Here is a 110,351-nt window from a genome sequence, read left to right on the forward strand (position 1 = left end):
AACGCCTTCGCGCCGATGATAGTGGACGGACGTCTGTGAAAGTAGGTCATCGTCAGGCTTTTATTCCGCAAAACCCCACAGGTGATCCTGTGGGGTTTTGTCTTTGGGCGAACGGAACGCGATGCGCGCAACCCGGATAAAGAACCCCCCTCGCGGCTGACGCCGCGAGGGGGTTTTTATTTGGCTGAGGTGAAAACAAGGCGGAGCGAGAGCAAAGCCGTCACAGCAAGGTCGTCACAGAACAGCCGTCATCACAGCAAAGCCATTACCGCGATGTCGTCAGGGCAGTTGACGGCGCAGGGCGGCGAAGAACAGTTCGGATTGCAGGCGTTCGCTTTGAATCTGCGCGGCGACCTTGCTGGCGATAGCGGTATCAACGGGCTTCAGTGGCCGTCCCGTGGATTGCGCCAGGACCTGCGCGGTACAGGCGCGCTCGAGGAAAAAGAGGTCGTCGTAGGCGTAATCGAGGCGTTCTCCGCAGACGACGACACCGTGGTTGCCCAGGAAAACAATATCGGCGCCTTGCATGGCACGGGCAATGCGTTCCCCTTCGCTGATGTCCAGCGCCAGGCCGTTATAGTTTTCGTCGACGGCCAAGCGTCCGTGGAAGCGCATGGCGTTCTGCGACAACGTGGTGTCCAGCCCGCGATCGGATGTCAGCGTCAATGCCGTGGCATAGGGCATGTGCGTGTGCAGGACACAGGCCTTGCCCGCAATACGGTGAATGGCGGCATGGATGAACATGGCGGTGGGCTCCACTTCATGGCGACCGGCCAGTTTATTGCCATGAGCATCGATCAGCACGATGTCGTCCGCCTGCACTTCATTCCACATCAAGCCGCGCGGGTTGAGCAAGAAGTGGTCCGGATCGCCGGGCAGTGCCACGCTGAAATGGTTGCACACGCCTTCGCCCAAGCCATGCGCGGCGGCTGCCCGCAAAGCAAGTGCCAGATCCGCGCGAAGCGCGGTAACGGGTTCGGCATGAAATAAAGCATCGGCGAAGCGGGGGTCTTGATTCATGACTGCCTTCAAGGATTAGGAGAGGAATGCGGGCGCCTGCCTCGATCAGAGCCAGCCGGCGTCGCGGAACAAACCGGGCACACGGTCCAAAGTGGGTACGGTAGCGTCCGGGCGATAGTCCGGCAAGCGTTTGCGGCCCGTGCCGCGGTCGATCCATACGCAACGAAAGCCGATGTCCCGGGCCGCGGCATGGTCCAAATGGGGGCTGGCGCAGATATGCACAACCTGGTCGGGTGTGACAGCCAGGCTATTGTGGGCGTGAGCGAAGATCTTGCGCGAAGGCTTGTAGGCGCCTGCCTGCTCGGCAGTGATGACACGGTCGATATGGCCCCCCAACTGGGCGACATTGCCGGCGATGATCTGATCGTCCGTATTGGAGATGATGCATAGGCGAAAGCCGGCCTGCTTCAAGGTGGCCAGCGTTTCCACGACTTCGGGGAACGGAGGCATGGCGGAGATGCCGTCGATCAGCATTTCGGCGTCTTCTGGACGATATGCGAGGCCCAGGTCCTGCATCGTCAGACGCAGCGATTCCCGCGTGATGTCGGCAAAGGCACGGTGCGGCGGCGTGCGTTCCAGCCGGTGTTCGTGTTCATCGTAGGCATGCAGGAACTGTGCTGGCGTGGGTGCGTCTTGCGCATCGGTGCTGGCCGACAGGATCCGCGAGACGGCGGCTTGCAAACCTTCGTCCCATTGGATCAGGGTGCCGTAGCAGTCGAAGGTCAGCCATTGGGGACGAGGGAGGTGATCCAGCGGCATGTCGGTTTCCTCATTTGTGAAGTGCCAGGGATGGGATCAGCTTACGGTCCGTCTTTGAAAGTTGTAAAATTAATAATTAAACTCACTTCAGTTGATAAATAGATATCAACCCATCTGGCGATTGTCGATAGGCGGAAATCAAACCCTTTATGTTGGATCTTGAACTCCTGAGAACACTCGTGTGTGTCGTGGATGAAGGCAGCTTCACGCGCGCGGCTAGCCGCGTGCATCGCACGCAGTCCACCGTGAGCCAGCAGGTGCGCAAGCTGGAGCAGACCGTCGGCAAGACGCTTTTGCTGCGTGATCGCGCGGGCGGCGATGTCTTGGCGACGGAGGACGGTGAGTTGATGCTGGCCTACGCGCGTCGTCTTCTGGCCATGGCTGACGAAGCCGAGCATGTCGTGGCGGCACCGCGCGCGGCGCGGGTGTTGCGGTTGGGCATCCCGGAAGACTTCGACGTGTCTCGACTGACGGTGTTGCTGGCAGGCTTTGTCGCTCGGCATCCCGACGCCCGGCTGGAGACGATCAGCGGCATGAGCACGGATCTGCGCGACCGACTTGCCTCAGGCGATCTGGACCTGGCGCTGGTCAAGCGAGAGCCAGGTGACGGCGCCTGTCTTGCGGCGTGGCCGGAGCAACTGGTATGGGTGGGCGACAAGCGTCATCTGGCGGGAACCGCTGCCGTTCCGCTGGTGCTGTTTCCACAGGGCTGCATCTATCGCAAGCGGATGATCTATGCGCTGGAAAGCGCGGGCCGGGCCTGGCATGTTGCGTATCACAGCCATAGCCTGGCAGGCGTTCAAGCTGCCGTGGCGGCGGGGCTGGGCGTGAGCTTGCTGCCCGGGTTCGCCAAGTTGCAGACGCATGCGCTGTTGGGTGCGCAAGACGGGCTGGCGGCGGTGCCGCCGACCGAGCTGGCGATCGTGGGTAACCCGCGCGCGGCAAGCGGCGTGGACCACCAGTTGGTGGCGGCGTTAACGCAGGCCGTCGAGACGGATTTCCAGCGTTTGGACGGCGTATAGCGCAGAGTGTGGCTGACGTATAAGGAGTCGCAGGGTCAGCTTCGCGCCGTCTCGATCAGGAGCCATGGACCCGCTGCATCAGCCGTCAATGCAGGTCCCCGTCCACGTAGTACCAGCGGCCGTCTTCCCTGACGAAGCGGCTGACTTCATGCAGGCGGTGCGCGCGGCCGGCTTGGCGGCTGCGGGCAACGAATTCCACGGTGGCGTGGTCGGCGTCCTGATCACGGGCTTGCTTGATGGCCAGCCCGAGCCACTTGAGATCAGGCGGATTTGGCTCCAGGGACACGGGGCGGGTGCTGGGATGCCAGCTGGCGAGCAGGTAGGGCAGCTTGTCCAGCACGAAAGCGCTGTAGCGCGAGCGCATCAGCGCTTCGGCCGTGGGAGCCTGCATGGCCAGGGGGCCTTCATGCCAGCGCCCGCAGCAGTGTGCGTAGGCCGCGCCGCCACAAGGACAGGATGCGGTCAGGGACGGTGATTTCTTCGTCACGATGTGCAGCGGGCGCCTAGGCGCGCAAGTCGTCGTAGTCGGGGTGTCGGCGCATGTAGACCTCGGCGTAGGAGCACAAGGGGCGAACTTTCCAGCCGTTGACGCGTGCCGTTTCCAGCGCGAACTTGGTGAGTTCCGCCGCGATGCCGCGGCCGCCCACCTGGCTGGGCACGCCGGTATGCACGATGGCCATGACATCGCCTTGCAGTTGATAGTCCAGTACGCAAAGGACGCCGTCTACGGTGGCGGTGAAGCGGGACTGCCCGGGGTCTTGGGTGACAACGGTCATTCGGATATTCCTTGGTCGAGTCGAGGTAGGAAGCCAGGCGTTTAGGTTACCAGCACCACGCAGCCGGCGCAGGGCACGGCGGCTTCCCATGGCGCATCGCCCTCTTCAGGGAGAAGGGGGCTGACCGCCCAAGGTCTTGAGCAGCGCCGTGAGTTGGGCGTCGCGTTTTTCCACGAGCTCGGCGATGCCGCGTTGACCGGCTTCGGCGTTGACACCTTCAATGAGGCGCCGTTGCAGTTCGGGAGTGACCTGGGGTGCGCCAAGGTCGTCCCACCAGGTCTGCACGGGGCCCAGCAGGTGGTCCATGAAGTTGGCCAGGCCACCGGCGCCGCCGCCCAGGTTGAACGTCATATGCGGGCCGAACAGCGCCCAGCGCAGGCCTGGGCCTTGGGATACGGCGGCATCGATATCGGCCACGCTGGCGACATTCTCAGCGGCCAGGTGGATGGCTTCGCGCCACAACGCGGCTTGCAGGCGGTTGGCGATGTGACCGGGCACTTCCTTGTTCAGGCGGATGGGGTATTTACCCATCGCCCGGTAGAAGGCGATGCTGCGGTCGATGGTGTCGGCGGACGTCTGGTCTCCACCCACCACTTCGACCAACGGGATCAGGTGCGGCGGGTTGAACGGATGGCCGATGACGAAACGCGAGGCATGGCGGCAACGCGATTGCAGGCGGCTCATGATCAGGCCCGACGAACTGGAAGCGACGATCACGTGCGGCGGCAGGATGGCGTCGATGCGCGCGAAGAGATCGGTCTTGAAGTCTTCTCGTTCGGGCGCGTTTTCCTGCACGAAATCCACGCCGGCCAGGGCAGTGGACAGATCGGGGTCGAAGCGCAATGCATCGGATGAGGCGCCTTGGACCACCCGGCCCAATTCAGCCAGCACGGGCCATGCCGCGTCCACGCGCGCGCGGGTCTGCGATTCGGCATCGGGGGACGGGTCGCAGACGACGACGTCCAACCCCTGCGCCAGAAACAGGGCGGCCCAACTGGCGCCGATGGTGCCGGCGCCGACAATGGCGACGCTGCGGATGGTCGGATTGGACGTGGCGGTGCTGGGCATGCGGCTCTCCGGTTTTGGGGGATCACCGCATTGTGAAGCAAACACCGGACCGTTGCCACGGCACGGATCTGACGGCAAGATGGCGGACGTTGAGGTACATGCGGAGCGCGATGTGGATAGCCTGTCTTCCGGCCAATCGGCCGTGCCGTATTTTTGCCAATGGGAGTCGGCCCACCTGGCCGGATCGTTCATCCGGAAAGAACTGGCCCTGGCCGACGATCCGGCGTGGCGGACCTCTGGGGCGCGGGACGTCGAGGAATACGTCCGATGGACCAATCATGTCTGTGGCATGGCCTGCCTGAAAATGGTGCTGGCGGCGCGCAGCGGGCAGATCCATCCCACGTTGGAGCTGGCCCGGCGCAGCGTGCCGTTCGGCGCCTATACGGACCGCGACGGCGAGATCAAGGGGCTGATCTATGCGCCGTTCGTGCGCTTCGTCGCCGACGAGTTCGGCCTGGATGCCCGGGTGCACGTCGGGCTGGGTACCTGCGAACTCCCGGCGGTGCTGGAAGACGCCGACTACTTCATGGCATCGGTGCATCCGGACATCCGCCAGACCGATCTATTCCCGCCGACCAAAGGCGGCCATCTGGTGCTGGTGACACGGGCGAGCGCCACGTCAGTGACATTTCATAATCCGTCGGGCGAAGTCGGAAGCCAGACGGATGTGGAGCTGCCGCTTGCCGTATTCGACGCGTTTTTCGCCGGCCGCGGCATCGCCATCCTGCCGGGCGGAAAAACGTGAGGCGTCAGGCATTGCGGCCATGCCGCAGATGCCGCCAGACCAGCACGACCGCAGCCGTGTAACTTGCAGCGATGACGACGTAGGCCGCGGGCAGGCTGGCGCGCCAGTCGGGCAGCAGGTGCAGGATCGTACCCATCAATGCCACCCCCACCAGCGCGCCGGATTGGCGGTTGGCGTTCAGCGCGGCGGCCGCGCTGTTGGCATGCTGCTTGCCGGAGACTTGCATGACGACGCTGGTCATGGCGGGCACGGCGATGCCGACGCCCAGGTTGCCAAGCGCGACCATGGCGGCGAATGGCCAGTAGGCCATGTCCGGCGAAAACGCGTAGATGCCGGCCGCGCTCATGAGGGCGGCAAGCGACACGCCGCCCAGCAGAGAGGCCGAGACGTTCCAGCGTGCCGAGACGCGTCCCGAAATCATGTTGCCGATGGAGAACACGGCCAGCATGGGCACCAATTGGATGCCCGTCTGCAAGGCATCGGTGCCGCGCGCATGCTGCAGGAACAGGCTGAGCAGGAACAATTGCCCATAGGACGCCAGGTTGATCAGGAAACCCACGCCGTTGGACGCGGCGAATTGCGTCGTCTTGAACAGGGCGCGCGGCAGGATCGGTTCGGCGTGGCGGCGTTCGCGGCGCACCAGCAGGACGACGGCAATGGCGCATAGCGCGGCGACGCCCGCGATCCGGCTTGATGTCCAGCCATAGGCGTTGCCCTGGATCAGCACGAAGCACAGGGACGACAACGCGATCACACCCAGCAGGTGGCTCAGCGGATTGAGCGCGCGGGGGCGCCGCGGAGCCGCCTGGATGCGTCGGCGGGCCAACCACAGGCCTGCCACGCCCAGCGGCAGATTGATCAGGAAGATGCTGCGCCAGCCGAATTGGTGAATCAGCACGCCGCCCAGCAACGGGCCCGATGCGCCCGCCACCGCGACAATGGCCGACCAGGCGGCCAACATGCGGTTTCGAACGTGCTCGTCCTCATAGGCGTGCGTCAGCAAGCTCAGGGAACTGGGCATGAACAGGGCGGCGCCTACGCCTTGCAGCATGCGGGCGGCGATCAGCGAATTGCCGTCCGGCGCCAGGCCGCAAAGCAGCGACGCCAGCGTGAAGACGCCCAGGCCACACAGGTAGATGGTCTTTGCGCCGTAGCGGTCGGCCAGGGCGCCAGCCACCAGAAGCAGGGCGGCGAAGGTGAGCGTGTAGCCGTCCACGATCCAGACCAGATCGGTGAGCGGGACGGTGAACTGCAGGGCGATGCTGGGCAGCGCCACGTTGACCACGGTGACGTCCAGCATGGCCATGACGAAGCCGATGGCCAGCGTGACGAGGGGCAGCCAGCCGTTGGCGGGCTGGAGGTCCACGGCGGGGACGGGAGCAGGGGGGTGAGGGCAGGCGGTAGTCATGAGGGCGATGGGCGTTGCGGCATTTCGAGGGGGCAAGCTTAGAAGTTTTTCTTGATGCAAAAAATCCTTATAACTGCTTTATAGTCATGCAAAATTGCATCAGATAGCGCCGCGCGACGCGGTAAATAAAGGGTGTCATGGACTGGGACAACGCCAGGATTTTCCTGGCCATCTATCGCATTGGCACGTTGCGAGGCGCGGCGGCGTTGCTGCAGATCGACCAGGCGACCGCGGGCAGGCGGCTGGCGGCGTTGGAGTCTTCGCTGGACGCACGGCTGTTCCTGCGCACGCCGGGCGGCTATGTGCCTACCGCGGCGGGCGAGCTGGCGTTTGCCGCCGCCGAACGCATGGAGCAGGCCGCCGATCAGCTACAGCGGCAAATGCAGGGGCTGGATCACCGCTTGTCCGGGGTGGTGCGGGTGGCCGCTTCGGAAACGGTGGCGAGCTACTTCATCATGGAGGCGATCCGCCGGGTGCACGCGCAGCATCCGGACATCCGGGTAGTGCTTTCCGCGTCGATCCAGATCAGTAACCTGACGCGCCGCGAGGCGGACCTGGCGATCCGCAACGTAAAGCCGGACAGCCCGGACTTGATCCAACGCCATCTGGCGCGCAAGGAAGTCGGGCTGTACGCGTCGCGCAGCTATCTGGCCCAGCATGGCGAACCACGGCCGGGCACGGCATTCGCCGGCCATGCGCTGGTGACCTATCAGCAGTCGGTGCTGCCGGGCTGGTCGGACACCTTCTGTGGCGAACCCACGGGCAATGGCCATGTGGCGATCGAACTGAATTCCGGGCTGATGATCATCGAGGCAGTGGCGGCCGGCCTGGGGATAGGCGAGGTGCCCACGCACATGGCTGCGGACTATCCGGACCTTGTCCGTATCTGGCCAGCCCGCAGCGAACCCTACGACTTGTGGTTGGTGATGCACGGCGACCTGAACCGCACGGCCCGTGTGCGGGCGGTGGCGGACGCGATCGTGGATGTCTTCGAAACCGGCGGCTAGCGAACGCGTGCGGGACCAAGGGCGAGACCAAGAGCGGGGCCGGGAGACGCTTGGGCGGGCCGCGCAACTGCGGTAAACCGTGGCTTGTGGGCGGGCGCTGCAGGCGCTAAGGTGGGTACCAAAATTATCCCTCAGGAGTGACGCGTGTCCGAAATCTGGCGTTTATCCGCAGTTGAACTTGCCACCCGTATTCGCAATCGCGACCTGTCCGCCGTGGACGCGGCGCGTAGCGCGCTGGATCGGCTGAATGCCGTGAACCCTGCGGTCAATGCGGTGGTCGACCACCGTCCCGAAGACGTGCTGGACCAGGCGGCGGCGGTGGACGCCGCCTTGGCGCGCGGGGAAGACCCCGGCATGTTGGCCGGCGTGCCCGTTACCGTGAAGGTCAATGTGGATCAGGCGGGCTATGCCACTACCAACGGCGTCAAGCTGCAGAAGGACCTGATTGCGTCGGTTAATAGCCCTGTCGTCGACAACTTGCGGCGGGCCGGCGCAGTCATCCTGGGCCGCACCAACACGCCCGCGTTTTCGTTGCGTTGGTTCACGAACAACCTGGTGCATGGCGATACGCGCAATCCGCGCAATACGGCGCTGACGCCGGGCGGCTCGTCGGGCGGGGCTGCCTCGGCGGTCGCGGCCGGCATCGGGCATCTGGCGCACGGCACGGACATCGCCGGGTCCATCCGCTATCCCGCCTATGCGTGCGGTGTGCATGGGCTGCGCCCGTCGCTGGGCCGCGTGGCTGCCTACAACGCCGCCTTGCCGGAGCGTTCGATTGGCGGACAATTAACGGCCGTGTCGGGGCCGTTGGGGCGCACGATTGCCGATGTGCGTTTGGGGTTGGCAGCGCTGGCCGCGGCCGACCCGCGTGACCCCTGGTGGGTGCCCGCGCCGCTGGTGGGGCCGGAAGTGCCGCGGCGCGCCGCGCTGTGCGTGAACCCCGAGGGCATGGAAACCGAACCGGCGGTCGTGAAAGCCTTGCAGGAAGCCGCCCGCAGGCTGACCGAGGCCGGCTGGACGGTAGACACGCTGGATTCGCTTCCGCCGCTGCAAGAGGCCGCTGATCTTCAGATTCGCATGTGGATGGCGGACGGCTATGACGGCATGTTGGCCGCCGCCGAAAAGGAAGGCGACCCCGGGGCGCTGGTCGCGTTGCGTGGCCAACGCGATAAGGCCGCGGGCGCGGACTTGAACAACTTTTCTGCCGTGCTGACGCGTCGCGCGACGCTCACGCGCTTGTGGGAATTGTTCTTCGCGGACTATCCCATCCTGCTTTTGCCGGTGTCGGCCGAACTGCCGTTTCCGGACAATCTCGACTTGCAGGGCGATGCGGCCTATGCCCGCGTGTGGCGGGCGCAGATGACCCAGATCGGCGTGCCCTTCATGGGTTTGCCCGCGCTGTCGGTTGCGATGGGGCGCGCCATGAGCAGCGTGGGGCAGAGTCCTGTCGGCGTGCAAATCGTGGCGGGGCGTTACCGGGAAGACCTGTGCCTGGCGGCAGGCGAAGTGATTGAAGCCGCCGGCGAACCCGTCAGCATCGCGGAGCCCGAGCCGCGTTAGTTCAACGGGGCGTAGTAGCAGGCAGGGGCGTGGCCCCTTGCCATTCGCTGCGCAGCAACCCCATCATGCCGGTGTCCCAACGCTCGTCCCCCGCCCGGGTGGACGAGCGCCTGATGCCTTCCATGGTGAAACCCAGCGCCTGGTAAGTACGGATGGCGGGGGTATTGAACATGTAGACGTTCAGCTCCAGGCGCTCGATGCCGGGTGTCTGGAAGGCCTCTTCGATCATCAGCGTGACCATCGGCCGCGCAAGGCCCTGCCCGCGTTCGGCAGGGGCGATGGCGACGCGGCCCAAGCGGGCATTGCCGTCGCGCCAGTCGTACGCCAACTGCGCATGGCCCACGGGCGTGCCATCACGGCAGACCATCCAGCAGCGGCGGTTGGGCGGGCGTGTTTGCCCTTGCGCCAGCATGTCGTCCATCTCCGCTTGCTCCAGCGGGAACGACAGGTGCGAGCCGCCCCACTGCACGACCTCCGGCAGGCTTGCGAACCAACTGGCCAGCAAGGGAAAGTCCGAATTCGCGAAGGGGCGCAGGGTCAGCATAGGGCGGGCTCTGGTGCGGCTGTGTAGTGCGGGGTGTGCGGCGGCTTACTTGCTGAACTTCAGGCGCAGCACGCCAAGATCGCCATACGTGATTTCGATGTCTTGATTGACGGGCACGTCCAGGAAGCCGGCATAAGACCCCGTAATGACATGCTGGCCCGCATGCAGGCCCAGGCCCTGCTCGCGCAGGAAGTTGGCCAGCCAATACAGCCCCGCTTTGGGGTGGCCGTTCGGGTGGAAACCGGCGTGCTGTTCGATTTCCTGGCCGTCGACTGCCAGGGTCAGACTCATGCTGGCGGGAGCCGCTTCAGGCGAGGCGATGCGTGGACCCAGCACGATGCCCTGGTTGAACATATGGTCCGCCAGCAGTTCCGGCAGGCTGACATGTTCGGGGGAAGCATAACGGCAGCCCAGGACTTCCAGCGCGAGCCGCGCGCCGCCGATCGCCGCGTCGACGTCGGCTTCGGAGTAAGGGGTGTCGCGCGCCGGCAGGTCATGGGCCAGTTCGAACGCGATTTCGGGTTCGATGCGGACGATGGCCGTGCGGCTGGCGATAGGGCCGGCTTCGGCGTAGGCCGTGTTTGACGCGTAGATCGGCGCCACCACGGTTTTTTCCGGTGACGGCAGTGCGCTTTTCCAGGCCGCGATGCCGTCTTGCCGGATTTCTTGCAGCAACTGCGCGGTGCGCTGCTGCACGGCGAACGCCTGGCCGAGCGACTGCGGACGGCAGGCGGCGGGCAGCCGAGGGCCGGCGACGCCGGCATCGCGCGCGGCGATCAAGGTGCGGGCCGCTTCCAGGCTGCCGGGATAGTCTTCGATTCTGATCTGCATGGGGTCAGGTTCCCAGATAGAGCATGATCCACAGCACGATCATGGCGATAAGACCCAACCAGCAAGAACCCCAGAACCCCACGATGGGCCACTTCAAGGCCAGGGGCGTCTTTTTGGGATCGACATGGCCAAGCAGGTCGTTGGCGTTGCCGATCAGCCAGACGCGGGTGCCGGGGAACATCAGACGGAAAAAGTAATCCAGCATGATGGCTGCCTGGATGGACAGCGGGTACTGCTTGAACGGGCGGTGCTGCAGGTATGGGTGTTTCAGCGTGGCGTTGATCTGCTTGCTTTTGAAGAAGAACAATACGATGCCGCTGATTGAGCAGGTGATGAAGCAGAGCACGAATAGGCTGAAGGCCATGGCCATGACGGGTGAATGCATGGGGGGTCTCGAGAGTGCGCGGCGTGCCGCGTCGGGATGATAAGAAGCCTGGAAAATCCTGGCCATATTGTAGAAGGCTTGGCGCAGCCCCGTGTTCAGGGCTGCGTCAGCGATGCGCAGGTGCCGAGGTTCCCCCGGCGTGCGCGGCGGCCGGAGATCAGCCGCGCGTCTGGCCTTCGCCGCTTAGTACCCATTTCAGCGTGGTCAAACCTTCAAGGCCGACCGGGCCACGGGCATGCAGGCGGTTCGTGGAAATTCCGATCTCTGCGCCCAGGCCGTACTCGAAGCCATCGGCGAAGCAGGTCGGCAGATTGACATAGACCGAGCTGGAATCGACCTCGCGCTGGAAGCGTTGCGCGGCCGACAGGTCTTCCGTGACGATGGCGTCGGTGTGGCCGGAGCCCCAGCGCGCGATGTGCTCGATGGCGTCGTCCAGCGTGTCGACGATGCGCACGGCCAGGATCGGGCCCAGGTATTCCGTGCCCCAATCTTCGTCCGTGGCCGGGGTGATGTGCGGCAGCAGGGCCAGCGTTCGCGGGCAACCGCGCAGTTCCACGCCGTGCTCGATGAAGGCGGCGGCCAGCGCGGGCAGGATGGAAACGGACGCCACGGCGTCGACCAGCAGCGTTTCCATGGCGCCGCAGATGCCGTAACGGTAGGTCTTGGCGTTGAACGCGATGCTGTGCGCCTTGTCGGGATCGGCTGCCGCGTCGATATAGATATGGCAATTGCCATCCAGATGCTTGATGAGCGGCACGCGCGCTTCTTGCGACAGGCGGGCGATGAGGCCCTTGCCACCGCGCGGCACGATGACGTCGATATGTTCGGTCATGGTGATGAGCTTGCCCACGGCGGCGCGGTCGGCCGTGGCCACGACCTGCACGGCGTCCGGCGGCAGGCCCGCGGCGGCCAGCCCCGTTTGCACGACCCGGCCCAACGCGATATTCGAGTGGAGCGCTTCGCTGCCGCCGCGCAGGATGGCGGCGTTGCCGGACTTCAGGCACAGCGCGGCGGCGTCGATCGTGACGTTGGGGCGCGATTCATAGATGATGCCGATCACGCCCAGCGGAACACGCATCTGGGCCACGCGCATGCCGTTGGGGCGCACGGTGGTGGCGGTGATGCTGCCGATGGGATCGGGCAGGGCGGCGATCTGGCGCAGGCCCTCTGCCATGTGGGCAAGGGTCTTGTCGGATAGCGTCAGGCGGTCCAGCAAGGCGGGGTCCAGGCCGTTGGCGCGGGCGGCGGCAACATCTTTTTCATTGGCGGCCTTCAGCTCGTCGTGGCTGGCGGCCAGCGCGTCGGCCATCGCCAGCAGCGCCTTGTTCTTGGCGGCGCTATTGGCCCGCATCATGGCGCGCGAAGCGCGGCGGGCATTCTCGCCCAGGGTCAGCATGGCGTGTTCGATGGAGGACGAAGACATGGCGGCGTCGATCATGGAGTGGGGGCGGCGCAGGCGCCGTCTAAAGATTCAGTGTATATCCGGCTGGAAGGCCGGGCGTAGGGGGCGGTAGCGAGGCGAAGGCGGCGGCAATGCCGCCTTCACGGTCGTCCGCCGGCGGCGGCCACGCGCAGCGCCAGCCGGGTCATTTCTTCCCAGGGGTCGGACAGGCGACCGGGCACGGAAAGGCCCTTGATCAGACGGTCGACGTCGTGGGCATGCTGTACCGCAGCCGGCCAGACGCCGGGCTGCACCCGGCCAAGGGCTTGCAGCGCCAGCCGTTCGTGCGCGCCAAAGATGCGCAGCCGGCGCATCAGGCCGCCGGCGTCCTGCCCCAGCGCGCGCGCTTCCGCGACGCGGGCCAGCAGACGGATCTCTTCGCCGACTGCCCACAGCACCAGCGGCAGCGCTTCGCCTTCGGCGCGCAAGCCGTCGATCATGCGGATGGTGCGGGAGATGTCGCCGGCCAGCATGGCGTCGCGCAGACCGAAGACGTCGTAGCGGGCGACGTTCAGCACGGCGCGTTCAACGTCTTCCGAGGCCAGTTGGCCTTCGGGATAGAGCAGTCCGAGTTTCTGGATTTCCTGGTGCGCGGCCAGCAGGTTGCCTTCGACCTTGTCCGCCATCCATTGCAGCGTCGCGCTGTCGGCGCGCTGGTTCTGGCGGGCCAACCGCATTCCGACCCAGGCCGGCAGCCGGCCGCGTTCGATATTGGCAATGTCGACCATCACGCCGCCGCGGGCAAGCGCCTGGACCCAGCGGCTTTCGCGGGTGGCCTTGTCCAGGCGGGGCAGGGCGATCAGGACCAGGGTGTCCGCATCGGGCTGTTTTTCGGCCTGCTCGGCCAGCTTGGCCAAGGTGTCGGCACCGGACTTTCCGGGCTTGCCAGTGGGGATCTTGATTTCAAGGATGCGGCGGTCGCCGAACAGCGAGACGCTTTGAGTGGCGGCGGTGACCGCGCTCCAATCGCTGCGCGCGTCCATCACCATGGACAGGCGTTCGGTGTAGCCGGCGTTGCGCGCCGAGGCGCGCAACGCGTCAACCGCTTCGGTCACCAGCAGGGGCTCATCGCCCGATACCGTGTACATCGCGGCGAGCCGGTTGCCCGGCCGCTGCAGATGTTCGGCCAGCCGGTCCGCGTCCATAGACTGTGCCATGGGCTAGCGGAGGTTGGCCGGGTCAGTGGTGGACGGCGTCTGCCACGGCGTGGGCGTGCGCGGCGGTTGCGGCGCGGTCGGGTCGTACAGCGGGATTTCGCCGTTTTCGCCGCGCTCCTCGGCGTTCTCGAAGGCGCGACGCACGTCAGGCGCGGTCATGCGGCGCAGCACGCGGGTGACGAGATCGCGCTGCATGGCCTTGTACAACGAGTCAATCTGGCCTTGCTTGGCTTGCACGACCTGATCGTCATAGGGCATTTCGCGGTAGAGCGACAGCGTGGTGTCCGGGATCAGCGCGCGCCCCTTGTTGTCGATCAGGCGGAACGTGTAGTTGATGGCAAGCTCGTATTCCTCGACACGGCCTTGGGCGTTCAGCGAAACCTCGCGCAGCGTGCGCGAGTCCGAGACCTGCTGGAGGATCGCCTCTGCGTCCTTGGGGCTGTCCACGAGTTTCGTGTCGGGCGAGGCCGCGCGCAGCGACCGGCGCACGTCGGCGCCGAACTGGGTGCTGTCGGGGATACCGACATACAAGGTCTTGAACGGCATCGGGGTGACTCCCCGCAATGCGAAACCGCAAGCGGAGAGCAGCATGAACAGCGCCAGGCAGGCGCCGCGCAGCAGCCTGGATTGGCGGGAGGAGTGCGTTTGTTGCCCGGCGAAGTACATGCTTGACCTCATCAGCCTACGACGTTGACCAGTTTGCCCGGAACCACGATAACGCGCTTGGGCGGGCGGCCTTCAAGGAAGCGGGTGACTTCTTCCTGGCTGGCGGCAAGCTTCTCGATGTCTTCGCGGGCAGCGGCGGCGGCTACGCGGATCGAGCCGCGCAACTTGCCGTTGACCTGGAGCATCAGCTCGATTTCGTCCGCGATCAACGCTGCTTCGTCCACATGCGGCCACGGCGCGTCCAGCAGGTCGCCCAGTTCCTTGGCGTACCCGAGGTCTTGCCACAGGTGCCACGTGATGTGCGGGACGATCGGGTACAGCACGCGCAGCAGCACGCCGAGGGTTTCGGCGTAGGCGGCGTCGGACGCGGCGTCTTCGGACAGCTTGGCGTCGTCGATGGCGTTCAGCATTTTCATGCAGGCGGACACGACGGTGTTGTACTGGATGCGCTGGTAGTCGTAGTCGGCCTGCTTGAGCAGCGTATAGACCTCGCGGCGCAGATCCTTGACGGCGGCCTGGGCTTGCGACCAGTCGGCGCCATTGGCCAGGCCGCGCGCCACGGCGTCGCGGCGGGCGTAGCTGATCGACCAGAGGCGGCGCAGGAAGCGGTTCGAGCCTTCGACACCGGAGTCGGACCATTCAAGGGTCTGCTCGGGCGGGCTGGCGAACATGACGAACAGGCGGGCGGTGTCGGCGCCCAGCGTGTCGATCAGCGATTGCGGATCGACGCCGTTGTTCTTCGACTTGGACATTGTGCCCACGCCGCCGTAGGTGATGGTCGAGCCGTCCGACTTCAGTTTGGCGCCGGTGATGGCGCCGCGGTCGTCATAGACGTTTTCGACATCTTCGGGCCAGAAATACTCGATGCCCCCCTGGGGCGTCTTGCGCGAATAGATGTGGTTCAGCACCATGCCCTGGCACAGCAGCTTGGTGAAGGGCTCGTCGAAGTTGAGCAAGCCCATGTCGCGCATGACCTTGGTCCAGAAACGGGCGTACAGCAAGTGCAGCACGGCGTGCTCGATGCCGCCGATGTACTGGTCCATCGGCATCCAGTAGTCATTGCGCGCGTCGACCATGGAGGTGTCGTTGCCAGGCGAGGTATAGCGCATGAAGTACCAGGACGAGTCCACGAACGTGTCCATCGTGTCCGTTTCGCGGCGTGCGGGCTTGCCGCAGCTTGGGCAGGCGCAGGACAGGAAGGCTTCGTTCTTGGCCAGCGGATTGCCGCTGCCGTCGGGGATCAGGTCGTCGGGCAGGACAACGGGCAGGTCTTTTTCGGGGACCGGGACGGGGCCGCAATCCGCGCAGTGGATGATGGGGATCGGGGTGCCCCAGTAGCGCTGGCGCGAGATGCCCCAGTCGCGCAAGCGCCACGTGGTCTGCTTTTCACCCAAGCCCAGCGCGCCCAGGTCGGCGGCGATGGCGTCCACGGCTTCCTTGTGCGACAGGCCGTCGTACTTGCCGGAATGGATGGTGCGGCCGGATTGCTTGTCGCCGTACCATTCCTGCCAGGCGTCGGTGGAATAGTCCTTGCCGGCGACGTCCACGACCTGGACGATGGGCAGATCGTATTTCTTGGCGAAGGCGAAATCGCGCTCGTCGTGTGCGGGCACGCCCATGACGGCGCCGTCGCCGTAGGTCATCAACACGTAGTTGCCCACCCAGACTTCGACGTCGGCGCCCGTGACCGGGTGCGTGACAAACAGGCCCGTGGGCATGCCTTCTTTTTCACGCGTGGCCATTTCGGCCTCGGTCGTGCCGCCCAGCTTGCACTGTTCGATGAACGACGACAGCTGCGGATTGGTGCGCGCGGCATGCGTGGCCAGGGGGTGCTCCGGCGCCACGGCGCAGAACGTCACGCCCATGATGGTGTCGGCACGGGTGGTGAAGACGTACAGCTTGCCGTCCTGGATCAGTTGGCCGTCCTGGCCGGCGATCTGGTGCGGGAAGGCGAAACGCAGGCCCTCGGACTTGCCGATCCAGTTCTCCTGCATCAGGCGAACACGCTCGGGCCAGCCCGGCAGGTCGTTCTGGACGGCGCCCAGCAGCTCGTCGGCGTAGTCGGTGATGCGCAGGTAGTAGCCGGGGATCTCACGCTTTTCAACCAGCGCGCCAGAGCGCCAGCCGCGGCCATCGATGACTTGTTCGTTGGCCAGCACGGTCTGGTCTACCGGATCCCAGTTCACGACCTGGGTCTTGCGGTAGGCCACGCCCTTTTCCAGCATTTTCAGGAACAGCCACTGGTTCCATTTGTAGTACTGCGGATCGCAGGCGCACATTTCGCGCGTCCAGTCGATCGCCAGACCCATCGCCTTCATCTGCTTCTTCATATAAGCGATGTTGTCGTAGGTCCATTTGGCCGGGGGAACCTTGGACTTGATGGCGGCGTTTTCCGCCGGCATGCCGAAGGCGTCCCAACCCATGGGCATCAGGACGTTATAGCCACGCATGCGCAACTGGCGCGCCATCATGTCGTTGATGGTGTAGTTGCGCACGTGGCCCATATGCAGCTTGCCGCTGGGGTAGGGCAGCATCGAGCAGGCGTAGAACTTCGGCTTTTCGGAGCCGTCGGCGTTCTTCGCGTGTTCGTGGACCAGATAGGCGTCGCGGGCCTGCCAGTCTTGATGGGCGGCCGCTTCGACGGTAGTGGGGAGGTAACGTTCCTGCATGGGCTCGGGCACGGTGGCAAAAAAGGGTGAGCCGCCCTGCCGCGCGGACGCGGTGGCGGTCAAAACCCCTGATTATAGGAGGTGCTAGGCGCGGGCAGGGGACGGAGCCGTTTCCGGGATGCGCGCACTGGGCGACAAGGCGCCATATGCCAACGTAACAACGCCCAGGACGGCGCCCGCGGTGACCACGCCGGGCCAGCCAAAATGGGCGTAAAGCCAGGACGATACCAGTGAACCGGTCGCCCCGCCGATGAAGTAGCAGGTCATGTAGCCCGCGGTCAGCCGGCTGCGGGCCTCCGGGCGCAGGCGGTAGAGGGCGCTGCTATTGGTGACATGGACGCCCTGGATTGCCAGATCCTGGACCAGGATGCCCGCAAGCAGCGCGATCACCGAGGCCTGGCCGAAGGCCATCAGCCCCCAGGAACCCAGCAGCAACAGCAGGCCGACGCGGGTGGCCAGGTTGCCCAGGCCGCGGTCGGCCAGGCGGCCGAACCGGTTGGCGGCGTAGGCGCCCGCGGCGCCCGCCAGGCCGAACAATCCGATCGTGGTGTTGCTGTATCCATAGGGCGGACTCGCCAGCAGGAAGGTCAGCGGCGTCCAGAGCATGCTGAAGGCGGCGAACAGCAGGAAGCCCAGCAGCGACCTGGCGCGGAACAGCGGTTCTTCGACGAACATGCGCAGGATCGAACCCAGCAACCGCGGGTAGCTCATTGACGTCGGACTCTGATAGCGCGGAAGCAGGCGCCACAGGGCGACGGACATTCCGGCCATCAGGATCGCGGCGACCCAGTACACCGTGCGCCAGCTGCCCACGTCGGCCAGCGCGCCTGCCACGGTGCGGGCCAGCAGAATGCCCAGCAACAGGCCGCTCATCACGGTGCCTACCGCCTTGCCCCGTTCGTGCGGCGCCGCGAGCGTGGCTGCGAACGGCACCAGGATCTGGGCGACGACGGACAGCATGCCGGTCAAGGCGGTGCCGACCAGCAGGACGGCGATGCTGGTCGCGAAGGACGAAATCAGCAAGCCGCCCGCCGACAGCAGCGTCATCAGCACGATCAGGCTGCGGCGCTCGAACATGTCGCCCAGCGGCACCAGCAGCATCAGCCCCAGCGCATAGCTGAGCTGCGCGGTGGTGACGATGGCGCCGGCCGTCGCGTTGGACAGGGAAAACTGCTGGCCGATCGTATGCAGCAGCGGTTGGGCGTAGTAGTTGCTGGCGACGGCAAGGCCGGTGGCGACCGACATCAGCAGGATGATCGGCGCGGTCAGCGCTGGCGTCGCGGGGGGAGTCGTCTTGGCGGGTGAAGCGGGAGTCATGGAGGGCAGGCGGGAGATGGTGCGGGGGCGTGTGGCCGACGGCCGGAGGCAAAAGCAGGAGGCAAAAGCAGGAGGCAAAAGCAGGAGGCAAAAGCAGGAAAAATGCGGGCCAGGCGTCAGGCGTCAGGCGTCGATGCCGCCGGGCGTCTCCTGGTCGTGTTTGATCAACAGCTTTTTCAACAATCCGGCCATTTGCTTGCGTTCGGACGGTGATAGCGGGTCCAGCAATTCGTTCAGCTCCTTCAGATAGTCCTTCAAGACCAGTTTGATCACGCGCAGCCCTTCCGCGGTCAGCGACACGATGACGCCGCGGCGGTCGTCGGGGTTGGGATTGCGCACCAGCAGGCCGGCCTGTTCAAGGCGGTCGAGGCGGTTGGTCATGGCGCCGGACGTCAGCAGCAGGGCATCGACCAGTTTCTGCGGATTCATGGCATGCGGGGCGCCGGTGCGGTATAGCGTGGCCAGCACGTCGAATTCGCCCTGATGCAGGTTGTAGCGGCGGAAGCTGCGGTTCACATCGCGGACAGCAAACGCGTTCAAGCGGAATACGCGGGCGATGACCGCCATGGCGCCGAAGTCCTGGGTGGGACATTCCGCGCTCCATTGCGAGATCACCTGATCGACAAGGTCATTCATGGGTAAGCCAGATTACTTTTATATGAAGTTTCTTAACGTTAAGATAAATTCTAACAGCAGGCCCGAATCCCGCGCAAATTGCGCCGCAAAAAAGAAGGGCCCGCCTCTTTCGAGGCGGGCCCTTCCGGCTTGACCGGATACTCGCGCGAATTACTGCGCGGCGTCCTTCAGCTTCTTGAGCGGGCGAACCTTCACCTTGACCGAAGCCGGCTTGGCGGGGAACCAGCGCTCGACGCCAGTGAACGGATCCTTGCCGAAGCGCTTGGCCTTGGCCGGAACCTTTTGCACGGCAACCTTGAACAGGCCGGGCAGCGTGAATTCGCCAACGCCCTTCTTGTCCACGGAACCCAGCACCGAGGTTTCCAGGCTGGCCAGGACGGCCTTGACGGCCTTGGCTTCAACGCCGGATTGCTCAACGATGTAGGCAACCAGTTGGGTCTTGTTCAGGGCAGCCTTGATGGCCTTGGGTGCAGCAGCGACCTTCTTGGCGGCGACGGCCTTCTTTGCTGCGGGCTTCACAGCGGGTTTGGCGGCGGTTGCCTTCTTTGCGGGCGCCTTGACGGCGGGCTTGGTGACTTTCTTGGCAGGAGCTTTTGCTTTCGTGGCCATGGTCAAAATCCGTAGTTGAGGACATGGAGCAGCGCGCGCCGGGTATCGGCTTTTAACGCTACGCGCCCGATGATAGCGGAAGACTTGCAGTTCTTGCGGCTTTCTCGCGGGTTTTAAGCCTCTGTTTGTTGTTTTCGACGCAGAAAGTGCTTGCTGCAAGGTCTTCTGCAATAGGTCGTGACATTCCAAGCCTATTTTTGCGGGACATCGCGTCACTGAACCAATGGCGCCGAGCGTGTTCCAATTGCGTGCGGCGCGCGGGGATATTGTTGAATGCTGGGCCTGTTGCTCAGGCCGATTGGCGTTCGTTTCCGCGCGGGAACAACCCAAGCATGGATTGAAGCTCTTATATGTTGTTGATGAAAAAGTTTGCGGCAGGCCTGCTCGTTGCGACGGCGTGTGTGTCGGGCGCGATGGCTCAGCCGATGCCCCAGCCGGTGCTGTCGGCCAAAGCCTGGCTGCTGCTGGATGAGACCAGCGGCCAGGTGATCGCGTCGCACGCGGCCACCACGCGGATCGAACCCGCGTCGCTGACCAAGATCATGACGGCCTACGTCGTGTTTGAGGCGTTGAACAAGAAGGAAGTCACGCCCGGCCAGTTGGTCGTGATTTCGACGCGCGCATGGAAAGTGCCGGCAGGCAGCTCAAAGATGTTCCTGGAGCCGGGCTCCAAGGTGTCGGTGGACGAACTGCTGCGCGGCCTGATGATTCAGTCCGGCAATGATGCGGCCATTGCATTGGCCGAAGCGGTGTCCGGCAGCGTCGAGGCTTTTGTCGCGCGGATGAACGACACGGCCGCGCGGCTGGGCCTGCATGCGACGCATTTCGCCAGCCCCCATGGCCTGCCGGACCCGGGCACGTATTCCACGGCCAGCGACTTGTCCATCCTGGCCACGCGCTTCATCCGCGATTACCCTCAGTTGTACAAGACCTACGATTCCGCCAAGCAGTTCACGTTCAACAACATCACCCAGCCCAACCGGAACCGGCTGCTGTGGCTGGACCCCAGCGTGGACGGGCTGAAGACGGGCCATACCGACTCCGCGGGCTATTGCATCGTGGCGACGGCGCGTCGGCCCAATGGCGCGGACCAGCGCCGGCTGATCACCGTGGTGGTGGGCACGGCCTCCGATAAATTGCGGACCCAGGAAAGCCGGGAGTTGCTGGAATGGGGGTTTCAGGGCTTCAATACCATCAAGCTTTACGCGCGCGGCCAAGCCGTGGCCACGCCTGAAGTCTGGAAGGGCGAAAGCGACAGCCTGAAGGCCGGTTTTTCACGGGACGCCTATGTGACCGTGCCCGCGGGCGCCAAAGTGGAGCCCGTGTGGACGCCGCACGAGCCCTTGATGGCGCCGATCGCGGCCCAGGACACGGTGGGTGCGTTGCGGGTGCTGGTGGACGGCAAGCCGTCGATGCAGTTTCCGGTGGTGGCGCTGGAGCCGGTGGCCGAAGCGGGTTTCGCCGGCCGTGCCTGGGATTCCGTGCGGTTGTGGTGGCGCGGCCAATCAAGTTGACCTTGGCAGGCCCTCGGGCATGCGTCGCGGGTTGCGGCAAGGAGGTGTGTGATGGCGGTGAGCTTTCCTGGAGGTCCGGCGCCAGCGCCGGGGGCGGATGATCCGCTGGCGTTGCTGTCGGCCTGCCATGGCCGCATCGCGCGGCAATGCGCCACCTTGATGCGGCTGGCGGCGCATCTGCCCGTGCATGGCAGCGATGCCGCGGCGCAGACTGCGGCCGCCGCCGTGATCCGCTATTTCGACACGGCCGCCGCGCACCACCACGAAGATGAGGAAGAAGATCTTTTTCCGGCCTTGCTCGAATCCATGGCGGGGTCCGATGCGGGCTGCCTGCACGCGTTGGTGAAGGGGCTGCTGGCCGATCATCGGCGCCTGGCGGCATTGTGGTCGCCGCTGCGGCAGGGGTTGTCCGAAGTCGCCGCAGGGCGGCCCTGGGCTCTGCCGCCGGCGCAGGCGGAAGCGTTCACCGAGGCCTATGCGGCGCATATCCGGCGCGAAGAGGACGAACTGCTGCCGATGGCGGCGCGGCTGATTTCGGATGACGCCCTGACTGACATCGGGCTGGCGATGAAGGCGCGGCGCGGGGGCGATGCGAGTTGAATGGCCGCCGGCATGCCGGCCGCAAGTAGCGGGCGGGAGGCGCGTTGCGCCGGTCCGGGCGAGCGATTACGCTAGGCGACCTTGTTCCGCGCGCAGAACCGCCCGGGCCAGGAAATCTAAAAAAGGGGAAAGGGACAGGATGACGCAGGGGGCAAGAAATCTGGCGGGCCGCATGTTTGGCTCATGGGTGGACGATGTCAACAAGTTGACGTTGCGCGCCGACTTGTCGGCCGGCCTGCTTGGGGCGCTGCTGGTGTTGCCGCAAGGCGTGGCGTTCGCCATGCTGGCCGGACTGCCCGCGGAATACGGCCTGTACTCCGCCATCGTGCCCTGTATCGTGGCGGCCCTGTTCGGGTCCAGCCGACATGTCATGTCGGGCCCGACCAACGCCAATTCGCTGGCGCTGTTCGCCGTGCTGACCCCGTTGGCCGCCGCGGGCAGCCCTGCTTATATACAGTTGGCGCTGGCGGTGACGGTGTTGGTCGGCGTCATGCAATGGCTGGTGGGCGTGCTGCGCCTGGGTTCGCTGGCGCATTTCATCTCACCGTCGGCCCTGTTCGGTTTCACCAGCGGCGCGGCGCTGCTGATTGCGGTGCATGCCTTGAAGGATGCGCTGGGCTTGCCGTCGCCGGCCTCGCATGGGGCCGGCGCGCTGCTGGTCAGCGTCGGTACGCATATCGGCGACGTGCATCAGGGCGCCGTGCTGGTGACACTGGTCACGCTGGGCGTGGCATTGCTGGTGCGCCGGCTGGACAAGCGCAAGCCCTACATGCTGCTGGGATTGGTGGCGGGGGCGCTGGCGGCGGCCGCTTTCAACAAGTGGGCCGTGGCGCCCGGCGGAACGCCGGTGTCGGTTGTTGGCGCCATCGCCCAGCCTTGGCCGCCGTTCCATGTGCCCAGCGTGGACTGGCGCACGCTGCCCGATCTGCTCAGCCTGGCGTTCGCGTTGACGATCGTGGCGTTGGCGCAATCGATCTCCATCGCCAAGGCGGTCGCGACGCGCTCGGGCCAGCGCATCGACGCCAACCGGGAATTCACGGGGCAGGGGTTGTCGAACATCGTGGGCGGCTTTTTCTCTTGCTATCTGTCTTGCGGATCGCTGAACCGGTCCGTGCCCAATTTCGAGGCGGGCGCGAAGACGCCGCTGGCCGCCGTCTTCTCCGCGGTGCTGCTGGTGGTGCTGGTGGCCTTGTCGGCGCCGTTGCTGGCGATGATTCCCAACGCGGCGATCTCGGGCTTGTTGTTGCTAGTGGCGTGGACGTTGCTGGATATTCCGCGTTGGCGCCAGTTGATCCGCATGCAGCCGGGCGAATGCGCCATTGCCGGCGCCACGCTGGCCGCCACGGTCACCATCCGCATGGAAGTGGCGATTCTGCTGGGGACGGTGTTGTCGCTGATGGCGTATCTGCATCGCACGTCGCGGCCGGCAATGCGCACGATGGGCTTCGATTCCCGAGGGCTGGACCGGCGCTTCGTCGTGCTGGAACATCAAGAGGACGCGCTGCCGGAGTGTCCGCAATTGAAGCTGCTGCGGATGGAAGGCTCGATTTACTTCGGCGCGGCGGCCCATGTGGCCCAGCGGCTGCACGAGTTGCGGGCGGCCCCCGATGCGCCGCGCCATCTGCTGGTGATGGCCAAGAGCATGAACTTCATTGATCTGGCCGGCGCGCAGGTATGGGAAGACGAACTGGCCGCGCGGCGCGCGATGGGCGGCGACTTGTATTTCCACCGGCCGCGGCCGGAAGTGCTGGACATGTGGCGCCGCACGGGCTTTCTGAATCGTCTGGGCGAGGACCACATTTTTCCGGACAAGGCCACGGCGCTGCACACCATCTATGCCAAGCTGGACCCTGGCATCTGTGCGGGTTGCAAGGCCCGGATTTTCTGGGAATGCCAGCCGCAGAGCCCGCAAAGCGAGCACTGACCGCGTTGCGCGGATCCGCTCGATTCAGCGGACTCCGCGTGGCGTCATCAACCCCTCAGGGGGCTTCCGTGCCCAGGTAGGCCGCGCGGACCCGCGGGTCCGCCGCGATGGCGGCGGGTTCGCCTTCCGCCAGCAGGGCGCCGCGCACCAGGACGGCGATGCGGTCGGCATGTTTGAACACCACGTCCAGGCTGTGCTCGGTGAACAGCACCGCGATGCGTTGCGTGTCGGCAAGTTGGCGCGTCAACCGCATCAGCGCGTGTCGCTCGTTGGTGGCCATGCCGGCCGTGGGTTCGTCCATCAGCAGCAGGCGCGGCTGGTGCGCCAGCGCCATCGCCAATTCGACCCGTTTGACGTCGCCGTATGCCAACGTGCCGCAGGCGGCATCCGCCTTGTCCGCCATTTGCACTTGCGACAGCAGGGCCATGGCTTCGTCGGCGGCGTGGCGGTTGGCGCGACGCCACGGATTGAACAGGAGTCGGTCGCGCGACAGCAGGGCGGTCTGCACATTTTCGAGTACGGTCATCGAGCGGAAGGTCGCGGCGGTCTGGAAAGTGCGGCCTACGCCCAACCGGCAGATCTTGCCGGCGGACAGGCCCACCAGTTCGCGGCCATCCAGCCGTACCGAGCCGGCGTCCGGGCGCAGTTGCCCCCCCAACACGTTGAAGCAGGTGGACTTGCCTGCGCCATTCGGGCCAATCAGTGCCAGCATCCTGCCGGCTTCCAGCGTGAACGACACGCCGGCCAGCGCATTGATGCCGCCGAACGATTTACGCAGCGCCTCGACTTGCAGCAAGGGAAGAGGCGGGGTCATGCGCGCCTCCTTTGCAGCCGCGCGGCGGCGCCGGCCAGACCTTCCGGAAACGCCAGGACCAGCGCCAGGATGGCCACGCCCAGCACGGCGTGCCAATACTCGGTGCTGCGCGCCGCCGCGTCTTGCAGCCAGGTGTAGGCAGCGGCGCCTGCGAGGGGGCCGGCCAGCGTCTGCAGGCCGCCCAGCAGCACCATGACCAGCCCGTCCACCGAACGGCTGACGGCCAGCACGTCGGGCGCGATGCTGCCTTTGGAAAACGCGTACAGCGAACCTGCCAGCCCCGCGGCGAAGGACGCGGCGACAAAGCCCGCCCACTGCACGCGCCGGGTCTCCATGCCCAGCGCTTCGGCGCGCATGGCGGAGTCGCGCACCCCGCGCAGGGCATAACCCAGCGGCGAAAACGCCAGGCGCCGCAGCCAGGCGATACCCGCCGCGCACAGGACCAGCGTTGCGTAATAGAACCACGGGCCTTGCGCCAGCCAGGACGAAGGCCACAAGCCGATCAGGCCGTTGCTGCCGCCGGTCACGTCGTCCCATTGGTAGGCGAGTGCCCACAGGATCTGCGCCACGGCCAGCGTCAGCATCGCCAGGTACACGCCGGACAGGCGCACGCAGAACCAGCCGAACAACAGTGCGCCGAAGGCGGCGGCGAAGGGGCCCAGCAGCAAGGCGGCCTCCATCGGCACGGCGGCCAGTTTCAACAGCAGCGCGGCGCCGTAGGCACCCAGGCCGAACCAGGCGGCATGGCCAAAAGAGGTCATGCCGGCAAGACCGGTCAGAAAATGCAGGCTGGCGGCGAACAGCGCGGCGATCAGGATCTCGGTCATCAGGATGCCCAGATACGGCCAGTGCAGCGCGGCGACGGGCACCAGCGCCAATAGAACCAGCAGCAGGCCGTAGGCCAGGCGCAACTTTTTTCCGGCAGGCGCGATGGGGCGTTCCGGCGCACCCGCGTGCGAGGCGGGCGCGGGGGCTTTGCCCAGCAGGCCCCACGGCCGCACCACCAGCACCACGGCCATCACGGCAAATTCGGCCAGCAGCGTCAGCTTCGACAGATTGAACATCCACGGGCCGATCTGGACCTGCCCCAGGAAGACGAACACGGCTTTGACAGAGCAGATAAGCAGGGCGGCCAGGAAGGCGCCGGGTATCGAGCCCAGGCCGCCTACCACCACCACCACGAAGGCGCTGGCAATGATTTCCAGGTCCAGGCCCAGGGTGGCCGGCACCCGGGGGGCGGCCAAGGCGCCGCCCAGGCCCGCCAGGAATGCTCCCAGCGTGAACGCGGACGTGAACAGCCAGGCCTGGTTCACGCCCAGCGCGGCCAGCATGCTGCGATTTTCAGACGCCGCGCGCAGCAGACGTCCCCAGCGCGTGCGCATCAGCAGCAGCCACAGCAGACCCAGCACCACGGGACCGGCCGCGATCAGCAACAGGTCGTATTGCGGATAGCGGCGCCCCAGGATCTGCACCGCGCCGGACAGGCCAGGCGCGCGCGCGGCGAACAAGTCTTCCGGGCCCCAGATGGCCAGCGCGGCGTCGCCGATGATGAGCACCAGCGCGAACGTGGCCAGCAATTGGAACAGCTCGGGCGCCTGGTACAGGCGCTTTAGCACCAACCATTCGGCGGCGGCGCCGATCAGGCCGGTGGCCAGCGCGGCCAGCAGCAAACCGGCCCAGTAACCGACGCCGTCGCCGAAATACGTGGTGAAGGTCCATGCCAGGTAGATACCCAGCATGTAGAACGACCCATGCGCGAAGTTGACCACGCGGGTCACGCCGAAGATCAGCGACAGGCCCGCAGCGACCAGAAACAAGGCGCTGGCGTCGGCCAGGCCGTTGAGCAGCTGCGACAGCAGCCCCGACAGGCTCATCAGTGCGCCGGACGCATCTTGCGGACCTGTTCGTCGGGGGGCTGCAAACGCGCGCCGTCGATGTAGGCGAAGTCCTTCATGACGCCCTTGCCGTCTTCCACGGCGGTGACGCCCACGTAGACGCCCATCGTCGACTGGTGGTCGATCTTGCGGTATTGGATCTGCCCGTAGGGCGTGTCCACCTTCAGGCCCGCGAACGCGTCGACGAGCTTTTCGGTGTCGACCGCGCCGGCGGCCTTCAATCCTTGGGCGATCGACATCAGCGACGCGTATCCCACCACCGAGCCCACTTTGGGCGTTTCGTTGTAGCGCTTCTTGTAGGCGTCGACAAAGGCGTTGTTGGCCGGCGTGTCGATGGCGTACCAGGGGTAGCCGGTGACGATCCAGCCCGTCGGCGTGTCGGCGCCCAGCGGTTCCAGGTATTCCGGTTCGCCCGACAGCACGGACACGACCGCGCGGTTCTCGAACAGGCCGCGCGTATTGCCTTCGCGGACGAAACGGGTCAGGTCGGCGGCGAACAGCACGTTGAAGATGGCGTCCGGCTTGGCGTCGGCCAAGGCCTGCACGACGGCGCCGGCGTCCACCTTGCCAAGCGGCACGGCCTGTTCGGCCACGAATTCCACGTCGGACTGGAAGGACTTCATCATGGCCTTGAAGGTGGCCACGGCGGATTGTCCGTACTCATAGTTGGGGTAGACGATGGCCCAGCGTTTCTTGCGCAAGGCCAGTGCCTTGGGCGCCAGCGCCGCGACGTGCATCCAGGTGGAGGGACGCAGTCGGTAGGTGTAGCGGTTGCCTTCCTGCCAGGTGATCTTGTCGGTCAGGGGCTCGGCCGCCAGGAAGAACACTTGTTGCTGCTTGGCGAAGTCGGTCAGGGCCAGTCCGGTATTGGAAAGGAAGCCGCCGAACAGCAGTTCCACTTTCTCGCGCGCCAGCAGTTCCTGGGCGGCACGCACCGAATCGCCAGGGTTGCCGTTGTCGTCGCGCGAGATGACCTCCAGCTTCCTTCCCAGCACACCGCCTTCGGCGTTGACCTGCTCCAGCGCCAGCTGCCAGCCTTTCTTGTACGGGCCCAGGAAGGCGGGGATGGCCTTGTAGCTGTTGATTTCGCCAATGCGTATCGGCGGCTCTTTGTCTTTGGCGACGGCAACGGTGACCGGAGTCAGCGCCAGGGCCAGGAGTGCGGGCGCGAATGCGCGGCGCAGCAGGGTAAGGCTGGGACGAAGCATGGCAGGGGTATCGCAGGCAAGAGGGATCGGGCGTCGCCGCGCGGCACGGGGCACTGCGGGTTGCGGCCAATTGAAACACGCGCCTTTGCTGCGCGGCAATAGACGGTTCCCCTCCCGGGGCGGGCCTGCGATGACGGCCCCATGCAAAAAGCCCTGCAAGGCAGGGCTTTTTGGGACTCACCAGAATACCGGCTGAATTACTTCAGCTTGGTTTCCTTGTAGTCAACGTGCTTGCGAGCGACCGGATCAAATTTCTTGATCAGCATCTTTTCGGGCATGTTGCGCTTGTTCTTGGTGGTCGTGTAGAAATGACCCGTGCCGGCAGTCGACTCGAGCTTGATCTTTTCGCGGATACCTTTGGCCATGTCGTGCTCCTAGTATGGTGATTGTAGGGGGCGCCGATTAGGCGGCTTCGCCACGGGCACGCATGTCGGCCAGGACGGCGTCGATGCCGTTCTTGTCGATCGTGCGGATGGCCTTGGCCGAAACACGCAGACGGACCCAGCGGTTTTCGCTTTCAACCCAGAACCGGCGCGATTGCAGGTTCGGCAGGAAGCGACGCTTGGTCTTGTTGTTTGCGTGCGAAACATTGTTGCCCACCATCGGGCCTTTGCCGGTCACTTGGCATACGCGTGCCATGGATGCACCTCTTTATGTCGTTCTTTTCGCGCATCGCTTGGGGGGTAGACAGGGTTTTAGCCGCCGGGCTGTGTGGGAAAGCGCAATGTGTTGCCTTTGCGCTGCCTTTGCCGGCCACCCAGTCTTAGTGGATGAGGGGGATCGGATCCGCCCGTGCTTATACCCGCTGCCTGCCACCCGCTGAAATCCCTGCTTGGAATTCTTGCCGAATTCCTGGGCTGGATTCCTCAACGCTACGCGGTTGGGGTCAGAGTGCTGCACTACAAAGCATAGTAAGTCCAGCACGGGAAACTTCATGTGAAGACGTAGATTCTAATACGAAAAAGCCAAATAAATCAAGCGGCCACGCTTATGCCGTGTGCGAGCGCGCCACACGGCCCGATATCCAGGATAGGCAGGCGCAAGTGGCCAGCGTCGTCGTCAGGGGCAGGGCGCTGTCCGTCTGCCAGGCGCTGACGGCAAATCCGGCCAACGCGCCGCAGGACAATTGCAGCGTCCCCAATAAGGCCGAGGCCGCCCCCAGGCGCTTGCCCTGATCCGATAGCGCCAACGCCGCCGAGTTCGGGTTCACGAAGCCCTGGCTGCCCATGTAGCCGATCAGGCACAGCATCAGCAGCGGCAGCGTCATCCACCCAGCCAGCGTTAGCGCCACGGCCGCGAGGCTTGCGATAGCCAGCGAGGTAAGGGCCTTGCGTTGCAGTTGGCGCGGCTGGTAGGTGCGCAGCAGGCGGGCGCTGATCTGCGAACAGATGATGAGCGACAGCGCATTGGTGCCGAAGAGCAGGCCATAGTATTGGGGCGGCACGCCGTAGAGTTCGATGAAGACGCGCGGCGATCCGATGATGTAGGCGAACATGCCGGCCTGGCCGAAGCCGCCCGCGAGGCTGTGCGCCATGAAGCCGCGATGCGCGAAAAGGTCGCGGTAGTTGCGCAGGATGGTGCTCCAGCGCAGCGGCACGGCGCGCTCGGGCGCCAGCGATTCCTTCATGATCTTCGCCACCGCCAGCATCAACATGGCGCCGCCGGCCAGCATGATCCAGAACAGGCTGCGCCAGGAAGCAATGGCCAGCAACTGACCACCGGCAAGCGGCGCCAGAATCGGGGCCAGGCCCATGATCAGCATCAGCAGCGACATCGCGCGTGCCGCCTCATGGGTTTCGTAGTGGTCGCGGATGACTGCGCGAGGGATCACGATGCCGGCTGCGCCGCCCATCGCCTGCACGACGCGCCAGCCGGTCAGGGCTTCGACGGAGCCCGACAGGGCGCAGCCCAGCGATGCCACCATGAAGAGCGCCAGGCCCACCATCAACGGCGGCTTGCGGCCGAAGCGGTCGGCCATGGGACCGTAGAACACCTGCGCCAGCGCCAGTCCGATCAGGTAGGCCGCCAGCGTGCGTTCGACGTCGCCGCGCGGCACGCCCAGGTTCGCCGCTATCGTCGGGAACGCGGGCAAATACATGTCGATGGCGAAGGGGCCGATCGCCGTCAGCGCGCCCATGAGAATGAGCCAACCAGGCAGGCTGCTGCGGGAAAGGGGTGTTGGGGGCATGGTGGTCGCGGTAAAACGCAGAGACAGGGCGCGCGTGCTTTTTTTGCAGGTTTTGCGCCAAGCCAGCGACTGTATCACGGGTAAGCTGACATGCCGATTTCAGCTATTTTCCGATACAGTCGTGAGCGTCCGTAGCGTATCCAGAGGAGAAGCCGTGAATCCTTTGTTGTCTGTCGTGGAACGCAAGCTTGAGGCTTTGCCCGTCCCTGTCCAACTTGTGCTGCCGGACGGCGCCGTGCTGGGGCCGCCTGATCCGCGCGTGCGCTTCGTGACGCACGATAAGGCGGCGCTGGCCCACTTGGCCGAAGGCGCCGTGGGCGTGCTGGGGCAGGATTATGTGGAAGGCCGCATCGATATCGAAGGCAATATGCGCGATGTGATGGCCGCCGCCTCGGCGTTGCTTCCGGGCTCGCCGGTCGATGCGGCGCGGGGCGGCTGGCTGACGGAGCTGGTTCGCAAAGTGGTGTCGGTGTGGCGCCATTCGGTGGAGCGCGATGCCAAGCAGATCGAATTCCATTACGACCTGTCCGACGACTTCTACGCCCTGTGGCTGGACCCGCGCCGCGTCTATTCCTGCGCCTACTACCGCACGCCCGACATGACCCTGGCCCAGGCCCAGGAAGCCAAGCTTGACCACATCTGCCGCAAGTTGCGATTGCAGCCCGGCGAGCGCTTTCTGGACGTGGGGGCCGGCTGGGGCGGACTGCTGCTATGGGCCGCCGAAAATTACGGCGTGGACGCCACCGGCATCACGCTGTCGCGCAACCAGCACGCGCACGTCACGAAGCTCATCCAGGAAAAAGGCCTGGGCGGCCGGGTCCGCATGGAATTGCTGGACTACCGCAAGCTGGACGAATCCGCGCAGTACGACAAGATTGCGTCGGTGGGCATGTTCGAACATGTGGGCCGCGCGCAACTGGAAGGCTATTTCGCCAAGCTGCGCCGCCTGCTCAAGCCGGGCGGCCTGATCATGAACCACGGCATCACCGCGGCCGGGGTCTATAACCCCGAGCTGGGCAACGGCATGGGCGAATTCATCGAGAAGTACATTTTCCCCGGCGGCGAACTGACCCATATCAGCGTCGTCATGGAAGCCATGACCAACGGCGGACTGGAAGAGGTGGACGTGGAGAACCTGCGGCCCCATTACGCGCGCACCTTGTGGGCGTGGAGCGACGCGCTGGAAGCACGATTGCCCGAAGCCGCGCAAGTGCTGGGCGGGGAGCACGGCGCGCGGTCGCTGCGGGCATACCGTTTGTACCTGGCCGGCTGCGCCATGGCGTTCGAGCACGGCTGGATTGCCCTGCACCAGATCCTGGGCCAGCCGCCTGCCACGGGCCGGTCCGACGAACTGGACAACCCTGCGGACCTTTCATACCCCTGGCGGCGCGACTATATGTATGACGGCGGCCGCAATAGCTGAATTCCAGCTGAATTCATGCCTTTTTCGGGCCGGAAAGCGGACTTTCCGGCCCGTCTGAAACCGCTAGACTGTACTAATAAGAATAAGATATTTACTAAATGTATCGGCGTTCGGAAGGCGATATTTCCCAGGGAAAATTAATAATTCGCCTCTGGTCGATCGGGGTTATCCCGTGGCTTTTTTGGCCGTTATGTATCTGTTTTATTCACGCCTGGGGTTGGGCGCCGCAGCAATTTCGTTTAAGATGCTGCCTTCTTCGTTCAGTTTGTTCACTTTCTGCGGGTTTTCAAAAACGCCGTTTTTGAAGCTCCTGTCTTGCAAGATTCCGCACCGCTTGCGGATACTCTTGTCGCTAGTGTCGGTTTGTATTGGCGGTTCTGCCCGTCTTCCGCACAACCCCCTTAGCTCCATGGCACTACCAGGCCAAGCCCGGCGTGTGTCCCTGAACCTATGGAGGCAAAAGCCCAATGCGTTTTACCCCTGTCAAGACCCTGGCCGCCGCGGCCGTCCTGTTTGCGTTTGCCGGTGCGGCCCAAGCCGCCGACGCGCCGCAATGCGAAATCAAGCGCCCGGTCAATTTCGGCGCCATGAACTGGGAATCCAACCTGGTTCTGGTGGATGTCGAACGTTTCATCATGGAAAAGGGCTACGGTTGCAAAACCGAAACCCTGCCGACGGAAACCCTGCCCGCCCTGGCCGCGCTTGAGCGCGGCGACCTGGATATCAATACCGAAATCTGGCTGAACAGCGTGGCCGACCCTTGGGACCGCGCCGAAAAGACCGGAAAGGTCAAGCGCATCGGCGATCTCTACATGGGCGCCGAGGGCTGGTACATCCCCCGCTACACGGCCGAACGCCTGCCCGAACTGAAGGCCGCAGCCGATCTTCCGAAGTTCAAGGACCAGTTCAAGGACCCCGAAGAGCCCGGCAAGGGCCGCTTCTACGGCTGCCCGGCGGGTTGGGGTTGCGAAGTCACCAGCAACAACCTGTTCCATGCCCTGAAGCTGGACGACACCTACACGCTGTACTCGCCCGGCACGGGCGCGGCGCAGAAAGCGGCGCTGATGTCGGCGTATAAGCGCAAGCAGAACGTTGTCTTCTACTACTGGTCGCCCACGCCGCTCGTCGGCGCGATGGACCTGGTCAAGCTGGACATGCCGCCCTATGACGCCGAAAAGCACAAGTGCCTGACGTCGTCCAAGTGCGCCAAGCCCGAGGCCAGCGCCTACCCCGACAATCCCGTCTTCACCGCGGTGAACACCAAGTTCTCCGAAGAAGCGCCCACGCTGACCGCCTTCCTGGCCAAGGTGTCGGTGCCGTTGCCGGTGATCAATGAAACGCTGGCCCACATGGAAGAGTCTGGCGACGATTCCAGCACCGTGGCCAAGTGGTTCCTGAAGAACAAGCCCGACGTCTGGACCAAGTGGGTCCCCGCCGACGTCGCCGGGCGCGTCCAAAGCGCGCTGTAATACATCGTGGTGCAGGCCTCGCGCCGCTTCGGCGCGTGCCGGCCCGGCCTGCCGGAAATGCTCCGGCTTGTCGGGCCGCCTCAAGGGAAAAAGCCCCGTGGCGGGCAAGTTGCCCTGGGCTTTTTCCCCTGGGATGGCTGTTTGCCGGACGCCCGCGTCCGGATGCAAGCCGTTGGCGCCGCCCGTCCCGCCGTCTGTTTCCGTCTTGGAAACCACTTGGCTGCGGAACATCCGGTCTATCCGAACCTCCGGCGGCGACTGCCACCGTAAGCGCCCCAGAATGGAGTCGAAACAATGTTTCCTGAAATTATTCCCGCCCGTCAGGTAAGGGCGGCGATCGACGGGTTCGTCGATCACCTGGTCACCAATTACGCGGACACGCTCGAGACCCTGTCTCAGCCCGTCCTGCACGCCCTGGTGTGGCTTGAACAAGTGTTGCGCAGCTCGCCCTGGTGGGCGGTGGTCGCCGTGACCGTGGCCATCGCGTGGGGCGTCAGCCGCCGCATCGGCCTGAGCCTGGCGATGGGCGCGCTGCTGTGCGTGATCGGCGTGCTGGGCCTGTGGGACGCCGGCATGCAGACGCTGGCGTTGATGATCATGGCGGCCGGCCTGTCGGTGCTGATCGGCATTCCGTTGGGCGTGCTGATGGCGCGGGTGAACTGGCTGCGTTCCATCATGCTGCCGGTGCTGGACGTGATGCAGACCATGCCCAGCTTCGTCTACCTGATTCCGGTCGTGATGCTGTTTGGCCTGGGCAAGATTCCCGCCATCATCGCCACGGTGATCTACGCCGTGCCGCCGCTGATCCGCCTGACCGATCTGGGCATCCGCCTGGTCGACCGCGAAGTGCTGGAAGCGTCGCGCGCATTCGGTGCGAATCCGCGCCAGCAATTGTTCGGCGTGCAACTGCCGCTGGCCTTGCCCAACATCATGGCGGGCATCAACCAGACCACGATGATGGCGCTGTCGATGGTGGTGATCGCGTCGATGATCGGCGCGCGCGGCCTGGGCTATGAAGTGTTGCTGGGGATTAACCGTCTGGAAGTGGGCCGCGGCCTGCTGGCAGGCTTGGGGATCGTGGTGCTGGCCGTGCTGTTCGACCGGATCACGCAATCGTATGGACAGCGCATGCGCATGGGAGGCCAGCGATGAGCAAGATCGAGGTCAAGAACATCTACAAGGTCTTCGGTTCGCATCCGAAGAAATGGCTGCAAGCCGCCCAGAACGGCATGAGCAAGGAACAGTTGCTGGCCGAAAGCGGCCACACGCTGGGCCTGCGCGACATCAGCCTGTCCATCGAAGAGGGCAGCATCTACGTCATCATGGGCTTGTCGGGGTCCGGTAAGTCGACGTTGATCCGCCACTTCAACCGTTTGATCGAGCCCAGCGCGGGCCACATCCTGGTGGACGGCGTGGACGTGGTCAGCCTGAACAAGCGCGACCTGGAAGTCTTCCGCCAAAAGAAGATGAGCATGGTGTTCCAGCGCTTCGGCCTGTTCCCGCACCGCACGGTGCTGGACAACGCCGCGTACGGCTTGACCGTGCAGGGCGTGGGCAAGGCGGAACGCGAGAAGCGTGCCCGCGACTGGCTGGAACAAGTGGGTTTGGCCGGCTTTGAAAACCAGTACCCGCACCAGCTGTCTGGCGGCATGCAGCAGCGCGTGGGCCTGGCGCGCGCGCTGGCCACCGACGCCGAAATTCTGCTGATGGATGAAGCGTTCTCGGCATTGGACCCGCTGATCCGCCGCGAGATGCAGGACCAGCTGTTGCAGCTGCAAGCCAAGCTGAACAAGACCATCGTGTTCATCACGCACGATCTGGACGAGGCCCTGCGCCTGGGCAACCGCATCGCCATCCTGAAAGACGGCGAACTGGTGCAGGAAGGCACGCCGGAAGACATTCTGCTGAATCCGGCCAATGACTATGTGCAGTCGTTCCTGCAGGACGTGAACCGCACCAAGGTGCTCAACGCCACGCACGCCGTGAATCCGGCACGCCTGACGCTGACGATGCGCTCGCGCCCGGCGCATGCGCTGGATCGCATGCGGGCGATGGACTACGAGTACGCGCCGGTGCTGGACGGCAAGCGCCTGGCCGGCGTGCTGACGGCCAAGGCGGCCGAGGAAGCCATCCAGCACGGCGCGCGCGACGTGTCGCGCTTCGTCGAAGACCTGGCCTCGGTGCCGGCCACGGCGGGCTTGGGTGAAGTGCTGGCACAACTGGTGCACAGCGACCAGCCGGTCGCCGTCACGGGCGAGGACGACGAGTTCCTGGGCATGCTGTCGCGCAAGAAGGTCGTGGAACTGGTGACGCCGGCGCTGGCCGAAACGGCGCCGTCGCCCGAAGGCGCCGCTGGCGAACTGGAAGCCCAGCCCGCCCCCGCGCACCGGGGCGAAGCGGCCTGACCGCTTTGCCGCTTTCTCAGGCGTTCGGCGCCTGCACTTTGCCCGCCTGCAATGGCTTGCGCGCGGGCAAAGTCGCTATATGATGGCTGGCCGGTCATTTCGGCCGGATTCCCGCTATTCGAAAAATCGGAAGCCGTCATGCCAATTTTGAATGTCCAGATCCTGCAAGGCCACTCGGCCGCCCAGAAGGCCGCGCTGTTGAAGGCCGTGTCCAACGCCGTGGTGGAGAGCATCGCCGCGCCGCTGCCCAGCGTGCGCATCGTGCTGCAGGAAGTGCCTGCCGAAAACGTGATCGTGGCCGGTGAAATCGGCAAGCGCATGGTGCGCGTGGATGCGGCGCTGATCGAAGGCCGCGACGAAGCCAAGAAAGCCGCGCTGATCGCCGCGGTGAATCAGGCCGTGTGCTCCAGCATCGATATCTCTGGCGAAGACGTGCGGGTGCTGATCCGCGACGTTCCCAAAGTCGACATGGGCGTGGCCAACGGCATCAGCGCCAAGGCCGCCGGCCGCTGAACGCGGCGGCCAGGGCTCTAGCTCGTTTTCGTCAGTCCAGCTTCACGTTGGCGTCCTTCACGACCTCGCCCCAACGCTTGATCTCGCTCTGGATGTAGGCCCCGTATTCCTGCGGTGTTGATCCCAGTGCCTGCGCGCCTTGCGCTTTGAGTTGTTTTTGCATCTCGGGCGATTGCAGCGCGCGCAGGATTTCGGTGTTCAACCGCTTGATCACCGGCGCCGGCGTGCCGGCCGGGGCCACCACGCCTTGCCATGCGCCCATCTCGAAGCCCGGAGCGACCGTTTCGGCCACCGTCGGAACATCGGGTAACTGGGCGCTGCGGGCGGCGCTGGTGACGGCCAGCGCGCGCAACTTGCCTTCGCGGATGAAACCGAGCGAGTCATTCAGCGTGTTGGTCATCATCTGCACCTGTCCGCCGACCAGGTCCGTCATGGCGGGCGCACTGCCGCGGTAGGGCACGTGCACCGCGTCGATGTCCAGCGAACGCAACAGCAGCAGCGCGCCCAGGTGCGTGACATTCCCCGCGCCCGCCGAACCATAGGAAAGCTTGCCGGGATGCCGGCGCGCGTAGTCGGCGAACGCCTGGGCGCTGTCCGCGGGCACGGACGGATGCACCAGCAGCACCAGCGGGATGACCGCCGTGCTGGACACCGGGGTGAAATCCTTGACCGGATCGAATGCCAGTGATCGGTAGAGGTTCGGGCTGAGCGCAATGGACGACGTGTTGTACAGCACGGTGTAGCCATCGGGCTTGGCGGCCGCTGCATATTGCATGCCGATGTTGCCGTTGGCGCCGCCCTTGTTCTCTACCAATACGGTCTGGCCCAGCTGCTCGGTCAATTGTTTGGCCAGTACCCTGGCCACCAGGTCGGTCGGACCACCGGGCGGGAAGGGCACCACCATCGTGATGGGGCGTTCGGGCCATGCCGCGCGTGCGCCAGTGGCGCCTCCCAGCGCCAGGATGGCCAGGCCGGCCGCAAGCAATGCTCTTTTCATGGTTTGTCTCCTTGTGTCTTATCGGTGGCGTATTGCCGCCGGGTGGCAGCGCCCTCGTTGCGGGGCGCTTTGTTGCCTGGTGCGGATTCAGTCCGGCCGGCCGGCCAGCATGCGCGTGGCCGTGTAGGCCATCACGGACGTGCCGTGCTGGTTGCGGACGTCGATGGCGGACGTGACCACCGCCCGGTTGTGCTGCGAGGTCGGGCGTATTCCCGTCACCTCGATTTCGGCCCAGACGGTGTCGCCCGCCACAACGGGCGCCAGCATCTTTTTGTGGACTTCCAATAGCGCCAGGCCAGTGCCCTGGACCATGCCTTGCATGATCAGCCCTTCGATCAGGCCATAGGTCAACCCGCCGGGGGCGGGGCGGCCCGGTATCGCGCCGTGCGCGTAGGTGGCGTCGATGAAGATCGTTTCCAACATGCCGGTGACGCTGATGAAATTCACGATGTCGGTCTCGGTCACCGTGCGGCGGAACGTATGGAAGCGCTGGCCCACGGCCAGGTCTTGCCAGTAATAGCCCTGGCCGAGTTGCGCGATGGGGGCGGCGTTGCGGTCTGTGGTCATGCGGGGTCCTTGCGGTTGTCGAGGTGCGGAGAAGGCGCCACCCGGGCCGCGCCGGTATCCAGCAGCGCGGCGATCCGGGCCTCATCCAGGCCGGCCTGGCGCAGCACGTCCAGGGTGTGTTCGCCCAGGCGCGGCGGTATGGCGGCGGGTACATGGGAATGCTGCAGGCGTACGGGGTTGCGTGGAAAGCGGTAGTGGCTGCCCGATGCGCTTTCCAGGGCCGTGAAGAACTCCACGCTGCGAAGGTGCGGGTCGGCCTCCAGATCCTGCAGGCGGTTGATCGGCGCGGCAGGAATCTCCAGCCGTTCGCACAGGGCCAGCCAGTAAGCGGTGCCTTGCCGGATGACGATGTCCGCCAGCGATTCGTAGAGCGTCCCGATATGCGCCGTCCGGGCGGAAATGTCGGAAAAACGCGGGTCGTCCGCCAGGTCGGGGCGGTCGGCGGCAAGGAAGAAGTTGCGCCAGTGGGTGTCGGTATAGGGCATCAGGCACACATGGCCGTCGGCCGTCTGGCAGGGCCTGCGCCAGGAAGTGAGCGCGCGCGGGTAGCCGGCTTCGCCCGGTTCGTCGGCCAGGTGCCTGCCGTAGTAATGCTCCACCAGCACATAGGACGCCATGCTTTCGAACATGGGGACTTCCAGTTGCTGGCCGCGCCCTGTGCGATCGCGCTGGAACAACGCGGCCAGGATTGCATGCGCGGCAATCAGGCCGCAGGTCTTGTCCGCGGCCACAGTGGGCAGGTAGCGCGGCGTGCCGGTCTGGCGGTCGACCAGATCGGCCACGCCGGACAGACCCTGGATGATGTCGTCATAGGCCGGGCGGCCATCGTAGGCGCCGCCCGCGCCGAAGCCGTACAGGCCGGCATACACCAGCCGCGGATTGCGCGCGCACAGCGTGTCGGGATCCAGCCCCAGCGCGGCCATCTTGGCGGGACGCATGCTGTGCATCAACACATCGGCCTGATCCACCATCGTCAGCAGCGCCTGCCGCGCCGCCGCCTGCTTCAGATCCAGCACGATGCTGCGCTTGTTGCGGTTCAGGCCCAGGAAAATGGCCGCCATGCCCGGCTCTTGCGAAGGCCCGGTGCGCCGCGTCGAATCGCCGTCGGGCGATTCGATCTTGATGACGTCCGCGCCGTAGTCGGCAAGTATCTGCGAGGCATAGGGGCCGAACACGACGGACGTCAGGTCCAGGATGCGCACGCCGTCCAGCGCGCTGGCGGAAGAGTGGGGGAAGGATGTCATGGGGAAATCCTATCGACGTGTCAGATATCCGTCTAATATGGCTTCGGTATCAAGCGATACGGAATCTGTTATGGCTATTGATCTACGGCACCTTCGGCAATTCGTGACCATTGCCGAACTGGGCAGCTACCGGCGCGCCGCCGACACGCTGCATATCGCGCAGCCGGCGCTGTCGGTGTCGATCCAGAAACTGGAGCATGCCGTGGGCGTGCCGCTGCTGGTTCGCGGCGCCAAAGGCGTCACCACGACGCCCGCCGGAGACGCCTTGATGGCCGACGCCCGCCGCGCGCTGTTTCATGCCGAGCAGGCCCGACAGGCCGCGCGTCGGGTCGCGCTGGGCGAATGGGGCACGTTGCGGCTGGGTTTCGTGGGTTCAGCCACGTACATGCTGCTGCCCCGCTGCCTGCCGGCCTTCCGCGCGCAGTACCCCGACGTGCAACTGGACCTGCGCGAGGACAGCACGGTGGGGCTGGTGGCAATGCTGCGCGCCAATGAAATCGATGCGGGCCTGGTGCGGGGGCCATTGGCGGAAGACGCGATGCTGGACTCCTGGGTGGTCGAGCGCGACGATCTGATGCTGGCCGTGCCCGCGCGGCATGCGCTGGCCGGTAGCGGCCCGGTCGCTCTGGAACGTGTGCGCTCCGAGAGCTTCGTGCTGTATTCGCCCGCCAAGGTGCCCGGCTTGAATGGCGTGACGCTGGCGCTGTGCCACAAGGCGGGATTCTCGCCGCGTATCAGCCAGGAAGCCATCCAGGTGCAGACCTTGGTCAGCCTGGTGGCCAGCGGCATGGGGCTGGCGCTGGTGCCGGGGGTGACGCGCGCCTATTCCACGCCGCACGTGGCCTTCGTGCCCTTGACTGATACCGATGCGCGCGGCGCGCTGTCCTTGTCGCTGGTGACGCATCGCGACACCTCGTGCGCGTCGGCGTTGAGGCTGCGCGACAGCATGCTGGCGCTTGCGGCCGACTGAACGGCGGCGGGCGGCGGGCGGCGGGCGGCGAGCCCGATTCCGCCCTTGCGCTACTGCATCTTCAGCCCTAGCTCGGCCACGAAGCGCTTCTCTTCGGCCACTTGCCGCACCGCGTAGTCGGTGTAGGCTTTGCTGTCCATCAGCATGTGGGGCTGATCCGCGTTTTCCAGCGCGCGGTTGTAGTCGGGATCGCGCGCCGCGCGGTGGAATGCCTGCTGCAGCACGGCCACCACTTTGGGATCCATGCCCTTGGGGCCGGCAATGCCTACCGGATTGGAGGCAACGATGGGGTATCCCAATTCCGTCAGTGTCGGGACATCCGGCACGCGCTTGGCGCGGGCATCGCCCATGACCGCCAGCAGGCGCGCCTTGCCGGTATCGATCATCGGCCCCCAGCCCGCGTCGGACACCATCTGGATGTGGCCGCCCAGCAGCGCGGTGGTCTCTTCGGCGGCGCCCTTGTAGGGGATGAAGTTGAACTTCACGTTCGTCAGCCGCGACAGGCGTTCGATGGCGATGCGGCCGGAGCCGCCCGTGCCGGTGCCGCCATAGCTGATCTTCTCGGGGTTCGCGCGCGCATCCGCGATCAGTTCATCCAGCGTTTTCCACGGCGCATCCTGGCGCACGACGATGCCATAGGAATAGGCCGTCATGCAGGCGACATAGGTGAAATCCGTCAGCGGGTCGTAGTTCACTGTTTGCAGGAACGGATAGCGGAACAGCGTGCCTACCACCACCGACACCGTGTATCCGTCGGGCGTGGCGGTCTGGGCCATTGCGGCCGGCCCCAGGGTACCGCCCGCGCCGGGACGGTTGGCGATGATGACGGTCTGCCCCAGCTCGCGCGAGGCCGCCACCGCCAGCGCACGCATCTGCGTATCCGTCGCGCCGCCGGCGGGAAAGGGCACGATCAGCGTGACCGGGCGCGTGGGAAAACCGGCGGCGCGCGCGGGGCGGGAAAATGCCAGCGCGGCGGGCAGCGCCAGCCCCAGTTTGAGCAGGCTGCGGCGGGAGGGCAAGGCGGTGTTGCGATGATGATCGGTCATTGTTGTCTCCGTCCTGGTTGTCTTGGGCGCCGCGCATTCAATGCCGCGCCTGATGCATCGGCCGTATGTGCCTACCGCGCGATGCCGCGTCCGGTCAGGCTGGCGATGCCGGCGTCGTCGTAACCGGCCTCGCGCAGGATCTGATCGGTATGTTCGCCAGGCAACGGCGCCTGGCGGTGAATGGCGAATTGGAACCCCGACATCTTCACGGGGCTGGCGATGTGCGCGCCCGGCCCGTAAGCCGGGTGCTCGGTGTGATGCACCATGCCGCGTGCGGCGAATTGCGGATGCGCCAGGCTTTCAGACAGTTTCAGCACGGGCGACACGCAGCAGTCGGCGCCCTCCAGCAACGCCAGCCAGTGCGCCATCGGCCGCGCGCCGAACAGGCGCTGTAATTCGTCCTTGACGTAAGCCTGCTGCGCGGCGCCGCCGTCGCGATGCAGGGACAGAAGGTCGGGGCGTTCCAGGCGGCGGCACAAGGTGTCCCAGAATTTCGGTTCCAGCGCGGCCACGGCCAGATAGCGTCCGTCTTGCGTGCGGTACTGGCCGTAGCAGGCCAGCGCGCCCGACAGGCTGTCGCCGCCCGCCGGCCGCGTGTCGCCCAGGGCATTGAGCGTGGCCAGCGGCACCACGGCGCCGGCCAGCAGGCCGTCGGCGATGGCGATGTCCACATAGCGTCCACGGCCGGTGCGCTGCGCGTCGACCAGCGCCGCCAGAATGCCCATCACGGCGGTCAGGGAACCGCCCAGAATGTCGGCCACGGGAAGGTTGGATAGCGCCGGCGCGTCGGGCGCGCACCCCATCTGATCGGCCACGCCGGCGTAGGCCGAGTAGTTCAGGTCGTGGCCGGCGGCGTCGCATTGCGGGCCATTCTGGCCGTAACCGGTGATGCTGCAATACACCAATCGGGGATTGTGCCGGGACAGCGTGGGATAGTCGGCTTTCAGCCGCGCGGCGACGCCGGGCCGGAAGCTCTCGATCACGATGTCTGCGTCGCGCGCCAGGGCGGCCAGCGCCGCCTGGCCGTCGGCATGCTTCAAATCCAGGCGCAGGCCGCGCTTGTTGCGGTTGCACACCGCGCGCAGCGCAGGCGGCGCATAGTCGCCGGCCTGGGTATCCTCGATCTTGACGACGTCGGCGCCCAGGTCGGCCAGATACTGCGCGCCCAACGGGCCGGGCAGCAAGCGCGACAGGTCCAGGACCCTGATGCCCGCAAGCGGGGCGGTGTTCGGCGTATCCAAAGAGGGACTCCGGTAAATACGAAGAGGCGCCCGGCCAGGCGGGAAAACCAGTCTAGGCGCGGCTTTGCGGCTAACCAATGGCGAAATCGCTGATTCCGCTTGGCGGGAATGCTCATGCCGGGCATTCCACCCGGCAGGGGCTTTGGCTACCATCGACGCTGCCGGTGTTTGCCAGCCGTTGGAATACGCCATGACCCATCACACCATCGCCGTCGAACATATCGCCCAGATCCTGCAAGGCGCACGCAGCCGGGGCGTGGACGTGGATCGCGTCCTGGTGCGCGCCGACGTGCCGCCCACGCTGCTGCAGGCGCCGATGGCTCGTGTGTCGCAGGCGCAATTCGCGCAGATACTGCGGATGCTGCGGCGCGCCACGCGTGATGATTTCCTGGCGTTGGGGCAGCATCCCGTGCCCATGGGCGCATTCGCCCATGCCTGCCGGCTGGCCTTGCAGGAGCCCACGGTGGGGCAGGCGTTGCGCGCGGCGTTCCGCTACTACCACGGTGTGCTGCGCGACTTCACGGCGCGGCTGTGCGTCAGCGGCGAATCCGCCCACATCGTGCTGGACTCGCGCGGCGAGCGCCGGGGCACGCAATGGTATGGCGAACGCACCTTTCTGTTCTTCACGTTGGGGGTGGCCAATTGGCTGGCCGCCCGGCGGATTCCCGTGTCGGGCGTGGACTACAACGAAGGCGCGCGCAGCGCCGACGCGCACAAGGTATTCCATGCGCCCGTGCGCTACGGGCAACCCGTGTCGGGCCTGTGGCTGGAATCGCGCTGGCTGGCGTTGCCGGTGGTTCAGGACGCACAGGCGTTGAAGGCGTTTCTGGCGAACGCCCCGTTCGACTTGCTGGTGAAGTACCAGGACCGCGCGACCCTGACGGACCGCATCCGCCGGCTGTTGCGCAGCGACTTGTCCGCCGAACTGCCGTCGCTGGCGCAGGTCAGCGCGCAGTTGTCGATGACGCCGCAAACCCTCAGGCGGCATCTGCGCGAAGAGGGCCAGGGATTCCAGGTGCTGAAAGACGACCTGCGCCGGGACGCGGCGGTGGAGTACCTGGGCCGGCACGACTTGTCCCTGATGGATATCGCGGAACGGCTGGGCTTTTCCGAATCCAGCACGTTCCATCGCGCATTCAAGAAATGGACCGGTGTATCGCCGGGCGAATACCGCCGCAACCGCCTGGTGTGCGGTCCCGCCTGCCTGCCGTCGGCTGTTGACACTTTCCGCCAATCCGTTTGACGCCTGCGGCCATTGCCGCCCGCAGCGCCTGACGAGAAGCTATGGGCTCGGCAACGGTCGGGCGCATGGCGTCCGGCTGGACACGACAGCGGGCCACAGAGACCGCGTGCCGCAGGAGACAAAGCCATGTATCTGACGCAAGGCCTGCATCGCGCAAGCCAGCTGTATCCCGCGAAGATCGCGTTGCGCGAAGGCGCGCAGTGCTGGACGTACCCCGAACTGCTGGCGTGGGCGGCGCGCAAGGCCGCGGTACTGCAAGACCAGGGCGTGCAGCCGGGCGACCGCGTCGCCTTGCTGGGCGCCAATAGCGCGGCCTATGTGTCGTGGATGCTGGCTTGCTGGTGGCTGGGGGCGGCGATCCAACCCTTGAATACCCGCTGGAGTGGCGCCGAACTGACGCAGGGGCTGGCCGACGGCGCTCCGCGCCTGTTGCTGGTCGATGAAGCGCTTGCGCCGCGCATGGCCGATGTGGCGGCGCCGTCCCTGCCGCACGTGCGGATGATGGCGGCGCTGGAAGCCCTGGCCGCCGCCGCCGCGCCTATCGAAGACCTGCGCGCGGGCGGCGCCACGCTGGCCGCCATTCTGTATACGGGCGGCACCACCGGCTTTCCCAAGGGCGCGATGCTGACGCACGCGAACCTGTGGAGCGCCGCCGTCGCACGGCTGGCCACCGTGCCGACGGACGCGGACAGCTGCGTGCTGCTGGTGGCGCCGCTGTTCCATGTGGCGGGGCTGGGGCGCTTGATGGGCCAGTTCCTGGCGGGCGCGTCCGTGGTGATGCAGCGCGGCTTCAATCCGAAGGCGGCGTTGCAGTCCTTGCAGGACGACGGCATCACCGAAGTGTTGCTGGTGCCCAGCATGATCCAGATGCTGTTGGATGAACCCGGATTCCCAGACTACCGGCTGGATGGCGTGCAGCGCGTCATCTGGGGCGCGTCGCCCATTTCGCCGGCGTTGCTGACGCGTGCGCTGGCCGCGTTTCCAAAAGCGGAATTCGTGCATGCCTACGGCATGACGGAAACATCGGCCATGGTGGCGATCAATGCGGACGTCCGGCAGGGCGGCCCGCGCGCAATGTCCGCCGGCCGTCCCGCCGTGGGGGTGGAAGTGCGCATCCTGACGCCCGACGGGCGGAACGCCGCGGTCGGCGAGGTCGGCGAGCTGGCGGTGCGCGGCCCCATGGTGATATCGGGCTATTGGAACCTGCCCGACGAGACCGCCCGCGCGTTCGCCGACGGCTGGCTGTTGACGGGCGATGCCGCGCGCCTGGACGAGGCGGGCTACCTGACCGTGGTCGACCGCTTGAAGGACATGATCGTCAGCGGGGGCGAAAACGTCTACGCCGCGGAGGTCGAGGCCGTGCTGGCGCAGCACGCGGCGGTGGCGCGCTGCGCGGTGATCGGCGTGGCCCATGAACGCTGGGGCGAAGCGGTGCATGCGGTGATCGTGGCGCGCGCCGGCCACGCGCCTGACGTCGACGCGCTGCACGCCCATTGCCGTCAATGGCTGGCCACCTACAAATGCCCCAAAAGCTATGAATTCCGCGACGACCTTCCCATGTCGGCGGCAGGCAAGGTGTTGAAGTCCGTGCTACGGCAGGGCCATGAATCCCCGCGTGCGGCCCAGGCCGCGACGCCTCTCAAGGAGAAGCAGGCATGAATCGAAAAGTATGGGTTGCCGGTGTCGGCATGATCCCGTTCAGCAAGCCCGGTGCAAGCGAACCGTATTCCGTGATGGGCATGCGCGCCGTGCGCGAAGCCTTGAAGGATGCCGGCGCGCCCTATGACGCCGTGCAGCAAGCCTATGCGGGCTACGTCTACGGCGATTCAACGTCCGGCCAGGCGGTGGTGTACGGCGTGGGCCTGACGGGCATTCCCGTCTTCAACGTGAACAACAATTGCGCCAGCGGATCCTCCGCGTTGTTCCTGGCGCGCCAGGCGGTGGAAAGCGGCGCGGTGGAGTGCGCGCTGGCGGTGGGCTTCGAGCAAATGGTGCCCGGCGCGCTGAAAGGCGTGTACGAGGACCGCCCGTCGCCTTTGTCGGCGTTCGTGTCGTCCATGACGGACCTGCAGGGGTACGACGCGGCCAAGCCGCGCGCGGCGCAGTTCTTCGGCGGCGCGGGCCGCGACTACATGAAGGAACACGGTATCCGGGCCGATACGTTCGCGCGGATTTCGGTCAAGGCACGCCAGCACGCGGCGCGCAATCCGTACGCGGTGTTCCGCCAGACGGTAACCTTGGACGAAGTGCTGGCCGCGCCCATGATCTTTGATCCCTTGACCCGCTTGCAGTGCTGCCCGCCCACCTGCGGCGCGGCGGCGGCCATCTTGTGTTCGGACGATTTCGCGCGCCGCCATGGTTTGTCGCCAGCGGTCAGCATCGCCGCCCAGGCCATGACGACCGACACGCCGTCGACGTTCGGCGACGGCGATATGCGCAAGCTCGTGGGCTACGACATGACGCGCGCCGCGGCCGACCTCGTGTATGAGGCGGCTGGCGTCGATCCGGCGGATGTGGATGTGGTGGAACTGCACGACTGCTTCACCGCGAACGAACTGATCACCTATGAAGGCTTGCGGCTGACACCCGAAGGCACTGCCGAACAGTTCATCGTCGACGGCGACAACACCTACGGCGGCCGCGTGGTGACCAATCCTTCGGGTGGCCTGTTGTCCAAGGGCCATCCGCTGGGCGCGACCGGCCTGGCGCAATGCGCGGAACTGGTCTGGCAATTGCGCGGGCAGGCGGATCTGCGCCAGGTGGATGGGGCGCGGCTGGCGCTCCAGCACAACCTGGGGCTGGGCGGCGCCTGCGTCGTGACGCTGTATCAGGCCGCCTGAGGAGACCGCCATGCTGGACACCCGACATATCGGCGCCGAGCTGCCCGCATTCACCACGAGGGTGGAAGCGGGGCGGTTGCGGTTCTTCGCCAAAGCGACGGGGCAAGATGACCCCATCTATGCCGACGAGGCCGCTGCGCGCGCCGCCGGCCATCCCGCCTTGCCCGTGCCTCCGACCTTCTTTTTCTGTCTGGAAATGGATAGCCCGCGTCCTGCCGCCATGCGCGAGCTATTGGGCATCGACATCGGCCGGGTGCTGCACGGCGAACAGGGCTTCACGTATCACGCCATGGCGCATGCAGGCGACGTGCTGCGCTTTGAGCCGCGCATCACCGACATCTATGCCAAGAAAGGCGGCGCGCTGGAATTCGTGGTGCGCGAAACGAGAGTGACGGGCGCAGCCGGAAAACTGGTGGCTGAACTGCGCGCCGTCACCGTCGTGCGCAATGGTTGAGGAGAGCGCGATGAGCGGCAACGGATATCAAGATGCCCGGGCGGGCGACGCGCTGCCCGGTTTCACGGCGGGCCCCATCAGCCGGCATGCGCTGGCGCTGTACTGCGGCGCATCGGGCGACCACAACCCTATTCACGTGGACCTGGACTTTGCCCGGTCGGCAGGCATGGACGACGTATTCGCGCACGGCATGCTGTCGGCGGCCTATCTGGCGCGGTTGCTGACGAACTGGGCGCCGCAGTCGGCGCTGCGCGAATTTGCCGTGCGCTTCGTGGCGATCACGCACGTGGGCGACGAAGTGCGCTGCACCGGCCAGGTGGTCGAGCGCTTCGAGGCGCAAGGCGAAACCCGGTTGCGGGTCGAACTCAATGCCCGCAGCCAGACGGGTGAACTCAGGTTGAGCGGCTTGGCGGTTCTGGCCGCGCCTTGAATACGGAACAGGAGACAGACGATGGGAACGCTTGAAGGAAAGGTTGCGCTGGTGTCGGGGTCGGGCCGTGGCATCGGCCAGGAAATCGCGCTGAAGCTGGCGCGTGAAGGCGCGAAGGTTGTCGTGAACGACCTGGACGCCGGCCCTGCCGAAGACACGGTGGCCATGATCCGCCAACTAGGCGGACAGGCGCAGGCCTGCGTGGGCAGCGTGACGGAATCCGGCTTTGCCGAGCGCTTCGTGGGTACGGCGGTGGACGCGTTCGGCGGGCTGGACATCATCGTGAACAACGCCGGCTATACCTGGGACAACGTAATCCAGAAAATGACCGACGAGCAGTGGGACGAGATTCTGGCGGTGCACCTGTCCGCCCCGTTTCGAATCCTGCGCGCGGCTTCGGGCTTCATCCGTGAAGCCGCCAAGGCCGAGGCGGCGCAGGGGCGCGAGGTCTTCCGCAAGGTGGTGAATATTTCGTCCACGTCGGGCGTGATGGGCAATGCGGGCCAGGCCAATTATGCGGCCGCCAAGGCGGGCATCAACGGGTTGACGCGTGCCTTGGCCAAGGAGTGGGGGCGCTACAAAGTCAATGTGAACAGCGTGGCGTTCGGCCTGATCAAGACCCGCCTGACGGAGGCGGCGGCCGATGGCGATGCCACGCTGGATATCCAGGGCCGCCAGATCAAGGTGGGCGTGAATCCGCAGGTGCTGAAGAACGCCGAAAGCCTGATCCCGATTGGCCGCGCCGGCACGCCGGCGGAAGCGGCGGGGGCCGTGTACCTGTTCTGCCTGCCGGAATCCAACTACGTCAGCGGCCAGGTGCTGGTCGTGGGCGGCGGCCGTCCTTGATGCCGGGGGAGACGCTGATGGACACGCCACGGCAAGGCTGGATGGACGCGGATTTGACGCTATTCCAGGATTCCACGCGCCGCTTGTTCGAAAAGGAGTTCGTGCCTGACGAGGAAAAGTGGCGCAAGCAGCAGCATGCCGACCGCGAGGTCTGGCACAAGGCGGGCCGCATGGGCCTGCTGTGCGTCAGCATGCCCGAGGATTATGGCGGCGGCGGCGGCACCTTCGCCCACGAGGCCATCGTGGCGGCGGAGCAGGCGCGCGCCATGGTCTATGGCTTCAGCAACAACGTGCACAGCGCGATTCTGGCGCATTACATCCTGAACTACGGCACCGAAGCGCAAAAACAGTGTTGGCTGCCCAAGATGGCGACGGGGGAACTGGTAGGCGCTATCGCAATGAGCGAACCCGGCGCGGGCTCTGACCTGAAAAGCGTGCGCACCACCGCGGTTCGCGACGGCGACGCCTACGTGGTCAACGGCTCGAAGACCTTTATCACCAACGGCCTGCATGCCGACCTGATCTGCGTGGTGGCCAAGACGGATCCGCACGCCGGTTCGCGCGGCGTATCGCTGATCATGGTCGAGACCCGGGACCTGCCAGGGTTCCGGCGTGGCCGTCTGTTGGAGAAACTGGGCCAGAAAAGCCTGGATACGGCAGAGCTCTTCTTCGACGGCGTGCGGGTGCCTGCCGCCAATCTGCTGGGCGAAGCGGAAGGACGCGGTTTCACGCAACTGATGCAGCAATTGCCGCGTGAGCGGCTGCTGATCGCCGTGGGTGCGGTGGCGACAATGCGGCGCGCCATCGACGAGACGGTGGCCTACACCCGGACGCGGCAGGTATTCGGGCAACCGTTGATCGACATGCAGAACACGCGCTTCAAGCTGGCTGAATGCGAGACCGTGGCGACCATCGCGGCGCGTTTCGTCGACGATTGCATTACGCGGCAGCTGGAGGGCGTGCTGGACCTGTCCACCGCCGCCATGGCGAAGTGGTGGACGACGCAGATGAACTGCCAGGTGATCGACGAATGCCTGCAACTGCATGGCGGCTACGGCTACATGCTGGAATACCCCATCGCCCGCATGTATGCCGACGCGCGCGTGGGCAAGATCTACGGCGGATCGAACGAGATCATGAAAGAGATCATTGCCCGCGGCATGACCGCCTGAGGGGGGAGACACGAATGCAGCAAGCGCATCATCAATATTGGCCCAAGGGGCTGCCGCACCACATCAGCCAACCCCAATCCAGCCTGGTCTTCAATCTGGAGGCCTCGGCCACGCGGTATCCCGGCAAGCCCGCCATCGTGTTCTACGACACGGTACTGGACTATGCGCGGCTCAAGCGCGAGGTCGACGCGATGGCCGGCTATCTGCAGCATGGCGCCGGCGTGCAGGCGGGCGACCGCGTATTGCTGCTTAGCCAGAACTGCCCGCAGTTCATCATTGCCTATTACGCGATCTTGCGTGCCGAGGCCGTGGTCGTGCCGGTGAACGCGATGAGCACGCCCGACGAACTGGCGCATTATCTGCAAGACAGCGGCGCCCGCGTGGCGTTCGCGGCGCAGGAACTGGCCGGGCGGTTGGCGGGTTTCGTGGACGACGGCCGGCTGGACCGCGTGATCGTCCATACCTATTCCGACTACCTGGGGCCCGGCGACGGCGGCCTGGCGCCTCCGGACTGGATCGCCGCGCCGCGGCGGACGCCCGACGTCGCGGGTGGCGTGCCCTGGTACGGTGCGCTGGCGCTCAACGCGCCGCCCGCGCCGCACAAGGCGACGGCCGCCGACCTGTGCCTGTTGCCCTACACGTCGGGCACGACCGGCCGCCCCAAGGGGTGCCGGCACACGCACGGCACGCTGGGCGCGGCGGTGACGGGATCGCAACTGTGGCGGGGCCTGACCGCCGAAGCCGTGATCATGGGGGTGGCGCCCATGTTTCACCTGCTGGGCATGCAGAACTGCATGAACCTGCCGATCCTGTTGGGGGCGACCGTCGTCCTGTTGCCGCGATGGGACCGCCAGGTGGCGGCGCACTTGATGGCGCGGCATCGGGTCAGCGTGTGGGCCGCGCCGCCCGCGATGGTCGTGGATTTCTTCGCGCAGCCCGGCATTGAATCGTTCGACCTGTCCAACCTGGCCTTGTTGTGCGGCGGCGGCGCGCCCATGCCCGAATCCGTGGCGGCCATGCTGGCCGAGCGCTACGGCATCATCTTCAACGAAGCCTACGGGCTGACCGAAACGGCATCGTTCCTGCATTGCAATCCCATGCAGCGCAATAAGCGCCAGTGCATCGGCGTGCCGACGTTCGGGGTGGATACGCGGGTGGTGGACCCGTCGACGCTGGCGGAATTGCCGCCTGGCGAGACCGGCGAACTGGTCACGCGGGGCGCGCAGATCATGCAGGGCTATTGGAATAACCCCGCCGCCGATGCCGACGCGTTCTTCGTGCTGGACGGGGAGAGGTACTTCCGCACCGGGGATCTGGGCCGCGTGGACGAAGACGGCTATTTCTTCGTGACCGACCGCCTGAAGCGCATGATCAACGCGTCGGGTTACAAGGTCTGGCCAGCCGAGGTCGAGAACGCCCTGTACGAGCACCCCGCCGTGCACGAAGCCTGCGTGATCGGCGTGCCCGACCCCTGTCGGGGTGAAACGGTAAAGGCGTTGCTGGTGTTGCGGCCCGAAGCGCGCGATAACGCTCGTGAAGACGAGGTGATCGCCTGGGCGCGCACGCGCATGGCGGCCTACAAGGCGCCGCGCATCGTGGAGTTCGTCGATGCGCTGCCCAAGTCAAGCACGGGCAAGATCCTATGGCGCCAGTTGCAAGAGGCGGGGCGCGTCCCTCGGGCTTGATGCCATGTGCCCAAGGGCGGGGCCCGGCAGCGGCATTACGCCGTGGTGTCGCCCGCCGCTTCAGGCTGATAGAGAATTTCTTCGATCGTGGCGGCGTGCTCGGTCTGGTTGGGGGCGGTCCAGGTGACGCGCTGGCCCTGGCGCGAACCGATCAGGCTCAGCCCCAGCGGCGACAGCACCGACACTTGGCCTTGCGCAAGGTTGGCGTCCGCCGGGTAGCACAGCGTGACGATCATTTCGTCGCCGTTGGCGTTCAGCAGGCGCAGGCGGGAGCGCATCGTGACGATGTCTGGCGTGACGTCTTCCAGCGTGATGATCGGCGCCGAATCCAGGATGTCCTGCGTGGCGTCGATGGCATCGCGCGACAGCGCGGCGGCGCTGCCGGGGCGGGTGATCATGCCGAGCAGGCGGGCGTGGTCCAGGGCGGTGATCAGTTTGTCTTGCGGCAAGGCGTTCATATTGATTCTTCTAAGACGAATGGCCCCCCTTGGCAGACGCTTTTCAGGTTTGCTCGGGCGAGGCGATGGAGGAGGCGACTGCGAAAGCCGGTCCCGAGGGGCGTGCCGCCATGCGGCGGGGGGCGGATAAGCGCCCTGTTCCCTGGGGAGAGCCTACGCGGGCTGGGTCAAGCGTCTTTGCGGCGCAGGTTTTCGCGCGTTTGGCGCGCAATCTGCTGTCGGCAACAGCCCAGTATATAGGCCATTGCCGACGCGAGGGGGGCGAAGGCCTGGAAAGCGGGCGGACGCCTCCACCCGCCAAGCGCCTTCCGGGTGGGAATCAGCCCTTGATGAAGGCCAGCAGGTCCGGATTGATGACGTCGCCGTGCGTGGTCAGCATGCCATGCGGGAACCCCGCATACACCTTCAGCGTGCCGTGCTTCAGCAGTTTGACCGCCAGCTTCGAAGAGTCGTCGATGGGCACGATCTGATCGTCGTCGCCGTGCATGACGAGCGTCGGCACGGTGATGGCCTTCAGGTCTTCGGTCTGGTCGGTTTCCGAAAAGGCCTTGATGCCCTCGTAGTGCGCCTTGGCCGAGCCGATCATGCCTTGCCGCCACCAGTTGTTGATGACGCCTTGCGATACCTTGGCGTCCGGGCGGTTGAAACCGTAAAAGGGGCCGGAAGCGACATCGGTGAAGAACTGGGCGCGGTTGGCGGCGAGGGCAGCGCGGAAGCCGTCGAACACCTCGATCGGCGTGCCGCCGGGGTTGGCGTCGGTCTTGACCATCAAGGGCGGCACGGCGCTGACCAGCACGGCGCGGGCGACGCGGCCCTGCGGCTGGCCAAACTTGGCGACATAGCGCGCGACTTCGCCGCCGCCGGTGGAATGGCCGATGTGGACGGTGTTGCGCAGATCCAGGTGTTCGACCACCGCCGACGCGTCGGCGGCATAGTGATCCATGTCGTGGCCGTCGCTGACCTGGCTGGAACGGCCATGGCCGCGGCGGTCATGCGCGATGACGCGAAAGCCCTTGGCGACGAAGTACAGCATCTGGGCGTCCCAGTCGTCGCTCGACAAGGGCCAGCCGTGGTGGAACATGATGGGCTGGGCCGTTTTAGGGCCCCAGTCCTTGAAATAGATCTGCACGCCGTCGGGGGTGGTGATGGTGCTCATGGTCAGTGACTCCGGGAGAGGCAGGAAAGGGAGGTACCGCAGGAGAGGCCGGGCTGGGAAGCCGGCCGATTCACAGCGTAACGCGCATACCGCCCCGTCGCTTGTACGTTATCAAGCGCCTTTGGATGAAATCATCCTGCCTTGCCGGCACGCGATCGCCCGCGCCCGTTCCTGGTGCCCCGTCCCCCAGACCTGCCCGCCGCCGGTTGAACCGGCGCCCGTCCGGGACTAAGCTCAAGGCTGGCTATCGTAAGCGGCGCTTGGGGATCCGCACGTCAGCAGCACCGGACCCGCTCGCCGCAAGGAGAGCAGCATGCGGCATGCAGTGGATCTGTCCGGGCGCGTGGCGATCGTCACCGGCGCCAATTCCGGGATCGGGCGCGGTATTGCCCTGGAAATGGCGGCGGCGGGCGCGCGCGTGGTCGTGAATCACCGTTCCAATGAAGACGCCGAACGGCGCGGCGCCGACGTGGTGCAAGCCATCTTGCGGGCGGGGGGGCAGGCCGTCACCGCGGCCGCCGACATCAGCCGCGAGGAAGACGTCGAAGGCCTGTTCCGCGTGGCGCTGGACCACTTCCAGAACGTCGACATCCTGGTCAACAACGCCGGCATCGAGCGGCCTGCCGCCATTCAGGATATGACGCTGGCGCAATGGCAGGCGGTGATCGACACCAATCTGACCGGCCAGTTCCTGTGCGCCCGCGCCGCGGTGCGGGCGTTTCTGAACCGGGCGCCCCCGGCCTCCGCCGATGGGGCCGCAGGCAAGATTATTTTCATCAGTTCGGTCCACGAGGTGATTCCCTGGGCGTTCCAGGCCAACTACGCCGCGTCCAAAGGGGGCGTGTCGCTGTTGATGCAGTCCCTGGCGCAAGAGTTGGCCCCCTTGAAAATCCGGGTCAACTCCGTGGCGCCCGGAGCGATACGGACGCCCATCAACGCGCCTGCCTGGAACACGCCGGAGAGCATGGCGTCGTTGCTGAAGCTGATCCCGTATGGCCGCATCGGCGAACCGGAGGACGTGGCGCGCGCCGTGGCGTGGCTGGCCAGCGACGACTCCGACTATGTAACGGGGTCGACCTTGTTCGTCGACGGCGGGATGACGCTGTATCCCGCCTTTCGCGGCGCGGGTTGAGCCGATGTCGAAGCCCCTCGAAGACTACGGCTTGATTGGCAACATGTTGTCGGCCGCGCTGGTGGCGCGCGACGGCTCCATCGACTGGCTGTGCCTGCCGCATTTCGATTCGCCGGCATGCTTCGCGGCATTGCTGGGCGATGACAGCCATGGCCGCTGGCTGCTGACGCCAGGCGCTCCCGACGCCATCACCACGCGGCGCTACCTGCCCGACACGGCCGTGTTGGAAACGCGCCATGAAACCCCTGGCGGCGTGGTGCGCGTTTATGACTTCATGCCCCTGAGCGACGACGAAGAGCGTGTCGACGTGGTGCGTATCGTGCAGGGCGAGTCGGGCCAGGTAGACATGCAGATGGACCTGACGCTGCGCTTCAATTACGGGCAGGCGGTGCCCTGGGTGCGCCGGCGCGATTATGGGCTGAGCGCCATCGCCGGGCCCGATGCCGTGGAACTGCATACGGCGGTGCCGTTGGCCGGCCGCGACATGAAAAGCGTGGCGGAATTCACCGTGCGCCAAGGCGAAACCGTGCCCTTCACCCTGTCGTATCACCGTTCGCACAAGACGCCGCATTTCGTGCCGGACCGCATGGAAAGCATGGACCGCACGATCGCGTGGTGGCATGAATGGGCCAAGCGCTGCCATTGGGAAAACGGACCGGGTGAACGGCGAGATGCCGTCGTGCGCTCGCTCATCACGCTGAAACTGCTGACTTTTCAACCCACCGGAGGCATTGTCGCGGCGCCGACGACATCGTTGCCCGAACAGTTGGGCGGCAGCCGCAACTGGGATTACCGGCATTGCTGGCTGCGCGATTCCGCGCTGACGCTGTATGCGCTGCTGAATGCCGGCTACCGCGAGGAAGCCGAGGCCTGGCGCCAATGGCTGTTGCGCGCGGCGGCGGGGCACCCGAACCAATTGCAGATCATGTACGGCATCGCGGGCCAGCGCTGGTTGCCCGAACACGACATTCCCTGGCTGCCGGGCTACGAGGGGAGTGCACCCGTGCGGCTGGGCAACGCCGCTGCCGGCCAGATGCAGCTGGATGTCTATGGCGAGCTGATCGAAACGCTGCACGCCGCGCGCGTGGCGGACCTTGCGCCGCTGGCCGAAGCGTGGCGCATGCAGAAAGTGCTGCTGAAGCCGCTTGAAGAACTGTGGCGCCTGCCGGACCACGGTATCTGGGAAATGCGGGGGCCGCGCCGCGCGTTCACGCATTCGCGGCTGATGTGCTGGGTGGCGCTGGACCGTACCGTGAAATCGTGTGAACGCTTCGGGCTTGAGGGGCCGGTGGATTGCTGGCGGGCGCTGGCCGACGAGATCCGCCAGGACATCTGCACGCATGGCTATGACGCCGGGCGCAATACCTTCGTGCAGTACTACGGCGGCACGGCGCTGGATGCCAGCCTGCTGCTGATCCCGCAGGTGGGTTTTCTGCCGGCGGACGACCCGCGCGTGGCCGGCACCGTGCAGGCCATCGAGCGCGAACTGCTGCGCGACGGCCTATTGCTGCGCTATTCGACCCAGCACAGCGACGATGGCTTGCCCGGCGACGAAGGCGCATTCCTGGCGTGCAGCTTCTGGCTGGCCGACGCCTACATCATGCAGGGGCGGCTGGACGATGCGTGCCGGTTGTTCGACCACATCCTGTCGCTGCGCAACGACCTGGGCCTGCTGGCCGAAGAGTACGACGTGGCGCGCAAGCGGCTGGTGGGCAATTTCCCGCAGGGCTTTTCGCATATCGGCCTGGTCAATACGGCCTACAACCTGAGCGCCGCCGGCGGCACGGCGCGTCAGCGCTCTTCACGCGACGCGCCTCAGGATTGAGCCTTGCCGGACGCTGTCGCCCCGTCCTTGCTTCGCTTGACCATGTGCAAGAGGGTCTGCAGCAGTTCTTCCCGCGCCTGCGTTTCGGTGATTTCACCGGCCACCGCCGCGTTCGACAGCGCATCGGCGGCGCCGAGCATCGCCCACAAGCTGGCCAGTGACACCGATCCCGGGCTGGCGAAAGGCGCAAAGATCTTTTGGCATTTTTCGATGAAGACCCGCTGATACTGCCTTTTCACGGCGGCGATTTCGGGCGACCCGTCCAGCGCCGCCAGCACGCCGGGAATTTCTCGCCCTTGCGTGATGACGCAGTCGATATACCGCGAGGCGATGACGCCGGCCTTGTCTTTCAATGTGGGTTTGCTGGCCTCGACGGCAGCGTCGATGATCGCCGTCTGCCGAACGTCGAAGTCTTGATAGAGCGCTGCCAGCAGCCCGTTGCGCGTGCCGAAGTGGTCGTACACGACAGGCTTGGAGATGCCGGCTTCTTCAGCCAGCCGACCCAGCGTCAACGCGTCGGTGCCTTCATCGCGGATCAGCTTCCAGGACACGTCCAGCAACTGGCGTAGCCGCGCTTCTTTCGGCAGGCGGCGGCGCGGTGAGGGGGCGGACGGAGCAGACATCGTTTTTTATCCTGAAGGGGCGTATCACTGCGGCAGGGGGAAAATCCGCTTGCCGATGGCGTGCGCCGCATCAAGATGAGACGCGGGGAAGCCGGCGTCCGAGGCGACCAGCAATTCCGAGGTCGCGACGCGAGCGCCACAATAGCCGAAGATCCCGTGGTCAATCTGCGTTTTCATCGCGCCGAAGTAGCCATGGCGCGTGTAGGTTCGCATATCGGCGCCGCCGCTGGCAATCAGATGCACCTGAAGGCGCTGCAGCTTTTTGACCAGCTTGCCGTCCGGGCCGGCGTCATAGGCCCAGCCATTCGTGAACACCCGATCGATCCATCCTTTCAGCAGGCCCGGGAACGACCACCAGTGAACGGGGTAGACCAGGACCAGTGCGTCCGCGCGATCGATTCGGGCGTGTTCAGCGGCGACATCCGGGGACGGCGCCGCGTTCCTCAGGTGCAGCGCCACGTCGGCCTGGGTGAATCTGGGGTCGAAAGCTTCCGCGGCCAGGTCGGCGATCTCGAATGAGTGCCGGGGTTCGGAGCCGGTGATTCCCTGCGCGACCTGAGTGGCGATGGCGTGGGTAAGGGAAGCCGGGTCGGGATGGGCAACGACGATAAGTGCATGCATGTCTTGTGACGTCCATACGAAGATTGCTATGTACTTATCGTAGCCTACTTTTAGTAGGTTGTGGAAGTGGCCTCCTGTGCTTGCCGCGTATCGCGGCCCGCCGCGCGCCGTCAGTTCTTCCATGTCCGCCACGGCCTGCGCTTCTTGAACCGCGCCGAAGCCTAGGGGGAATCTGGGAACCGGCAGGTCATCATGATCAGCGGTGATGAACAGGAATACGCCGCCGTCCGGCCCGCCTTTATGGAGTTGCCCGCAGGAATGCAGATAGCGGGGCCCGAAGCCGCGCGAAATGGGCCGCGAGCCGTTCGCTGGGCGTCGAGACATCCGCGTCCTGGTGTCCGTAGAACGTCAGGGCACCGGCTTGTGCGGCGGGTTGCGGCGGGTCTCAGCCACCCCATCCATTGGCCTTCCTCCGAGGCCGTCCACAACAGCGCGTCGCCGGCCCATAAGCGCCGGCCCCACTGCTGGCGCCGTGCCATGGACAGGCGTCGGGAAGCACTCAAATGGCGGATATGCATGGCAGCGGGTTCTCGAGTATCGGGTGGCCCGTCAGAGCAATTGGCGTGCCCGCTGTTTTCCGTGATATCGGGGGCGGATGGCATGGGAGTTGCTGCGCAGCACATTCCGCCGCACAGGAGAATTTGCCGTGAATGCATGGATCAACCAATCGGAGTGGCTGGCCGGGCACCCGCTTGCCCTATGGGGCATCGCGGTGGCCATCAGCATCGTCGTGTTCCTTATCATCGTCACGGCGCTGAAAGTCGTGCGCGCCCGGTTGGATGCCTTGGCGCGCCGAGGGCATGGTTTTGGGGCGTCCATTTCCCTTGTCCTCCAGCGGACGAATTGGATCGTCGTGGCTATGTTGTGCCTGATGGTAGGCGTGGAGGTCAGCGGCGCGCCGTTGCCATGGAGCGGCACCACCATTCAGCACTTGTGGTTCGTGCTGTTGGCGCTGCAGGGCGCGCTATGGCTGGACCGCGCGGTGGAAGTGGCCCTGCGCCATACGGCGGCCGCCAAGGGGCTGGCAAGCGTGGTGACCGTGACGTTGCTGGGGTTGCTGTTGCGGGGCCTGGTCTGGGTGATCGCGCTGCTGTCCATGCTGGACAATCTGGGCGTCAACATTACCGCGCTGGTCGCCAGCCTGGGGATCGGCGGGGTCGCGGTGGCGCTCGCCGTGCAGACGATCCTGAGCGACCTGTTCGCCTCGATCTCGATCGGGCTGGACAAGCCCTTCGAGGTCGGCGATTTCATCGTTTTCGGACAGGTGGCCGGCAGCATCGAGCACATCGGGCTGAAGACCACCCGGATCCGCAGCCTGGGCGGCGAGCAAATCGTGTGTTCCAACACCGAACTGCTCAAGCAGACCATCCAAAATTACAAACGCATGCAACAACGGCGGATCGTGTTCTCGGTGCGAATCACCTATCAGACGGGGGCCGACCAAGCCGAAAAGGTGCCGGCGATGCTGCAAGGGCAGATCAACGCCCAGGAGGGCACCAAATTCGATCGCGCCCATCTGGCCCGGTTCGGGGACAGCGCCTTGGAGTATGAGGCCGTATATTACGTCATGACGGCCGATTACAACCGGTACATGGACACGCAGCAGGCCATCAACCTGGGCATCATGCGCGAGCTGGAACGGGCGGGGATTGACCTGGCGCTGCCCGCGCGAACGGTCCACGTGATGGATGCCGGCGCGGGCGCCAGGGCCGGCGGGCCGCGGCCCGAAGGCGACGGCGATGAAAGAGGGCTCAGTCCTGTCTGAGCATGTCCAGAAGCAGTTCCATGGACCACGGTTTGGGCAAAAGCGGAAACGCGTGCGCGTCGCTACCCGCCGCCCGGCCGGCGGCCCCGGTCGTCAGCACCACCCTGATATGCGGCCATTTGGTGCGTACCCTTTTGGCCAGCTCCATGCCGTCCAGCCCCGCCATTTGCACGTCCGCGATCACCACGTCCATGGCGCCTTGTGCGTCTCCCAGACGCTGGAGGGCTGCCGAGGCATCCGTGCAAAACGAGACCTGATGTCCCAGGTCTTCCAGCAACGCGCGAAGTACCGTGCCGACTTGCGTGTCGTCGTCGACGAGCATGATTCTTTTCTGCTGCCGGGGCAGGGAATCGGATGCGGCCGCCACGGGGGGCGGACCGTCCGCGGCTGACACGTCTTCGGGAATGCTAAGGGTGAAGGTCGAACCGCGGCCGACTTCGCTTGCCACCCTGACGTCTCCGCCGGACTGCTTTGAAAATCCGAATACCTGGCTCAGCCCCAGGCCGGTGCCCTTACCCACGGGTTTCGTCGTGAAAAAGGGCTCGAAGATCTGGGCCAGCACGTCGGGCTCCATGCCACACCCGGAATCGCGAAGTTCAATGGCGATGCACGGCTGCGCCAGCGTGTTCGGCCGGTCCGACGCGGCCCCGTCTTCGCCCCCGGGCGCCTCCCGTCGCGCTGTGATGCATAGTCGGCCCCCGGCCGGCATGGCGTCGCGCGCATTGATGACCATGTTCAGCAATGCGGTTTCCAGCTGGGTCGAGTCGGCGCAGATGTGGAGGGGGGCGTCCTGGAAGACATATTCGATCTTGATGGCAGAACCGACCGTCGCGGCGAAGATGTCGCGCATGCCTTCAATACACGCCCGCACGTCGAACCGCGCGGGCGTGAGCGGCTGCTTGCGGGAGTACGCCAGCAGTTGTGCGGTAAGGTGCCCGGCGCGGTCCACCGTCGCGGTGACGACGCTGGCCAGCTGCAACCGCTTGTCATCGCTGAGCGAAGGCCTGCGCAGCATTTCCGCGGCAAAGCGGATCGTGGCCAGGAAGTTGTTGAAGTCATGCGCGACGCCGCTGGTCAGCCGCCCCAGTGCTTCGAGCTTTTGCGCATGATGCAGGGCGTCGCGCGTCGCCTGGATCTCTTCCAACGCCTTCTTCTTGTCCGTGATGTCGCGGGTGATCTTGGCAAAGCCCAGCACATTGCCTTGATCGTCGCGAACGGCGTCGATCACGACGCTGCACCAGAATCGCCGCCCGCTTTTGTGGACGCGCCATCCCTCGGCCTCGAATCGGCCTTCGCGGCGCGCCGTCTCCAGCGCCCGCTCGGGCACGCCCGCAAGCCGGTCTTCTTCGGTATAGAAAATAGAGAAATGCCGGCCGATTATTTCGTGGGAGGCGTATCCCTTGAAGCGTTCGGCGCCGGGATTCCAGCTGCTGACGTGCCCACCGGGGTCAAGAAGATAAATCGCGTAATCCATCACAGCCTCGACAAGAAGCCGGTAGCGGCTTTCCCCTGCCAGTTCCAGGCCCGTGTCTGCGGGTGTCGGTGTGCGCATGAATTTCCCTTGGCGGCATCGCTCGTGTGGAATCACTGGGCAATCAGGCGGAGTCGGGCGTTGCGCCGGGCCGCTGAAGCATTCTATTATGCTCCGCAAAATTGGGTCACGGTATTGCGGAAGAGGGCGCTGGCGGCCCTTGGCGAGCCCGTTGCAGAGGCCTGACCGCAAGGTGGGAATGGAATTTGCTGCCCCTTTGCTGCACCTTGTTCGCGGGCGATGCGGCAGCATCCGCGGGCAGTATCATTCAGGTCAACGAAGCCTCCTGCCGACTCAGGTACCCCCATGTCAGATTCCCCCTCAAGGCCCGACCAGTTACCGGGCCACGCACCAAGCGACCTGCACTTTCCGGTGGTCGGGCTAGGGGCTTCCGCGGGCGGGATAGACGCGTTGAAGGGGTTTTTCGCGAACGTGTCCCCGGACCCCGGCATGGCGTTCGTCGTCATCGTGCATTTATCGCCCAACCACGAGAGCATCCTGGACCGGATCCTCCAGGCCGCCACCCCGCTGCCGGTGACCCAGGTGACGGCGCCGGTGCGTATCGAACGCAACCATATCTACGTGATTCCGCCTGCCGCCGTCCTGTCGATGAGCGACGGGTATCTACGCCTGACCGCTGGCACCCGGCCTCGGGGCAAGCATGTCGCCATCGACGAGTTCTTCCGCACGCTGGCCGACGTGCACACGACGCGCGCGGTTGGCATCGTGTTGACCGGCGGCGGAGCGGACGGGTCGGTGGGGCTGGCGCGGATAAAAGAGCAGGGCGGCGTAACGTTCGCGCAACAACCGGACGACGCCGAGCACGATGCCATGCCGCGCAGCGCAATCGCCACGGGCATGGTCGACATCATCCTGCCCGTATCGGAGATGCCCGGCAGGCTTGAAAACCTTGCCGACAACATGTTCAGCATCCAATTGCCGGACCTGAAGGCGGCGGAAACCGATGGGGCGGGGGATACGCCGCAGGGTGCTAAAGACAGCCAGGCCGACCACAATGCGCTGCGAGACATCCTGGCGCTGCTGCGTGCCAGGACGGCTCACGATTTCCGCCACTATAAAAGGGCCACGGTCTTGCGCCGCATCGAACGCCGCATGCAGGTCACCGGGGTACCCACCCTGACGGAGTACTGGAAGCTGCTGCAAGAGCGGACGGACGAAACGCCCAATTTGCTGTCCGACATGCTGATTGGCGTTACGCAATTCTTCCGTGACAAGGAGTCTTTTGCCATCCTTGATAAAACCGTGCTTCCCACGCTGTTCGACAAGGTGGATGCCGCGTCTGGCAGCGGCTTGCGGGCATGGGTGGCCGGTTGTTCCACCGGTGAAGAGGCCTATTCGCTGGCGATGTTGATCAGCGAACACGCCGAGGCCGCGAAGCAGCCGACGAAGTTCCAGCTGTTTGCCACCGACATCGACGAAGCGGCTCTTTCGGTCGGTCGGACCGCCGTCTATCCGCTGGCGATCGAAGCCGACGTCGCGGATGAGCTGTTGCAGGCCTACTTCACGCGGCAGGGCAACGAATACCGGATCAAGAAGGATATCCGGGAACGTGTGCTGTTTGCGGTCCACAACATTCTGCGCGACCCGCCTTTCTCCCGGCTGGACCTGGTCAGCTGCCGCAACCTGTTGATCTATCTGGACCGCGACGTGCAACGCGACGTTCTCAGAATGTTCCACTTTGCGTTGAAGCCGGGCGGGTATCTTTTCCTGGGCAGTTCCGAATCAGCCGACGCATGTCCGCAGCTGTTCCAGGTGGTGGACAAGCGTAATCGCATCTACGTCGCCAAGGAGACGCCGGCGCACATCCGCAGTGTTCCGGAATTGTCCGCAGGCGGCTTCGAGCGCGTGCGACCTGTCGCGATGACGGCCCCGGCCCACCGTTCGAAAAAGACCTCTTATGCCGAGGTGCATCAACGCGCGCTGGAGCTATATGCTCCGCCTAGTGTCATCGTCGATGCGGAAAGCAACGTCGTGCACATGTCGGAACGGGCGGGCCGATTCCTTCGGCATGCGGGCGGCGAGCCTTCGCGCAGCCTGCCGATGCTGGTGTATCCGGAATTGCGGATGGAATTGCGCACCGCCATGTACCAGGCGCTGCATTCGAAGAAAAGCGTGGAGGCTCGCCGTGTCCAGATGAAGGCGGGCGACCGCCAGACCTACGTCAACATGGTCGTGCGGCCGTTCCGCCCTGAGGAAACCAGCAGCGACTACATGCTGGTGCTGTTCGACGAAGTCGAAGACATCATGAGCGTGGATGATGGCCAAGAGGAAAAGGGCTCCACGGCGGTATTGACGCAGCTGGAAGCCGAGCTGCAACGCACGAAGGATCAGCTGCAAGTGACTATCGAGCAGTCCGAGACGTCCACGGAAGAGCTGAAAGCGTCCAACGAGGAACTTCAGGCAATCAACGAAGAACTGCGTTCGGCCACCGAAGAGCTGGAAACGGGCAAGGAAGAACTGCAATCGGTCAATGAAGAGCTGATTACCGTGAATGCCGAGCTCAAGACGAAAGTCGATGAGACGGCCAAGATCAATGACGACCTGCAGAACCTGATCGCGTCGACGGATATCGCGACGCTGTTCGTCGACCGGAAAATGCGCATCCAGTGGTTCACGCCACGCGCCTCCGATATTTTCAATGTCATCGCCAGCGACGCGGGCCGGTCGCTGCTGGACATCACGCATCGTCTGGACTACCCCGACCTGGCCAAGGACGCGGCCGGCGTGTTTGAATCGCTGCGGCCCGTGGAGCGCGAGGTGCACAGCAGCACCGACCGCTGGTTCCTGGCGCGCTTGCTGCCGTATCGTAGCGCCGAGCACCGCATCGAGGGCGCCGTCCTGACGTTCATCGATATCACGGGCCGGCGCAAGGCGGAAGATCGCGTCCTGCTTGGCGAGGCGCACTTGAAGCTGATGACCGAAAGCGCACGGAACTTCGGGATTTTGACGCTGGACAGCGAAGGCATCATCACCAACTGGAATATCGGCGCGGAAACGCTGTTCGGGTACACCGCCGCCGAAGCCATCGGGAAGTCCTTTTCGTTGATCTTCACCGAGGCGGATATCGGCGCGGGGGAACCGGGCAAGGAACTGGAACGCGCCAAGAAAATCGGCTATGCCGCGGACGACCGCTGGCATCGGCGCAGGGACGGCAGCCTGGTGTATTGCACGGGCGGGGTCAACCGGATGGACGACCCGGCCTACCAGGGATACGCCAAGATCGTGCGCGACGTCACCGACTTGAAGTTGCGCGACGTCGAGCAGGAATCCCGGCTGGATCGCGCGCGCGCCGACAGCGTGCTGAAAGACGAGTTCTTCGCGATGATGTCGCACGAACTGAAGCATCCGCTCAACTTGATCCAGTTGAACGCGGAACTGCTTGCGCGCACGAGCTCGGTCCGCGATTCGCCGGCGGCTGCCCGCGCCGCCGACCTGATCCAGCGGGCCGTGAAAGGCCAGGCGCGCATCATTGACGATTTGCTCGACCTGTCGCGGGTACGCACCGGCAAACTGGCGTTGAACCGATCGATCGTCGACATCACCGCCATCGCCCGGAATATCCTGGATGTGCTGCACCCGGTGGCGACCGCGGCCGGCCTGGTGTTGCGCAGCGAATTCGATTCCGACCACGCCATCCATCTGAACGCCGACCCGTTGCGCGTGGAGCAAGTCATCTGGAACCTGCTCAACAACAGCATCAAGTTCACACCGCCAGGGGGCTCGGTCACGCTGGCGCTGGCGGTGGAAGATGAGTCCTTGCAGCTGGATGTCACCGATACGGGCCGCGGCATCGAGGCGGCGTTCCTGGACCGCGTGTTCGACATGTTCAGTCAGGCGGACATGCGCCAACGGGCTTTCGCCAATGCGGGGTTGGGCATCGGCCTGGCCGTCGCAAGCGAACTCGTCAAGGCGCATGGCGGCACGATCAAGGCATACTCGGACGGCCTGGGCAAGGGCGCGCGGTTTACGGTGCGGCTGGCGCTGGCCGGCGCGGAGCAATCGCCCGGTCAAGTTTCGTCGGAGCCGGACAGCCCCTTGAAGGGGCTGCGGGTGCTGATGGTCGACGATGCCGAAGACATCCTCATGATCATGGGCACGTTGCTTGAAATGGAAGATGCCCGCGTCACGACGGTCTCCAGCGGCCAGCAGGCGCTTGACGCCTTCGACAAGTCATCCTTCGATCTGTTGCTGTCCGATATCGGCATGCCGGGAATCGACGGATATCAGTTGATCCGGGCCATCCGCGAAAAATATCCCGACAGCGATATCCCCGCCATTGCGTTGACGGGGTTCGGGTCCAAGGAAGACGTGAACAAGGCGATAGAAGCGGGCTTTTCCGCGCACATCAGCAAGCCTGTCGCCCTTGAGAACCTGCTGGATATCGTTCGGCATTTGCGCAGGCCATCGTGACGCGCGTGGCGGGCGGCTGACACCACTCGTGCGCGCCGCCACAGCGGGGCGTCTCATGCCGCCATCTTGTCGCACAGGTCGGCGCATTCCTTACACGTGCGCGCACAATCTTCCATTCCGTCGAGGCCCTCGCAGCTGCGGGCGCAGTCGCGGCACAGGACGGCGCATGCGCCGCAGACTGCGTTATGGTTTTCTACCCCGGCCAGCATGACATGGGCGGCCGCCCGGCATAACTCGGCGCATGCCATCATCAGACGGAAGTGGGTGGGTTCCACATGCCTTCCGCCAGCTTCCAGGCAGTGCCCCATCGCAGTTTGCATGCACCGCCGGTAGCAGGCGATGCAACTGTCGACACAACGATCCAATTCTTTCGACGCAGGTTTCATGACGACTCCTTATGGGTGATGGGTGGGCATGCGCCACAGCACATTCCGTGCCCGTCGCGCGGGGCGGCGTGGCCGTTTCCGCATGCTTTTCCGGCATGCGGTTTGCGGGCTTTCTTTATTCGGGGGGGCTTCGGGGGCTTTCGATACAGGAGGATCCTGGCATGTATACGCATATTCAACTGGGCGCTCGAGATTGGCCGCGGCTTGTGGCCTTCTACGACGTGGTCCTGCGGCCGCTTGGCCTGACGCGTTGCAACGGCGTCGATGACGCCGGCCCCGCTGGTGTCATATGGCGTTGCGGGGATCGGCGCTGGCCGTCGTTCGTCGTGGCGCCGCCGTTCAATGGATTGCCCGCGACGTGGGGCAATGGCAGCCAGGTCAGTTTTCAAGCGGAAACCTGCGCGGCGGTGCGGGAATGCTGGAGCAGGGCGCTGGAGCTGGGCGGTGTCGATGAGGGGCCACCTGGCCTGCGCCCCCGCTATGCGCCGGACTTTTTCGCGGCCTATTGTCGGGATCCCGAGGGCAATAAGCTTGCCTTTGTGTGTTCGGTCGCTATCGAATAGCAGCGTGACGGGGGCCCGGGAACGCCATTTGCTCAGTGCGGTTGCGCCCCAGTAGATCAGGGCGCGGACCATAACGATACAGAGGCTTTTATGCTCCCGATACGCAAAGCGGTATTCCCCGTTGCTGGCCTGGGCACGCGGTTCCTGCCGGCCACGAAAGCCATGCCCAAAGAGATGTTGCCGATCGTCGACAAACCGCTCATCCAATACGCCGTCGAAGAGGCCGTAGCGGCTGGCGTCACCGAACTGATTTTTGTGACGGGCCGGAACAAGCGGGCGATAGAGGATCACTTTGACCGGGTTCCTGAACTGGAACTGGAGCTGGAGTCGAAGAACAAGGTGGCATTGCTGGATACCGTGCGCAGCGTCATCCCTTCTCATGTCAAGTGCGTCTACACGCGCCAACCGGCCGCCCTGGGGTTGGGGCATGCCGTGCTATGCGCGGCGCCTATCGTGGGCGATGAACCGTTTGCCGTGCTGTTGGCGGACGACCTTATCGATGCGGATTCCCCCGTCATCGGTGAAATGATGAAGGTGGCGAAAGAGTTCCAAGGTAGCGTCCTGGCGGTTCAGCGCGTGCCGAAGGCCGCGACGCGCCAATATGGCATTGTGTCAGGCACCAAGGCGTCGGCCCATGTCATGCGGGTGTCCGGCATCGTCGAAAAACCGGATCCGGCCGACGCGCCTTCCGACATGGCGGTGGTCGGCCGCTATGTGTTGGACCCGGAAATATTCACCGTGTTGTCCAACACGCAGCCTGGCGTGGGGGGCGAGATCCAGTTGACGGATGCCATTGCCAGCCTGATGCGATCCAAGGCCGTATTCGGGTATGAATACGACGGCAAGCGTTATGACTGCGGCAGCAAGGAAGGGTTCTACCAGGCCACGATGGAAATAGGCAGGAAATACCACGGTCTGGCGTGACCCGATCCTTCCCTACGGGCCGCACATGTCGCCGGACGACAGCCGCGTGGTGTCCAATTTCATCGTGCAGGCGTTGTCGGGCCAACCGTTGACCATCTATGGCAATGGCACGCAGACCCGCTCTTTCTGCTACGTGGATGACCTTATCGATGGGCTTGTGCGGTTGATGGAAAGCCCGGAGGCGGTTGCGTGTCCCGTGAACCTGGGCAATCCGGCCGAACTGACGATGCTGGAAATGGCCGACATGGTGCGGGGGCTGACCGGCGCCCACGTGCCGCTGGTTCATCGCGACCTGCCGGTGGGCGACCCGACCCATCGCTGCCCCGATATTTCACTGGCGCGCCGCAGCCTGGGGTGGTGGCCCCGAATCGGTCCCGAAGAGGGCATCGCCCGCACGGTGGCCTATTTCTGCGCCGACCGCCAACAAGCCGGGCGGCACACGGCTTGCTGGACCCCGGCGACCGCCGCGGCGCCGGTCGCGCCGCTGTAGACACGCGGAGGACGCCGCCATGAGCACCCAGCCCCATTCGCATCAAGACACCCCTGCGGAAGCCCCGCACAAACCCGTGCCCGAACGTGAGCGCACGCTGTCCGACCGCCCGGCGGACCCCAACCGAACCGGGGCCGGACGCCAGATTCCCCCCGGCATGGATCCCGAAGACGTGTGGGACCCGGGCCGAGCCACGCCAGGGGTGCCGCCCGTGGACAACCGGTCCTGAGCGGCGTGACGGTGCGCCGGCATGAATGCCACGCCGAGTTCTCCCGGGCACGATGAGGGGGATGTCGATCCCGATCAGCGCCCGAAAACGCTCGGCGCGTGTCGGCGCTGCGGCCTGTGGCGCAACGCCACGCAGGCGGTAGGGGGCGAGGGCAAGCGCCACGCCGCCATCATGCTGCTGGGCGAACAACCGGGCGACAAGGAAGACCTGGCGGGCCACCCATTCGTGGGGCCTGCCGGTGCGCTGTTGGACAAGGCGTTGGCGCAAGCGGGCGTCAGCCGCGACGCGGTTTACATCACCAATGCCGTGAAGCACTTCAAGTGGGAATTGCGCGGCAAACGCCGGATGCATAAATCCCCTGCGCAAGCCGAAATCCACGCGTGCGAGTATTGGCTGGACCAGGAGCTTGATGATGTCCAGCCGCACGTCATCATCGCCCTGGGCGCCACGGCGTTAAGCGCGCTGATGCGGGATCGCAAGCACACGCTGAAGGCTTCGCTGGGCAAGACCCTGGAACGGGGTGACAGCCGTGTTCTGGCGGCCTATCACCCGTCGTTTGCGTTAAGAAGCCCGAATCGCGAAAGCCGGGAAGCGGCCTTTCAGACCATCGTGGCTGCGTTGAAACGCGCGCGCGGATTGATCGACAAGGGCTAGCCGCCCATCGGAAAAAAGTGCCCGTGCGGTGGAGATCCTGCCGTGTGTCCGGCATGGGCGCGCCATGCCGCGGACGGCGCGCCGCGCGGTTCGCCGGCGGCGATGCCGGGCATGCGGTTTGCTGGATTGGCCTTGCCTATCGCGCTATCCAGAAAGGAGCCACGCCATGAAACCGAAAACAGCAAAGCCCAACCCCGCATCCTACGCGAACGGGTGAGCTGGCGCCCACCGCAAAATCCACGCCAGGCAGCTGGCCGTGCGGCACGCTGCCCTGGTTCGACGTGCCGGGCAGGCTGGCCGGCGGCACGCCCATCGTGTTTGGGCATTGGGCGACGTTGGGGCTGCTGGTGCGGTCGGATGTTGCCTGCTTGGACACCGGTTGCGTGACGGGCGGCGTGCTGACAGCCCTGAGATTGGGTGATCGCAAGTTGCTTCAAGTGGGTCGCGAGCCCCTGTCGTCGCCCGAGGAGACGCCGGTGGCCACGCCGATCCGCCGCAATTGGCCCGTGGGCGGGGCGCGCAGCGCCTGGCCGTTTCAGGCGGCCAGCAGCCGATAGGCCAGGGCCAGTGTCAGCAAGACCAGCGCCCCCATCGCCCACAGCATGGCCGCCAACGCGATGGCAAGCGGGACTTGCAGCAGTGGGATCGGCCCCGTTTCGCCTGCCCCGGACGCCAGCCCCTGCGGCGGCGGCAGGATGTCGTCATTGGCTGCGACGCGCGGTTCGGCCATCGGACCGACCGCGCTTTGCGGCGCCAAGTAGACAATCCTGACATTGCCGGCCGGGGCCGACGTCAAGACAGGTTGGGGGGAATGCATGGCCATCACCGTGTGAGGGGGCTGTTCGCGGTCAGGGGGCCTTCTTTACGCCCTGGTCCAGCGTCTTGGCCATTTGAAGGTGCTGTTCAAGCGTCGGCAGCGTTTCCGTGGCGAATTGCTTGACCTCGGGGTCCTTGGCTTCGTTCGCGGCCTGCTGGAACAGCTTTACCGCGTCCTCGTGGGCCGACACGCCGATGCTTTCGGCGTAGGCCTTGTCGAACCCATCGTCGCGCAGGCCAAGCGTCTTCAATTTTGCTTGCTGCACCAGAGAGGGTTCAGTCGGGGCGTCATAGCCCTTTTTCTTGGCCAGGGCAGCCAGTTGCTGGCCTGCCTTGCCGTGGTCATCGACCATTTTCTGCGCGAAGGCCTTGACCTCGGCATTGCGCGATTTCTCAAGCGCAAGTTTGCTTCCTTCCACTTCCATGTGCCCGGCCTGCGCGGCATTTTCCAGAAAGTCGCGATCGTTGCCGTCCAGCTTCGACTCAGCCGCCATTGGCGCGGCGGGGGTGGTGGTCTGGGCCATGGCGATTTGTCCGGCTCCAAGCGCCGCAGCGGCAAGGAGGGCGGCGGTGAGGTAGCGAGGTTTCATGAAGATCTCCTGGGAAAGGCGCCGAGCGCCGTTGAGGTAACGGGTTGGAGGTAGTGCGTCCGGGGTAATGCGTGTGGGCCATGCGTTCGGGCCATGCGTTCGGACATCCAGCAAACCGCGTTCCCGCGCCTCGCCTCACGCGGGAATGGGGTTTGCTGGTCTTTTCACCGACCTACCAAGGGGGACGATCATGAGGACTCAACGCCACTTTCTGCCGCGCAACCCGGGACGATTACTGGGGGCGGTGATCATCGCGATGGCGTCCGCCGTGGCCGGCGCGGCGCAGCCGCCGGCCCAGGGCGGAGCGGGCCAGGGCGCGGACGAGCGGACGGGCAAGGCGCCGCCGTCGCCTCCTTCCGGCGCGTCGCCGGGGCCATCCAAGAAAGACCCGACCGCGCCGCCGCCGACCGTGCCCCGATCCGCGCCCGAAAAGGCGCCTGCGCAGCCCACGCCCGGTCAAGGGACCGTGGAGGGATCCAGCGCCAATCCGGCGCCGGACGGCACCATCCCGGGCGGCAGGGCGGGCTCTGGGGGGCATAAGTCCGGGGAGTTCGGAAGATAGGCCTGCGCCTCTCGGTCATGCGACCCCGAGCGGGCCGCCCTCTACCTGCAAGCCGGCATCAGGAAGACGGGCACCGTTTCCCAAATGACTGCCAGTGCCGATAGCAGACACAACGCCGCCGTGAGCCAGGTGTGGAAGGCCGATGCACGGGTTGCCGACATGCGTTGCCGTTGGCGCTGACGCCAGGTGGCTGCCGCCATGCCGGCCAATGCCAGCGCGCTGCCGGCCACGATGACCCATGATGATGCGGGAAGCCCCAGCCATTGGCCTGCCCAGGCCGCCCGCGCGCAGGCCACCGCATTCACGGTGTAGATGAACAGGTAATGCACCAGCCAGATCGCGGGGCCGGCGATCAGGAACAGCAGTTCGATCCCGAAATGCGTTTTCATGCTCTAACCCGTCAAGCGCGGAAAGACGTGGACCAGCGCCAGCGCCACCAGGCCCTGCGCCGTGGTGTAGCGCCACATCATCATCGTGGTGTCGAAAGCCGCGCGCCGAGTGGCGGTGAGCCGGCCGGCCAGCGAGCGCGCCACGGTAAACACCCCCATCACGCCTGCCAGCGCTGCAAAGGCGGCCTGCAGGCCGGCCACCGCGTAGACCGCCGCCGCATAGGCTGACACCTGGGGCCGCAGCCCGGATTGCCAGTGCGAGAGGATCTCCACCGCCGCCGATGCGCCCACCAATACGATGGCCGCCGACAGGCTCGCCCGCAAGAAGGTTTGCCTGGCTTGCGCCAGGCGGCGTCCGGCACCCTCCACCAACGCGACCGCGCCCAGCAGCAAACCGGCGGACAACATCGGCCAGGCTGCCGAGGGCAGTCCGCCAGGTTGCGGCCATGCATCAGGATGGACGGTCCACAGGAACAGGTAGCCGAACATCATTGACCCGAAAATGCTGGTGCAGACGATGATCAGCAGGACCATGGCCCACGACGCATGGGACGCACTACCCGAGCACATCATGGGGACGCGCAGGCCGCTACCGATGTACACCGGCGGGTGGTCCGGCCCCGTGTCGGCGTCCCACAGCCAGCGCCACAACGCGGCCAGCGCCAGCACGCCGAACGCGGCGGCAAGCGCAAACAGTTTGAAGGTCAGTAGCAGGAAGAAACCGGCCGTGCCCAGCGCGGCAAGCAGCGGCGACCATGCCGGTCCGGGAAGCACCAGCACGTAGTCGGGACGGGCGTCGAGCGCGGTGGTCACCAGCGTCGATCGCAGTCCGCCCGGCGCGTGGGGCAGGAAATGGCCGCCGGCTTCCACTTCTTGCTCCAGGCCGGGCTGCGCCCACAAGGGCTCGCGGCTGGTCACGGCGGGTACGCTGCGCAGGCCGTGGGTTCCACTGGGCAGCCATTCCAACGTGCCGGCTCGCCAGATGTTGCCGGCGTTCTGATTGACGTCGGGCCTGAAGTTGCGCGCCACGTCGACGAGAAACACCAGGACCCCGGCGGCAATCAGGTAGGCGCCCACGGTAGACAGCATGTTCAGTGGCCCCAGCCCCTGGCTTTCCGCGTAGGTGTAGACCCGGCGTGGCATGCCAGCCAGGCCGGTGAAGTGCATCGGGAAGAAGGCCACGTTGAAACCGATGAACATCAGCCAGAACGCCCAACGCCCCAGTCGTTCCGACAAGGCCCGCGCGCTGACGAATGGCATCCAGTAGTAGAACGCCGCGAACAGCGGAAACACCATGCCCCCGAACAGCACGTAGTGCAGGTGGGCCACGATGAAATAGGTGTCGTGCGCCTGGAGGTCGAAAGGAATGACGGCGACCATGACGCCGGTGAGTCCGCCGATGACGAACACGAAGAAAAAGCCCAGGATGAACAGCATGGGGGTTTTCAGTGGCCGCAGCCGCTCGGCCGCGGCGATCGTGGCAATCCAGGCGAATATCTGGATCGCGGTCGGCACCGAAACCGCCATGCTTGCGGCCGACGCGAAACTGAGCGAGAGCCGTGGGATGCCCGTGGCGAACATGTGATGCACCCACAGGCCAAAACTGAGAAAACCGGTCGAGACCACCGCGAGCACCACCAGGCGATATCCGACCAGGGGCGTGCCCGTCATGGCCGGAATGATCATCGACACCATGCCGGCCGCCGGCAGGAAAATGATGTAGACCTCGGGATGCCCGAAAAACCAGAAAAGGTGTTGCCACAGCAACGGGTCGCCGCCACGGTCGGCAATGAAGAACGGCATGTCGAAGGCGCGTTCCAGCTCCAGCAGCGCGGTGGCCACGATGACGGCCGGAAACGCAATGATCACCATGCCGCAGAACACCAGCATCACCCATGCGAACACGGGCATCTTCTCCAGTGTCATGCCCGGTGCGCGCGTGCGCAGGATGCCGACGGCAAGCTCGATCGCGCCGGCGATCGCCGATATCTCGATGAACCCGATGCCCAGCAGCCACAGATCCGCATTCATCGCCGGCGAATAGCGGGTGCTGGTCAGTGGCGGATACATGAACCAGCCGCCGTCGGGCGCCAGGCCCACGAAGATGCTGCAAAAAAAGACCAGGCCGCCGATCGCGTAGGCCCAATAGGCATAGGCCGACAGCCGTGGGAACGGCAAGTCGCGCGCGCCCAGCATATTGGGCAATAGCAGCACGGCCACCGCTTCGACCGCCGGCACGGCAAAGAGAAACATCATGACCGTGCCGTGCATGGTGAACAGCTGGTTGTAGAGCGTATGTCCGATCAAATCACTGTCCGGCATCGCCAGCTGCGTGCGCATCATCAAGGCCAAAATGCCGGCCAGCAAGAAAAACAGCAACGCGGTGCCGATATAGAGCAGGCCGATGGAGGTGTTGTTGACGACCGTGATGGCGCGGAATCCCGTGGGGCGCCGCCAGGCAAGCTGAAGCTGCTTGAACTCGCCATCGGGGCGCGGGAGCGGATTCGGAAGCGGAGGGGGCGCGGGTGTCTCGGTGGTCACTTCAGGCTTTCCAGATAGCGGGCCACGGCCCGCAGGTCTTCGCCGGGCCATTGGTCAAAGGCCGGCATGGCGTTGCCCGGTTTGATATGTTGCCCGCCGGCGATCCACCCGGCCAGCGCGCCCACGTTATTGGGCAGCACGCCGGCCGCCAGCGATGGACGGCCGCCCAGATGGGTCAGGTCGGGCCCCATCGTTCCCGTGGCGGGCGTTCCCCGCACGGCATGGCACTGCGCGCAGGCTTGTTGGAACAGTTGTTCGCCGTGCCGAAGTTCCGGTCCCGCCAACCGGGCCGGTTGGCGTTGCTGCCGCAGCCATTCGTCAAACTGCGCCGGCGCCAGCACCTGCACGTCGAACCGCATCTGGGCGTGCTGCGCCCCGCAGTACTCGGCGCATTGCCCCCGGAAGACGCCGGGCGCGCTCGCCATCACGCGCAGGCGGTTCACGCGGCCGGGCATCATGTCGAGCTTCCCTGCCAGCTCGGGGATCCAGAAACTGTGGATCACATTGTCGGACCGCAGCAGGAATTCCACCGTCTGTCCGGCGGGCAGGCGCACATCGTTCGCGGTTTCGAAAAGCAGCGTGCCGGAACGGTCCAGGTAGCGGACGCGCCACCACCATAGTTCTCCGGTGACTTCAATGCGCACCGCGGCCATTCCGCTGCTGCGCGCGGCCAGTGGGCCGGGGCCCAGCACCCAGAGCAAAAGCGCCGTCAGCGCCAGGACGGGAAAGGCGACGCCGGCTGCCACGATCAGCGCGGGGTTGGCCAACGCCCGGCGCACGCGTTCCGGCCCGTGCATGGCCAGCGCCATGACCAGGGCCACCATGAGGAAGATGCCGGCGCCGCCGATGTAAAGCACCGTGCTGATCTGATCGATGCGGCCAATGTCGTCCCCGTCCGCCGGCGCGCCGTGCCGGGGTTGCGCCCAGGCTGCGGTGGACATCGTGGCGGCAAGCACCAGGGGGAGGAGAGACGGCATGTACGTTTCTGCGGGAATTCCGGCGTAGGGCAGGCCGGGGATTGGACTGCGGCCGCCGCGCGTCAGCATGTGGCGTGCCCACGTTCCCACCCGCCCGGGGTGGAACGAAAATTGCGGGTCGCGGGGGTATTCACGGAGGACCCTTTGCGCCGGATCGACCGACCCATCCGCCTGTTGCTGATTTTCGCTGCGTCGGTCATGACGGGGGCGTGCGGAGAGAGTCGTCCGCCGCTTTCGCCTCCCGCCCTGGCGGCCGGGAAGGGCCTGGATGCCGACCCGGCGCGAGGGCGTCGGCTGATCGCCGAGCGCGGATGCGTGGCCTGCCACACCGTCACGGGGGTGAGGGGGCCAGCGTCCAACGTGGGGCCGCCGCTGCACGAGCTGTGGCGGCAAGCCTATCTGGCAGGCGTCTTGCCCAACACCTCGGACGATCTTGTGCGCTGGCTGCTGGACCCGCCCGCCATCAATCCCCGCACCGCCATGCCCGCAACGGGCTTGCAGAAGGCCGACGCCGAGGATATTGCCGCCTTTCTGTTGTCGCCTGACGGCGCACGCGGGAGGGCGCCATGATCAGGGCGGCGCGCATCGCGGTGTTGGCCGTTGCGACCGCGGGCGCTCTCGCCGGACTGGCGGGCGGCGCGGTGGTCTACTTCGGCTGGTATGACGTCAGCGCAACGTCCCCCCACACGATGGCGGTGCATCATCTGATCGATACCGCGATGGCGCGCTCGGTAAAAGCGCGCGCGGCCGATGTGCAAGCGCCCGATCTGAACGGCGAGGCGCGTATCCAGAATGGGGCCCGCCTATACCGTACGCACTGCGTGCAATGCCACGGCGCCCCGGGGATTGCGCCGCAACCTTACGCGCTGGGTTTGAATCCGGCGCCGGCCGCGCTGGTCGCGACCGCCCGGACGCGCCCGGCCGCCGAGATATTCTGGATTACCCAGCAGGGGATCAAGATGACCGGCATGCCCGCCTGGCAGTATCGCTTGACGGACGACCAGATCTGGGATGTGGTGGCCTTCCTGCGCGTGCTTCCCTTGCTGTCCCCGGCGGACTACCGGGATCGCGATGACGGCCTGCCGCCTGCCGAGCCGACGCCCGTGGCGCCCGGGTCGCTGCGTATCGGAGACGCCGCGGCAGGCAAAAAGGCCCTGCAACAATATCTGTGCGTGACGTGCCATGCCATCCCCGGCGTGACCGGCGCCTGGAACCATGTCGGGCCATCTTTGGCCGGCATGGCCGACCGTCCGTATATCGCTGGCGTGATGGTCAATACGCCAGAGAACCTGCAACGGTGGCTGCGCGAGCCCGGCGCCGTCAAAGCGGGGACGGCCATGCCGGACGTCGGGGTGTCCGAGCAGGACGCGCGCGACATCGCGCAGTTCCTGAACACGCTGTCCGACGATCACCGCTGAAGGCCGCGCGGCAGGGCCCTTTTCAGGGCAGGCCCCTTGGGCCACCGCCTCGGCGTCATTCGAAGTCGCCCGCCCCCAGTTGGATGGCCCCGTCCGCCGGGACCCATTGGGCGCGGTGCACCGCCTCCTGGATCGCCTGCGCGCCGCTTTCGAACGCCCGCAGCAGTTCCGCGCCCGTCTCGTTCGCTGCGCCGAAGCGGCGGCGCAGCACGTCGCCCGAGATCTCGAATTGGCGGGTCACGCCGGCGGTCTCCAACTGGAAGACCACGGCATCGCCGCGTGCCTGCGCTTGCGTGGCTTTCGTGAATTTCATGGCTATTCCTCCTTTTCAGCGGCCGGGCCGGAGCATCCGTCCCCAGCCTTCTTTCTCGCCTTGCGCAGCAAACTATGTGCCGCACCCGCTTTCCTTGCCCTTTGCGCCGCAAAGTAAAAACGGCAGGGCAGGTATTTTTTACTCCCGGCGGCATCGGGTCCCGTCTGGTGGCCGCGCAGGCGCAATGCCTGCGCGGGCGTCGACGCGGGAGGGCGAATGGTGGAACGCGGCATGCTGCATCGGCGATTCGCCGTGCTCGCGGGAAAGCCAGCCTACCCAGCCCGCACGCTAAAGACCCACATCCCTTCCCAAAAAAATGCCCCGCTTCCAAGAACGGGGCCAATCCACGGATAGAGCATCGGCGCCGCAGCGGCGGAGGGGGGAGACAGCCATGCTGGATCGGGCACGACGGTTTGCCGCTGCGGCGCCCCGATCTCCGCACGTTCCGTGCCCGCCCCCGATTCCTATTTCGGCCTGGGGGCGCGTATGTGGCGGTCCGGAGTCGCCAGTTCGCCTTGCCGCAATCTGGGCAGGCATGCGGCCATGGCCCGCGCGACATTGCGCACTTCCTGTTGCACCGCCTCGTCGCGGTCGAGTTCGTCGTGGCTGGTGGCGTAGGGTTGGTAGTACCCAATGTACCGGTCCAGTTGGGACGTCGTGCTGGCGTCCACCAGCCCCATCCAGTCCAGCCAGTCGGCCAGCGCGCGCCGCTGCGCTTCGATGCCGGCGACGTCGCCGTGCACCACCAGGCCATAGGCGCGGCCTGCCAGGTGTTTGGGATAGGGCCATCCGGCCAGTTCGACCTGCTTGGCCTTCAGCGGGTCTTTCCCACCGGTCAACGTGGGGTCGGGATTGCCGCCGTCGGCGCATACCAGCCGGTCGATCATCAGCTTCAAGGGGCTGGGCGACTGGTACCAGTAGGTAGGGGCCACCACGATCACCCCATGGGCCGACACCCATTGCTCATAGATGCCGTTCATGGCGTCGTTGACCTGCCCCAGCGCATGGTTGGGATAGCAACTGCACGGCCAATGGCACAGGGGCATCGCCGTCGAAACGCAGCCCTTGCACGGATGGATCTGATATTGGTATTCGGAAACCAGGCGACTCAAATCCAGTTCGTCCGTCTGCACGGCGGCAGCCCGCAGTTCGTTCAGGACGATGCGCGCCAGCCGCCAGCTCTTGGAGATTTCGCCCGGACAGGTGCCGTCGTTGCGCGACGCGCCAATAATCACCAGCACGCGCGAGGGCGTGTCCGCGTCCTGCTGGACTTTCGCGGCGCGCTCAAGCGCGTCGCGCGCTTGCTTCCATTGCACCGAAAGGTCATAACCCGGGTCGGCGTAGCCCGGCCCGGCCTTGACGGTGACCGGCGCCTTGCGGCCTTCCTGGTATGCCTCCCAGGCGATCGCTTCAAGCCGTTCCAACGCAGGGCGCTCGCCCTGGAAGGCAGGATCGTAAAAGCGCTGCATGAAGCGCGCCCGGAATGTCTCACGGGTAAGCGGGCCGGCATATTGCCCTTTGCGGACCATCGGCACGGGGTCGGTCATCTGGCGTCTCCAATTAGAGCGCCCGCCGTTCAGCAAGCCGCATGCCCCGCCTCTGGGTATGTTCCTTGCTGCCTGTTCATCGCGTCGCGATCCTTCGGCGCGAAACCGGGAGTCTCCAATGAAACTGAGCCTGAAACCACTACGCGACCAAGTCATCGTCATCACCGGCGCCGGCAGCGGCATTGGCGCCGCCACGGCAAGGATGGCGGGCGAGCGCGGCGCCAAAGTCGTCCTGGCCGGGCGCCAGGAAGAAGCCCTGGCGCGCATCGTCGAGGAGGTCATTCGCGGGGGCGGCGCGGCCGTCAGCGTGGTGGCGGACGTGGGGATAGAAGCAGACCATCAGCGGATACTGGACCACGCGATACAAAGCTATGGCCGCGTTGACACATGGGTCAACAATGCGGGGGTCTCGATATACGGCAGCCTGGAACAGGTGCCGATCGAAGACCAGCGAAAGCTGTTCGACACGGACTATTGGGGCGTGGTTTACGGATCGCTGACCGCGGTGCGCCACATGAAGCAATCGGGCGGCGCCTTGATCAATGTGGGCAGCGAAGTGTCGGATCGCGCCATACCCTTGCAAGGCACGTATTCGGCGGCCAAGCATGCCGTGAAGGGCTTCACCGACGCGCTGCGGATGGAGTTGAAGGAAGAGAAAGCACCGATATCGGTCACGCTGATCAAGCCTGCGTCGGTTGCCACCGGCTTCACCGTCCATGCGCGTAATTACATGGACGTCGAACCCGATCTGCCGCCTCCCGTGTATGCCGCCGAAACGGTCGCGGATGCCATTCTGCATGCCGCCCAACACCCCACCCGAGACCTCTTCGTAGGGTCCGCCTCACGCGCCATTGCAACGCTTGGCCAGAACGTTCCGTCGCTGGCCGATCGGATGTCGGGCTGGCTATACCGGCACCAGCGGGGCGAGGCGCCCGCGGCAGGGGGATCGGACTCGCTCTACACGGCCGGTGGGGAACATTCCGCCGTGCAGCGCCGCGGACGCAGGCATAGCGTCTATACGCAGATGGTGACGCACCCCCGGTCGTCGTTGGCCACGACCGCCATATTGAGCGGAGCCGTGCTGTGGGCGCTAAGCCGGCGCGGGCGGTGACGCTGCGGCGTCGATCACGGCGATGGGGGCCGCAGCCAGGCCGAGCATCCGCCCGGCGCCGTGGCGCCGCTGACATACAGCGCGCCCGCGCCATACAGGGCGCGTAGCGACACGGACGAGGCGTCGGCCAGCACCCAGACGCCACCCGTTGCAATAGGCCAAACAACGCCAGCCAAGCCAACTCCCACGGCAAGGGGTCAGGCACGTCCATGCGCAGCCGGTGGATGCCAGTGAGCCAGTGCGACAGCACGGCGTCGACCACGTGCCATATGCCAAATCCCAGCAGGAAGTGCCAGCAAGGTTTTTCGTGAAGGCTGCGACGCGCCGCGCGAGCGGTACAAGCTCCATAATCCTGCGCCGGCCACCGCATACATCAGCGCGTGGAAAACGCCATCGGCCACGACTTGCACCCGCAGGTCGGCAAGCGTCGCGGCGCTCAGGCCGGAAAGAAGGTGATGCCATTGCAAAATCTGATGCAGCAAAATGCCGTCAAAGAAGCCGCCCATGCCGAACCCCAACAGGTAGCCCGCCCACGGACGGCGGCGTGGCAAGGCGACGGCAGCGCGGGCGTGCAGGGCATCGGTCATTTCGGGCTCGGGCCAGCACGTTTTGGCAATACGGAAGGCGTGTCGTCCGCAGGTTTGAAGGCGTCTGCTTCGGTGTCGCGCTCAGGCGCCGGGGGGGCGTTCATGTCCTGCTCCGGTGGTTCGGGGGTAACGATCGAAACCGTCTCGTTCGGGTATTCGGCGCGGGCGGCTTCAACCGCGGCCTCGCTGCTGGGATACGCGCGGGGATCCTGCACGACGCCCAGCATCGCAAGCCGCCGAAAGCTCCACATGCCGTCGGCGCGCTGAAACGCTTCCACGATCATTTTGTTGGCCGCCGGTCAGACGGCGCAGGCCGCGTGTCATTCGAACCGGGCAGCGTGCCGCTTCGGGCCTCGGCTTCTTCCTGGGCCTCGGCCCGGTCAAAGCCTGCCCCTTCGTGGCTTTTCGCCGCCGAGGGATGGTCGATGTCGGGAACCCGTTCGGCCTCCCCGGAGCGAGACGACGGTCGCAAGGCGCCCGCGTTCACATCCGGCTGATCAGGGATGGACTTGCGCGATTGATCGGTTGGTGGCTGGGGCATGGGGATCTCCTGGCGTGCTTCGGGGTGCCGGACACCGAGCAATTCGCGTTCCCGTCGCGTCACGGGAACCCGCGCCGCCACGGTGCCGTCGCTGGCACGGTGCTTGCTGCGCGGCGGTCCCGCCCGCTACCCAGGAGCGATCAAAAGTGACCTCAATCCGTGAACCCCGGTATGGCCTGTGCGTGCACCCGGTACAGGCAATATTTCTGGCAGGGATGCTTCCCTTGTTCATCGGCGCAGCCGTCGCCGACGCCGCCTATGCGAAGTCGTTCGACATCCAGTGGAATAACTTCGCCTCGTGGCTGCTGGTGGGCGGCCTGCTGTTTGGCGGCATTGCGCTGGTGTTCGCCATCATCGACCTGTTCCGAGCGAGTCAGCGAACGCGCCGGACCCTCCCGTATGTCCTGGCGTTGCTGGCGGCGTGGATCGTGGGCATTTTCAACGCGCTGATCCATGCGCGCGACGCGTGGGCAAGCATGCCTGCTGGGTTGGTCCTGTCGATCATCGTCGTGGTGCTTTCCTGCGCCGCAATATGGCTTGGTTTTCGCACCCCGCACATCAGAGGCGCCGTATGAAACACATCCGATGGATCGCCACCGTGTCGCTGACCGCCGTGACGGGCGTAAGCGCCGGCCAAACCGGGCCCTCGCAGGTCGGCCCCTCGCCCGATCTGCCCACGCCCAAAACGGGACTGCTTCCCGAGATGGTGATCGCGAAGCCGGCCGAGTGGGGCGACAAGGCCCCGACAGTGCCAGACGGGTACACGATTACCGCCATCGCCACGGGCCTGAAGATTCCCCGGCAGACGCTGGTATTGCCCAATGGCGACATCCTGGTCGCGGAAGGCAAGGGCGGCAATGCCCCCCAGCTGAAACCCAAGGACGTGATTGCGGGCATGATCAAGGCCAAAGGCACCAGCCCGGTAAAGGGCGGCAACCGTCTGACGCTGCTGCGAGATGCCGAAGGCGACGGCACCTACGAGGCATCGACGTTCGCCGAAAACCTCAATGCGCCGTATGGTCTGGCATTGGTGGGCGATGATCTTTATGTGGCCAACCAGGACGCCGTGGTGCGATTCGACTATCAGCCGGGGCAGACCAAGGCGGGCGGCCCGCCTGAAACCGTGGCGCCGCTGCCATCGGAAGTCAACCACCACTGGACCAAGGCCATGACCGCCAGCGCCGATGGCCAATATCTGTATGTGGGTATCGGCTCCAACAGCAACATCACGGAACGCGGCATGGCGGTGGAAGCCGACCGAGCCCGCATCTGGCGCATCAACGCCCGCACCGGCGAATCCAAGGCGTACGCCACGGGGCTGCGCAATCCCACCGCCCTGACTATCCAACCCGATACTGGCCAATTGTGGGCGGTCGTGAATGAACGCGATGAGCTTGGCCCTGACCTGGTTCCCGACTATCTGACGGCCGTCCAGGAAGGCGCGTTCTATGGCTGGCCGTACAGCTATTGGGGCCAAAACATCGATGACCGGGTCCGGCCGCAAGACCCCAAAAAAGTCGCTGCTGCGATCAAGCCCGATTACAGCCTGGGGGCGCACGTCGCGGCGTTGGGCGTGGATTTTTCGACGGAGACCATGGGGGGAGCGTTTGCCAACGGGGTCTTTGTTGGCGAACACGGCAGCTGGAACCGCAGCGATCCGGTCGGCTACAAGGTGGTCTTTGTTCCGTTCCGGGAAGGCCGGCCGTCGGGTCCGCCCGTCGATTTCGTGGGTGGGTTCCGCGATAGCAATGGCACGACGCGCGGCCGCCCGGTAGGCGTGACGGTCGATCCCAAGGGCGCCCTGATCGTTGCCGACGACCTATCGAACACGATTTGGCGCATCACGCCGACGCGGCCGGCGCAGATAAAACAGCCGGTCGCGGCGGCGCAGGACGCCGTCGCCGTTCAGCCGGCGCCCGCCAGATAGCCTGCGCAAACCAGACGCCACTGACGGCGCGTTTGTGGGTAGCGGGAATCGTAGGTAGCGGGAATCAGGACGGTTTGAAGACCATCAGCCAGAAGATCGCCAGAAAGGCGCCCAACGCCGGAAAGCCCAGCACGAACCACAGCGTGAAGTACCGCTTGAAGGCCGGCGACAGCGGCAGCCCGGCGAGCGCCGACGCCTGGGCGTCGTCGCGCATGAGCATTTGAAGCCTGACAACCGGCAGCCAGCATGCGATGGCGATGGCATACAGCACAAGCGACCCCATCAACCAGGGTGTCGAAAATGGAATCTGCATCAGGCGCGCCAGATACCAGCCGGTGAGCGGCTGCGCAATGGCAGTGGTTGCCGTGAACAGCCAATCGGCCAACACCACGACACGGGCAACTTGCGCCACCACTTTTACGTCGCGTCGCAGGACGACGCACAGCAGATAGAAGGCAGATCCGATTCCCGTCCCGAAAAGCAGGGTCGACGACAAGATGTGCAGCAGCTTTACCCAAAGGTACTCCATCAATGCCTCCGGTCCTCGTGCAGGTAAAACAACAGCAATACGGCCAGCATGGGCAGGTTTTTGGAGATGGGTCCGAACGGGTGCAGCCATTGCTCGGACAAACGCCAGGTGATGATCCCGGTATAGGCAAGTATCAACGCCATCTGTGCAAGCCATAACCACCGCACTGACCGTCCGCGCCACACGACGGTCAGTATTCCAAATAGAAGGTCCAGGCCAGCGGCCCCGTATAGCGCAAACGTTGCATAGGCTGCCGGAACGCCGCTGCGTTGCAGCAGCGCCAAACTGTCCGGTATGGGGTACAAGCCCAGCGATACGATGGCGGTCCAGAGCCACACGGCGGCGACGCTCGCCCGCAGTAGCGGCAACAGGTTGTCCAATGTTGCGGCCGCCCGATATGCGTGGCGCTCGCGCTGGGCGACAAAGCGCCGCGGCGGGCGTGGGGCGCCGCCCAGCAGCACGGAAAATGCCGTGGCGTCGCCGGTATTTCCGCGCTCGAGCATGGACAGGCTTTCCGGTCCAATCAGGCTTCCCGGTAGTGCGTCGGCCACGCGGGCGGCCAAGCGGGCGCATGCGCCGGGAACCGCGACGATGCGCTGGCGCGCGCAATAGCCCAGCCCCGTCCGCAGCGTGGCAAGGTAGTCCCGAAGGGGCAGCGCGTCGGGCCCGCAAAAGGCAATGGTCACGGCATCCTGGGTGGGCCGGCCGAGCAGTGCCCGGACGCCTGCGACCACGTCGGCAATGTGTACGGGCTGAACGCGTTGCGTGCCGCCGCCGGGCAGCGGCAGCAGCGGCCAGGCCGCCAGACGGTTGAACAGCGCGGCGCTTGCGCCGCCAGCGCCATAGACAAGAGACGGCTGAACGATGAAGGCCGGTATCCCCTGCGCGCGGAGCCCGTCGTCCGCGGCGCGCTTGCTGGTATGAAATGCGGATTGCGCATTCCGGTCCGCACCCAACGCTGAAAACTGGATCACCAATGCGCGCCGCTGGCGGGCCGCCTTGAACAGCGCCAGGGGAACGGTTTCATGGATGCGCTGGAAACTTTGCCCGCGTTCCTCGCGAAATATGCCGACCGTGTTAATGACCACGTCGACGCCATCCAGCAGCGGCAACCAATCCTCGGGACGCACGCAGGACGCGAAGTCCACAGGCACGAATATTGCTCTGGCATCGTCCGACGCGTCGTGCGGGGCGGCACGTACCGGGCAGACAAGCCGATGGTGGTCGGAAAGTAGTGCCTCGGCAAGATGGCCGCCGATAAAGCCTCGCGCACCGGTCAACAGGATTTTCACGCCAGGATCTCCATCCCGCCCCTGCATGGTCGGCGCGGATGGCGAGGGTCAGCAAAATCCATACCCATGCGCAACCTTGTAGAGGGAGACGTGACATGAGGGCGTGGCGCAAGGCATTTCTTGCCGGTCTACGTAGCGGCGCTGCCGCCAGCTTGCTGTCGACCGCGATGTTGCTGGCTGTCGGCAGGAAAGAGACCGGCTGGTTATTCGCGCCGACCAATGCGACCAGCCAATGGGTATGGGGCGAGAAGGCGCTTCGGGCGCATCGCCTGACATGGCGCCATACCGCCACCGGCTACCTGATCCATCATGCGGCGTCGGTATTCTGGGCGACGCTGCATGCGCGCGCCGTCGCCGAGTCATCGGCGCCGGTCACGCGCTCGCGGGCGTTGACTGAAGGGCTGGTCACGGCTGCGGTGGCGTGCTTCGTCGATTACCAATTGACGCCTCGGCGGCTGACGCCCGGTTTCGAACACAGATTGTCTCGGCGGGCCATGTGTTGCGTGTATGCCGCGTTTGGTCTGGGCATCGCGATCATGGCCTATACGCGTCCGTCCGGCAGGCAAGGAAGGGACGCGATCTCGCCGGAAAAAGCGGACAAGAGGTCATCAATCGCCGGCGCTTCGGGCCGCGGTTCATCCCGGTTCATGCGTTAGGCCGGCCCTTTGCATGCCGACGTTGGCGTTCAGGGTCGGAATCCTCTATGTCGGGGTCTTCGGACATACAGGCGCACAGCCGGTCCAGTTCCCGGCTGACTTCGTTCCATACCCAGCGGATCAATTCGACGGTTTCCCGCTCGGCGCCATCGTAGGATCCCTCGCGTGATGTCCTGTCAAGAACGTTATTAAACCGGCTAAGCGGTTCGGCGGTTCGGCAAGGCATAGGCTTGACATGCTTGTTGCGCAACGCGACCGCCAGATCCGAGAGTTGTTGCCTGGCCGCCACCGCAACGCGATAGAGGGTGGGGCCGATCCGCTGGCGAACATTCTCCGTCAACGCGAGTCCACTGGCGCGCTCAAGCAGGGGTACGGTGCGCCATAGTCCGTCAACGCGGTCGTGCAGTCGATACGCCGCGACGTCCCAGCTTGCGTTGCGCAGCGGAAAAGCGCGGGATTGCGAGGCCATATCGCTGGCGCGCCATCTTGCCCGTTGCAGCGCAGGCCGATCCATCGAAGAGGAAAGGGCGCGGCCTTCGTTCAATTCCGAGGCCCATTCGACCAGCAGTTCACCATAAATTTCAATTGAAATTGCCGTATTGACGCGCATGCTGTGACGCGCCGACAGCGGCAGCAGACAAACGGCGGAAAGCATGCCGGCAACCGATCCGATGATGATGGCTACCGCTTTCTGGTAGGCGCCCACCAGGAGGTTGTCACCCGGGGTCACCGTCAATATGGTTACCGTGACAAGGCTGTAGCTCAACGTGGGATGCCGCAGGGAGAGATAGGCGGCGGTCGTTACGCCAACCGCGATGCTCCAGAGCGCGGGCAGATCGGCGGTCTGGGCAAGCAGGACCAACCCCACGCCGAGTGCAACGCCCAGCATCGCGCCGGCGATCCGCGCGACCGCCTCGCTGATCGTGCCTTCCACGCTGGCACGTACAACGAAGAGCGCCGAGAACGTGCCCCATGCCACCTCGGGGATATGCAGCCACGTCATGAAGCCGTATGCGATAAGCACTGCGGCGACCGTCTGGGCGGGAAGGCGGAATCCATCCCGATTCGCGACCATGCGCCAACCGGCGGCATGCTTCTGCAGGCGATGAACGGCGGTTCTCAAATTTGCACCCGGTCCCCAAGCCGTCCCAAATCAGGATTCGCGGCCAGATTGCCGGCACTTGATTACGCTGACATCGCCATCCGGCTCCATGTAGGCCCGGCTGACTTCACTGATCTTGGCAACCCCCTTCAGGCGCAATTGGCTCATGAGTTCTTCTTCGGTCAGATACTCGCGCCGAAGGTTCCTTTTGGAGATCACGCCATTGCGGACAAGGCAAACTCTGTTGGCTTCCAGCAGGCGGCCGATCGGCTCGACGAAGTAGCTGACGCGATCCACCAGCACCGTCCACCCGACGATGGTGGATACCAGGACGAGGCCGTCGACGATCGACTTGTACTCGCCCGCCATGGCGTTTTGGGCGGCGTCGGCAATAAGCACCAGAACAAGCATGTCCGCAACGCCCAGCGATCCAATATCACGTCTTCCTGCCACGCGAAGCAGCGCGAAGATGAACCAATAGACGATCGAGCCGCGGATGAAAATCTCTATTGGCGAGATCGAAAACGTGAACATCCCCGACCAGTCCGGTGTCATGGCAACTCCTTTCAGTCTATCCAGCGATGAGGGATCCGCGCGGCAGGATCCCCCGCCGGCCTGGCTGGCGCAGGGGACACCGCATGCGGGCGTGGGGTTACTCGGAATCGCGGTCCTTTTGTTTCGGCTCGCGGCCATAGGCGTCTTTGCCGCGCGGAGCCTGGGAACCGCCAGCCGGGTAGCCGGAATTCGTGTTCGGGTCGCGGTTGACTTCGCCTTCGGGCGGACCCTCGGCGGTGGGTTGCCCCGTGAATCCGCGGGCGGCGCGATCGGCGTGCTGCGGGGCAGCGGGAGGGCGGCGATTCGATGTGGAGTCGTTCATGTCGGCACCATTGCGTTTGCCCGTTTATCGCGGGGCAGGAGCTTCGACATCAGCAAATGTCATGCCTGGACCAGGGTGCGGCCGGTTCAGGCGTGTGCAAGTCGGCACGCCGCATGCTGCTCGACGACCGGGCCTTGCCGCAAGAGGCCAAACGGAGCTGAAAGATGAAAACGCAGAATTCTTCTTGTACAAGTCTGGCCCGGCTTGTAGCTGCGCGCGATGCGTGATCACGAACGACGGGTCTATCTGTTTGTCGGCGATGCGCTTGAGGAGATCGTCGGTCCAGCGGCGGACGTGGGTTTGTCCCCTGCGCCAGGTCAATCCCTTGTTCATCGACGCGCCAAACGGGATCTTGTCGATCATCCCGCCGTACACGCCGGGAATCGACAGCGTTTCCCCCGGATGGCAGACATAATCATTTCGCGCAGAACATGCGGCCGATCTGTTTCCGATGTCGCCGGATTTCATTCCGGGCATGAATCCATCGAAAAGATGCAGGTCCGAACCACATATGGCTCAGGCGCGGACCTTGATGATGGCGTCGCGCGGGTCTTCCAGAATGGGGTCGGGAACGGTGTCGTAGCGCACATCGTGCTTGCCGTGCCAGCAAAGTGCTTTCATGAGAATCCCCTAAAAACGGCGTTCGCGTGGTTGCGATCGCGTCAGGCGGCCACGCAACTATCGTGCCGCGTCCGGCACGGTGGGGCACGGCGTCCAAGCGCGGCGGGTACGCAACTTGCTATGTGCGGTGCGTTCCAATCCCAAGGGTGTACATGTACAGACCCGGAAAATCTAAAACGGCCGATGAAAAGGCCGTCGCGGTATCTCCGCCCGTCAAGCGCATGGGCGCGCTCTCGCGGTTCTTCGATCACTTCGCGGCGCAAGTCACCAACTGGGCGGGCTCACCCGTCGCGTTCGGATGCGCGGTGCTGGCGGTAGGCGGTTGGGCCGCGACCGGCCCGGCGTTTGGATACTCGGAAACGTGGCAACTCGTCATCAACACCGGCACCACGATCATTACGTTCCTGATGGTATTTTTGATTCAACAAAGTCAAAACAAGAACAGCCGTGCCCTCCACTTGAAGTTGGACGAGTTGCTGATCGCGTTGAAGGGGGCCGACGAGGCGTTCGTGGATGCAGAGCAACTGGATGAAGATAAGCTGCGCGCGCTGGCCACGGCCTGCACGGCGCGCGCGCATAAGCTGGCACGACGCTCGCGCAAAGAAGGGCGGAAGGGGGCCAGGCAACGCACGGCACGCCGTGCCCCCACCCGGTCCTGAATTACTTGGCCTTTCCCGCGCGCGCCGCTTCGGCGTTTGTCTGTTGCAACGCAAGCATGCTCAGCTTTTCGTCTGTCGCCTTTTCTTCGGCTAGCGTTTCCTTCAGCAGCGTCAACGCCTGCGTTTCGCCCAACTGCTTGGCGAAGGTGCAAAGCGTTCCGTAGCTGGCAATTTCGTAATGCTCGACTTTCTGCGCTGCGGCGATTAGCGCCGCATCGCATACGGGCCCCTTTTCCACTTCGTCGATAACGTCGTTGCCCTCTTCGACCAGGCCTTCCATGGCCGCGCACTTAATGCGCTTGAGACGGAATTGCGCGGCTTCGACGATTTTGTCGATGCGCTCCACCTGCCCCCGTGTTTCCTCCAGATGAACGGTGAACGCCCACCGCGGATGGCGGTCTACGCGGGCTCACAACGCCGCTTCGGCAAGGCTGGCGATGAACGCCTTGGCGGCGTCCGGCATGATGCGTCCCGCCAGCGTCTGCACTTCAAAGTGACGCTCGTTCATTTCGCGGTCGCGTAGCGGCACCGCGACGATCCTGCCCCATCGCAGGCGGTGGCGGATCGCCAGTTCGCCGCAGAAGGCAACGCCGCCGCCGGCGCTGGCGAAGCCGACCAGCGCGTCGATGCTGCGGCTGGTGAAGGCCGGCTCGCAATGTAGCTGCTGGCGGCTGCAGCTGATGTCGATCAGTTGGCGTAGCGTGGAATCGGGGCTGGGCAAGGCCAGCGGGTAGGCGATCAACTGAGGCAGTGCCACGTCGCGCCGGCCCGCCAGCGGATGGTCGGCGGCCAGTATCGCGCGGACCGGCGCGGGCACGCGGACTTCCACCCGGATGTCCCGCTGCGACGTCAGGCTGAGCGTGACGCCGATGTCGGCCGAGCCGTCGCGGATCCGCTGGGGAATCTCTTGTTGCGAACACACGTCCAGCGAAAACCGGATGCCCGAAAATTGCTGTCGGAATTGGGCGATGGCGGCGGGCACGAATTCCGACGCATAGCCTTCCGTGCTGGCGATGCGCACATGGCCCTGCCGCAAGCCGCGCAGCGCCTGGATATCGCCGGCCACGCGCTCCACGTCCTGTTGCATCCGTTTGGCGTGCGCCGCCAGCAGTTCGCCAGCGGCGTTAGGGGTCATGCCCCGGGCCTGTCGTTCGAACAACAGCGTATCCAGCTCGCGCTCCATCCGGGCGATCTGGCGGCTTACGGCTGACGGGGCCACGTCCAGCCGGGCCGCCGCCGCGCTGACCGAGCCGGTGCGCACGACTTCCAAAAAGTAGCGTAGCGAGATTTCCTGCAGGACTTGAGGATTCATGGTGGCGTACAGGTTTGCGGAAAGCGCAAAGCAGAATTCTATCCGTTGATATTGCTGCAAAGCTATCCCGAACCCTAGGATGTGGCATTCCCTGCGCCAATGGTGGGTACCACAGCCATGTTTCAATCCAACGATCCTTCCCTGTCCCCCGTTCTTGAATCGTTGCGGGGCGCGCGGCCGCTGCTATGGACGACGCCGGCCTCGATGGCCGCCGCTCCGTCCTCGGGCGCGCCGTTCTCGATGGATCAGGTGCTGTCCGCGCAGGAGCGCTTTGCGCGATTCGCGCCATTGCTGGCCGAGCTGTTTCCCGAACTTGCCGCGACGGCGGGCGTGATCGAATCGCCGCTATTGCCGGCCGCCGGCATGCAGGCGGCCATCGCCTTGCCGCCCGAGATGGGCCGCTTGTGGATTAAGGCCGACCATGCGCTGCCGGTGGCAGGCTCGATCAAGGCGCGGGGCGGCTTGCATGAGGTGCTTGAATTTGCGGAATCGCTGGCGATAGGGCAGGGCTTGCTGCGCCAGGGGGACGACTACCGCAAGCTGGCGGGAGCCGCGGCGCGCACCTGCTTTGGCCGGTATCAGGTGGCAGTCGGGTCCACGGGAAATCTGGGCCTGTCCATCGGCGTGATCGCCTCGGCGCTGGGATTCCGGTCGGCGGTGCATATGTCGGCCGATGCCAAGGCCTGGAAGAAAGCGCGGCTGCGCGCGCGCGGGGTGGATGTTGTAGAGCACGCGGGCGACTACGAAAAGGCCGTGGCGGCAGGGCGTGCGCAGGTCGAAGCCGACCCTTGCGGCTACTTCGTGGACGACGAACGTTCCGCCTCGTTGTTCCTGGGCTATGCAGCTGCGGCGCTGCACCTGCGTGCCCAACTGGCGCAGGCCGGCGTGCGCGTGGATGCCGAGCACCCGCTTTTCGTCTACCTGCCATGCGGCGTGGGCGGCGCGCCCGGCGGCATCGCGTTCGGCCTGACCCAGCTTTATGGTCCGCACGTCCATTGTTTCTTTGCAGAGCCCGTGCAGTCACCTTGTTTTCTGGCGCGCATGATGGCCGGCTGCGGGCAATTGCCCGGCCTGCCGGTGCCGCCGTCGGTGTACGACCTGGGGCTGACCAACCAGACGGAGGCCGACGGCCTGGCAGTGCCCTGCGCGTCCGAATTGGCCTATGCGGCGGTGGGCGCCCACCTGCGCGGCGTGGTCACGGTGGAAGACGACACCCTGTACGCCGATCTGGCGCGTTTGCACGACAGCGAAGGCTTACGCATCGAGCCATCCGCCGCCGCAGGTTTCAGCGGGCCCCGTCACCTTTGCGGCAGCGTCGCCGGCCAGGCGTGGTTGCGCACGCAGGGACTGCAGGCGCACCTGCCTCGCGCCACTCATTTGGCCTGGACCACGGGCGGGCTGTTCGTGCCCGACGAAGAATATGACCGATTCCTGAGCCGCGGGCGCCCGCTTGCGGCCGGTTCCTAGGCGCCGCCAGACGCGCCGCACTTTCCACCTATCTCATCGAGCACAGCCATGAACACTTCGCTTCTTGCAGTCAGTCTCGCCTTTGCCAGCGTCATGGGCGCCGTTGCGCCCGCAGCGGCGCAGGACGCTTACCCCAGCCGTCCGTTGACGATGGTCGTGCCCTTTCCACCCGGCGGCGCCACCGATGTGCTGGGGCGCGTGGTCGCGCAGAAACTTGGGCAGGAGTTGGGACGCACGGTGGTAGTGGAAAACCGCGCCGGCGCGGGCACCGTGATCGGCGCCAGCTTCGTGGCAAAGGCTGCGCCTGACGGCTACACGCTGCTGGTCAGTTCCGGCACGACCTTCACGGTGAATCCGGCCATCCAGAAGAACCTGCCGTATGACCCGGTAAAGAGTTTCGAGCCCATCGGCATCGTGGGCCGCACGGGCCTGGCGCTGCTGGCCAACCCCAAGGTGCCGGTCAAGGACCTGAAGGAGTTCGTCGCCTATGTGAAGGATCACGCCCAGGAACAGCCGCCATACGGCTCGTTCGGCACCGGCACCACCGCGCATTTCGTGGGCGAAGCCTTCATGGCGGCGGCGAAGCTGAAGATGACGCACGTGCCCTACAAGGGCAGCGCCCCTGCGATGACGGACCTGATCGGCGGCCAGATTCCGTTCTCGGTCGACACCGTGGCCGCGGCGCTGCCGCAAAGCAAGCAGGGCAAGGTGCGGGTCCTGGCGATTTCCAGCCCCGCGCGCTCGGCCTTTTTCCCGGATGTGCCCACGTTCGCGGAACAGGGCTATCCCTCGGTGGCGATGGACACGTGGCTGATGGTGGCCGCGCCGCGCGGCTTGCCCGCCAATGTGAAAAGCCGGCTGGAGCAGGCGCTGCGCGCCACGGTTGAATCGCCCGAAGTGAAAAAGAGCCTGGAGGCCCAGGGTTTCGAGGCGGCCTTTGCCAGCGCCGCCGACGGCGAGGCGCTGATTCAGCGGGAATTGCCGGTGATGAAAGACGTCGCGCAACGCGCGAACATCAAGATCGATTGAGAAGGAGCGCGACGATGACATTGGACGACACCCTGGTCTCCCTGACCGCCGTGGAGCTGCGGCGCATGATAGGCGCGCGGCAGCTTTCCCCGGTGGAGTTGCTGGAGGCGTGCATCGCGCGTATCGAAGCGGTCAATCCCTACGTGAATGCCGTTACCGCCAGGGCCTATGAGCGTGCCAGGGCCGAGGCGCGCGCCGCCGAACGCGCCGTGATGGCGGGCGAGCCGCTGGGCCTGTTGCATGGCCTGCCAATGGGCGTGAAGGACCTGGAACCTACCGCCGGGGTGCTGACGACCTACGGCTCGGCGCTGTATCGCGGCTATGTGCCCGACGAGGATGTCGAACTGGTGGCCCGCCTGCGGCGCGCCGGCGCCATCGTCGCCGCCAAGACCAACGTGCCGGAGATGGGCGCAGGGGCCAATTCACGCAATACGGTGTGGGGCGCGACGGGCAACCCGTTCAACCCCAACCTGAACGCGGGTGGCTCGTCCGGGGGATCCGCGGCCGCGCTGGCCTGCGACATGCTGCCCGTAAGCACCGGATCGGACACCGGCGGTTCGCTGCGCATCCCCGCATCCAAGTGCGGTGTGGTGGGATTCCGGCCGTCGCCGGGCATCGTTCCCAGCGTGCGCAAGCTGCTGGGCTGGACGCCGATCTCCGTGGTCGGGCCGATGGGGCGCACGGTGGCGGACGCCTGCCTGCAGATGGCCGCGTCGGCCGGCCCGCACGCTGGCGATCCGCTCAGCTATCCGCTCGATCCGCTGCAGTTCCTGCATCCGGGCGTGGCCGACCTGGGTTCGCTGCGCGTGGCCTACACCGAAGACTTCGGCTGCTGCGCCGTCGATGACGGTATCCGCGCCGTGTTCAGGAAGAAGATCGCCGCCATGGGGCATCTGTTCGCGGCGTGCGATCCGATCGAGCTGGACCTGGGCGACGCCCACCGCTGTTTTGACGTGCTGCGGGCCGAGGCCTTCGTCGCCGGCATGCGCGATGCCTACGAAAAGGACCCCGCAAGCCTCGGGCCCAACACCCGCGCCAACTTCGAAATGGGCGCGGCCATGAGCCTGAAGGACTGCGCCTGGGCGCAGTCCGAGCAGACCCGCCTGATCAAGCGCTTCCAGCGGGCCTATGACGACTACGACCTGATTCTGTCGCCCACCACGCCGGTCTCGCCATTTCCCTGGACGCAGTTGTATGCCGACACCATCAACGGCGTCGCGCAGGAGAACTACTACCGTTGGCTGGCGCTGACGTACGTCATCACGCTGACGACGCATCCGGCCTTGACGCTGCCTTGTGGGCGCGACGACCAGGGCATGCCGTTTGGCCTGCAAATCGTGGGGCGCTTCCGGGGCGACCGAGAGGTGCTGGAGGCCGCCCAGGCAATGGAGCTGGCCTTTGCCGGCCAGGAGGCCCTGCGGCGTCCGCGCCCGGACCTGGCCGCGCTACGCACGGCGGAACCCGCCTTGACGTCAATCGTGACGACCCCGCCGCAATTGCAAGGCCAGGGTCAGTCTGGGGAGGTGTCGGCCGTATAGCGGCCCGGTCGAAGACGATCGGCGCGGAACGCCGGGCAAGCGTTTGCCGTCATCAAGGGCCGACGCAGCCTACACCATCTTCACCACGACCTTGCCCTTGGCTCGGCCCGTCTCCGCGTAGGCCAGCGCGCGGTGCGTGTCGTTGAACGGGAGTACGCGGTCAATGACCGGGGTGATGGCGCCGGACTCGACCAGCGACGTGATCTCACGCAACTGCGCGCCGTCGGCCCGCATGAAGACGAAGCGGTACTCGACGCCCTTCCGGCGGGCTTTGCGGCGGATGCCGCGACTGAGCAGGCGCAATACCAGCTTGAGCGGCCAGGCCAGCCCGCGCGCGGCGGCGAATGCCGGGGTAGGGGGGCCGGAAATGGAAACCAGACGCCCACCCGGCTTGAGAATCTGCAGAGACCGGGTCAGATCGTCTTTGCCTAGGCTGTTGAGGACGACGTCGTAGTCGCGAAGCACGGTGGCGAAATCCTGCCGCTTGTAGTCGATGACAACGTCCGCCCCAAGGGCTTTGACCCATGCGACATTGGCCGTACTTGTGGTCGTGGCGACGAAGGCGCCAAGATGTTTGGCCAACTGGATGGCAATGGTGCCCACACCGCCGGAGCCCGCCTGGATGAACACGCGCTGCCCCTTTTTCAGTTGCGCGGTTTCCACCAGCGCCTGCCACGCGGTCAGGGCCACCAGTGGAAGGGACGCGGCTTCGTCCATGCCAAGATTGCCGGGCTTGAGCGCGACCGAAGACGCCTTGACGGCGATGCGCTCGGCGAACGTGCCGATACGGTCATCGTCGGGGCGCGCATACACCTCGTCGCCCGGCTTGAATTGGCGCGCCCCCGCTCCCACTTGCACGACCGTGCCCGCCACGTCGTTGCCCAAAATGAGGGGAAGGCGATAAGGCAAGATCAACTTGAACTCGCCCCGTCTGATCTTGGCGTCCAGCGCGTTGACGCTGGCGGCATGGACCTGGATCAGGACGTCGTCCTCGCGCAAGACCGGCTCCGGCATGTCCGCGATGCGGCCGGTTTCGTTCTTGCCATAGCGATCGATGATGAAGGCTTTCATGCGCGGGGGGGCTCGGCCTGGAGGGCAGCGCGTGGGGCAGGGCGATATCGGTCCGCGGCCTGCATCTGGCGGATATCCGAGAGCAGCCCCTGGCGCGCGACGTCCAGCGCGTCCCAGCGCGCCGCCACATGCAGCGGGGGGATGGTCACGGCCTCGCGGCGATCAAACCCGATCAGGGCGGCATCCACCAGTTCACCCACGTCCATCACTTCGGACAAAGTGCTGATGTCGATGCCAGCTCGTTCCCAGATTTCAGTGCGCGTGGCGGCGGGCAAAACGGCCTGCAGGTAGACGCCCTTCGGCGCCAGTTCCAGGCTTAGCCCCTGCGACAGGAACAGCACGAAGGCTTTGGTCGCGCCGTAGACCGACATGCCGAATTCCGGCGCAAAACCAACCACCGAACCGATGTTCACGATCGCGCCTTCGCCGGCTTTGGCCAGTCGCGGCGCGATGGCGGCGGCCAGGCGCGTGAGCGCGGTAATGTTCAAGGTCACCAGCCGTTCGATGCTGTCAGCCGATTGGTCGACAAAGCCACCGGACTGGGCGATGCCCGCATTGTTGATCAGGATGCCGATGCGGGCATCGTCGCGCAGGCGCGCCTCAACGGCGGCCAGGTCATCGCGCTGAGTGAGGTCGGCCGGTAGCGTCTGGACCTCGACGCCGGTTTCCTGGTGCAGGCGGGCGGCCAGGGCTTCCAGTCGCGCCCGATCGCGCGCAACCAGCACAAGATCGTGGCCGCGCCGGGCAAAGCGTTCGGCATAAACAGCACCGATGCCGCTGGAGGCGCCGGTGATGAGGACGGTGGGATGAACGTTCATGGCGTGCTTCTCTAAAGATAGGTGCAAATGATGGGATGGATTGCGTGCCGGGCCGACGAGGGCGCGGCCGCATGGCCCCGGGCCCTTGTCAACGGGACTACAGCGCCCGGGCGTCGCGCAATGTCGGATAGTCGATGTAGCCGTTGGCGCCTCCGCCATACAGCGTGGCGGGGTTCAACGCCGCCAGGGGCGCGCCGGTCTTGAAGCGTTCGACCAGATCGGGGTTGCTGATGAATGCTCGGCCAAAGGCGAACAGGTCTGCCTTGCCGTCGGCCAGATGCGCGGCGGCCAGGTCCAGGTCGTAGCCGTTGTTGGCCAGGTAGGTGCCCTTGAAACGGCGGCGCAGGCCAACGAAGTCGAACGGCGCGACATCGCGTGGGCCACCCGTGGCGCCTTCGACCACATGCAGGTAGACGATGCCCAGCGTGTTGAGCTGATCGACGATGTAGTCGTATTGCGGCTGCGGGTCGCTGATGGAAATGGCGTTGGCCGGCGATACCGGCGAGATCCGCACGCCGGTGCGATCCGCACCGATTTCCGCCGCCACGGCGGCGGTGACTTCCAGCAACAGGCGGGCGCGGTTCTCGATGGTGCCGCCGTAGGCGTCAGTGCGCTGGTTGGCGCCGTCCTTGATGAACTGTTCCAGCAAGTAGCCGTTGGCGCCGTGGATTTCCACGCCATCGAAACCCGCCGCCATCGCGTTGGCGGCGGCCTGCCGGAAATCGTTCACGATGCCCGGAAGCTCGTCGATGTTGAGCGCGCGCGGTTCAGAAACTTCGACAAAACCATTGTGGACGAAGGTCTTGGTCTGGGCGCGGATTGCCGACGCCGACACCGGCGCGGCGCCGCCCGGTTGCAGGTCAACGTGCGAGATGCGGCCAACGTGCCACAACTGCACGAAGATGCGCCCGCCCTGGGCGTGGACGGCGTCAGTGACGTTGCGCCAACCTTTGATCTGGTCCTGCGTGTACAGGCCCGGCGTGTCCTGGTAGCCCTGGGCCTGGGCCGAGACCTGGGTGGCCTCGGAGATGATCAGGCCAGCCGAGGCGCGCTGGGCGTAATAGGTCGCGGCCAGCGCGCTGGGCACCAGGCCGGCGTCGGCACGGTTGCGTGTCAGCGGCGCCATGACGATGCGGTTGGCAAGGGTAAGGGGGCCAAGGGCGTAGGGCTGGAAGAGTGTCGTATGGGGCATGTCGGTGGCGTGAGGAAACGTGAAGGGGACGCAGCAATTGCGCAGGATTCGGTCGGTAAGGCTCAATGATGATGGGCGTAATCTATGCTGTCAATGGTTTGATGATGAATATCATCTATCCATGGTATAGTTCGGCTGTTCCATCGTTGGACGTCAAGCGACTTAAGGTATGAAAGTCTCCAAGGCACAAGCGCAGGCAAACCGCGCGCATATCGTGGAAACCGCCGCCTCCCTGTTCCGGGAGCGGGGCTACGATGGCGTGGGCGTGGCTGACCTGATGGCAGCCGCCGGCTTTACCCACGGCGGCTTCTACAAGCATTTCGGCTCCAAGACCGACCTGATGGCGGAGGCGGCAAGCTGTGGTCTGGCGCAGTCCGCCGAGGTCGCAGCCGGCATGGACCTGGCGGGTTTCCTGACGTACTACCTCTCTCGGCAACACAGGGATACGCCTGGCGATGGCTGCACGATGGCGGCGCTATGCGCCGATGCCTCGCGTCAGCCGGAATCGGTAAAAGCGGCTTTCGCGGCGGGTATCGAGGCTCAGTTGTCGCGCCCGGATCCTCAGGACGGCCAGCCGGAAGCGGGCGCGGACGACGAGGGGCGCGCGCGTCGCATCGCCTTGATGGCGCAGGCCGTTGGCGCGCTGGTGCTCTCAAGGTCCTGCCCTGACGATGCGCCGCTGGCGGACGAAATTCTGGACGTCTGCCGCGCTGACGTTCTGGCGCGTTTATCGCCTGAATGAGGGGCCCGGATATCTCCGGGCAAGCGTGGGATCAGGGCGAACCTTGCTGGTGCGTCAGCGGCGCTCGCTGAGCAACCACCACGCGGCCACTCCCACGGCTAACCACAGCGCCACGATCAGCACCGCGCCGGCCCAGCTGCGAGGCTTCGCTTTCCTAGCCGTCATCCAGGCTTCCGCCTGGCCTCTGCATTCCAACAGCACGTCGGATGGCAGCAGTTTGATGGTCAACCAAATGGCAGCGGGCAGTAAAAGAACGTCATCCGCGTACCCCAGCACGGGGATGAAGTCGGGTATCAGATCGATCGGACTTAGCGCATAGGCGACCACGAACCACGCCAGGGCTTTTACATACCATGGGGTTCGGGGATGCTTGCAGGCGAACCACAGGGTGATGCCGTCCCGTCGTATCCGCGTGGCCCAGGTCTTCAGGCGTTCAGTGACGTTCATGAGCGGCGCGAGGCTCTCGCGGACGGTGGAAGGGCTTCAATTCTAAGATGGGCGAGCGCGCTTGGGGGCCGCAGCCCGGCGCAGACAGCGGCTTGTGACGCAACGCTAGCGGCTTTTTGAAATTACATCGCTCATGTATTTGTTCAAATCGCGAAAATCCTGAACCGTCCAGGAATGCGGCGGTACCTTTACGCCGTTTTCCCGCAAGGTTCTGGGAATCAGGTCGCCATTCGGGCGAAGTATCACCGATGAAACGATCACGCCCGGATAATCGCTAAGCCGCTTTTTGAATGCGGCGGTTGTCAGGTCAGGGGTGGGCGGATTGCTTTTCCTGGCCAATGGCCCGGTCCCTTTGATATCCGCGCCGTGGCACATGGCGCATCGCTGGGTAAAGAGGTTCTTTCCATTCAGGTTTTGCGCGAAGGATGGCGATGCTTGCGTCAGCATCACAGCGCCTAGCAAAGCGATGCATAGTGCCCTTACTTTCATGTGGTCTTGTCGAAGTCGGATCGTGATCGGGAGCGAATTATCGCAGACGGCAAAACTGCGGTCTGACACCTTATTTCTTATAAGCCGAAAGGCCATGTCTCCGGCGTGCCAGCGCCCTGCGGCCCGGGCAGGGGCTCGACGGCGTGCGTCTGGTCCATCCACAGATACGCGTCGAACTGCTGGGGCAATGAGGCTTTCGCGTAATGACTTTGCCGTTCGGTTTCAGGGCGATAGATGACCCCGATGAAGCGTTCCAGCCGAGGCGTCTCCAGGCGTTGACGCAAACCTGCGTCCGCATCGCGCAAATGCGTCCGGCATAGTCCAGGCGCTTTTCCAGCAACGCCCGTAGTTGGGCCATGACGGCTTGCTCGCAGTCCTCGTGCCGGCGCGTCAGCACGGCCATGCCATAAGCGGCCGGGTCTTGCCGCCAAGGGTCCAGGCAGCCATAGCGTTGGCGGGCGATGCCCGCCGCCTCGTGGTCGACGTTGTCCAGATAGGCCAGCACGGCCGCCATGGACTGCGCCATGCTGTAGATGTCGAGCCCGTAGAAACGGGTCTGCCGCGCAGGAGGTTGGCGGACATTGTGTTCGGCCAGCCACCGCACGAAATCCGCCACATCGGTATTGCGCCACATCCAGGTAGGAAAGCGTTCGAAGGCCGGGTAGGGGGCGTCGACCGAGCCGCGGCCGCCTATCAGCCGGTCCACGGCCGCGGCGTCCGGCCAATCGGCCTCCACCGCCACGATGTTGAAGCCATGTTCGCGGATCAGATGGCGGGTGATGGCGGCCCGTGCACGGTAAAAGTCCGTCCACGGCTGCGCGGCAGCCCGCAGCTGCGCCAGCATCGATTCATCGACCGTCGTCTGGCCCATGGTTGCTTTCCCCGTCTGGATGCCAGGCCTGCTCGCCAATCAGCGGCACGAATGCCACCATTCCAAGGGCCTCTTCCCGATACTCTGATTCTTCCTTACGCAAAATCCGGATCAGCTGCTGCAGGCCTGGGGACGCGCCGATGGGCATGACCAGCCGGCCGCCAATGGCAAGCTGTTCCCGCCAGGCCGGAGGCACAATGGGGCCGGATGCCGCCGCCACGATGGCATCAAACGGTGCGCAGCGCGGCAGTCCCAAGGTGCCGTCGCCGGTGTGGACCACGACATTGTCGTAGCCAAGCTGTTGCAGCCGTTCGCGCGCCTCACGCGCAAGACGCTCGTGCCTTTCCACGGTGTGGACGACGCGGACCATCCGCGCCATCACCGCCGCGGCATAGCCGGATCCCGTGCCGATTTCCAGCACTTGGTTGCCCGGCTGAAGCGCCGCGGATTGCAACATCAACGCCACGATGTAGGGCTGGGATATGGTCTGTCCGCAACCGATAGCCAGCGCGCTATCGTCGTAGGCCAGCGCCCGCGTGTCATCTGGCACGAACGCGTGGCGCGGCACCTCGCGCATGGCGGCCAGCACGGCAGGGTCATGCAGGCCGCGAGCGATAAGCTGGCGCTGCACCATATTTTCACGCAGGTCCTGGTGTTCGTGCATGACGGCCGTCCATAACGCAAGCGGTGGCTCCCGCTACCCCTTGCTCCTCAGCAAAGGCCGTGCCGACCGCGCCTCATTCGGCCGTCAATTTTCCGGCTGGTGGCAGACGGCTTCCACGTTGTGCCCATCCGGGCTGCGCACGAACGCGGCGTAATAGTTGGGATGGTAATGGGGACGCAAACCGGGCGCGCCGTTGTCCTGTCCGCCGGCCGCGAGAGCGGCTTCGTAAAACGCATCCACGTCCGCTCGGGTGGGGGCGGAAATGGCGATATGCAAGGGCGGCGTCACGGCAGACGTGGCGTACAGCCAAAGTGAAGGTTTGCCCTGCCTGCCCAACCCGACACTGTCGGGCCCCTCCATGGCAAGGCCGACGCCCAACGGGCCTAGCGCGCGGAGAAAAAACGTTTGGCTTTCATCAATATTGCTGACGCCAAAACCAATGTGATCGAACATGATGCATCTCCGTTAAATCTCTCTAAGGCATTGATATTGAAGGCGTCTGGCATCTTCCTTCAATGGACGTTGGCTATCACTTCTTCTTATTGCAATCGATCACTGCCCGGTTTTTGTCATATCCGGTCTTGCGATAGATCGCTTTAACATCTTAAGGTGTCAGACTACGTTTTGGCCGCGCGCGCCAGGAAGGAATCCAACCCATGAGTACCGCAACAGATACCGCCATCGCCATCGTCGGCCCCGGCGCCATCGGCACCACGGTGGCGGCCGCGCTGCACGAAGTCGGCCGGACGCCCCTTTTGTGTGGCCGCACGCCCCGCAGCCAGCTGACGCTGCAGGATGGCGATCGCCACGTGGTCGTTCCGGGGCCCGTGCGGACGGATCCCGGCCAGGTCGATCGCAAGATGGGACTCGTTTTTCTGGCGGTCAAGGCGACCCAGACCGAGACGGCATCAGGATGGCTTGCGGCATTGTGCGGTCCCGATACCGTCGTGTGCGTGCTGCAGAATGGCGTCGAGCAGATGGAAAGGGTCGCGATGCACGCTCCGCCAGCGCGGATCGTCCCGGCCGTCGTGTGGTTCCCTGCGCAAGCACAAGCCGACGGCTCGGTACGCTTGCGGGGGGATGCGCGCCTGAGTCTGCCCGACGTGCCGGCATCCCGCGTGGTGGCAGAGGCGCTTTCGGGAACGCAGTGCGCCGTGGATATCACGGCGGATTTTTCGTCCGTGGCTTGGCGCAAGCTGCTGCAGAACGCAGTGGCGGGCCTGATGGCCCTTACGCATCGCCGCGCCGGCATGTTCGCCCGGCCCGACATCGCCCAGCTTTCGCTGGCGTACTTGCAAGAATGCCTGGCCGTGGCGCGCGCCGAAGGAGCCAGACTGGGCGACGACGTGCCGCAGGAAATCCTGGCCAAGTTTCAAGCCTCTTCCGCCGACTTAAGCACCTCCATCCTGACCGACCGCGAAGCCGGCCGGCCACTCGAATGGGATATCCGAAACGGTGTCGTCTCGCGCCGCGCCCGGGCTCACGGCATACCGACGCCGATCAGCGACATCGTCGTGTCTCTGCTGGCCGCCGCTAGCGACGGCCCGGGCTGATGCCGCGGCCTACGCGACGGGCATCAGTAGAAGGTCAAGACGCCAAACCCTGCGCTTCGTGAAGTATCCATTCTGCAAATGCGTGTAATGGCCCTTCGCTCAATTCGATCGGCTCGGGAAGCACGAGGCAGAAGTTCTTGGCGATCGCTTTGCCGTCCGGCCAAGGCGCGACCAGACGTCCTTGTTCAAGCTCTGCCTCAACGTAAAGACGCGGCACCAAGGCAACCCCCAAGCCGGCCACCGCCGCCGCGATCAGCATGGAATGCAGATCGTAGCGTGCGCCTACCGCCGAATTGGTCAAGACGATGCCGGCCTCTTGCGCATAAAGCTGCCACGCATCCGGATTTTGCCGCCTGTGAAGGCGCGGCAGCTCGTCCAGCGACACGTTGGCACCGGCGTCCGCAAGAAGTGCCGGACTACAGACGGGCACAAGCACCTCTTCCAGCAGGTGATGTAAATGCATACCCGCCCATGCCGGATGCTCGAAGTGGATGGCGGCATCGAAACCGCTACCGGCAAGAATGAAGGGCTCCATGCGCTCGGCGATGTGCACCGTAATGTTGGGATGCGCATCTTGAAAGCGTTTCAGCCGAGGGATAAGCCAGCGCGTGGCGAAGGTGGGAATGGCGGCGATATCAATGGTTCCGCCTTCAATGGGCTGCCCCATCAAATAAAGGCTATCCCGCTCTAGCCGATCCAGAATCTCGCGAACCTGCAGCGCGTATCGCATGCCGTTGGGCGCAAGCCGTACCCGATTCCCCACACGCTCAAAGAGCGCGACGTTTAAAAACGCCTCCAGGCGACCAATCTGACGACTGATCGCGCCTTCGGTCAGCGCCAGTTCCTCCGCCGCGCGGGCGAAGCTGCCATGTCGTGCCGCTGCCTCAAAAGCGAGGAGCGCCGAATTGCTTGGAATCTTGCGTCGCATGGAGTCTCTTTGATCGCGGTGCGTTTTAGCCAGCTTGAGTAAATATCACTGAAGGGTGATTTTATATCGCTATATGCACGGTAAAGGTCAGCTTAGCATTACGTAACTGCAATGAAATGGGTTCGGGCGCCGACGGCGCCTTGCCCCCTACGAAGGATGTTTTGATGATCTATACCGTGGAATGCAGCTTCGCCGATCCCGGCAGCGAAGCCGAATGGAACCACTTCTACAGCGCCGAAAAATTGCCCGCGCTCATCTCGGTTACAGGCTTTCATACGTCGCAGCGCTTCAAGGCGTTAAGCCACGGTTGCCCGATCTACCTGGCCGTCCACACGATTGATAGCCTGGATGTCCTGACGGGAGAGGAATATCGCCAGAAAGGCGGCGGCAATTTTGCAAGGTGGCAGCAGCACATCACCGACTGGCACCGGAACCTGTATTGCGATATCGGGCTTGCGCCGGCGGTCAATGAAGACGAACTGCTGGCGCTGTGTGCAAGCGGCCCTGAACCTCTGATTCAGATGGGGCTTGCTCCCCTGGCCATGCGGGCGGTTGCGCTGGAGAAGTTTCCGGAACGCCGGTGGCTGGCAAAACTGCCCCGGCGGCAGGCTGCGCTTGTCGAGAGCCAGTCCGAAGGCATCTACCTGTATTCGCCCATGACGGAACAACTGACAAGTTCCCGCGCCGTGTAAACCGAACAGGGAAAAGAGGACCGCTATGCCCAACGTCACGATATACATTCCGTCGGCACAAATGCCGTCGGATGAGAGGCTTGCCGAGCTTTCAGGCGACTGCATCAACCTCTGCACGGGCATTCTTGCCGCGGCACTCGAGAACATTCATGTCATTTATGTCGGCGTCCGGCATGGCCACGGGCATCCCGTCTTCGCGGAAGTCCAATATCGCCTTGAGACGTTTCGCACGCCCCCGGTAATGAACCGGTTCATGGATGCCCTGGATGACGCCATCACGCGTTGCACCGATCTCAAGGCGCGCATCCGCTGCTTCGGTTATGCCGCGCCGAACATCCACGCCCGAAATTGAAAAGTCCCCCGGAGAAAGTTGTGTCCGCCATTCCGTTTCCCAGTCAGCAAGCCGGAGATTTCACGGTCACCGCCATCAGCGACGGCTATCTCACCGCCAGCCTGGATTTCCTGTCGAATATCGACCCATGCGAGGCGTCCAGAATGCAAAATGAGGCAGGCCAGAAGGCGCCTGCGTCCGTGCACATCAACTGCTACCTGGTCCGCGGAGCGGGCCGCACCATCCTCATCGACGGCGGGGCAGGGGGGATCAAACAATGGGGCGGCCGCCTGATATCCAATTTATCGCTTGCCGGCGTTGAACCCTCCGACATTGACACCATCCTGCTGACACACGCCCACCCCGATCACGTCGGCGGACTGGTGGACGCAGCCGGACACATTACCTTTCCGAATGCGGAGCTTGTTGCCCGTCAGCAAGAGCTTGCGTTCTGGCAGGACGACGGAAACTTAAGCCGCGCCGCAGAGCGCGCACGCGGCAACTTCCAGATCGCGCGTCAAGTGTTCGACGGCTACCGCGACACGCTTCGTACCTTCGATGAAGGGGAGGTGCTTCCGGGGATCCGGGCGATGCCGCTACCGGGACACACAGATGGCCACACCGGATATCTTTTCGAATCCCGTGATCAAAGCCTGGTCGTGTGGGGAGACATCGTTCATTTTCCGCACATCCAGATCGAGCGGCCGGACGTGTCGATTGCCTTTGACCAGGATCCTTCCCTGGCTGCCGCGACACGATCGAAACTTCTGGACCTGGTCAGTTCAGAGGGACTTTTGATCGCCGGCATGCACTTGGGAGAACTCGGCTTCGCGCGAATCAAGCAAAGCCGCGGGCGCTACGGCCTGGTCTACGAAACGCCCCCGGCTTGATTCAACGGATGCTCGAGACGGCCGTCGCCATAGAAGGTAATGACCTCTGCAATGACGACCTGATAGCCGCGTAACCAATTGGCTTGCTGTTGCTTGGCCTTGAGGTGGTCTTTATGTTCCACCAGCGCTTTAAGCGCTTCCATCGTGCTCCAGTAGTAGACGTTGGAGACGGCGCCGGTGACTGGATTTTCCCAGGCTTCCTCACCCAGGTAGCCGGGGATCGACCTGGCGATAGTTGCGATGGTGTTGTCCAGCGCATGGAAGTCATCGTCGTAGGTGCCAGGCAGGAACGTAAAGGTCGAGGTGTACATGGGCTTTCAGGAATCAACGCCAAGGTGGCCAGGGAAGGGCGGGACTATCGCCTGAATCTGGCGCAATGAAAATGTCCAGTTTTAGCATTTTAGTTAAGGCCAGTTGAAGACTTTCCATCAGGCCCCCGACCCATCGCATCCAGTCCTAGAACATCATTCTGAACCCGGCTGTCGCAGTGACGATATAGCTGCCGGAAAAATCCACATCGGCGTCGACCTGGCCGTAGATCGCATAGCGCTCCCCCCAACCGTAATTTGCGCCCGCGCCCACGCCGCCCCAGGTTCGCGCCATGCGACTGGCCGAGGGCACGTCGGCCACGCGCACACGCGTTCCGTCCAGGAACTCATGTTTGTCGTTGAAGCTGTCAAAGCGCGTCGATACGTAGGTCAGTTGCGCCCGCGGGATCAGGGCCAGTCGCTCGCTCAACCCGAACGCCTTGCCCGCTTCGATACCCAGCCCATAGCTCTGGGCCTGGCGCCCGCCCTTCAACTTGCCGGCCAGCCGGGAATTCAGGTCGCTGTCGAACCAGGTCGCCTGGGCCTGCGTATCGATATAGACCCCGTTCTTGCCGTACCAGGTCAGCGTCGGCGTCAGGCCATAGGCGGTGGTGTCGATCGTGCCGTTGCCATACGCCGAGAACACGTGCGTATCGGCCTTGCCATAATGAAACGCCATGCCGCCCACCAGGCGAGATCCTTCTTCTTTACCCGCCAGGATACGGTCGACACCAAACTGGGCCTTCCAGCTATCGATGTCCTGGCGCGCGCCCGTGGTGGACAGGGAAGGTTCGAGCCGGCTTGTCGTGCCCTCCATGCGGCCCCATACGCCGTTGCGGCCGACGTCCGCCGAATCATAGAGGCGATTGCCCACGCGTTGGCGCAACGTGGGCATCCGGCTCAGGTTAAGCAGCGTGTTCGCGTAGGCTTCATAAACCGGCACACCGGGCTGATAAAGCAAGGGCGGTTCGGTGCCCGGCGACCCGCCGCCGATCGGGGGTGTGCCCGGACCGGTTGGGGGCGTGCCGGGATCGGTCAGGGACGATCGCAGATACCAGCCGCCGTCGGCCGAGCGCCGATGAGGTTCAGCGTACCGGTGGCCGTGCCGCTGACGGTCAGCCACGTATCGCTGTTGGCGACCGCCTGCCCGCCCTTGTCGATGGTCAACGTGCCCGTGCCTGCCGAGCCGACTTCGATACGGTCGCTTGCGGTAAGCGTCGAGATATCGGCCGTAGTGCTCGATACGATTACCGTCCCGATGCTGCCCGCGCTCCTGCCGAGGTAAACCGTTGCAGCGGCGCCTGGCGCAGGCGATCCAACGGTGCTCACCGTGGCGCCTTCCAGGACGTGCAAGTCGCCAACGCCGTCGAGACCCACGTAAATATTGTCGAATGGGTCCCAGGCGGATGTCCGCCCCGATACCGTCACGCTGCCCTCGCTTCCAGCGACCCAGCCGATTACCGCTTGGCCGCTATGCACCGCACCGCCATTGTCGATACGCAGCGTGGCCTTGCCGCTCCCACCGATCTCGAACGTGCTGTTCGGGGAAAGATTCCATGTCGACCCCGGCCCGGAAACGAGCACGCTGCCGATGCTGCCGTTAGCAAAGCCAATATTGTCCGAATCGCTTTGTGCCATGCCCCCATCCAGGATGTGCAGTGTGCCGTCGCTGCCGGGGTGGTTGCAGATATAGACCGCGCCAAGGCTGGTCCAGGCGGACGCAGTGCCACTGCCGTCACGGCCTGACACCGTCACGAAACCCCTGCCACCACTGAGATCGGAGCGTACGTGGGGTTCGTGAAGTTGGCCGCGAATGCGACTAGGACGATCCATTTTGAGCGCCCCGCGAGCTTGCAATTCTTGTTGGCCAAGACAATTCCTCCCAGGTAGATGCGAACGACACGCTATCGATACGGCACCCGGGTTGCTTGTCTTTATAGGTATTTACCCGCAAAGGGCGCCAAGGAATTCTTGTTCATGCGCAGTATTTTTCCCTGTCCACGTTGTCACTGAACGTGGATCGGGCATGTACGGTGGCGCCTGGCGCGTCGCTCGCGACCGTGCAGTTCCGTCCTCGTCGTTTCGCGGCGTAGAGCAAGTCGTCTGCGCGCTTTAGTGCGATGGCGAAAGGCTCTTCCGCTTCCAGCAGGGTCACTCCCATGCTGGCCGTGAAACGCGAGTTGGGAGCGTGCGGGGCCCACCGCTGCGCTACGAAATTCGCACGAATTTCCTCGGCGATGGCAGTCGCGCTTTGCAGGTTTTCCGTGGGCAGCATCAACAGGAACTCTTCTCCGCCCAGGCGGGCGGCGCAAATCTGGGTGCCAGCTTCTGGTCGAAGCAGGGCGCCAAATCGCGCCAGCACCATGTCGCCAAACGGGTGGCCGAAGACATCGTTGATGCGTTTGAAATTATCGATATCGGCCATGATCAGCGCGGTCGGCGTTGCCCCATCCGAAAGCGAACGCCCGGAAACGGAGGCAAGAAAGCCATCCAGCCCCTGCCGGTTCAACAGCCCCGTCAACGCGTCGGTATGCGCCTGGCGACGGTATTTCTCTATGGCGTCGCAGCTTGTCGCGATGAAGACCGCGAAGGTCAGGACAATGCTTCCGAGCAGCCCGGTGTATTGGATCAAGGTCCCCCAGACGGACGTTCTCCATTCGCCCGCTGCAAGAATGGGTGTGGGGGCGGCAAGGTACAGAACGCATTGGCCCGTCAACACGAGCGCGATAAAGAGAAACGCGGCGATGAGAACCTTGTCCGACGTGGTTGCGACGTGCCTTGCAAAAGAGAACGTGGTCCGCCAGATCACCAGCGCGCAACAGGCCTGGACGAAGAACGATTCCAGCTTGGCGCTGGCAAACAGCACAACCGAGACGATGACCATTGCGGTCGAGGCCAGCAGGACCGCAATATCAATGTAGCGAGGGGGCAGCGTGCCGCGCCGGCCCTGCAGCGCGCGACAGGCCAACATGACGCCGCCAAGAATGAAAGCATCCTCAACCACTTGTTTATAAGGGGAAAGCTCACTGGCCTGCACAAGCATGATGGCGTAGCCCGTGCCCAGGCAGCCAAGGGCATAACCCCATCGGAGCGTGTTGAAGCCAACGAAGCGCGCGGCGCAGAGCCCGATGGCGCACAACAGGATCGCCGCGGGCACAGACCATTCGAGCAGGGTTGCAGGCATAGATGGGCGAGTACGTGGGAAAGGGTCTTGAGGCGTAGAGCCATTCTGGCGATAGCCTTCCAGCCCCCGTACCGCATGGTCTAACGCCCCAGCGCCGACCGACGAACGCCGTACGTGTTGGAGAAGATTACAGTGTGTCGCAATGTATCTCCAGCGCGCAACAGTCAAGCATTGTCAAGCGATGCAGGTGCCCCGACCGCGCCTCTTAACCCAACAGATTGTCTCGTACATGCAGCAGATGCCGCCGCACGGCATCCATGGCCCGTACGGAGTCGCGGTCCCGCAGCGCTTCGACGATTTCGCGGTGCTCGATTTGGTAGGCCGCTCGCCGTTCCGGCGTGAGGCTTTTCCGCTTGAGTGCGCCCCACGTGGCCTGCGAACGCGCAGCCGTCATCAGCAAAAACACTTTTTCGATGAAGACGTTGTGAGTGGCCTTGGCCATCAGCTCGTGTAGTTGCGCGTCCCAGACTTCGAAGGCTTCGAAGCTGGTGGCGGCTTCGGCCTCGTCACAAGCGTGCTGCATGGCCGCAAAGTCGGAGGGGGTGCCGTGCTGAACGACCAGTGCTGCGATTGCCGGCTCCAGGACCAGCCGCGCTGCCATGAGTTCAGCGGGGCTGGTGGCCAGCACTTCCGTGCGCAACAGCGTTTCGGCCTGCGCCAGCCCGGACGGCGCGTTGGCATAGGTGCCGCTGCCTACACGCTGAGAGATCAGGCCTTCTTCCTTCAGTTCAGATAGCGTCCGGCGAACTGTGGAGCGGCTGATGCTGAATTGTTCGCTCAGGGCCCGTTCTGTTGGCAGGCGGTGCCCGACTGGCCAAGTGCCGGATTTCAGGTTTTCGATGATAACCGCGCGCATGGCGGACGCTTTGTCCATGGAAATACCCTGGATGGATGAGGATTGGATGATACCAAATAAGGCCAATAGGGCTCACTTGAATATCGAAAACCCTGACTGTTAATTGGTTTTTTTGGTATATCATTTTCCGAAATTGGGCCTTTTTAATCGGACAATTGGTATTTAATGGTTTAAACAGCAAGGTGGCTGCGGCCGCCCAGGGAGCAAGCATGAAGATCGCGGTATTTCGAAGCGAAGGCGAACGGCGGGTCGGGGTGGTCTCCGAGGATGGCGGTACGGTAACCGCCCTGGATTTTCCGCGTGAACTCGCGGCGATCGGCGCGCTGGCAGCCGTGGAGCTGTTGGCCGAAGGGCGGGCGCTGCCGGCCAAAGTGGGCCCCGCCTATCGCTGGGACCAGGTGGAGCTCGAGGCGCCTTTGCCGGCACAGCGGCGCAATCTCTTTTGTGTGGGGCGCAACTATCATGCCCATGCGAAAGAGCTGCGCGAATCCGTGTTCAAGGACAACGACGCGAACCCGGAATCTTGGCCCATCGTGTTCACCAAGGTGCCGCAGACGGTCGTGGGGCCCTGGGCGGATGTGCTTTTACCCGTGGGCGTGTCCGACAAGATCGACTACGAAGCTGAACTGGCGGTGGTGATCGGCAAGGGTGGGCGCAACATTTCACGCGCAGAGGCCATGAGCCATGTAATCGCCTACACCGTCGTTAATGACGTCACGGCGCGCGATGTGCAAATGCGCCACCAGCAATGGGACCTGGGAAAGTCCTTCGACACCTTCTGCCCCATGGGTCCCTGGCTGGTGACGGCCGACGAGCTGGATGGGCGACAGACACGGGTGCGCTGCTGGGTGAACGGCGAGCTTCGTCAGGAAGGCAATACCGAAGACCTGATCTTCGATATCCCCACGTTGATCGAGACCTGCTCACGCGGCATCACGCTGTATCCGGGCGACGTCATCGCGACCGGCACCCCGGCGGGCGTGGGCCAGGGGCTCAATCCGCCGCGATATCTGAAGAACGGTGACACGGTGCGGATCGAGATCGACGGCATCGGGAGGATCGAAAACCGGTTCATCTGACGGACCGCGCCGCAGGCTCCGGCGCAACGCAGCACATAAATCAATAATGGAGTGAGACATGAATCTGCGCTGCAAACAGGTAGCCGCGGCTGCCTTGCTATGGCTGACGGCCGGCCCGGCGATGGCTGCCGATTATCCCGAGCGTCCTGTCACGATGGTGGTGCCATTCCCGCCTGGCGGGGTTGCCGACACCATCGCACGACCCTTGGCACAGGCGGTCGGCGCCAAGCTGGGCCAGGCCATCGTCATCGAAAACAAGGGCGGTGCCGGCGGCGCCATCGGCATCGGCCAAGCGGGGCGGGCCAAGCCGGATGGTTACACGTTGCTGATGAGTCTATCGGCGATTTCAATCTTGCCCGCTGCGGATCGCCTGCTGGAGCGCAAACCCGCCTATCAGTTGGACCAGTTCGTTCCCATCGCGCGAATCACTGCCGACCCCACCGTGCTGGTGGTGCGGGCGGACGCCCCTTACAAGACGCTGCAGGAATTCATCGACGCGGCCAAAGGTCAGACCGGCAAGCTCAGTTATGGCACCTCTGGTCTCTACGGCACGATGCATGTGCCTATGGAAATGCTGCAGAACGCCGCCAGCATCAAGATGATGCATGTCCCATTCACGGGGGCTGGGCCGGCCGTGCAGGCGTTGATTGGCGGGCAAGTCGATGCGCTTGCCACCGGTCCCTCCAGCGTCATGCAATTGATCCAGGCGGGGCGGGTCAGGCCGCTGGCGCATTGGGGCGAGGGCACGCTTGACGGCCTGCCGCAAGTGCCGTCCTTCAAATCCCAAGGCTACGACATCAGCTTCGTGCAATGGTCGGGGGTGTTCGCGCTGGCAGGCACGCCGCCAGCCGTCATGGAAACGTTGCGAAAGGCCATCAAGGAAGTTGCCAGCGATCAGGAATTCCGGTCGCGGATCGCCGCCACCGGCAGTCCTGTTCAGTATCTGGACGCGCCCGCGTTCGATCAGTACTGGAAGAGCGATTCCGTCTCGCTCGAGCGGGCAGTGAGCCGAATTGGGAAAGTCGACTGATGCCGCAGCGCCGGCTGTTCGGTCGCGCCATGGCATCGCCATATCCGGCCTGTGCCGGCTGTCAAACGAGGTGAGTATATGAGTTCGAAGATCATCAACGGCCTGTGGGTCGAAGACTCCGGCAATGGCAAAGATGCCGTGCTGGCCATCCACGGCTTGGGCGGCAGCTCCAATTTCTGGCACCCGGTGCTGCCTGCGTTTGGCGAACGTCGGGTGATTCGGCCCGACTTGGCAGGCGCCGCGCGCAGCACCGAAGCGCCCGAAGGATTGAGCATCGGCCAGCATGTGGCAGCCCTGGTTGGCTTGCTGGACGAGCTGGGCCTGGAAAGTGTCGATGTGGTGGCGCACTCCATGGGCACCATCATCGCCCAAGACCTGGCTGTCAGGTATCCCCAACGGGTGCGATCCCTGGCGTTGTTCGGTCCGCTTGCTGCGCCAGCCGACGCCGCCCGTGAACCCACGCGCAACCGAGCCCGACTGGCCCGCTCCGGCATGGCCGCCATGCAGGAAATCGCCGACGCTATCTGCAAGGCTGCCACCAGCGCGCAGACAAAAGCCGAACGCCCGGCCGTGCTTGCGCTGATTCGCGAATCCATCATGCGCCAGCCACCGGAAGGTTATGCGCGCAACTGCGAAGCGCTGGCAGAAGCGGTGGCTGCCGAGGTCGAACTGCTGGCCATTCCGGCGTTGCTGGTCACGGGCGACGAAGACGGGATCGGCACGCCCGCTGGAACCGCGGCGCTTGCTGAACGTCTGAAAACGCGCAACACCTTTGTGCTGCAAGGCTGCGGCCACTGGACGGTCTACGAAAAGCCATTCGAGTGCCTGCGCATTCTTACCGATTTTTATAAGCCCTGAAGGCAATTCGTCCCAAAGGAGACAAGACATGAGCAGAATCGCCATTACCAATGTGACCATCTTTGATGGATCCGGCGCCGATCCCTACCCAGGGGAAGTGCTGGTGGACGGCAACCGTATCGTCTCGCTGGCGCGTCAGGGAGAGTATCTGGACACCGGTGATGCGCGCATCATCGATGGCCATGGCGCCTTCCTGATGCCGGGCATGACGGAAGCGCACACGCATTTTTCGTGGAACGACCAACCGAGCTTGTCGGCGATCCAGTTCATGCCCCCCGAGGAGCACATCTTGTGGTGTGTCCGGGTTGCCAAGCGTTATCTGGAGATGGGGTGGACCAGTGCATTGGGTGCCGCTACCGCCAAGCCGCGCCTGGATGTGGTGACTCGCAATGTCATCGAAGCCGGCGCGTTTCCAGGGCCCCGCTATCTGGCCGGTAGCCAGGAAATCACGACAGCAGGCGGCCTGGGGGACAACACCCTCCCGCATCTGCCCTACGAGGCGATGAACTTCGGCGCCGTGTGCAGTGGACCGGAGGATATGCGTCGCATCGTGCGCATGTTCGTCAAGTATGGCGTTGACCATCTAAAGATCAACCTGTCTGGCGAGTACATCGCGGGCATACCCGCCGAAGCCAATCCATTTTCCCAGGAAGAAATAGCCATGCTGGCTGCCGAGGCCAGGCTAGCCGGAAAGCGGGTCGCGGCACACGCGAGGTCCAATGAGTCCGTCAAGACCTGTGTCCAGCAGGGCTTTGAACTGATCTTCCATGCCAGTTTCGCCGACGAAGAGGCGCTGGATATGCTGGAGGCCAACAAGGACAAGCACTTTGTCGCGCCGGGTATCGGCTGGC

The 110,351-nt window shown here is 64.8% G+C and carries 111 protein-coding genes and 5 pseudogenes (1 of these 116 running past the window's edge); 50 read left to right on the plus strand and 66 right to left on the minus strand.

What is annotated here, in order from left to right; translation table 11 throughout:
• Window positions 1-279: 279 nt before the first annotated feature.
• Both CQ050_RS15895 and CQ050_RS15900 read right to left on the minus strand, forming a co-directional pair.
• Entirely contained in the window at window positions 280-1,020 is a 741-nt protein-coding gene (locus CQ050_RS15895; protein ID WP_105557804.1) for an aldolase, read from the minus strand.
• Between the two features lie 45 nt (window positions 1,021-1,065).
• A complete protein-coding gene (locus CQ050_RS15900; RefSeq protein WP_105557805.1) occupies window positions 1,066-1,779 on the minus strand; it encodes a haloacid dehalogenase type II in 714 nt (237 codons plus the stop codon).
• Window positions 1,780-1,928: 149 nt separating this feature from the next.
• Here CQ050_RS15900 and CQ050_RS15905 point away from each other — a divergent pair, with 149 nt between their 5' ends.
• Window positions 1,929-2,801 carry a LysR substrate-binding domain-containing protein gene (locus CQ050_RS15905; protein ID WP_105557806.1) on the plus strand — a complete coding sequence of 291 codons (873 nt, stop codon included), beginning with the start codon at window positions 1,929-1,931 and terminating at the stop codon, window positions 2,799-2,801.
• A gap of 85 nt (window positions 2,802-2,886) precedes the next feature.
• Here the strand turns inward: CQ050_RS15905 and CQ050_RS15910 are convergent, their stop codons facing one another.
• The 3 genes from CQ050_RS15910 to CQ050_RS15920 form a co-directional block, all read right to left on the minus strand.
• Window positions 2,887-3,288 (minus strand): YchJ family protein, encoded by a 402-nt coding sequence (locus CQ050_RS15910; protein WP_105557807.1) that lies wholly within the window; start codon window positions 3,286-3,288, stop codon window positions 2,887-2,889.
• Window positions 3,289-3,304: 16 nt separating this feature from the next.
• A complete protein-coding gene (locus CQ050_RS15915; protein WP_105557808.1) occupies window positions 3,305-3,577 on the minus strand; it encodes a GNAT family N-acetyltransferase in 273 nt (90 codons plus the stop codon).
• A gap of 105 nt (window positions 3,578-3,682) precedes the next feature.
• Window positions 3,683-4,645, minus strand: a complete 963-nt coding sequence (locus tag CQ050_RS15920) for a 3-hydroxyacyl-CoA dehydrogenase NAD-binding domain-containing protein (RefSeq protein ID WP_105557809.1) — start codon at window positions 4,643-4,645, stop codon at window positions 3,683-3,685.
• Window positions 4,646-4,757: 112 nt separating this feature from the next.
• Between CQ050_RS15920 and CQ050_RS15925 the strand changes: the two genes are divergently transcribed.
• Window positions 4,758-5,390, plus strand: coding sequence for a hypothetical protein (locus tag CQ050_RS15925; protein WP_199196833.1), 633 nt, complete (start codon window positions 4,758-4,760; stop codon window positions 5,388-5,390).
• A 4-nt stretch (window positions 5,391-5,394) separates the two neighbouring features.
• Here the strand turns inward: CQ050_RS15925 and CQ050_RS15930 are convergent, their stop codons facing one another.
• On the minus strand, window positions 5,395-6,798 hold the full coding sequence (locus CQ050_RS15930; protein ID WP_105557811.1) for an MFS transporter: 1,404 nt from the start codon (window positions 6,796-6,798) through the stop codon (window positions 5,395-5,397).
• 137 nt (window positions 6,799-6,935) lie between these two features.
• Between CQ050_RS15930 and CQ050_RS15935 the strand changes: the two genes are divergently transcribed.
• Both CQ050_RS15935 and CQ050_RS15940 read left to right on the plus strand, forming a co-directional pair.
• The gene (locus CQ050_RS15935; protein WP_105557812.1) at window positions 6,936-7,805 is read left to right on the plus strand and encodes a LysR family transcriptional regulator; all 870 of its coding nucleotides are present in this window, start codon (window positions 6,936-6,938) and stop codon (window positions 7,803-7,805) included.
• Window positions 7,806-7,949: 144 nt separating this feature from the next.
• Window positions 7,950-9,365, plus strand: a complete 1,416-nt coding sequence (locus CQ050_RS15940; RefSeq protein WP_105557813.1) for an amidase family protein — start codon at window positions 7,950-7,952, stop codon at window positions 9,363-9,365.
• 1 nt (window position 9,366) lies between these two features.
• Here the strand turns inward: CQ050_RS15940 and CQ050_RS15945 are convergent, their stop codons facing one another.
• The 10 genes from CQ050_RS15945 to CQ050_RS15990 all read right to left on the minus strand — a co-directional run bounded on the left by CQ050_RS15945 (window position 9,367) and on the right by CQ050_RS15990 (window position 19,620).
• Window positions 9,367-9,909, minus strand: coding sequence for a GNAT family N-acetyltransferase (locus tag CQ050_RS15945; protein ID WP_105557814.1), 543 nt, complete (start codon window positions 9,907-9,909; stop codon window positions 9,367-9,369).
• A gap of 45 nt (window positions 9,910-9,954) precedes the next feature.
• Entirely contained in the window at window positions 9,955-10,740 is a 786-nt protein-coding gene (locus tag CQ050_RS15950; RefSeq protein ID WP_105557815.1) for a 2-keto-4-pentenoate hydratase, read from the minus strand.
• Window positions 10,741-10,744: 4 nt separating this feature from the next.
• Window positions 10,745-11,125, minus strand: a complete 381-nt coding sequence (locus CQ050_RS15955; protein ID WP_199196834.1) for a hypothetical protein — start codon at window positions 11,123-11,125, stop codon at window positions 10,745-10,747.
• 157 nt (window positions 11,126-11,282) lie between these two features.
• Window positions 11,283-12,563 carry a glutamate-5-semialdehyde dehydrogenase gene (locus CQ050_RS15960; protein WP_105557816.1) on the minus strand — a complete coding sequence of 427 codons (1,281 nt, stop codon included), beginning with the start codon at window positions 12,561-12,563 and terminating at the stop codon, window positions 11,283-11,285.
• Between the two features lie 104 nt (window positions 12,564-12,667).
• Window positions 12,668-13,723, minus strand: a complete 1,056-nt coding sequence (holA, locus tag CQ050_RS15965; RefSeq protein ID WP_105557817.1) for a DNA polymerase III subunit delta — start codon at window positions 13,721-13,723, stop codon at window positions 12,668-12,670.
• A 3-nt stretch (window positions 13,724-13,726) separates the two neighbouring features.
• A complete protein-coding gene (gene lptE, locus CQ050_RS15970) occupies window positions 13,727-14,389 on the minus strand; it encodes an LPS assembly lipoprotein LptE (protein WP_105557818.1) in 663 nt (220 codons plus the stop codon).
• A gap of 11 nt (window positions 14,390-14,400) precedes the next feature.
• Window positions 14,401-17,058 carry a leucine--tRNA ligase gene (gene leuS, locus CQ050_RS15975; RefSeq protein ID WP_105557819.1) on the minus strand — a complete coding sequence of 886 codons (2,658 nt, stop codon included), beginning with the start codon at window positions 17,056-17,058 and terminating at the stop codon, window positions 14,401-14,403.
• Between the two features lie 84 nt (window positions 17,059-17,142).
• Window positions 17,143-18,375 carry an MFS transporter gene (locus tag CQ050_RS15980; RefSeq protein ID WP_105557820.1) on the minus strand — a complete coding sequence of 411 codons (1,233 nt, stop codon included), beginning with the start codon at window positions 18,373-18,375 and terminating at the stop codon, window positions 17,143-17,145.
• A 123-nt stretch (window positions 18,376-18,498) separates the two neighbouring features.
• Window positions 18,499-19,011: a MarR family winged helix-turn-helix transcriptional regulator gene (locus CQ050_RS15985; RefSeq protein ID WP_105557821.1), complete on the minus strand. Its 513-nt coding sequence runs from the start codon at window positions 19,009-19,011 to the stop codon at window positions 18,499-18,501.
• A gap of 150 nt (window positions 19,012-19,161) precedes the next feature.
• Window positions 19,162-19,620, minus strand: coding sequence for an HU family DNA-binding protein (locus CQ050_RS15990; RefSeq protein WP_105557822.1), 459 nt, complete (start codon window positions 19,618-19,620; stop codon window positions 19,162-19,164).
• 359 nt (window positions 19,621-19,979) lie between these two features.
• Between CQ050_RS15990 and CQ050_RS15995 the strand changes: the two genes are divergently transcribed.
• The 3 genes from CQ050_RS15995 to CQ050_RS16005 all read left to right on the plus strand — a co-directional run bounded on the left by CQ050_RS15995 (window position 19,980) and on the right by CQ050_RS16005 (window position 23,658).
• Entirely contained in the window at window positions 19,980-21,134 is a 1,155-nt protein-coding gene (locus CQ050_RS15995) for a D-alanyl-D-alanine carboxypeptidase family protein (protein ID WP_369868403.1), read from the plus strand.
• Window positions 21,135-21,185: 51 nt separating this feature from the next.
• Entirely contained in the window at window positions 21,186-21,734 is a 549-nt protein-coding gene (locus CQ050_RS16000; RefSeq protein WP_105557823.1) for a hemerythrin domain-containing protein, read from the plus strand.
• A gap of 172 nt (window positions 21,735-21,906) precedes the next feature.
• Window positions 21,907-23,658: a SulP family inorganic anion transporter gene (locus CQ050_RS16005; RefSeq protein WP_105557958.1), complete on the plus strand. Its 1,752-nt coding sequence runs from the start codon at window positions 21,907-21,909 to the stop codon at window positions 23,656-23,658.
• 55 nt (window positions 23,659-23,713) lie between these two features.
• On the opposite strand, the gene CQ050_RS16010 is transcribed toward CQ050_RS16005, so the two are convergent.
• The 6 genes from CQ050_RS16010 to CQ050_RS16035 form a co-directional block, all read right to left on the minus strand.
• Entirely contained in the window at window positions 23,714-24,472 is a 759-nt protein-coding gene (locus CQ050_RS16010; protein ID WP_105557824.1) for an ABC transporter ATP-binding protein, read from the minus strand.
• On the minus strand, window positions 24,469-26,346 hold the full coding sequence (locus CQ050_RS16015) for an ABC transporter permease (protein WP_105557825.1): 1,878 nt from the start codon (window positions 26,344-26,346) through the stop codon (window positions 24,469-24,471). Before CQ050_RS16015 ends, CQ050_RS16010 begins: the two co-directional genes overlap by 4 nt.
• Complete coding sequence (locus CQ050_RS16020) at window positions 26,346-27,575, minus strand: ABC transporter substrate-binding protein (protein WP_105557826.1); 1,230 nt, start codon at window positions 27,573-27,575, stop codon at window positions 26,346-26,348. The genes CQ050_RS16015 and CQ050_RS16020 overlap by 1 nt, the downstream gene beginning before the upstream one ends.
• 197 nt (window positions 27,576-27,772) lie before the next feature.
• Window positions 27,773-27,940 (minus strand): 50S ribosomal protein L33, encoded by a 168-nt coding sequence (rpmG, locus tag CQ050_RS16025; protein ID WP_003810296.1) that lies wholly within the window; start codon window positions 27,938-27,940, stop codon window positions 27,773-27,775.
• A 37-nt stretch (window positions 27,941-27,977) separates the two neighbouring features.
• Window positions 27,978-28,214 (minus strand): 50S ribosomal protein L28, encoded by a 237-nt coding sequence (gene rpmB / locus CQ050_RS16030; RefSeq protein ID WP_054427120.1) that lies wholly within the window; start codon window positions 28,212-28,214, stop codon window positions 27,978-27,980.
• A 349-nt stretch (window positions 28,215-28,563) separates the two neighbouring features.
• Window positions 28,564-29,712: a Bcr/CflA family multidrug efflux MFS transporter gene (locus CQ050_RS16035; protein WP_105557827.1), complete on the minus strand. Its 1,149-nt coding sequence runs from the start codon at window positions 29,710-29,712 to the stop codon at window positions 28,564-28,566.
• A 205-nt stretch (window positions 29,713-29,917) separates the two neighbouring features.
• Here CQ050_RS16035 and CQ050_RS16040 point away from each other — a divergent pair, with 205 nt between their 5' ends.
• From CQ050_RS16040 to CQ050_RS16060, 5 genes are all read left to right on the plus strand, one after another.
• Window positions 29,918-31,186 (plus strand): class I SAM-dependent methyltransferase, encoded by a 1,269-nt coding sequence (locus tag CQ050_RS16040; protein WP_105557828.1) that lies wholly within the window; start codon window positions 29,918-29,920, stop codon window positions 31,184-31,186.
• A 467-nt stretch (window positions 31,187-31,653) separates the two neighbouring features.
• Window positions 31,654-32,655, plus strand: a complete 1,002-nt coding sequence (locus CQ050_RS16045) for an ABC transporter substrate-binding protein (RefSeq protein ID WP_105557829.1) — start codon at window positions 31,654-31,656, stop codon at window positions 32,653-32,655.
• A 294-nt stretch (window positions 32,656-32,949) separates the two neighbouring features.
• Window positions 32,950-33,807: a proline/glycine betaine ABC transporter permease gene (locus tag CQ050_RS16050; RefSeq protein WP_105557830.1), complete on the plus strand. Its 858-nt coding sequence runs from the start codon at window positions 32,950-32,952 to the stop codon at window positions 33,805-33,807.
• Window positions 33,804-35,060, plus strand: a complete 1,257-nt coding sequence (locus CQ050_RS16055) for a glycine betaine/L-proline ABC transporter ATP-binding protein (protein WP_105557831.1) — start codon at window positions 33,804-33,806, stop codon at window positions 35,058-35,060. The genes CQ050_RS16050 and CQ050_RS16055 overlap by 4 nt, the downstream gene beginning before the upstream one ends.
• A 138-nt stretch (window positions 35,061-35,198) precedes the next feature.
• On the plus strand, window positions 35,199-35,573 hold the full coding sequence (locus tag CQ050_RS16060; RefSeq protein WP_105557959.1) for a tautomerase family protein: 375 nt from the start codon (window positions 35,199-35,201) through the stop codon (window positions 35,571-35,573).
• A 31-nt stretch (window positions 35,574-35,604) separates the two neighbouring features.
• Here CQ050_RS16060 and CQ050_RS16065 read toward each other — a convergent pair whose 3' ends face one another.
• From CQ050_RS16065 to CQ050_RS16075, 3 genes are all read right to left on the minus strand, one after another.
• Window positions 35,605-36,570 carry a tripartite tricarboxylate transporter substrate binding protein gene (locus CQ050_RS16065; protein ID WP_105557832.1) on the minus strand — a complete coding sequence of 322 codons (966 nt, stop codon included), beginning with the start codon at window positions 36,568-36,570 and terminating at the stop codon, window positions 35,605-35,607.
• Window positions 36,571-36,657: 87 nt separating this feature from the next.
• Window positions 36,658-37,137: a MaoC family dehydratase gene (locus CQ050_RS16070; protein WP_105557833.1), complete on the minus strand. Its 480-nt coding sequence runs from the start codon at window positions 37,135-37,137 to the stop codon at window positions 36,658-36,660.
• Window positions 37,134-38,381 carry a CaiB/BaiF CoA-transferase family protein gene (locus CQ050_RS16075; protein WP_105557834.1) on the minus strand — a complete coding sequence of 416 codons (1,248 nt, stop codon included), beginning with the start codon at window positions 38,379-38,381 and terminating at the stop codon, window positions 37,134-37,136. The genes CQ050_RS16070 and CQ050_RS16075 overlap by 4 nt, the downstream gene beginning before the upstream one ends.
• A gap of 70 nt (window positions 38,382-38,451) precedes the next feature.
• Between CQ050_RS16075 and CQ050_RS16080 the strand changes: the two genes are divergently transcribed.
• The gene (locus CQ050_RS16080) at window positions 38,452-39,351 is read left to right on the plus strand and encodes a LysR family transcriptional regulator (protein WP_233214095.1); all 900 of its coding nucleotides are present in this window, start codon (window positions 38,452-38,454) and stop codon (window positions 39,349-39,351) included.
• Window positions 39,352-39,401: 50 nt separating this feature from the next.
• On the opposite strand, the gene CQ050_RS16085 is transcribed toward CQ050_RS16080, so the two are convergent.
• A complete protein-coding gene (locus tag CQ050_RS16085) occupies window positions 39,402-40,397 on the minus strand; it encodes a tripartite tricarboxylate transporter substrate binding protein (protein ID WP_105557836.1) in 996 nt (331 codons plus the stop codon).
• Window positions 40,398-40,468: 71 nt separating this feature from the next.
• Window positions 40,469-41,638 carry a CaiB/BaiF CoA-transferase family protein gene (locus CQ050_RS16090; protein WP_199196835.1) on the minus strand — a complete coding sequence of 390 codons (1,170 nt, stop codon included), beginning with the start codon at window positions 41,636-41,638 and terminating at the stop codon, window positions 40,469-40,471.
• Between the two features lie 190 nt (window positions 41,639-41,828).
• Between CQ050_RS16090 and CQ050_RS16095 the strand changes: the two genes are divergently transcribed.
• From CQ050_RS16095 to CQ050_RS16130, 8 genes are all read left to right on the plus strand, one after another.
• Window positions 41,829-42,881 (plus strand): AraC family transcriptional regulator, encoded by a 1,053-nt coding sequence (locus CQ050_RS16095; RefSeq protein WP_105557837.1) that lies wholly within the window; start codon window positions 41,829-41,831, stop codon window positions 42,879-42,881.
• A 126-nt stretch (window positions 42,882-43,007) separates the two neighbouring features.
• Window positions 43,008-44,540, plus strand: coding sequence for a class I adenylate-forming enzyme family protein (locus CQ050_RS16100; protein WP_105557838.1), 1,533 nt, complete (start codon window positions 43,008-43,010; stop codon window positions 44,538-44,540).
• Entirely contained in the window at window positions 44,537-45,721 is a 1,185-nt protein-coding gene (locus tag CQ050_RS16105) for a lipid-transfer protein (protein ID WP_105557839.1), read from the plus strand. The genes CQ050_RS16100 and CQ050_RS16105 overlap by 4 nt, the downstream gene beginning before the upstream one ends.
• A 10-nt stretch (window positions 45,722-45,731) precedes the next feature.
• Entirely contained in the window at window positions 45,732-46,175 is a 444-nt protein-coding gene (locus CQ050_RS16110; RefSeq protein ID WP_105557840.1) for a MaoC family dehydratase N-terminal domain-containing protein, read from the plus strand.
• Between the two features lie 10 nt (window positions 46,176-46,185).
• Complete coding sequence (locus tag CQ050_RS16115; RefSeq protein ID WP_105557841.1) at window positions 46,186-46,605, plus strand: MaoC family dehydratase; 420 nt, start codon at window positions 46,186-46,188, stop codon at window positions 46,603-46,605.
• A 21-nt stretch (window positions 46,606-46,626) separates the two neighbouring features.
• Window positions 46,627-47,451: an SDR family NAD(P)-dependent oxidoreductase gene (locus CQ050_RS16120; RefSeq protein ID WP_105557842.1), complete on the plus strand. Its 825-nt coding sequence runs from the start codon at window positions 46,627-46,629 to the stop codon at window positions 47,449-47,451.
• Window positions 47,452-47,468: 17 nt separating this feature from the next.
• Window positions 47,469-48,623 carry an acyl-CoA dehydrogenase family protein gene (locus CQ050_RS16125; protein ID WP_105557843.1) on the plus strand — a complete coding sequence of 385 codons (1,155 nt, stop codon included), beginning with the start codon at window positions 47,469-47,471 and terminating at the stop codon, window positions 48,621-48,623.
• A gap of 14 nt (window positions 48,624-48,637) precedes the next feature.
• Complete coding sequence (locus CQ050_RS16130) at window positions 48,638-50,308, plus strand: long-chain fatty acid--CoA ligase (RefSeq protein WP_105557844.1); 1,671 nt, start codon at window positions 48,638-48,640, stop codon at window positions 50,306-50,308.
• A gap of 35 nt (window positions 50,309-50,343) precedes the next feature.
• Here the strand turns inward: CQ050_RS16130 and CQ050_RS16135 are convergent, their stop codons facing one another.
• Both CQ050_RS16135 and CQ050_RS16140 read right to left on the minus strand, forming a co-directional pair.
• Complete coding sequence (locus CQ050_RS16135; protein ID WP_105557845.1) at window positions 50,344-50,766, minus strand: GreA/GreB family elongation factor; 423 nt, start codon at window positions 50,764-50,766, stop codon at window positions 50,344-50,346.
• A 319-nt stretch (window positions 50,767-51,085) separates the two neighbouring features.
• Window positions 51,086-51,922 (minus strand): alpha/beta fold hydrolase, encoded by an 837-nt coding sequence (locus CQ050_RS16140; RefSeq protein WP_105557846.1) that lies wholly within the window; start codon window positions 51,920-51,922, stop codon window positions 51,086-51,088.
• 313 nt (window positions 51,923-52,235) lie between these two features.
• Here CQ050_RS16140 and CQ050_RS16145 point away from each other — a divergent pair, with 313 nt between their 5' ends.
• Window positions 52,236-53,054, plus strand: a complete 819-nt coding sequence (locus tag CQ050_RS16145) for a glucose 1-dehydrogenase (RefSeq protein WP_105557847.1) — start codon at window positions 52,236-52,238, stop codon at window positions 53,052-53,054.
• Between the two features lie 4 nt (window positions 53,055-53,058).
• Entirely contained in the window at window positions 53,059-54,879 is a 1,821-nt protein-coding gene (locus tag CQ050_RS16150; RefSeq protein ID WP_105557848.1) for a glycoside hydrolase family 15 protein, read from the plus strand.
• Here the strand turns inward: CQ050_RS16150 and CQ050_RS16155 are convergent.
• Together CQ050_RS16155 and CQ050_RS31320 are read right to left on the minus strand one after the other, a co-directional pair.
• On the minus strand, window positions 54,870-55,502 hold the full coding sequence (locus tag CQ050_RS16155; protein WP_105557849.1) for a TetR/AcrR family transcriptional regulator: 633 nt from the start codon (window positions 55,500-55,502) through the stop codon (window positions 54,870-54,872). The two genes, CQ050_RS16150 and CQ050_RS16155, sit on opposite strands and share 10 nt — an antisense overlap.
• A 24-nt stretch (window positions 55,503-55,526) precedes the next feature.
• A complete protein-coding gene (locus CQ050_RS31320) occupies window positions 55,527-56,447 on the minus strand; it encodes an NAD(P)H-dependent oxidoreductase (RefSeq protein ID WP_369868378.1) in 921 nt (306 codons plus the stop codon).
• Window positions 56,448-56,769: 322 nt separating this feature from the next.
• Between CQ050_RS31320 and CQ050_RS16165 the strand changes: the two genes are divergently transcribed.
• Window positions 56,770-57,888 carry a mechanosensitive ion channel family protein gene (locus tag CQ050_RS16165; RefSeq protein ID WP_233214097.1) on the plus strand — a complete coding sequence of 373 codons (1,119 nt, stop codon included), beginning with the start codon at window positions 56,770-56,772 and terminating at the stop codon, window positions 57,886-57,888.
• Here CQ050_RS16165 and CQ050_RS16170 read toward each other — a convergent pair.
• Window positions 57,875-59,440: a PAS domain-containing sensor histidine kinase gene (locus tag CQ050_RS16170; RefSeq protein WP_105557851.1), complete on the minus strand. Its 1,566-nt coding sequence runs from the start codon at window positions 59,438-59,440 to the stop codon at window positions 57,875-57,877. The two genes, CQ050_RS16165 and CQ050_RS16170, sit on opposite strands and share 14 nt — an antisense overlap.
• Before the next feature lie 285 nt (window positions 59,441-59,725).
• Here CQ050_RS16170 and CQ050_RS16175 point away from each other — a divergent pair, with 285 nt between their 5' ends.
• The gene (locus CQ050_RS16175; protein WP_105557852.1) at window positions 59,726-63,850 is read left to right on the plus strand and encodes a CheR family methyltransferase; all 4,125 of its coding nucleotides are present in this window, start codon (window positions 59,726-59,728) and stop codon (window positions 63,848-63,850) included.
• 53 nt (window positions 63,851-63,903) lie between these two features.
• Here the strand turns inward: CQ050_RS16175 and CQ050_RS16180 are convergent, their stop codons facing one another.
• Window positions 63,904-64,236, minus strand: a complete 333-nt coding sequence (locus CQ050_RS16180) for a four-helix bundle copper-binding protein (RefSeq protein WP_105557853.1) — start codon at window positions 64,234-64,236, stop codon at window positions 63,904-63,906.
• A gap of 161 nt (window positions 64,237-64,397) precedes the next feature.
• On the opposite strand from CQ050_RS16180, the gene CQ050_RS16185 reads away from it, so the two are divergent.
• The 6 genes from CQ050_RS16185 to CQ050_RS31325 all read left to right on the plus strand — a co-directional run bounded on the left by CQ050_RS16185 (window position 64,398) and on the right by CQ050_RS31325 (window position 67,653).
• Window positions 64,398-64,799: a VOC family protein gene (locus CQ050_RS16185; protein ID WP_105557854.1), complete on the plus strand. Its 402-nt coding sequence runs from the start codon at window positions 64,398-64,400 to the stop codon at window positions 64,797-64,799.
• Between the two features lie 90 nt (window positions 64,800-64,889).
• The gene (galU, locus tag CQ050_RS16190) at window positions 64,890-65,723 is read left to right on the plus strand and encodes a UTP--glucose-1-phosphate uridylyltransferase GalU (protein WP_105557855.1); all 834 of its coding nucleotides are present in this window, start codon (window positions 64,890-64,892) and stop codon (window positions 65,721-65,723) included.
• A gap of 4 nt (window positions 65,724-65,727) precedes the next feature.
• On the plus strand, window positions 65,728-66,213 hold the full coding sequence (locus CQ050_RS16195; protein ID WP_369868406.1) for an NAD-dependent epimerase/dehydratase family protein: 486 nt from the start codon (window positions 65,728-65,730) through the stop codon (window positions 66,211-66,213).
• 19 nt (window positions 66,214-66,232) lie between these two features.
• Window positions 66,233-66,442: a hypothetical protein gene (locus tag CQ050_RS16200; protein ID WP_105557857.1), complete on the plus strand. Its 210-nt coding sequence runs from the start codon at window positions 66,233-66,235 to the stop codon at window positions 66,440-66,442.
• A gap of 21 nt (window positions 66,443-66,463) precedes the next feature.
• A complete protein-coding gene (locus CQ050_RS16205) occupies window positions 66,464-67,096 on the plus strand; it encodes a UdgX family uracil-DNA binding protein (protein WP_105557858.1) in 633 nt (210 codons plus the stop codon).
• Window positions 67,097-67,377: 281 nt separating this feature from the next.
• Window positions 67,378-67,653, plus strand: coding sequence for a hypothetical protein (locus tag CQ050_RS31325; protein WP_199196836.1), 276 nt, complete (start codon window positions 67,378-67,380; stop codon window positions 67,651-67,653).
• Here the strand turns inward: CQ050_RS31325 and CQ050_RS16215 are convergent.
• The 5 genes from CQ050_RS16215 to CQ050_RS16240 all read right to left on the minus strand — a co-directional run bounded on the left by CQ050_RS16215 (window position 67,632) and on the right by CQ050_RS16240 (window position 72,971).
• Entirely contained in the window at window positions 67,632-67,913 is a 282-nt protein-coding gene (locus CQ050_RS16215; protein ID WP_146121037.1) for a hypothetical protein, read from the minus strand. The genes CQ050_RS31325 and CQ050_RS16215 overlap by 22 nt on opposite strands.
• Before the next feature lie 31 nt (window positions 67,914-67,944).
• Complete coding sequence (locus tag CQ050_RS16220) at window positions 67,945-68,502, minus strand: DUF4142 domain-containing protein (RefSeq protein WP_105557860.1); 558 nt, start codon at window positions 68,500-68,502, stop codon at window positions 67,945-67,947.
• Window positions 68,503-69,105: 603 nt separating this feature from the next.
• Window positions 69,106-69,453, minus strand: coding sequence for a hypothetical protein (locus tag CQ050_RS16230; protein WP_105557862.1), 348 nt, complete (start codon window positions 69,451-69,453; stop codon window positions 69,106-69,108).
• A gap of 3 nt (window positions 69,454-69,456) precedes the next feature.
• Window positions 69,457-72,045 (minus strand): cbb3-type cytochrome c oxidase subunit I, encoded by a 2,589-nt coding sequence (locus tag CQ050_RS16235; RefSeq protein WP_105557863.1) that lies wholly within the window; start codon window positions 72,043-72,045, stop codon window positions 69,457-69,459.
• Entirely contained in the window at window positions 71,991-72,971 is a 981-nt protein-coding gene (locus tag CQ050_RS16240; RefSeq protein WP_105557962.1) for a c-type cytochrome, read from the minus strand. Before CQ050_RS16240 ends, CQ050_RS16235 begins: the two co-directional genes overlap by 55 nt.
• 144 nt (window positions 72,972-73,115) lie before the next feature.
• Between CQ050_RS16240 and CQ050_RS16245 the strand changes: the two genes are divergently transcribed.
• Both CQ050_RS16245 and CQ050_RS16250 read left to right on the plus strand, forming a co-directional pair.
• Entirely contained in the window at window positions 73,116-73,541 is a 426-nt protein-coding gene (locus CQ050_RS16245) for a cytochrome c family protein (RefSeq protein WP_233214101.1), read from the plus strand.
• Entirely contained in the window at window positions 73,538-74,389 is an 852-nt protein-coding gene (locus CQ050_RS16250) for a c-type cytochrome (RefSeq protein ID WP_105557864.1), read from the plus strand. The genes CQ050_RS16245 and CQ050_RS16250 overlap by 4 nt, the downstream gene beginning before the upstream one ends.
• A 55-nt stretch (window positions 74,390-74,444) precedes the next feature.
• On the opposite strand, the gene CQ050_RS16255 is transcribed toward CQ050_RS16250, so the two are convergent.
• A complete protein-coding gene (locus CQ050_RS16255; RefSeq protein WP_105557865.1) occupies window positions 74,445-74,702 on the minus strand; it encodes a DUF1488 family protein in 258 nt (85 codons plus the stop codon).
• A 464-nt stretch (window positions 74,703-75,166) separates the two neighbouring features.
• Window positions 75,167-76,249 (minus strand): flavodoxin family protein, encoded by a 1,083-nt coding sequence (locus CQ050_RS16260; protein WP_105557866.1) that lies wholly within the window; start codon window positions 76,247-76,249, stop codon window positions 75,167-75,169.
• Between the two features lie 118 nt (window positions 76,250-76,367).
• Between CQ050_RS16260 and CQ050_RS16265 the strand changes: the two genes are divergently transcribed.
• Window positions 76,368-77,360 (plus strand): SDR family oxidoreductase, encoded by a 993-nt coding sequence (locus CQ050_RS16265; RefSeq protein WP_105557867.1) that lies wholly within the window; start codon window positions 76,368-76,370, stop codon window positions 77,358-77,360.
• Window positions 77,361-77,374: 14 nt separating this feature from the next.
• Here the strand turns inward: CQ050_RS16265 and CQ050_RS31125 are convergent, their stop codons facing one another.
• From CQ050_RS31125 to CQ050_RS30725, 4 genes and pseudogenes are all read right to left on the minus strand, one after another.
• The gene (locus tag CQ050_RS31125; protein ID WP_233214103.1) at window positions 77,375-77,536 is read right to left on the minus strand and encodes a hypothetical protein; all 162 of its coding nucleotides are present in this window, start codon (window positions 77,534-77,536) and stop codon (window positions 77,375-77,377) included.
• Between the two features lie 44 nt (window positions 77,537-77,580).
• Window positions 77,581-77,947: pseudogene (locus CQ050_RS31130) on the minus strand (DUF2243 domain-containing protein); the annotation flags it as partial.
• Complete coding sequence (locus CQ050_RS16275) at window positions 77,944-78,231, minus strand: hypothetical protein (RefSeq protein WP_105557868.1); 288 nt, start codon at window positions 78,229-78,231, stop codon at window positions 77,944-77,946. The pseudogene CQ050_RS31130 and the gene CQ050_RS16275, both read right to left, overlap by 4 nt.
• Complete coding sequence (locus tag CQ050_RS30725) at window positions 78,228-78,488, minus strand: hypothetical protein (RefSeq protein WP_146121038.1); 261 nt, start codon at window positions 78,486-78,488, stop codon at window positions 78,228-78,230. Before CQ050_RS30725 ends, CQ050_RS16275 begins: the two co-directional genes overlap by 4 nt.
• A gap of 146 nt (window positions 78,489-78,634) precedes the next feature.
• Between CQ050_RS30725 and CQ050_RS16280 the strand changes: the two genes are divergently transcribed.
• Window positions 78,635-79,063, plus strand: a complete 429-nt coding sequence (locus tag CQ050_RS16280; RefSeq protein ID WP_105557869.1) for a DUF2231 domain-containing protein — start codon at window positions 78,635-78,637, stop codon at window positions 79,061-79,063.
• Window positions 79,060-80,415: a sorbosone dehydrogenase family protein gene (locus tag CQ050_RS16285; protein ID WP_105557870.1), complete on the plus strand. Its 1,356-nt coding sequence runs from the start codon at window positions 79,060-79,062 to the stop codon at window positions 80,413-80,415. Before CQ050_RS16280 ends, CQ050_RS16285 begins: the two co-directional genes overlap by 4 nt.
• 64 nt (window positions 80,416-80,479) lie before the next feature.
• On the opposite strand, the gene CQ050_RS16290 is transcribed toward CQ050_RS16285, so the two are convergent.
• Window positions 80,480-80,944, minus strand: a complete 465-nt coding sequence (locus CQ050_RS16290; RefSeq protein ID WP_105557871.1) for a DUF2269 domain-containing protein — start codon at window positions 80,942-80,944, stop codon at window positions 80,480-80,482.
• Entirely contained in the window at window positions 80,944-82,236 is a 1,293-nt protein-coding gene (locus tag CQ050_RS16295; protein WP_105557872.1) for an SDR family oxidoreductase, read from the minus strand. Before CQ050_RS16295 ends, CQ050_RS16290 begins: the two co-directional genes overlap by 1 nt.
• Before the next feature lie 152 nt (window positions 82,237-82,388).
• On the opposite strand from CQ050_RS16295, the gene CQ050_RS16300 reads away from it, so the two are divergent.
• Complete coding sequence (locus CQ050_RS16300; protein WP_199196838.1) at window positions 82,389-82,892, plus strand: hypothetical protein; 504 nt, start codon at window positions 82,389-82,391, stop codon at window positions 82,890-82,892.
• Here the strand turns inward: CQ050_RS16300 and CQ050_RS16305 are convergent.
• From CQ050_RS16305 to CQ050_RS31330, 4 genes and pseudogenes are all read right to left on the minus strand, one after another.
• Entirely contained in the window at window positions 82,882-84,015 is a 1,134-nt protein-coding gene (locus tag CQ050_RS16305) for an aromatic acid exporter family protein (protein WP_233214105.1), read from the minus strand. The two genes, CQ050_RS16300 and CQ050_RS16305, sit on opposite strands and share 11 nt — an antisense overlap.
• 30 nt (window positions 84,016-84,045) lie before the next feature.
• Window positions 84,046-84,549 (minus strand): DUF421 domain-containing protein, encoded by a 504-nt coding sequence (locus tag CQ050_RS16310; protein ID WP_105557874.1) that lies wholly within the window; start codon window positions 84,547-84,549, stop codon window positions 84,046-84,048.
• Window positions 84,550-84,646: 97 nt separating this feature from the next.
• Complete coding sequence (locus CQ050_RS16315; RefSeq protein ID WP_105557875.1) at window positions 84,647-84,871, minus strand: hypothetical protein; 225 nt, start codon at window positions 84,869-84,871, stop codon at window positions 84,647-84,649.
• A gap of 183 nt (window positions 84,872-85,054) precedes the next feature.
• Window positions 85,055-85,320: pseudogene (locus CQ050_RS31330) on the minus strand (glutathione-dependent formaldehyde dehydrogenase); the annotation flags it as partial.
• 393 nt (window positions 85,321-85,713) lie between these two features.
• Here CQ050_RS31330 and CQ050_RS16325 point away from each other — a divergent pair.
• The gene (locus CQ050_RS16325; RefSeq protein ID WP_105557876.1) at window positions 85,714-86,151 is read left to right on the plus strand and encodes a low affinity iron permease family protein; all 438 of its coding nucleotides are present in this window, start codon (window positions 85,714-85,716) and stop codon (window positions 86,149-86,151) included.
• A 1-nt stretch (window position 86,152) separates the two neighbouring features.
• Here the strand turns inward: CQ050_RS16325 and CQ050_RS16330 are convergent.
• Together CQ050_RS16330 and CQ050_RS16335 are read right to left on the minus strand one after the other, a co-directional pair.
• Window positions 86,153-86,533 (minus strand): annotated as a pseudogene (locus CQ050_RS16330) (ferritin-like domain-containing protein); the annotation flags it as partial.
• A gap of 27 nt (window positions 86,534-86,560) precedes the next feature.
• Window positions 86,561-87,463, minus strand: coding sequence for a LysR family transcriptional regulator (locus tag CQ050_RS16335; RefSeq protein ID WP_105557964.1), 903 nt, complete (start codon window positions 87,461-87,463; stop codon window positions 86,561-86,563).
• A 117-nt stretch (window positions 87,464-87,580) separates the two neighbouring features.
• Here CQ050_RS16335 and CQ050_RS16340 point away from each other — a divergent pair, with 117 nt between their 5' ends.
• From CQ050_RS16340 to CQ050_RS16350, 3 genes are read left to right on the plus strand one after another with little or no spacing between them, the layout of a single operon-like run.
• Window positions 87,581-88,930 carry a D-serine ammonia-lyase gene (locus tag CQ050_RS16340; RefSeq protein WP_105557878.1) on the plus strand — a complete coding sequence of 450 codons (1,350 nt, stop codon included), beginning with the start codon at window positions 87,581-87,583 and terminating at the stop codon, window positions 88,928-88,930.
• A gap of 48 nt (window positions 88,931-88,978) precedes the next feature.
• Window positions 88,979-89,959, plus strand: a complete 981-nt coding sequence (locus CQ050_RS16345; RefSeq protein WP_105557879.1) for a tripartite tricarboxylate transporter substrate binding protein — start codon at window positions 88,979-88,981, stop codon at window positions 89,957-89,959.
• A 14-nt stretch (window positions 89,960-89,973) separates the two neighbouring features.
• The gene (locus CQ050_RS16350; RefSeq protein ID WP_105557880.1) at window positions 89,974-91,497 is read left to right on the plus strand and encodes an amidase; all 1,524 of its coding nucleotides are present in this window, start codon (window positions 89,974-89,976) and stop codon (window positions 91,495-91,497) included.
• Window positions 91,498-91,566: 69 nt separating this feature from the next.
• On the opposite strand, the gene CQ050_RS16355 is transcribed toward CQ050_RS16350, so the two are convergent.
• From CQ050_RS16355 to CQ050_RS16365, 3 genes are all read right to left on the minus strand, one after another.
• Window positions 91,567-92,568 carry an NADP-dependent oxidoreductase gene (locus CQ050_RS16355; protein ID WP_105557881.1) on the minus strand — a complete coding sequence of 334 codons (1,002 nt, stop codon included), beginning with the start codon at window positions 92,566-92,568 and terminating at the stop codon, window positions 91,567-91,569.
• On the minus strand, window positions 92,565-93,386 hold the full coding sequence (locus CQ050_RS16360; RefSeq protein WP_105557882.1) for an SDR family oxidoreductase: 822 nt from the start codon (window positions 93,384-93,386) through the stop codon (window positions 92,565-92,567). The genes CQ050_RS16355 and CQ050_RS16360 overlap by 4 nt, the downstream gene beginning before the upstream one ends.
• A gap of 97 nt (window positions 93,387-93,483) precedes the next feature.
• Complete coding sequence (locus CQ050_RS16365) at window positions 93,484-94,578, minus strand: alkene reductase (RefSeq protein ID WP_105557883.1); 1,095 nt, start codon at window positions 94,576-94,578, stop codon at window positions 93,484-93,486.
• 169 nt (window positions 94,579-94,747) lie between these two features.
• Here CQ050_RS16365 and CQ050_RS16370 point away from each other — a divergent pair, with 169 nt between their 5' ends.
• Window positions 94,748-95,320 carry a TetR/AcrR family transcriptional regulator gene (locus CQ050_RS16370; protein WP_105557884.1) on the plus strand — a complete coding sequence of 191 codons (573 nt, stop codon included), beginning with the start codon at window positions 94,748-94,750 and terminating at the stop codon, window positions 95,318-95,320.
• A gap of 54 nt (window positions 95,321-95,374) precedes the next feature.
• Here CQ050_RS16370 and CQ050_RS16375 read toward each other — a convergent pair whose 3' ends face one another.
• From CQ050_RS16375 to CQ050_RS16390, 6 genes and pseudogenes are all read right to left on the minus strand, one after another.
• Window positions 95,375-95,767, minus strand: a complete 393-nt coding sequence (locus CQ050_RS16375) for a YkvA family protein (protein WP_105557885.1) — start codon at window positions 95,765-95,767, stop codon at window positions 95,375-95,377.
• 105 nt (window positions 95,768-95,872) lie between these two features.
• On the minus strand, window positions 95,873-96,256 hold the full coding sequence (locus tag CQ050_RS16380) for a cytochrome c (protein WP_105557965.1): 384 nt from the start codon (window positions 96,254-96,256) through the stop codon (window positions 95,873-95,875).
• Window positions 96,257-96,333: 77 nt separating this feature from the next.
• A complete protein-coding gene (locus tag CQ050_RS31270; RefSeq protein WP_304529344.1) occupies window positions 96,334-96,687 on the minus strand; it encodes an erythromycin esterase family protein in 354 nt (117 codons plus the stop codon).
• Window positions 96,627-97,127: pseudogene (locus CQ050_RS31275) on the minus strand (erythromycin esterase family protein); the annotation flags it as partial. The pseudogene CQ050_RS31275 and the gene CQ050_RS31270, both read right to left, overlap by 61 nt.
• The gene (locus CQ050_RS31280; RefSeq protein WP_304529343.1) at window positions 97,105-97,791 is read right to left on the minus strand and encodes a protein-L-isoaspartate(D-aspartate) O-methyltransferase; all 687 of its coding nucleotides are present in this window, start codon (window positions 97,789-97,791) and stop codon (window positions 97,105-97,107) included. The gene CQ050_RS31280 and the pseudogene CQ050_RS31275, both read right to left, overlap by 23 nt.
• Before the next feature lie 84 nt (window positions 97,792-97,875).
• Entirely contained in the window at window positions 97,876-98,244 is a 369-nt protein-coding gene (locus CQ050_RS16390) for a VOC family protein (RefSeq protein ID WP_105557886.1), read from the minus strand.
• Between the two features lie 203 nt (window positions 98,245-98,447).
• Here CQ050_RS16390 and CQ050_RS16395 point away from each other — a divergent pair, with 203 nt between their 5' ends.
• Window positions 98,448-99,344, plus strand: a complete 897-nt coding sequence (locus CQ050_RS16395) for an oxidoreductase (protein WP_105557887.1) — start codon at window positions 98,448-98,450, stop codon at window positions 99,342-99,344.
• A gap of 34 nt (window positions 99,345-99,378) precedes the next feature.
• Here the strand turns inward: CQ050_RS16395 and CQ050_RS16400 are convergent, their stop codons facing one another.
• On the minus strand, window positions 99,379-100,272 hold the full coding sequence (locus CQ050_RS16400) for a LysR substrate-binding domain-containing protein (protein ID WP_105557888.1): 894 nt from the start codon (window positions 100,270-100,272) through the stop codon (window positions 99,379-99,381).
• Window positions 100,273-100,436: 164 nt separating this feature from the next.
• On the opposite strand from CQ050_RS16400, the gene CQ050_RS16405 reads away from it, so the two are divergent.
• The 3 genes from CQ050_RS16405 to CQ050_RS16415 are packed head-to-tail and all read left to right on the plus strand — an operon-like array spanning window position 100,437 to window position 102,185.
• On the plus strand, window positions 100,437-100,964 hold the full coding sequence (locus CQ050_RS16405; RefSeq protein ID WP_105557966.1) for a sugar ABC transporter: 528 nt from the start codon (window positions 100,437-100,439) through the stop codon (window positions 100,962-100,964).
• A 25-nt stretch (window positions 100,965-100,989) separates the two neighbouring features.
• Window positions 100,990-101,316 (plus strand): hypothetical protein, encoded by a 327-nt coding sequence (locus tag CQ050_RS16410; RefSeq protein ID WP_105557889.1) that lies wholly within the window; start codon window positions 100,990-100,992, stop codon window positions 101,314-101,316.
• Between the two features lie 20 nt (window positions 101,317-101,336).
• Window positions 101,337-102,185, plus strand: coding sequence for an MBL fold metallo-hydrolase (locus CQ050_RS16415; protein ID WP_105557890.1), 849 nt, complete (start codon window positions 101,337-101,339; stop codon window positions 102,183-102,185).
• Here CQ050_RS16415 and CQ050_RS16420 read toward each other — a convergent pair.
• The 4 genes and pseudogenes from CQ050_RS16420 to CQ050_RS16435 all read right to left on the minus strand — a co-directional run bounded on the left by CQ050_RS16420 (window position 102,164) and on the right by CQ050_RS16435 (window position 106,551).
• Window positions 102,164-102,496, minus strand: coding sequence for an antibiotic biosynthesis monooxygenase (locus CQ050_RS16420; protein ID WP_105557891.1), 333 nt, complete (start codon window positions 102,494-102,496; stop codon window positions 102,164-102,166). The two genes, CQ050_RS16415 and CQ050_RS16420, sit on opposite strands and share 22 nt — an antisense overlap.
• 145 nt (window positions 102,497-102,641) lie before the next feature.
• Window positions 102,642-104,326 (minus strand): annotated as a pseudogene (locus CQ050_RS16425) (autotransporter outer membrane beta-barrel domain-containing protein).
• Window positions 104,327-104,468: 142 nt separating this feature from the next.
• On the minus strand, window positions 104,469-105,677 hold the full coding sequence (locus CQ050_RS16430; protein ID WP_105557892.1) for a GGDEF domain-containing protein: 1,209 nt from the start codon (window positions 105,675-105,677) through the stop codon (window positions 104,469-104,471).
• Between the two features lie 205 nt (window positions 105,678-105,882).
• Window positions 105,883-106,551: a FadR/GntR family transcriptional regulator gene (locus CQ050_RS16435; RefSeq protein WP_105557967.1), complete on the minus strand. Its 669-nt coding sequence runs from the start codon at window positions 106,549-106,551 to the stop codon at window positions 105,883-105,885.
• 191 nt (window positions 106,552-106,742) lie between these two features.
• Here CQ050_RS16435 and CQ050_RS16440 point away from each other — a divergent pair, with 191 nt between their 5' ends.
• From CQ050_RS16440 to CQ050_RS16455, 4 genes are all read left to right on the plus strand, one after another.
• Window positions 106,743-107,612 carry a fumarylacetoacetate hydrolase family protein gene (locus CQ050_RS16440; protein ID WP_105557893.1) on the plus strand — a complete coding sequence of 290 codons (870 nt, stop codon included), beginning with the start codon at window positions 106,743-106,745 and terminating at the stop codon, window positions 107,610-107,612.
• A 58-nt stretch (window positions 107,613-107,670) separates the two neighbouring features.
• A complete protein-coding gene (locus tag CQ050_RS16445) occupies window positions 107,671-108,642 on the plus strand; it encodes a tripartite tricarboxylate transporter substrate binding protein (protein ID WP_105557894.1) in 972 nt (323 codons plus the stop codon).
• Between the two features lie 78 nt (window positions 108,643-108,720).
• Complete coding sequence (locus CQ050_RS16450; protein ID WP_105557895.1) at window positions 108,721-109,500, plus strand: alpha/beta fold hydrolase; 780 nt, start codon at window positions 108,721-108,723, stop codon at window positions 109,498-109,500.
• 28 nt (window positions 109,501-109,528) lie between these two features.
• Window positions 109,529-110,351: the 5' portion of an amidohydrolase family protein gene (locus CQ050_RS16455; RefSeq protein ID WP_105557896.1), read on the plus strand. Its footprint extends 560 nt past the window's final position; the window shows 823 of its 1,383 coding nt (coding positions 1-823); its start codon is at window positions 109,529-109,531; its stop codon lies off the right edge, out of view.

This window comes from Achromobacter sp. MYb9, assembly GCF_002975275.1.
In the GTDB taxonomy this organism is placed as follows: Bacteria; Pseudomonadota; Gammaproteobacteria; order Burkholderiales; family Burkholderiaceae_B; genus Achromobacter.

Coding starts and splice junctions, on each gene's coding strand:
- CQ050_RS15895 (WP_105557804.1), bottom strand. CDS start 1,020: ATGAATCAAGACCCCCGCTTCGCCGATGCTTTATTTCATGCCGAACCC.
- CQ050_RS15900 (WP_105557805.1), bottom strand. CDS start 1,779: ATGCCGCTGGATCACCTCCCTCGTCCCCAATGGCTGACCTTCGACTGC.
- CQ050_RS15905 (WP_105557806.1), top strand. CDS start 1,929: ATGTTGGATCTTGAACTCCTGAGAACACTCGTGTGTGTCGTGGATGAA.
- CQ050_RS15915 (WP_105557808.1), bottom strand. CDS start 3,577: ATGACCGTTGTCACCCAAGACCCCGGGCAGTCCCGCTTCACCGCCACC.
- CQ050_RS15920 (WP_105557809.1), bottom strand. CDS start 4,645: ATGCCCAGCACCGCCACGTCCAATCCGACCATCCGCAGCGTCGCCATT.
- CQ050_RS15930 (WP_105557811.1), bottom strand. CDS start 6,798: ATGACTACCGCCTGCCCTCACCCCCCTGCTCCCGTCCCCGCCGTGGAC.
- CQ050_RS15935 (WP_105557812.1), top strand. CDS start 6,936: ATGGACTGGGACAACGCCAGGATTTTCCTGGCCATCTATCGCATTGGC.
- CQ050_RS15945 (WP_105557814.1), bottom strand. CDS start 9,909: ATGCTGACCCTGCGCCCCTTCGCGAATTCGGACTTTCCCTTGCTGGCC.
- CQ050_RS15950 (WP_105557815.1), bottom strand. CDS start 10,740: ATGCAGATCAGAATCGAAGACTATCCCGGCAGCCTGGAAGCGGCCCGC.
- CQ050_RS15955 (WP_199196834.1), bottom strand. CDS start 11,125: ATGCATTCACCCGTCATGGCCATGGCCTTCAGCCTATTCGTGCTCTGC.
- CQ050_RS15960 (WP_105557816.1), bottom strand. CDS start 12,563: ATGATCGACGCCGCCATGTCTTCGTCCTCCATCGAACACGCCATGCTG.
- holA (WP_105557817.1), bottom strand. CDS start 13,723: ATGGCACAGTCTATGGACGCGGACCGGCTGGCCGAACATCTGCAGCGG.
- lptE (WP_105557818.1), bottom strand. CDS start 14,389: ATGTACTTCGCCGGGCAACAAACGCACTCCTCCCGCCAATCCAGGCTG.
- leuS (WP_105557819.1), bottom strand. CDS start 17,058: ATGCAGGAACGTTACCTCCCCACTACCGTCGAAGCGGCCGCCCATCAA.
- CQ050_RS15980 (WP_105557820.1), bottom strand. CDS start 18,375: ATGACTCCCGCTTCACCCGCCAAGACGACTCCCCCCGCGACGCCAGCG.
- CQ050_RS15985 (WP_105557821.1), bottom strand. CDS start 19,011: ATGAATGACCTTGTCGATCAGGTGATCTCGCAATGGAGCGCGGAATGT.
- CQ050_RS15990 (WP_105557822.1), bottom strand. CDS start 19,620: ATGGCCACGAAAGCAAAAGCTCCTGCCAAGAAAGTCACCAAGCCCGCC.
- CQ050_RS15995 (WP_369868403.1), top strand. CDS start 19,980: ATGAAAAAGTTTGCGGCAGGCCTGCTCGTTGCGACGGCGTGTGTGTCG.
- CQ050_RS16000 (WP_105557823.1), top strand. CDS start 21,186: ATGGCGGTGAGCTTTCCTGGAGGTCCGGCGCCAGCGCCGGGGGCGGAT.
- CQ050_RS16005 (WP_105557958.1), top strand. CDS start 21,907: ATGTTTGGCTCATGGGTGGACGATGTCAACAAGTTGACGTTGCGCGCC.
- CQ050_RS16010 (WP_105557824.1), bottom strand. CDS start 24,472: ATGACCCCGCCTCTTCCCTTGCTGCAAGTCGAGGCGCTGCGTAAATCG.
- CQ050_RS16015 (WP_105557825.1), bottom strand. CDS start 26,346: ATGAGCCTGTCGGGGCTGCTGTCGCAGCTGCTCAACGGCCTGGCCGAC.
- CQ050_RS16020 (WP_105557826.1), bottom strand. CDS start 27,575: ATGCTTCGTCCCAGCCTTACCCTGCTGCGCCGCGCATTCGCGCCCGCA.
- rpmG (WP_003810296.1), bottom strand. CDS start 27,940: ATGGCCAAAGGTATCCGCGAAAAGATCAAGCTCGAGTCGACTGCCGGC.
- rpmB (WP_054427120.1), bottom strand. CDS start 28,214: ATGGCACGCGTATGCCAAGTGACCGGCAAAGGCCCGATGGTGGGCAAC.
- CQ050_RS16035 (WP_105557827.1), bottom strand. CDS start 29,712: ATGGGCGCGCTGACGGCGATCGGCCCCTTCGCCATCGACATGTATTTG.
- CQ050_RS16045 (WP_105557829.1), top strand. CDS start 31,654: ATGCGTTTTACCCCTGTCAAGACCCTGGCCGCCGCGGCCGTCCTGTTT.
- CQ050_RS16050 (WP_105557830.1), top strand. CDS start 32,950: ATGTTTCCTGAAATTATTCCCGCCCGTCAGGTAAGGGCGGCGATCGAC.
- CQ050_RS16055 (WP_105557831.1), top strand. CDS start 33,804: ATGAGCAAGATCGAGGTCAAGAACATCTACAAGGTCTTCGGTTCGCAT.
- CQ050_RS16060 (WP_105557959.1), top strand. CDS start 35,199: ATGCCAATTTTGAATGTCCAGATCCTGCAAGGCCACTCGGCCGCCCAG.
- CQ050_RS16065 (WP_105557832.1), bottom strand. CDS start 36,570: ATGAAAAGAGCATTGCTTGCGGCCGGCCTGGCCATCCTGGCGCTGGGA.
- CQ050_RS16070 (WP_105557833.1), bottom strand. CDS start 37,137: ATGACCACAGACCGCAACGCCGCCCCCATCGCGCAACTCGGCCAGGGC.
- CQ050_RS16075 (WP_105557834.1), bottom strand. CDS start 38,381: ATGACATCCTTCCCCCACTCTTCCGCCAGCGCGCTGGACGGCGTGCGC.
- CQ050_RS16080 (WP_233214095.1), top strand. CDS start 38,452: ATGGCTATTGATCTACGGCACCTTCGGCAATTCGTGACCATTGCCGAA.
- CQ050_RS16085 (WP_105557836.1), bottom strand. CDS start 40,397: ATGACCGATCATCATCGCAACACCGCCTTGCCCTCCCGCCGCAGCCTG.
- CQ050_RS16095 (WP_105557837.1), top strand. CDS start 41,829: ATGACCCATCACACCATCGCCGTCGAACATATCGCCCAGATCCTGCAA.
- CQ050_RS16100 (WP_105557838.1), top strand. CDS start 43,008: ATGTATCTGACGCAAGGCCTGCATCGCGCAAGCCAGCTGTATCCCGCG.
- CQ050_RS16105 (WP_105557839.1), top strand. CDS start 44,537: ATGAATCGAAAAGTATGGGTTGCCGGTGTCGGCATGATCCCGTTCAGC.
- CQ050_RS16110 (WP_105557840.1), top strand. CDS start 45,732: ATGCTGGACACCCGACATATCGGCGCCGAGCTGCCCGCATTCACCACG.
- CQ050_RS16115 (WP_105557841.1), top strand. CDS start 46,186: ATGAGCGGCAACGGATATCAAGATGCCCGGGCGGGCGACGCGCTGCCC.
- CQ050_RS16120 (WP_105557842.1), top strand. CDS start 46,627: ATGGGAACGCTTGAAGGAAAGGTTGCGCTGGTGTCGGGGTCGGGCCGT.
- CQ050_RS16125 (WP_105557843.1), top strand. CDS start 47,469: ATGGACACGCCACGGCAAGGCTGGATGGACGCGGATTTGACGCTATTC.
- CQ050_RS16130 (WP_105557844.1), top strand. CDS start 48,638: ATGCAGCAAGCGCATCATCAATATTGGCCCAAGGGGCTGCCGCACCAC.
- CQ050_RS16135 (WP_105557845.1), bottom strand. CDS start 50,766: ATGAACGCCTTGCCGCAAGACAAACTGATCACCGCCCTGGACCACGCC.
- CQ050_RS16140 (WP_105557846.1), bottom strand. CDS start 51,922: ATGAGCACCATCACCACCCCCGACGGCGTGCAGATCTATTTCAAGGAC.
- CQ050_RS16145 (WP_105557847.1), top strand. CDS start 52,236: ATGCGGCATGCAGTGGATCTGTCCGGGCGCGTGGCGATCGTCACCGGC.
- CQ050_RS16150 (WP_105557848.1), top strand. CDS start 53,059: ATGTCGAAGCCCCTCGAAGACTACGGCTTGATTGGCAACATGTTGTCG.
- CQ050_RS16155 (WP_105557849.1), bottom strand. CDS start 55,502: ATGTCTGCTCCGTCCGCCCCCTCACCGCGCCGCCGCCTGCCGAAAGAA.
- CQ050_RS31320 (WP_369868378.1), bottom strand. CDS start 56,447: ATGTCTCGACGCCCAGCGAACGGCTCGCGGCCCATTTCGCGCGGCTTC.
- CQ050_RS16170 (WP_105557851.1), bottom strand. CDS start 59,440: ATGCGCACACCGACACCCGCAGACACGGGCCTGGAACTGGCAGGGGAA.
- CQ050_RS16175 (WP_105557852.1), top strand. CDS start 59,726: ATGTCAGATTCCCCCTCAAGGCCCGACCAGTTACCGGGCCACGCACCA.
- CQ050_RS16180 (WP_105557853.1), bottom strand. CDS start 64,236: ATGAAACCTGCGTCGAAAGAATTGGATCGTTGTGTCGACAGTTGCATC.
- CQ050_RS16185 (WP_105557854.1), top strand. CDS start 64,398: ATGTATACGCATATTCAACTGGGCGCTCGAGATTGGCCGCGGCTTGTG.
- galU (WP_105557855.1), top strand. CDS start 64,890: ATGCTCCCGATACGCAAAGCGGTATTCCCCGTTGCTGGCCTGGGCACG.
- CQ050_RS16200 (WP_105557857.1), top strand. CDS start 66,233: ATGAGCACCCAGCCCCATTCGCATCAAGACACCCCTGCGGAAGCCCCG.
- CQ050_RS16205 (WP_105557858.1), top strand. CDS start 66,464: ATGAATGCCACGCCGAGTTCTCCCGGGCACGATGAGGGGGATGTCGAT.
- CQ050_RS16215 (WP_146121037.1), bottom strand. CDS start 67,913: ATGCATTCCCCCCAACCTGTCTTGACGTCGGCCCCGGCCGGCAATGTC.
- CQ050_RS16220 (WP_105557860.1), bottom strand. CDS start 68,502: ATGAAACCTCGCTACCTCACCGCCGCCCTCCTTGCCGCTGCGGCGCTT.
- CQ050_RS16230 (WP_105557862.1), bottom strand. CDS start 69,453: ATGAAAACGCATTTCGGGATCGAACTGCTGTTCCTGATCGCCGGCCCC.
- CQ050_RS16235 (WP_105557863.1), bottom strand. CDS start 72,045: ATGGCCCGGCGAAGACCTGCGGGCCGTGGCCCGCTATCTGGAAAGCCT.
- CQ050_RS16240 (WP_105557962.1), bottom strand. CDS start 72,971: ATGCCGTCTCTCCTCCCCCTGGTGCTTGCCGCCACGATGTCCACCGCA.
- CQ050_RS16250 (WP_105557864.1), top strand. CDS start 73,538: ATGATCAGGGCGGCGCGCATCGCGGTGTTGGCCGTTGCGACCGCGGGC.
- CQ050_RS16255 (WP_105557865.1), bottom strand. CDS start 74,702: ATGAAATTCACGAAAGCCACGCAAGCGCAGGCACGCGGCGATGCCGTG.
- CQ050_RS16260 (WP_105557866.1), bottom strand. CDS start 76,249: ATGACCGACCCCGTGCCGATGGTCCGCAAAGGGCAATATGCCGGCCCG.
- CQ050_RS16265 (WP_105557867.1), top strand. CDS start 76,368: ATGAAACTGAGCCTGAAACCACTACGCGACCAAGTCATCGTCATCACC.
- CQ050_RS16275 (WP_105557868.1), bottom strand. CDS start 78,231: ATGATCGTGGAAGCGTTTCAGCGCGCCGACGGCATGTGGAGCTTTCGG.
- CQ050_RS30725 (WP_146121038.1), bottom strand. CDS start 78,488: ATGCCCCAGCCACCAACCGATCAATCGCGCAAGTCCATCCCTGATCAG.
- CQ050_RS16285 (WP_105557870.1), top strand. CDS start 79,060: ATGAAACACATCCGATGGATCGCCACCGTGTCGCTGACCGCCGTGACG.
- CQ050_RS16290 (WP_105557871.1), bottom strand. CDS start 80,944: ATGGAGTACCTTTGGGTAAAGCTGCTGCACATCTTGTCGTCGACCCTG.
- CQ050_RS16310 (WP_105557874.1), bottom strand. CDS start 84,549: ATGACACCGGACTGGTCGGGGATGTTCACGTTTTCGATCTCGCCAATA.
- CQ050_RS16315 (WP_105557875.1), bottom strand. CDS start 84,871: ATGAACGACTCCACATCGAATCGCCGCCCTCCCGCTGCCCCGCAGCAC.
- CQ050_RS16325 (WP_105557876.1), top strand. CDS start 85,714: ATGGGCGCGCTCTCGCGGTTCTTCGATCACTTCGCGGCGCAAGTCACC.
- CQ050_RS16335 (WP_105557964.1), bottom strand. CDS start 87,463: ATGAATCCTCAAGTCCTGCAGGAAATCTCGCTACGCTACTTTTTGGAA.
- CQ050_RS16340 (WP_105557878.1), top strand. CDS start 87,581: ATGTTTCAATCCAACGATCCTTCCCTGTCCCCCGTTCTTGAATCGTTG.
- CQ050_RS16345 (WP_105557879.1), top strand. CDS start 88,979: ATGAACACTTCGCTTCTTGCAGTCAGTCTCGCCTTTGCCAGCGTCATG.
- CQ050_RS16350 (WP_105557880.1), top strand. CDS start 89,974: ATGACATTGGACGACACCCTGGTCTCCCTGACCGCCGTGGAGCTGCGG.
- CQ050_RS16355 (WP_105557881.1), bottom strand. CDS start 92,568: ATGAAAGCCTTCATCATCGATCGCTATGGCAAGAACGAAACCGGCCGC.
- CQ050_RS16360 (WP_105557882.1), bottom strand. CDS start 93,386: ATGAACGTTCATCCCACCGTCCTCATCACCGGCGCCTCCAGCGGCATC.
- CQ050_RS16365 (WP_105557883.1), bottom strand. CDS start 94,578: ATGCCCCATACGACACTCTTCCAGCCCTACGCCCTTGGCCCCCTTACC.
- CQ050_RS16370 (WP_105557884.1), top strand. CDS start 94,748: ATGAAAGTCTCCAAGGCACAAGCGCAGGCAAACCGCGCGCATATCGTG.
- CQ050_RS16375 (WP_105557885.1), bottom strand. CDS start 95,767: ATGAACGTCACTGAACGCCTGAAGACCTGGGCCACGCGGATACGACGG.
- CQ050_RS16380 (WP_105557965.1), bottom strand. CDS start 96,256: ATGAAAGTAAGGGCACTATGCATCGCTTTGCTAGGCGCTGTGATGCTG.
- CQ050_RS31280 (WP_304529343.1), bottom strand. CDS start 97,791: ATGCACGAACACCAGGACCTGCGTGAAAATATGGTGCAGCGCCAGCTT.
- CQ050_RS16390 (WP_105557886.1), bottom strand. CDS start 98,244: ATGTTCGATCACATTGGTTTTGGCGTCAGCAATATTGATGAAAGCCAA.
- CQ050_RS16395 (WP_105557887.1), top strand. CDS start 98,448: ATGAGTACCGCAACAGATACCGCCATCGCCATCGTCGGCCCCGGCGCC.
- CQ050_RS16400 (WP_105557888.1), bottom strand. CDS start 100,272: ATGCGACGCAAGATTCCAAGCAATTCGGCGCTCCTCGCTTTTGAGGCA.
- CQ050_RS16405 (WP_105557966.1), top strand. CDS start 100,437: ATGATCTATACCGTGGAATGCAGCTTCGCCGATCCCGGCAGCGAAGCC.
- CQ050_RS16410 (WP_105557889.1), top strand. CDS start 100,990: ATGCCCAACGTCACGATATACATTCCGTCGGCACAAATGCCGTCGGAT.
- CQ050_RS16420 (WP_105557891.1), bottom strand. CDS start 102,496: ATGTACACCTCGACCTTTACGTTCCTGCCTGGCACCTACGACGATGAC.
- CQ050_RS16430 (WP_105557892.1), bottom strand. CDS start 105,677: ATGCCTGCAACCCTGCTCGAATGGTCTGTGCCCGCGGCGATCCTGTTG.
- CQ050_RS16435 (WP_105557967.1), bottom strand. CDS start 106,551: ATGGACAAAGCGTCCGCCATGCGCGCGGTTATCATCGAAAACCTGAAA.
- CQ050_RS16440 (WP_105557893.1), top strand. CDS start 106,743: ATGAAGATCGCGGTATTTCGAAGCGAAGGCGAACGGCGGGTCGGGGTG.
- CQ050_RS16445 (WP_105557894.1), top strand. CDS start 107,671: ATGAATCTGCGCTGCAAACAGGTAGCCGCGGCTGCCTTGCTATGGCTG.
- CQ050_RS16450 (WP_105557895.1), top strand. CDS start 108,721: ATGAGTTCGAAGATCATCAACGGCCTGTGGGTCGAAGACTCCGGCAAT.